Raw genomic sequence first — 110,674 nt, 5'->3', positions numbered from 1 at the left:
TGCGGGGGCGGGCGCGGGAGCTGGCCGCGCGCGATCCGGGCCTGGCGCGGGAGCTGGGCATCGGCCGCCCGGACCTGCCCCGCCAGTACAACGACGGCGGCCTGATCGACGTCAACCACGCGCCGGCGGAGGTGCTGACGATGCTGCCGGGCGTCACCCCGGAGCTGGCGATCAAGATCGAGCGGGTCCGGAACGAGACCGGCGGCTTCATGTCCGCCGAGGAGCTGGCCGCGCTGGCCGGCCTGCCGCCCACGCTGACGACCGAACTGGGCGAGTACGCCGTCTTCATCCGCTGAGTCCGGGTAAGGGACGGGTGTGGCAGCCAAGAAGGGCCCGGACCGGCTCGCCGAGTACCGCGGTAAGCGGGCCGCGTCCAAGACCCCCGAACCCGTCCCCTCCGAAGGCCCCCTTCCGGAGGGGGACGACGACACGTTCGTCATCCAGGAGCACCACGCGCGCAGCCTGCACTGGGACCTGCGCCTCGAACGCGGCGGCGTCCTGGTCTCCTGGGCGGTCCCCAAGGGCGTCCCGGCCGACCCGAAGACGAACCATCTGGCGGTCCACACCGAGGACCATCCGCTGGAGTACGCCTCGTTCGAGGGGGACATCCCCAAGGGCGAGTACGGCGCCGGCCAAATGACGATCTGGGATCGCGGCACCTACGAGACGGAGAAATGGTCGGACCGTGAGGTGAAGGTGGTCCTGCACGGCACGCGGGTGTCCGGGCGGTACGTCCTGTTCCGGACCGGCGGGAAGAACTGGATGATCCACCGGATGGACCCGCCGGCCGACCCGGACGCCGAGCCGGTGCCCGAGAGCGTCCGGCCCATGCTGCCCGAGGAGCGCGACCGCCTGCCGCGCGACCGGGCGGGGCACGCGTACGAGTTCGCGTGGGGCGGCCGGCGGCTGATCGCCTACGTCGAGGGCGGCCGGACCCGCTTCACCGACGCCCGCGGCCGCGCGGCCGGCGGCCCGGCCGGGCTGGGGTCCCGGCTCGGCGCGGCGCTGGGCGCCCGGCCCGCCGTCCTGGACGGCGAGCTGGCCGAGGTCGAGGGGCGCGAGACGTATCTCCTGTCCGACCTCCTCTATCTGGACGGCCGGTCGCTGCTGGACGCGCCGTACGAGGAGCGCCGCGAGCGCCTGGACGGCCTGGAGCTGAACGCGGCCCGCTGGCAGACGTCGCCGTGGTACCCGGGCGAGGCGGACGCCGTCCGGGACGCCGCCCGCGAGCAGGGCCTGCCGGGCGTCCTCGCCAAGCGGCTCGACTCCCCGTACGAGCCGGGCGGGCGCTCGGCCGCCTGGCGCTACGTCCGCGTCTGACCGCCCGCCGCGGCGTGCGAGCCGAGCGGGATGACCAGCGGCGCGCCGGTGACGGGGTCCTCGATGACGCGGGCGGGGAGCGCGAAGACCTCGTCCAGGAGCGGCTCGGTCAGCACCTCGGCGGGCGGGCCCTCGGCGACGACCGCGCCGGCGCGCATCGCGACGAGCCGGTCGGCGTAGCGGGCCGCGAGGTTGAGGTCGTGCAGCACCATGACGATCGTGCGGCCGTCGGTGTCGTGCAGCCGCCGCACCAGCTCCAGCACCTCGACCTGGTGCGCCAGGTCGAGGTAGGTGGTGGGCTCGTCGAGCAGCAGCAGGCCGGTGTCCTGGGCGAGCGCCATGGAGATCCAGGCGCGCTGCCGCTGGCCGCCGGACAGCTCGTCCAGCGGGCGGTCGGCCAGGTCCCGGATGCCGGTCCGGTCGAGGGCCGCGTTCACGACGTCCTCGTCGCCGGCCGACCACTGCCGGTGCCAGGCCTGGTGGGGGTGGCGGCCGCGGGCGACGAGGTCGGCGACGGTGAGGCCCTCGGGGGCCTGCGGGGCCTGCGGCAGCACCGCCAGCCGCCGGGCGACCTCCCTGGTCGACAGCTTGGCGATGTCGGCGCCGTCCAGGACGACCTGGCCGCCGCGCGGGCGCAGCAGCCGGCCCAGGCCGCGCAGCAGCGTGGACTTGCCGCAGCCGTTGGGGCCGATGATCGCGGTGACGCCGGCGCCGCCGAGGTCGAGGGTGAGGCCGTCCACGATCAGCCGGTCGCCGTACCCGAGCCGCAGCCCGCGCGCTTCCAGGGTCGTCGCCGCGTTCACAGGGTGGCCTTTCGCCGGGACCGTACGAGCAGGTAGAGCAGGACGGGCGCGCCGAGCACGGCGGTGACGACGCCGACCGGGAGTTCGAAGCCGCCGAACGCGGTCCGCGCGACGAGGTCGGCGCCGACGGTGAGGACCGCGCCGGTGACGGTCGCGCCGACCAGCGGCGGCTGCCCCGTCCCGGCCAGCCGCAGCGCGATCTGCGGGGCGGCCAGCGCGACGAACTCGACCGGCCCGGCCGCGGCGGTGGCGACCGAGGCGAGCACGATGGCCGCCAGGATCAGCAGCGAGCGGTCGAGGTTCACGCGCAGGCCGAGGCCGCGGGCGGGCTCGTCGCCGAGCCCCAGCGCGCCGAGCGCGAACGCGCCGATCAGGACCAGCGGGACGAGCACGGCGAGCACGAGCGCCAGCGGCCGGACGTGCTCCCAGCCGCGCGCGTTGAGGCTGCCGGTGATCCAGGCCATCGCGCGGCCGGCGTCGTTGACGTCGCCGAGGGCGAGCAGCCACCACTTGACGTTGGCGGCGACGCCCGCGAAACCGATTCCGATCAGGACGAGCCGGTAGCCGTCCAGGCCCTGCCGCCAGGCCAGCACGTAGACCAGCGCGCCGCCGGCGAGCCCGCCCGCGAGCGCGGCGGCCGGGATGCCGACCGAGGCCAGCAGGCCGCCCGCGCCGCCGGCGGCGCTGCCGGTGGCGACGGTCAGCGCCACCACGGCGACGCTGGCGGCATGGCTGACGCCGAGCACGTCCGGGCTGGCCAGCGGGTTGCGGGTGATGGACTGGGTGAGCGCGCCGGCCAGCCCGAGGGCCGCGCCGACGAGCGCGCCGGTGAGGGCGCGCGGCAGCCGCAGCTCCATCACGACGAAGCGGTGCCGCCCGTCGCCGAGAAGCGTGCGGACGACCTCGCCGACGCCGATCGGGAAGTCGCCGCGGCCGATGCTGAGCGCCATCAGCAGCGCGAGCACGGCCAGCCCGGCGGGGACGACGAGGGCGGGGCGAAGCCGTGCCCGGAACGACACCCGGCCGGCGCGCAGCGCGCGCGGCTCGGTCAGCGCGCTCACAGCCGCACCGGCTTCCGGCGCCGCACCAGCGCGATGAAGAACGGCCCGCCGATCAGGGCCAGCATGATGCCCACCTCCAGCTCGCCGGGGCGCGCCACCAGCCGCCCGGTCACGTCCGCGGCGAGCAGCAGCGCCGCGCCCAGCAGCGCGGAGAACGGCAGCAGCCAGCGGTGGTCGGGTCCCGACAGCGCCCGCGCCAGATGCGGGACGATCAGCCCGAGGAACGCCAGCGCGCCGCAGGCCGCCACCGCCGCCCCGGTCAGCAGGGTGATCGCGGCGATCCCGACGGCGCGGGTCAGCCAGATCCGGTGGCCGAGCGAGCGGGCCACGTCCTCGCCGAGCGCCAGCGCGTTCAGGCCGGGGGCGTTCAGCAGCGCCAGCAGCAGGCCGAGCAGCACGAACGGCAGCAGGCCGGCCAGCAGCCCGGCGTCGCGGCCGGCGAGCGCGCCCGCCTGCCAGAACCGGTAGGTGTCCATCGCCTGCCGGTCGAGGAGGACGAGCCCGGCGACCAGCCCGTGCAGGCCGGCGGTCACCGCGGCGCCCGCGAGCGCGAGGGTGAGCGGTGTGGCGCCGCCGCGGCCCGCGCCGCCCAGCACGAACACCAGCACGCTGGCCACGAGCGCCCCCGCGAACCCGAACCAGATGTAGGTCCCCATGCCGGTGACGCCGAGGGTGAAGATGCCGAGCACCATCGCGAACGCCGCGCCCTGCGTCACGCCGAGCAGCCCGGGGTCGGCGAGCGGGTTCCGGGTGTGGCCCTGGGCGAGCGCGCCCGCCACTCCGAGGGCGGTGCCGGCGAGCAGGCCGAACGCGGTGCGCGGCAGCCGCAGCGACCGGACGACGATGTCCTCCTCGGTGCCCGAGGGTGCGAGCAGCGCGCTCCAGACGCCGGCCGGCGGCACCGTCCTGGCGCCGATCATGACGCTGGCCAGCGCGGCGAGCAGCACCAGCAGCGCCAGCCCGAGGAGGACGGCCGGGCGGTGCCGGCGCAGCGCGGCCATTGGTCCGCCCGCCCGGGCGGCATGCGGGGCCCCCTTGTGGACCGTTCCGATCACTGCTGGGGGCCTCTTCCGTCGCTGGTCAGAATATGCTTAGGTAAGCCTTGCCTAAAGCAGGCAAAGCTACCCGAAACACGCGAAGGAATAGTAGATGAGGAAGTCGTCGATCCGGCGCGCGGCCGCCGGTATCGCCGCCGCCGCGCTCACCACCCTCGGCCTGGCGGCCTGCGGCTCCTCCGACGGCGGCGGGAGCGGCACGCCGATCCGCACCGTCCAGCACGCGATGGGGACCACGAAGATCTTCAAGGAGCCCAAGCGGATCGTCGCGCTCGACCAGACGTTCGTCGACACCGCGGTCACCCTGGACGCCGACGTGCACGGCTTCACCACCTTCACCGCGAACGAGCAGAAGCTCCCCGGCTACCTGAGCCGGGCCGCGGGCGGCAAGCACACGGCGGGGGCGCGGACGGTCGGCACGCTCAGCGAGCCGAGCCTGGAGAAGATCAGCGCGCTCAAGCCCGACCTGATCCTGTCGGCCAAGATCCGGCATGAGGCGCTGTACGGCAAGCTCTCCCAGATCGCGCCGACGGTCTTCAGCGAGACCACCGGCGCGACGTGGAAGGAGAACCTCCGGCTGACCGCCAAGGCGCTGGGCAAGGACGGGCTCGCCGAGCAGCGGATCAAGGAGTTCGAGACCCGCGCCCGCACGATCGGCGACGCGGTCAGGAAGAAGAACGACGGGAAGATGCCCGCGGTGTCGGTGGTGCGATTCACCGACGAGCCCACCGTCCGCCTCTACACCGAGAACAGCTACGTCGGGATCATCCTCAAGGACGCGGGCTTCCCGCGGCCGCCGGGCCAGCCGACCAGCGACAAGATCGCGGTCGATCTGAGCGAGGAGCGGATCAAGGACCTGGACGCCGACGAGATCTTCCTCGCCCGGTACGCGGACGAGTCCGGCAAGTCCTCCCAGGTCCAGACCAAGTTCAAGAACAACCCGCTGTGGGGCCGGCTGGCCGGCACCAAGCGCGAGGTCTCCGACGAGACCTGGATGCTGGCGGTGGGCCTGCAGGGCGCCCACCTCGTACTGGACGACCTGGCGAAGTTCCACGAAGTCGACGCGGCGAGGACGGCCTGATCGAGATGACCACCGTGGCAGGCGGCGAGCGGACGGACACGACGACCGAGGCGACCGGGACGGCCGAGGCGGCGCGCCCGCTCGTCGCCCTGCTGCAGGCGGCGCACGACGCGTACCCGCTGGCGCTCCTCCCCGGCCTGGGCGCGCCGGTGGACGACGCGGGCTACTTCACCGCCGACGACCCGCGGCTGTGGGAGGCGCTCGTCGCCGACACCCGCGACCGGTACGACGCGCCCGCCCACATCGCGGCGGCGCTGGCGTGGAAGGGCTACGCGTACTGGGTCTCGCTCCCGGTCACGCTCGGCTGGACGCTGAACCGCCGCGTCCCGCTGATCGCGGCGTCCGACGCGCTCGTCCGGCCGCTGGCGGAGTCGCCGTTCGTGTCGGTCGGGCTGCGGGACGTGCGGTTCGCCGTCACCGCGTCCGACCCGTGCGCCGGCACGCCGGACACGGTCACCGTCCCGGACGAGGCGGCACTGCTCGCGCTCGTCCGCGACACCCTGGTCGGCGGCCACTTCGCGCCGCTCATCGAGTCGCTGCGCGCCACCACCCGCACCGGCGCGCGCGGGCTGTGGGGCACGGCGGCCGAGGCGCTGTCCGCGCCGCTGTACGGCCACGGCTCGGACCTGCCGGGCGCGGCGGCGGCCGTGGAGGAGCTCATGGCCGGCCTCGGCAGGCCGCTCGCCGGGCTGATGGGCATGGAGGACGGGGCGCCGCGGCGCCGCACCTGCTGCCTGTGGGTCGCGCTCCCCGACCGCGACGCCTGCCCGTCCTGCTGCCTGACCCGCTGCAAGTAGGCCGCCCGGCCTTCGGCGGCGGATCTCCTCTCAGTAGGTCAGTAGGCCACGCCGATCCGCTGCCGGACGGCCTGGCCCTTCTCCAGCACGTCCAGCAGGGCGACGGCGTAGTCCTCGGCGCTGATGTGGCTGACGCCGTTCCCGTCGACCAGCAGCCGGTCCCCGTCCACCCGGTAGTCGCCGGTGCGCTCGCCCGGCTCGATCGTCGACGCGGGCGAGACGTACGTCCAGTCGAGGTCGCCCGCCTCGTCGCGGAGCAGTTCGAGCAGTTCGCCCTGGGCCAGCGACTCGCCCTTGTACTCCGCCGGGAACGAGTCGTCGTCCACCAGCCGCACGCCGCGCGCGTCCTCCAGCGTGCCCGCTCCCCCGACCACCATCAGCCGCCGCACGCCCGCCGTGCGCAGCCCCTCGATCACGCCGCGGCCCGCCTCGCGCAGCGGCGCGTACGGGTCCGAGCCGTCGCGCGGCGGCGAGACGGCCAGCACGACCGCGTCCTTGCCCCGGGCCAGCCGGGCCACGGCGAGCGGATCGCGGGCGTCGCCCCGCTCGGTGCCCTCCGTGCCGCCGCGGGTCACCCCCGTGACGTCGTGGCCGCGGTCGCGCGCCTCGGCCGCGATCCGGCTCCCCACCATCCCGGTGGCGCCGATCAGCAGGATCCTCATCCCCGTCCTCCCCGAACGTCGACTGACCGGAACGTATCCAGGAGGCGGGGCCCCAATCCCGTGCCGGGAACCGGGACGCCGTGCGCCCCATCAAAGGGACATAACACGCCATCGGCGCGCCGCCCCTGAAAACGATCTTCCAGGGATTACAGTCGGTCGCGGCCGGGACACGTGAAGAGCGGGGGGACCGTCGGATGATGGGGCAGACGCACGCCCTCAGCGGCGCGCTGGTGTGGCTGGGCGCGGTGCCGATCCTCAGCCAGGAGCGGCTGCTCGGCGACCACGCGATCTCCCTGTCCCCGGCCCAGCTGCTCGCCGGCGCCGTGGTGTGCGCGGGCGCGGCGCTGCTGCCCGACATCGACCACCACAACGGGCGCATCGCCAACACCTTCGGCCCCATCACCAAGAAGCTGTGCAAGTGGGTGGGCAAGGCGTCCGGCGGCCACCGCCAGGCCACCCACTCGCTGCTGTTCGCCGTCCTGATGGGCCTGGCGATGGACGCCCTGGCCACCCACTTCGTGTACGGCTGGTGGGCCGCGCTGTTCGTCATCGTCGGCTTCGGGCTGCGCGGCATCGGCCTGGACTTCGAGGGCAAGGAGCCGCAGTCCGCGCTGGCCGACTGCGCGGTGGCCGCGTTCGCCGTCTACCTGATGCACGACCTCGACATGAGCTTCGCGGGCTTCGCCGTGGCGCTGGGCTGCATCGCGCACGTGGTCGGCGACTGCCTCACCCCGCGCGGCTGCCCGGTCTTCTGGCCGATGAAGTGGCGGATCGACATCCCGCTGATCCCCCGCACCGACGGCAAGGTCGAGCGCTGGGTCGTCACGCCGCTGCTGACGCTCGGCGTCGCGATCCTCACCATCCGCTCGGTGCTGGGCGACATCACCACCAACTGGCTGACCCGCGGCTGAGCCCGGGCGGCCCGCCTAGTAGCGGGTGACCAGGGCGATCCGGTCGTGGTCGACGAGGAAGCCGTCGGAGACGAAGGTGACCTCGCCGCCGTACTCCAGCGCGGTCTCGATGACGTCGTCGACCAGGTCGTCCACCACGCCGTGGCCCCGGAGGCTGCCGATCCGGCCCGCGACCGGGATGCTCTCGCCGCCGCTCTTCACCCCCGGCGAGTAGTAGCCGCGCTCGACCACCAGGTGCTCGCCGCGGCCGCCGTCCACCAGCCGCGCGACCTCCTGGAGCCCGGCGGCGTAGCGCTGGAACCCGCGCGCCGCCTCCAGCTCGGCCAGCACCGCCACCTCGCGCAGGTCGTCGTACGCCTGGAGGACGGGGCGCGCCAGCTCGGCCAGCGTGCTCGCGGACGCGCGCTCGTAGCTGCCGTCGATGCGGCCCGCGACGGTGACCCGCGGCCCGGCCAGCTCGTCGAAGCACGCCTGGAGCCGGGTGACGCCCGCGACGACCACCGGCCGCCGGTCGCGCGCGAGGACGCGGTCGAGGCGGGCCTGCACGTCCCGCATCAGCCGCGGCCGCCGCTCGTCGGCGTGCTGCCCGCGGCGCGACAGCCGGCCCTCGCCCTCCTCCTCGTACTCCTCGGGGACGACCGGGAAGCCGTCCCGGACGATCTCGGTGAGCTCGCCGCCCACGCCGTCCCAGAGCCGGGTCTGCTGGTCGGAGAGGACCAGCAGCCAGTAGCGCGGCGTGCGGCTGTACGCGGCCACCAGGTCGCGGGTGGCGAAGCCGGTGTCGACGATGACGCGCTCGTCCACCGGCTGGTCGATCGTGAACGCGTGGTGCTCGCCGCCCGGCGCGGCGAACAGCACCAGCCCGTCGGCGGCGTGCCGGGGGTCGAGCCCGCCGGCGGCCCGCTCCAGCCCGCGGACGACGTCGTCGGCGGTGTCGGGCGCCACCCGGCTGTCGTCGCGGAGCCGGTGCCGCACCTCGGCCAGCAGGTTGCGCAGGCGGATCGGGTCCTGGCGGTTCTCCGGGGCGCGGCGGCCGGTCGGCATGAGCACCGAGACGGCCGGGTAGGCGCGCGGCTTGCGCAGTTCTGACAGGGTGACGGCGTCCATGATCCCCCGATCGAAGAGACGGTCGTTACAGCCCTATTTGTAACGAATCGCCAGTAAATCGAGCGTAAGGGGATCGTGCGGATCGCCTTGCGGTACGTGGGCGCCGTCACACCCTCAGGCCGTCGAGCGTCACCCGGATGAGCGGGTCATCCGCCCGCGCCCCGGGGCGGCACACCGCCGTACCGAAGATCGTCACCACTTCGGCGGGGGTGATGTCGGACCGGAGCGTGCCCTCCTTCTGGGCCCGCTCGGCGATGCCCGCGATCAGCGCGTCCGCCTCACGCAGCCGGTCGGGCGGCACCGCGGCCGCTTCCTGGCCGACCGTCTTGAGCAGGGCGTACGGCTGCGCCACCGAGTAGTCCACCAGGCGCAGCAGCGCGTCCCAGCCCGGCGTGCCGCCGCCGTCGCCGGCACCGCCGTCCGGGCCCTCCGGCGGGGTCAGGGTGCGGGCGAACGCGATCAGCCGCTCCAGGGCCTCGGAGGCGATCTCCTCCAGGAGGGCCCGGCGGTCGGGGAAGTGGCGGTAGAGGGTGCCCACGCCCACGCCCGCCGCCTGCGCGATCTCCTCCATCGAGGCGGCCGGGCCGCGTTCGGCGAACGTCCGGAGCGCGGCCTCGACGATGCGCTCGCGGTTGCGCCGCGCGTCGGCCCGCATGCTCCCCCGCCCTCCCGGCGCATCCGCCGTACCGGAATCCGATCTTCAGGTTAGTGTATCGTGCGGAAGCGGAATTTCCGCTTCATGTTAATGGGAGGCATCATGCGCATCGGGACCGCCGTCGTCGGCACGCAGTTGAAGTTCGAGGAGGTCGTCGGGGAGGTGCGGGCCGCCGCCGCGGCCGGGCTGGACAGCGTGTTCTTCCCCCAGCTCGACGACTGGGACGCGATCGCCCTGGCCGGCGCCGCCGGCCGCGAGGTCCCCGGGATCGAGGTCGCCACCGGGATCGTGCCGACCTACCCGCGGCACCCGGTGGTGATGGCGAGCCAGGCGCTGACGGCCGCCGCCCTGACCGGCGGCCGGTTCACGCTGGGCATCGGGCCCGGCCACGCGCAGATCATGACGGACCGGCTCGGCTACTCCTACGACCGCCCGGTACGGCACGTGCGCGAGTACCTGGAGGCCCTGCGCCCGCTGCTGCGCGGCGAGGAGGTCGGGTACCGGGGCGAGACCCTCACCGCCGCCGGCCGGACGGCGGTGCCCGGCGCCGCGCCCCCGCCCGTCCTGCTGTCCGCGCTCGGCCCGCGGATGCTGCGGCTGGCCGGCGAGCTGGCCGACGGAACGATCACCAACTGGATGCGCCCCGAGGCGATCGCCGAGCAGGTCGCGCCGGCGATCGGCAGGGCCGCGGCCGAGGCCGGGCGGCCCGCTCCGCGGATCGTGGCGTTCACGATGGTCGCGCTCACCGGCGACCCGGACGGCGCCCGCGCCGCGCTGGCCGAGCGGCTCGGCTTCGCCGGCGACTTCCCGTCCTACCGCACCGTGCTCGACCGGCAGGGCCTGTCCGGCGTGCACGAGACGATCATCGCCGGGGACGAGCGCGCGGTCGAGGCCGCGATCCGGCGCTACGCCTCCGCCGGCGCGACGGACCTGCTGCTGAGCCCCATGGGCGGCGCCGAGGAGCGCGACCGCGTCCTCCGGCTGGCCGCCTCCGTCAGCTGAGCAGCTCGACCACCGGCGCGAACGCCTCCACGAACGGCGAGTGCACGGTGATGTAGGAGAAGCCGAACCGCTCCCGGCGCTCGCGCAGCTGCTCGGCCATCTGCTCCACCGTGCCGATCAGCGCGAACGGGCAGTCGAGGATCTCCTCCTCCGACAGGTACGGCACCGGCCCGGCGGCCAGCTCCGCGGCCGCCGCGCGCCGGTCGCCGGTGACCGCGACCAGCTGGACCAGCACGTTCAGCTCCAGGTCGGCGAACCGGTCGCCGGCCCGCTCGCGGACGAACGCGACCCGCTCGGCCGCCTGCGCCGCGGTGCCGATCCGGAACGTGCCCGGCGGCTCGCCCTTCACCTGGTACGCCCCCGCGATCCCCACGATGCCGGCGTGCCGGGCGGCGATGTCCAGCACGCCGTCGCCCGTCCCGCCGACCAGCAGCGGCGGTCCGTGCCCGCCGAAGCCGGCCCGCTGCACCGGGGCCAGCTCGGCCAGCCCGTACCGCTCGCGCAGCGGCGCCTGCTGCTCGTAGCCCGGCCCGCCGAACAGCGCGCCCAGCTCCTCGATCGTGCGCTCCAGGCCGCGGGCCCGCTCGCCGAACGGGCGCCACGGGATCCCGGCCGCGTCGTACTCCCACTTCATGTGACCCGCGCCGAGGCCCACCTCCAGCCGGCCGCCGGTGAGCCGGTCGGCCGTGGCGACCTCCCGCGCCAGCAGGTGCGCGTTCCAGAACGAGGCGTTCAGCACCAGCGTCCCGACCCGCAGCCGCGCGGTCGCCTCGGCGGCCGCCACCATCGTCGGGAACGGTGCCGGGCTCCCCAGATGGTCCGGGACCAGCGCCACGTCGTAACCGCTCCCCTCGGCCGCGCGGCAGCGCGCCGTGAAGTCCTCGCGGGATCCGATGTCGAAGAAGTTGAACCCGAACCGGAAGGGCCTCATGACGGGCTAATGTAGCCCGTCTCGTACGCGAAGATCACGGCCTGCGTGCGGTCCCGCGCCTGGAGCTTGGCGAGCACGTTCCCGACGTGCGTCTTCACCGTCTGCGGGCTGACGAACAGCTCGGCGGCGATCTCGGCGTTGGAATGCCCGCGCGCCATCAGCCGCAGCACGTCCCCCTCCCGCTCGGTGAGCCGGTCGTGCCAGCGGGCCCCGCGCGGCGGCGCCCCGCCGCCGCGGTGCTCGGCCGCCAGCGCCCGGATCGCCGCCGGGAACAGCAGGGTGTCGCCGTGCACCACCATCCGGATCGCCTGGAGGATGTCCTCCGGCCGGGTCCGCTTGAGCAGGAACCCGTGCGCGCCCGCCTTCAGCGCGTCGTAGACGTACTCGTCGTTCTCGAACGTCGTCACCACGATGATCTTCGGCGGGGCGGCGCTGCTCTCCAGCAGGTGCCGGGTGGCCTGGATGCCGTCCAGCTTGGGCATCCGCACGTCCATGAGCACCACGTCCGGGCGCAGCCGGGACACCTGCCCGGGCACCTCGGCGCCGTCGCCCGCCTCGCCGACCACGGTCAGGTCCGGCTCGGCGTCGATGATCGCCGCCAGCCCGGCCCGGATGAGCCGCTCGTCGTCCACCAGGAGCACACCGATCGTCATGAGGCGACCTTAAGCGGCAGCGACACGTCCAGGCGCCAGTGCGCGTCGCCGTCGGGGCCCGCGGTCATGGTGCCGCCCAGCACGGTGACGCGCTCGCGCACGCCGCCGAGCCCGCGGCCGCCGCCGTGGCGGTGCCCTGCGGGGGGCGCCCCCAGGGGATTGCTCATCTCCACCTCCAGCCGTTCGCCGCGCACGCCGATCCGGAGCCGTACCGGGACCTTGCCGGCGTGCCGCAGCGCGTTGGTCAGCCCTTCCTGGACGATCCTGTACGCCTCCCGCGACACCGCGGCGGGCACCCGGTCGAGCCCCTCCCCCACGGCGGCGTCCAGCTCGACGCCGGCGATCCTGGTCTGCTCCAGCAGCCGGTCCAGGTCCCGCAGCGTGAGCTGCGGCGCGGTACGGGAGCCGTCCTCGCGCAGCAGCCCGAGCACGTGATCGAGGTCCTCCAGCGCCGACCGGGCCGACTCCTCGATCGCGCCGAGCGCCTCCCGGGCGAACGCCGGATCGCTGTCGAGCACCCGCCCGGCCGCGGCCGCCTGGAGGGTGACGACGCTCAGCGCGTGCCCGACCGAGTCGTGCAGCTCGCGGGCCAGCCGGTTGCGCTCGGCCAGCCGGAGCGCGGTCGCCTCCGCCGCGGCCAGCTTCTCGGCGGGCGAGGGGCCCAGCAGGAGCGGTGCCAGCCGGGCCAGCAGCGCGCCGGTGGCCGCGTTCAGCCCGAGCACGGCGGCCAGCATCGCCGCCCCGGCGAACGGCAGCGGCCACTCCGGCCAGGAGCTCGGCGGCCCCCACACCTCGGTGAACCCCTCGTCCCACCGCACGAACGGCGCCATGATCAGCACGACGGCGAACGGCGGGACCGCCAGGCTCAGCGCGCTGATCACCACCCCGGCGTGCAGGTGCACCGTGAACCAGACGCCCGACCTGACCCGGTTCCGCCACGTGCGGGCCGAGCCCACCGGCAGCCCGGCGATCGGGCCGCCGAGCAGTTCCCTGGCCGCCGCGCCCTCCAGCAGCCGCACCGCCGGGACGAGCCCGGTCACGAACGCCCCGGCGACCGGGAGCACCAGCAGGATCACCACGCCCTGCACGATCGGGCCGGCCGACTGGAGGACGGCCGGTGCGACGCCCATGCCGAGGAACCAGTACGGCATCAGCAGCGCGCCGCCGCCGACCAGGTACGACCAGCGCCGCCAGAGGGTCCGGCCGAACAGGGGCCGGACCGGGCGCGGGAGGGCGGCACGGGTTCTGCGGATCACACTCCGATCCTGGCAGAACGCGGCGCCCGCGGGCCTCCTCCGCGCGGGCCCGCCGCCTCCCCCGCGCGGGGGAGGCGGCCGGGGGCGCGCGCGTCAGGTCTTGCGGGAGCGCTCATCGTGCTCGGCGAGCTTGGCCAGCCGGGCGTTGTACGCGGCCAGCTCGTCGTCCTCCTCGGCGATCGCGGGGACGTCCTCGCCGGCCGCCGCGGCGGCCGCGCGGCGCTGCTCGGCGCGGTCGGCCTTGCGGTCCTCGCGGCGGGCCTGCCGCTGGTCGTCGAAGTACCACTGGAAGGCCAGCGCGATCAGCACGATGAAGGTCGGGATCTCGCCGAAGCCCCAGGCGATCGCGCCGCCGGTGTGCTGGTCCTTGAGCAGCGAGGTGCCCCACGGCGGGTCGACCGCCGTGTACCAGCCGCGCGCGAGCGGCTCGCCCAGGTTCATCAGCGCGATGCCGAAGAACGCGTGGAACGGCATCGTGACGAACAGCAGCAGGATGCGGCCCGGGTACGGCAGCTTCTTCGGCGCCGGGTCGACGCCGATCAGCACCCAGAAGAACAGCGTCCCGGCGGCCAGGAAGTGCGCGGTCATCGCGATGTGCCCGAGGTGGTTGCGCATCGCGGCCTCGAACAGCGGCGTGAAGTACAGCGCGAACGTGCTCACCACGAAGATCAGGGTGGCCACCGCGGGGTGCGCGACGAGCGCCGCGTACCGGCTGTGCAGCGCGGCCGTCAGCCACTCCCGCGGGCCCCGGTCGCCGCGGATGGCGGCGGGCTTGAGCGCGCGCAGCGCCAGCGTGACGGGCGCGCCCATCACCAGGAAGATCGGGGTGAGCATGTTCAGCACCATGTGCTGGACCATGTGGACGCTGAACAGGATCGGCGAGTACGTCGCGAGCCCGGTCTGGGTGGCGGCCCAGATGGTGAGCAGGCCGGTGAACCAGGAGACGGTGCGCAGGACCGGCCACCGGTCGCCGCGCCGCCGGAGCCGGAGCACCCCGGCCAGGTAGAGCCCGCCGAGGACCAGGGCCAGGGCGGCGAAGAAGAAGTCGAACTGCCACAGCGTGGCCAGCCGGGCCGGCGTGAGCTCGGGCGGCATGTCGTACCCGATGAGGACCTTGACGGCCGACTCGTCGGTGGTGGGGGCGGGCGGCGCGGTCCGGGCCAGCGCGACCGCCAGCCCCATCGTGGCGGCCATCACGGCCACCTCGACGGTGGCCAGCCGGGTGAACGCGCCGGGCTTGCGGGCGGCCAGGGCGGGCAGCGTGCGGCCGCGGTGCCACCAGCCGAACCAGCCCAGCGCCGCGAACGCGACGACCTTGCCCAGCGCCAGCCGCCCGTAGTTGGTGCTCACCAGCTCGGCCGGGTCCGGCATCCGGGCGATCACGTTGACCACCCCGCTGACGCCGACGGTGACGTAGCACCACAGCGCCATCCGGCTGAACCGCTCGGCCATCACGCTGAGCCGGTCGCGGCGGGACAGCGCGTGCACGCCCACGATGGCCAGCCCGCCGACCCAGGGCGCGACCGCGAGGACGTGCAGCGCCACGCCGGTGACGGCCACCGAGTGGTTGGCGGCCGAGGACGAGTGGCCGGTCAGCGGCGGCGGCAGCAGCGCGATCGCGCTCAGCGCCAGCAGCCCGGCCGCGGCGGCGGGCGTCGCGGCGGTGCGGGACAGCAGCGCCACCACGACGGCGAGCAGCACCACCAGCATCAGCGCGGTGCCCTGCGGGAGCTGGCCGACGTAGCTGCTCAGCTCGTTGCCGGTGAGGATCTGCCCGACGGGCTGGCCGAGCACGTCGGCCACGGTGAACACCAGCGTGGCCGCGGCGGCGGCGGCCCACGCGGCGGCGGCCCACGACGCGGCGCGCAGGTAGGAGACGGCGTCCTCGCCGAGGGCCGGCTCGCGCCTGGCGGCGCCGCCGGCCAGCGGCAGCAGGAAGACGGCGGCGATCAGCGCGCCCACGGTCACGGCGGCGGCGAGGTTCATCGCCGTCCGGGAGACCGGCAGGCCCCAGCGGGTCACGGTGCCGGCGTCCGCCAGCCCGGGGATCACCTGCTCGGCCGCCGCGCCGCCGAGCACCAGCGCGGCCGCGAGCCCCGCGACGGCGGCGGCCAGCGCGACCGCGGCGGCGCGCGCCACGGCGGCCCTGCCGTCGCCGGCCTTCGTCGCGGCCGCGGCCGCCTTACTCACCGGAGCCCCGCTTGCCGGCCCGGTCGCCGGTCCCGCCGCCCTTCCCGCCCGCGCCCTGCTTGGGGTCCTGGACGGGGTTCCTGCGCTTGGCCCGGAACACGATCACCATCCCGATCCCGATCCCGAGCAGCGCCCCGACCACGATCATGATCAGGTTGGCGGTCCCGGAGGACTCCCCCGCGGCCGCCGGCGGGGTGTGGGCGAGGGCGGGCGCGGCGGTGGCCGCCACGAACACCAGGGCCAGGACGGCGACGGCGGCCGGGCGGCGCGGCGGGGTGAAGGGAATCATGGGCGGCCGGGTCTCTCCAGATGGGTACGGGGCCCTCCTAGCCTACTTAGCCCCCTCGACCGCGCCGTCCCCCCTCACCCCGAGGCGCGCGACCCCCGGCCGGGCGGGCTCAGAGGCCGCAGTCGCAGCACTCGCAGCACCGGCAGCAGTCGCCGCAGCCGGGGTCGCAGTTCCCGTCGCAGTGCCGGGTGCACCAGCACCGGTCGCCGCACTTCCTGCCGTGGTGCTTGCTCCATTTCGGCTGGTAGACGCCGCAGGTGAAGCACACCAGCGTGCCGGTGAAGCACGGGATCGGCAGCCCCGGGCGCGGCGGCCGGCCACCGTGCCCACCATGCCCGCCATGGCCGCCGTGCCCGCCGCCGTCCCCCCAGCCGCCACCGCCGCCGCCGGACCAGCCGCCGTCACCGCCGCCGCCCTGGTGCGGCGGCGGGTAGTGCCCCGGCTGCTGCGGCGGGTACGGCTGCTGGGGATAGGGCTGGTGAGGGTGGTGGGCCTGCTGCGGGTGCCCGTACGGCCCCTGCGGGGGCGGCCCCGCCGGGTACGCGGCGAAGGACCGTTCCACAGAGCGGCCGACCTCCCGGTCCAGCAGCGCCCGGACGAGCCGCGGCTGCTCCATCTCCACGTCGGCGAGCGCCAGCCGGAGGCCGCGCAGCGCGTCGTCGCAGTGCCGGCGCGCCTCCTCCGGGCCCGTCCCGGTGGCCAGGAGCGGGTTGTACGCGCCGGCCGCCAGGTCGTCGTGCACGTCCTCGACCGCGTCGAGCAGGTGCGCCAGCCGCCCGAAGAAGCGGCCCGCCTCGGCCAGGTGCTCGGCGTTGCCCTCCCGGCCGGCGAGCACCGCCGTGTGGGCGAAGACGGCGGCCACGGCCGTCTCCGTCGGCTCGGTCAGCTCCAGCAGCCCCAGGCCGCCCGCCGCCTCCAGCTCGGGCTGGCGCGCGACCGCGTCCCGCAGCACGGCCGGGTCGAAGCCGACCGCGGTGCTCGTCCCGCCGCCGGCGGCGTCCCAGCGGGCGGCCATCCGGCCCGCGGCGGCGGCGACGAGCCGCCGCCGGTACGGGCCGTCCCCGTCGGCGACGTGGTCGCGGGTCTTGCCCGCGGCCAGCAGCAGCGAGGTCGCCGCGGCCAGCCGCGCCCCCTGCGCCCGGGTCTCGACGACCTCGGCGGCCTTCATCCCGCGCAGCGCGCACGGGCCCGCCTTGCGGCGCGGCGACAGCTCCGGCCGCTGCGCCTCCACCAGGACCGACACGAGCAGCCCGTCATAGTTGGTGGCCAGCCGGGCCGCCTGGCCGTGCCGGTCGCGCAAAGTCAGGCACAGCCCGCACAGGTGGGCCATCCAGTCCTTGAACAGGGATCCGCACAAGACGTGCTCGCACGGGCGTACCACTCCGAACATGTGGCGAAGAACTCCTCAGCTGGGACGCGTCGCGGCGGGGCGCCGCCGGACGGGCGACACTGAACCGACGCGATCTTCCCGTGCCGGGTTCCTTCCGCTTCGTTCCGGGTTTCGCTTAGACGCCGGCGCAGGTGAGGGCGCGGCGGTACGCGTCCAGGCCGGGCCGTTCGGGGGCGCCGGTCTCGGCCAGCAGCTCGGCCAGGTCGAACCACGCCTGTGCGGCCTCCCGCACCGACTCCATCTCCTCCAGATGGGTCGCGGCCTGGGTGAGGACCTCGATCGCGCGGTCCCGCCGGCCCAGCCGCACGCACGCCTCGCCGAGCACGGTCAGCGCCCACGCGGTGGCCCGGCGCGGCGCGCCGCCCAGCAGGTCGAGGGCCTGCTCGGCCAGCGCCACCGCCTCGGCCGGGCGGCCCAGGGCGGTCTCGGCGCGGGCCAGCTCGGTCAGGCACCAGGCCACGTCGATCTCCCCGGCGGAGCTGGCGTTGATCTCGCCGCGGACCCGGGTGAGCAGGTCGCGGGCGCGGCCGGCGTCGGCGGGCCGGGCGCGCAGCAGCAGCCCCGCGTACACGATCCGCAGCCGGGCCAGGTTCCGCGGGTCCTCGGGCGGGCCGCCGTCGGCGGGCGCGGCGCCGTCGTCGCCCGCCAGCAGCAGGGCGCGCTCGGCCAGCGCGACGCCGTCCTCGTACTCGCCGCGGATCTCGGCGACGTAGGCGGCCTCCCAGTACGCGGCCATCCGCGCCCGGGCGCTGCCGATCCGCTCCGCCCGCTCGACCAGCTGCCCGGCCAGCTGCCCGGCCCGGACGAGGTCGCCGCGCTCGATGAACGCGGCCAGCAGCGCGGCGCCCAGGTGGACGGCGGCGTCGGTGGAGTCCGCGCCGGTGGCGATCAGGTGGCGCAGCGCGTCCTCGGCGACCTCCACCCCGGCGCTGATGTCGCCGCGCTCGCGCAGGCAGCGGCTGAGCGCGACGTGGACCCTGGCCCAGTGCGCGAGGTCGGCGTCCGCGGACGCCTCGGCGGTGAGGGCGCGCAGCCCGTCGATCGCCTCCTCCAGCCGGCCGGCCGCCTCCAGCGCCAGCGCGTGCCCCCAGCGGGCCTGGTGCAGCATGCTGGGCAGCGCGACCGCGTCGGCGTTGGCCAGCACCTCGGCGAACCGCTCCCGGGCCTCCTCGGCGGCCCCGTTGCGCAGGGCGATCTCGGCGTAGTCGAGCGTCACCCGCAGCTCGTCCACCACGTCCTCGCTGACGCCGCTCACCAGGTAGGTGGCCGAGCAGTTCAGCTTCTGGGCGAGCAGGTCGATCACGCTGGGCGCGGGCACCCGCTTGTCGCTCTCGATCAGCGAGATGTAGCTGTCGGACAGTTCGGGGAACGCCAGCTGCGCCTGGCTGATCCCCTGCCTGATCCGCAGCGCGCGGATGCGCTGCCCCAGAGTCTCCCGATCCATCGTCTGACCACCGCCTACGAGGTTCCAGCCCGGGCCCCGCCCGGGGATCGCGCGCCGCGTCATCGCATTCGCACCAAGGCAGGCTATAGCGGACTCGGCCGGTCACGCAGCGTTCCGCCGAAGTCGGCGCCCCGGGCCGTGGGAGTGCTCCGGGGCTGCTGTACTAGCGTCATGACCGCAGCCTCGGACCCCGTACTGGGCCTCGCGTCCGCCCATGTCTCCACCCACGTCCTGGACACCCGCCTGGGACGCCCGGCCGCCGACGTGCCGGTACGGCTCGACGCCTACCTGGACGACACGTGGCGTCCCGTCGCCGAGGGCGCGACCGACGCCGACGGCCGCTGGAGCGCTCCATCCGGCGGGCGGCCCGCGGACGGGGCGGGGCCCGCCACCTACCGGCTGCGGTTCGGGACCGGCCCGTATTTCGCGGGACTGGGCGTCGCGACGTTCTACCCGGAGGTCAGCGTGATCTTCACGATCGCCGATCCGGGCGATCGCCACCACGTCCCGCTGCTGCTCAGCCCGTTCGGGTACTCCACGTACCGGGGCAGCTGACCGGGCCGCCGGCCGGGCCGCACCGCGCGGCCAGCACGGTCTTCTCCCCAGGTTTGAACGTCCTGACGGCCGTCCCGGGTGTCAAATAGTGCCGTCATGGCGTAAGCAGGAGTGAGTGACTTTCCCCCGGTCCCTGAAAGGCGTGGCTGTGCAGTCCCCGGACTCCCCCTCCGACCTACCCGCGGGCCGTTCCAACGGCCGGGCCCGCAACGGTCACGTCCTGCTGGCGCCGGACCGGTTCAAGGGCTCGCTGACCGCCCCGGAGGTCGCCCGCCACCTGGCCGCCGGGCTGCGCCGCGCGCGGCCCGACGTGCCGGTGGTGGAGCTGCCGGTCGCCGACGGCGGCGACGGCACCGCCGAGTCGGCGATCGCGGCGGGCTGGCGGCGGGTCGAGGTGGAGGTGTCCGGCCCCACCGGCCGCCCCGTCACCGCCGCGCTGGCGCTGGACGGCCGCACCGCGGTGGTGGAGCTGGCCCAGGCGTCCGGGCTGCGCCGACTGCCCGGCGGGCGGCCCCGCCCGCTCGGCTCCACCAGCCTCGGAACGGGCCAGCTGCTCGCGCACGCGGTACGGCTGGGCGCCCGCCGGATCGTGCTGGGCGTCGGCGGCGCGGCCTGCACCGACGGCGGCGCCGGGCTCGTCCAGGGCCTGGGCGGGCGGCTGCTGGACGCGCTCGGCAAGGAACTGCCGCCGGGCGGGGCGGCGCTGCGCTCGCTGCACGCCCTCGACCTGCGCGGGATGCCCGACCTGTCCGGCGTCCAGGTGGTCGTGGCGGGCGAGCCGGAGGGCACGCTGCTCGGCCGCAACGGCACGGCCACCGGCCAGGCGGGCCGCCGCGGCGCGACCCGCGAGGAGATCCGGGTGCTGGATCTCGGCCTGCGCCGCTGGGCCGACATCGCCGAGGCGGCGTCCCGCACGGCCTCCCGCGACCGGCCGGGCTCGGGCGCGGCGGGCGGGGTGGGCTTCGCCGCGCTGGCGTTCCTGGGCGCGACGATCGAGCCCGGGATCGGGCTGATGCTGGACCTGCTGGGGTTCGCCGAGCGGGCGCGCGGCGCCCACCTGGTGGTGACCGGCGAGGGGACGCTGGACGTGCGGTCGCTGCGCGGCCGGGCCCCGATCGGGGTGGCGCGGGCCGCGGCCCGCGCCGGGGTGCCGGTGGTCGCCGCCGTCGGCCGCCGCGGGCTGACCGGCGAGCAGCTCAGGAAGGCCAGGATCCAGGCGGTGTACGCGCTCACCGACATCGAGCCGGACGCCGGCCGCTGCATGCGGCAGGGCGGCCCGCTGCTGGAGCAGCTGACGGTCGCGATCGCCGACGAGTGGCTGCCGCCGCGCCGCTGATCCCCGGCCGGCCTGAGCCGGCACGAGGGTTACGGCATGTAAAGGTTTCGCCGCATCGTCATGCATGTTGCGGTGTGGCGGCACCGGCCGCGCGGCCGCACGCTTGGAAGTGACGGAGAGCCCGCGCACCACCCCTGCCGCGGGCCCTCGTCCATGCCCAGGCCGTGCGCGCACCCGCGCGCGGCGCCCATCGGCATCGCCGGAGGACCCCATGAAGGTCGGCGTACCCAGCGAGATCAAGAACCACGAGTACCGGGTGGCGATCACCCCCGCCGGGGCCCACGAGCTCACCCGCCGCGGGCACGAGGTGTTCGTCCAGCGCGGCGCCGGAACGGGGTCGGCGATCCCCGACGAGGACTACACCGCCGCCGGCGCCAAGATCCTGGAGTCGGCCGACGACGTCTGGGCCGAGGGCGAGCTCGTCCTCAAGGTCAAGGAGCCCGTCCCGGCCGAGTACCACCGGATGCGGCGCGGCCAGACGCTCTTCACGTACCTGCACCTCGCGGCCTCGCGGTCGTGCACCGACGCGCTGCTGTCGTCCGGCGTGACGGCGATCGCGTACGAGACCGTCCAGCTGCCCGGCGGTGCGCTGCCGCTGCTGGCGCCGATGTCGGAGGTGGCCGGCCGGCTGGCCCCGCAGGTCGGCGCCGCCGCGCTGATGCGCTCCAGCGGCGGCCGCGGCGTGCTGCCCGGCGGCGTGCCGGGCGTGGCCCCGGCCCGCGTGGTGGTGATCGGCGGCGGCGTGTCCGGGCTGAACGCGGCGCAGATCGCGGCCGGGATGGGCGCCGAGGTCACGGTGCTGGACGTGAACGTGGACCGGCTGCGGCACATCGACGCGATCTACCAGGGCCGGCTGCGGACCGTGGTGTCCACCGCGTACTCCGTCGAGCAGGAGGTCCGGGCCGCCGACCTGGTGATCGGCGCGGTGCTGATCCCCGGCGCCAAGGCCCCGACGCTGGTCCCGCACGCGCTGGTGGCGCGGATGCGGCCCGGCTCGGTCCTGGTGGACATCGCCATCGACCAGGGCGGCTGCTTCGAGGACTCCCGCCCGACCACGCACGACGACCCGACGTACCGGGTCGAGGAGTCGCTGTTCTACTGCGTGGCGAACATGCCCGGGTCGGTGCCCAACACCTCCACCCACGCGCTGACGAACGTCACGCTGCCGTACGCGGTGCGGATCGCCGACCGGGGCTGGCGGGACGCGCTGCGCGACGACCGCGCGCTGGCGCTCGGCCTCAACGCGCATGGCGGCGCCCTCACCCACGACCAGGTCGCCGAGGCGCACGGCCTGCCGTCCGTGCCGCTGGAGTCCGTGCTCGCCTGACCCGCGCCGGCTCCGCCCCGGGCCGCTCGCCTGTCCCCGTGCTCGCCCGGCCCCGTACAGTGGCCCCATGGGGGAACTGATCATCGTGCGGCACGGCGAGACCGAGTGGAGCCGCGCCCGGCGCCACACCGGGCGCACCGACCTGCCGCTGACCGCGCGCGGCGAGGAGCAGGCGCGGGCGCTGGCGCCGGTCGCGGCCGGGCGGTCGTTCGCCCGGGTGCTGTCCAGCCCGGCGGAGCGCGCCCGGCGCACGGCCGAGCTGGCCGGGCTGGCGGTCGACGAGGTGGACCCGGACCTGTGGGAGTGGGACTACGGCGGGTACGAGGGCATCACCAGCAAGAGCATCCGCGAGGACCGGCCCGGTTGGTTCCTCTGGGAGGACGGTGTGATCCCCGGTGACGCCGGCCATCCGGGCGAGTCCGTGGAACGGGTCGGCGAGCGCGCCGACGCGGTCCTGGGCCGGGTGCGGCCGCTGCTGGCCGAGGGGGACGTGGCGCTGGTCGCGCACGGCCACGTGCTGCGCGTGCTGACCGCCCGCTGGCTGGGGCTGGAGCCCGCGGCGGGGCGGCTGTTCAGGCTGGAGACCGGTACCCTGTCCACGCTCGGGACCGAGCACGACCGCCCGGTGATCGCCGCGTGGAACGTCCCCCCGCCGGCCGGCTGACCGGCCCGACGACCGGCCGTTCGCGGCCGGGGGAATGCCGGGCCCGGCGGATACGATACCCCTATGGGGTTGCCGCGCGGGCGGCGGCCCCGTCCGGACCGATGACGCCGGCCCGATTGCGAGGACGACGATGACGACTCCCGAGACTCCCACGCAGACCGCGCCGACCCGCGGCTACACCGCCACCAAGGACCAGCTCCAGACCCGGCTGCGCCGGATCGAGGGCCAGGTGCGCGGCATCGAGCGGATGGTCGACGACGACCGCTACTGCATCGACGTCCTGACCCAGATCAGCGCCGTCCAGGCGGCCCTGGACAAGGTGGCGCTCGGCCTGCTCGACGGCCACGTCCGGCACTGCGTCGCCGAGGGCGCCGAGGAGGGCAAGTCCGAGGCCATGTCGACCGAGCTGATGGCCGCCGTCGGCCGCCTGATGCGGCGCGGCTGACGGGACGGCCCGCCGGTCAGGACGCGACGCCCAGCGCCGCCGCGCTCTCCTCCCGCTCGCGGGTCAGCCGGCGCGCGCGGAGGGCGTCCGGCCGGTACCGCACGTGCTCCGGGATGACCTTGGTGGAGCGGTAGAGGCCCTTCAGCGTGACCGTGGCGGCCAGGTCGGAGGTGGGCAGCCCCGGCAGCCCGTACATCCGCCGGGCCCAGCGCGGCAGCGTGGAGACCACGAGCACGCCGAGGCCGGGCGCGGCCAGCTTCAGCGGCAGCAGGTTGCGGGGCACGTTCGGGTTGAACATCCGGACCAGGCCCTCGCGCGCCTCCCGGCACGCCCATATGCGGCCGCGCATGTCCGCGTAGTACGCCCGCATCTCGCCGACCGAGGCCGGGACGTCCGCCGGGTCGAGCCCCACCACGGCGGCGGCGCGGCGCTGCTCGTCCACGAACCGGTCGGCGTCGGCGCGGCTCAGCGGCACCCCGGCGCGGCGGGCGATGTCCAGGTACGAGTCGACCTCGCCCATGTGCACCCAGAGCAGGTTCTCGGGGTCGTCGACCGGGAAGGTCTCGCCGGTGCGCAGGTCGAGGCCGGTGAGCTTGGAGTGCAGCTTGCGGACGCGGCGGCCGACCCGTTCGACCTCGGCCTCGGTGCCCCACGTGCGGACGCGGACGAACTCGACCGTCCGCTCCAGCCGGGCCCACGCCTCGCGCGGGTTCATCAGCTCGGAGTTCTGCGCGGTGCCCCACATCGAGCGGGGATGCAGCGCCTGGAGCAGGAGGGCGCGGACGCCGCCGACCATCAGGACGGGCTCGCCCATCACCCGCCAGGTCACCGATCCCGGCCCGAACAGACCGTAGTCCTCCTGCACCGCGCCGTCCTTCCGCCGGGAGACCGAGCCCTCAAAGTAACTAAAGGCTTATTTTCCCGCCTATGACGGACGTCACACCGGCCGGCGCACCGGTCATTCGACGCTGACGGTCTCGCCGGCCCCGCCCCGGGCCGCGCGCCGCTCGTCCTCGTCGCCGTCCTCGTCGTCTTCGTCGTCCTCGTCGGTCTGCTCGCTGACCCACGCGAGGTAGTCCAGGCTGCCCGCGACGATCTCGGTGGCGATGATCTCCGGGGTGTCGTACGAGTGCCCCTCGGTGATCAGGCTGGCCAGCTCGTCGAACCGGGCGTCGGTGGTCTTGAACACCACCATCCACTCCTCGGCGGACTCGATCTCGCCCTCCCACCAGTAGGTGCTGGCGATCGGCCCCACGAGCTGGGCGCACGCCGCGAGCCGCTCGGCGACCGCCGACCGGGCCAGCGCGGCCGCCTCCGGTCGCGAGTCCGTGGTCGTCGTCACCTGTACGTACGCCTGGGCCATGGCACGACTCCTTCCCCGATGCCCTGATCGTAGTCGTGCCGGGTCCCGTTACCGGCGCGGCCGGACGACCAGCGCGCTGCCGCCGCCCCGCCGTTCCGGCTCGGCGACCGCCTGCACCAGGCCCGGCCGCAGGAACTCCAGCCCGGTCGCGGCGCCGATGACGCCGCGCGGCGGCCCGGCGAACAGCGCCACGTCGTGGCCCTTCCCGGCCAGCGCCGCGCCGTACCGGTCGATGAACGCCTGCTCCGCGAACACCTGCGGCGTGTTGCGCTGGGTCGCGCGCGGCGCGGCCAGCGCCGCGGGCAGGTCCATGCCGAGGTCGATCCGGTTGAGCAGGATCTGCAGCACGGTCGTGATGATCGTGGAGCCGCCGGGCGTGCCGAGGGCCAGCTTGGGCCGGCCGTCCTCCAGCACCAGCGTGGGCGCCATGCTGCTGCGCGGCCGCTTGCCCGGCCCGGGCAGGTTGGGGTCGGGCGCGGCGCCCGGCGCGGGCGGCTGGAGGGTGAAGTCGGTCAGCTCGTTGTTGAGCAGGAACCCGCGGCCGGGAACGGTCAGCCCGCTGCCGCCGAACTGCTCGATCGTGACGTTGTACGCGACGACGTTGCCCCACTTGTCGGCCACGACGAGGTGCGTCGTCTGCGGCCCCTCGTACTTCAGCGCCTCGGCCCCGCCCTTCGCCGGGGCGCACGGGTCGTAGCCGCCGTCCGGCGAGCCGGGCGCGACCGGCGCGGCCGCGGCCCTCGCCGGGTCGATCAGGCACGCCCGCTCGCGCGCGAAGCCCTTGGACAGCAGCTCCTTCAGCGGCACGTCCACCTGGTCGGGGTCGCCGACGTAGCGCCCCCGGTCGGCGTACGCGAACTTGGACGCCTCCAGGTAGTAGTGCAGGGCCTGCACCGGGTCCTTCGCGTCGAGCTCGAAGTTCCCCAGCATGTTGAGGACCTGACCGACCGTGGAGCCGCCGGACGAGGACGGCGGCATGCCGTACACGTCGAGCCCCCGGTACGAGACGCGGGTGGGCTCGGGCGTGCGGGACCGGTAGGCGCCGAGGTCACCGTCCTTCATCAGCCCCGGCCGCACGTTCCGCCCGGCGTCCGGGTCGACCCCCGGCTCGCGGACGGTGCGGACGACCTCGCGGCCGAGGCCGCCCCCGTACAGCCAGCCCGGGCCGCGCCGGGCCAGCTCGCGGTACGTGCGCGCCAGGTCGGGGTTGCGGAACGTGGAGCCGACCGCCGGCGGCCGCCCGCCCGGCAGGAACAGCTCCCGGGTCGGGACGATGTCGGCGAACCGCTCGGCGTTCACCGCGGTCTGGTCGTGGAACTCCCGGTCGACGGTGAAGCCGCGCTCGGCGACCCGGATCGCGGGCCTCAGCAGCGTGCCGAGGTCGCGGGTGCCGAAGCGGCGCAGCGCGGTGTCCCACTGCGCGAGCGTGCCGGGCACGCCCACGCTGAGCCCGCTGGTCACGGCCTGGTCGAACGGGATCGCCCGGCCGGTCGCCGGGTCGACGAACGAGTCCGCGCGCATGGCCCGCGGCGCGGTCTCCCGGCCGTCGACGGTGTAGACCTTCCGGCGCTTCGCGTCGTAGTAGGTCATGTAACCGCCGCCGCCGATCGCGGCCACGTACGGCTCGGTCACGCCGAGGGTGGCGCCGGCGGCGACGGCCGCGTCCATCGCGTTGCCGCCGTTCCGGAGCACCTCGATCGCGGTCCGGCTCGCGTCCAGGTCCACCGTGGCGACGGCGCCGCCGTACCCGGTGGCCACCGGGCGCTTGCCGGGCGGCCGGTCGTGGCCCGCGTGCGCGGGTGCCGTGACGGGCGCGACCAGCGTGGCGGCGACGGCGAGCGCGGCGGGCGCGATCAGGTGGCGGCGGGCGCGCGCGGCGAGCGACACGGGACCTCCTGGAGCGGTCGGGAGCGCGGCGCCACCACCGTTTCACCGTTCACGGCGGGGCGCCAGGGTCCGGCCGGGCCCGGACGCGGCAGGGACCTCACCCGGCACGGGCATTATCGATCTTGACCCTCTCCCGGCGTTTCCAAACGATCAAGTGCAAGACATTGCGGTTTTACCTAAATATGGGGAAGTGTTAGGTCTTCCACCTTCACTGTCTCGCGAACAGCGGCGCGGGTTCAGGCCTTGGGGAGCACCTATGACCTGGGACATCCGCATGCGAAACACCATGTTCCGAAAACTGCCCGTCGAGCAGGCGACCGGGCAGCTGTACGGCGGCCGGCACCGGCTGCGCGTGGTCTACCGGACCCGCGATCTCGTGGTGCTCGGCCTCGGTGTCATGATCGGCGCCGGCATTTTCAAGATCTCCGGAGTGCAGGCCGCCGCGAACGCCGGCCCCGCCGTGATCATTTCCTTTCTCATCGCCGGCGGGGTCTGCCTGCTGGCCGCGCTCGCGTACGCCGAGCTGTCGTCGATCGTCCCGGTCGCGGGCAGCGCCTACTCGTTCAGCTACGTCGCGTTCGGCGAGGTCTGGGCGTGGGTCGTCGGCTGGTCGCTGGTCCTGGAGCTGCTGCTGGCGGCGTCCGTGGTCGCCCGGGCCTGGTCGCTGTACGCCGCGCAGGCGCTCGCGGACCTGAACGTCCCCGTGCCCGACTGGCTCGCCGGCGTGATCGGGCAGCCCAAGGGCTTCGACGTGTTCGCCCTCGGGATCCTGCTGCTGCTGATCGTCCTGCTGGCGACCGGGAGCCGGCTCGGGCTGCGCACGCTGTGGTTCATGGTGATGGCCAAGCTGATCGTGATCGGGCTGGTCATCGCGGTCGGGCTGACGTACTTCGACCCGGGCAACCTGACCCCGTTCGTGCCGCCCGCCGAACCGGCGCCCGGCACCGGCGGGCAGAGCGTGCTGAACGCGGTCCTGGGCTCGATCACCGGCGGCACCCCGCAGGTCTTCGGCGTCTGGGGGATCCTGGCCGCAGCGCCCGCCATCGCGTTCGCCTACATCGGCTTCGACCTGATCTCGACCGCCTCGGAGGAGACCGACGACGCGCCGCGCAAGGTCCCGCGCGGCATGATCACCAGCCTGGTGGTGGCCGTGGTGCTCTACCTGGGCGTCGCGATCACCCTGGTCGGGATGGTGTCGTACGGGCGGCTCGACCCCGAGAAGGTCGTGCTGACCACGCCGTTCACGATGGTCGGCGCCGGCCCGGTCGGGCACGTGGTCAACATCGGCGCGGTGATCGCGCTGACCACGGTGATCCTGGTGGTGCTGATCAGCCTCACCCGGGTGGTGTTCTCGATGTCGCGCGACGGGCTGCTGCCGCGCGGCATCGCCGGGATGAGCCGCTACCGGGTGCCGTCCCGGGCGACGCTCGTCGCGGGCGGCGCGGCCGCCGTGATGTCGCAGACCATCGACGTGCTCACGCTGGAGCAGATGGTCGTGATCGGCACGCTGTTCGCGTTCCTGTTCGTCTGCGCGGCGGTGCTCGCGCTCCGCCGCGACCGGCCCGACCTGCACCGCCCGTTCCGGATGCCCGCCGCCCCGCTGACCGCGGTGCTGGGCATCCTCGCGACCGGCTGGCTGATGCTCAACCTCAAGGTGCAGACCTGGGGCTACTTCACCGTCTGGATGCTGGCCGGCCTGGTGCTGTACCTGGTGTACGGCCGCCGCCGCAGCGAGATGCGCCGGCTGCTGGACGAGGGGCCGCGGCGCCCGCCCGCCGCGCTGATGACGGCGCCGCCCCCGGACCTGGCGGGCCTCGCCGGTCCCCCGCCGGGCGCCCGGCCGGTCTCGACCGTGCCGCCGCCGCCCGACGCCCGCACCCCGGGCGTGCGGCCGTACCAGCCGGAGCGCTTCGACACCGGCCAGTTCGCCCAGCGCCACCCCGGGCCCGGGCCGGGGGACGCGGCGCGCCCGCCGCAGCCCCGACCCCAGTCCCAGCCGGAGCCGCAGCCGGGACCCTGGCCGCAGCCGCAGCAGCCCCCGCCGCAGCGGGACCAGCGGCCGCCCCAGTACGGCGGGCGCCCGCAGCCGCCCCGCCATCGCCGCTGAGCGGAGCACGCCCGGCCGGACGCCGCTTCCCCGACGGGGAGCGGCGTCCGGCTTTTCCGGGGTGGACGGCCGCCGCTCCATGGGTTATGTTCTTCTCAAAACGAGATGGACTCAACCTGAGACTTACTGACCTTGAGACGGACCGGGGCGGGTGGCGATGACCGAGCGGCACGACGAGAGCGACTTCCTGGCGGCGTACGACCCCCGGGAGTACGACCCGGTCTCGGTCACCGTGGACGTGGTCGCGCTGACGATCCGCGACGGCGGCCTGCACGTGCTGCTGGTGCGGCGCGGGCGGCCGCCGTTCGAGGGGATGTGGGCGCTGCCCGGCGGCTTCGTGCACGGCGTGCGCGACGCCGAGGACCTGCCCGACGCGGCGGTGCGGGAGCTGGCCGAGGAGACCGGGCTGAGCGCCAAGGGCGGCCCGCTCGACCGCGTCCACCTGGAGCAGCTCGGCACGTACGGCGCGCCCGGCCGCGACCCCCGGATGCGCGTCATCTCGGTCGCCTACCTGGCGTTCGCGCCCGAGCTGCCCGACCCGGAGGCGGGCGGCGACGCGGCCGACGCGGCCTGGATCCCGGTCGGCGCGCTCGGGCTCGGCGAGGCGGGCGAGCAGCGGCCCGGCACGACCCGGCGGCTGGCCTTCGACCACGCGCGCATCCTGTCCGACGGGCTGGAGCGCGGCCGGTCGAAGCTGGAGTACACCCCGCTGGCCACCGCCTTCTGCGCGGCCGAGTTCACGATCCCGGAGCTGCGCGCGGTGTACGAGGCCGTCTGGGGCGAGGAGCTGCACGCCGGCAACTTCCACCGGAAGGTCCTGTCGGTCCCCGGCTTCGTCGAGAGCACCGGCGCCACGTCCGACCGCGGCGGCCGCAAGGGCGGCCCCCGGCCGCGGCTCTACCGCGCGGGCGACGCCCGCCTCCTGCACCCCGCCCTGCTGCGCCCCAGCAGCGAGGAGCAGATCCGATGAACGGCGAGCACGCGCACGGGAACCGGATGAACGGGAGCCGGCCGAACGGCGACCCGGTGACCCTGGACGAGGCCCTCGACCGGCTGGACCGCGCCCGCACCCCCGCCGACCTGTTCGGAGAGGACGGCCCGGAGGCGGCGCGCACCTACCGGCGGCTGGCCCGGCTCGTCCACCCCGACGCCACCGGCGGCCGCACCGCCGACGCGTTCGCCCGGCTGACCGCCCTCTGGCACGGCCGCCACGCCGGGCGCGTCACGATCACCACGAAACGGCACGCGTACCGGCTCGGCGACCGCCGCGCGAGCGGCGACCTGGCCGAGCTGTACGACGCCGGCTACGACGGCGCGCGCACCGCCGTGATCAAGCTGCCGCGCGACCCCCGCGACGGCGACCTGCTGGAACGCGAGGCGGTGGCGCTGCGCCAGCTGCCCAAGGACGGCGACGGGCGGTTCCTGCCGTACGTGCCGCGCCTGGTCGAGTCGTTCCGGCACCGGGACGCCGCGACCGGAGCGGTGCGCCGCGCCAACGCGATCGCGCCCCTCGACGGCTTCCACAGCCTCGCCGAGGTCCGCGCCGCGTACCCGGACGGCGTCGACCCGCGCGACGCCGCCTGGATGTGGCGGCGGCTGCTGGTCGCGCTCGGCTTCGCGCACCGCGCCGGAGTCCTGCACGGGGCCGTGCTGCCCGAGCACGTCCTCGTCCATCCCGGGGACCACGGCCTGGTCCTCGTCGACTGGTGCTACTCGGTGCCCGGCTGCCTGCCGGCCGGTACCGGCCGCGTCCCCGCGATGGTCGACCGCTACGCCGGCTGGTACCCGCCCGAGGTCCCGGAACGGGAGCAGGCGAGCGAGGCCACCGACATCTACCTGGCCACCCGATGCATGACCCACCTGATGGGCGGCAAGGCGCCCAAGCCGATGCGGCTGTTCGCGCGCGGCTGCCTGCTGCCCTCGCAGCGGCGCCGGCCCCGCGACGCCTGGCGGCTGCTGGCCGAGTTCGACGAGCTCCTGGAGCGCCTGTACGGCCCGCGCCGTTTCCGCCCGTTCACGATGCCCACCACCCGCTGAAGGAGAACCATCATGGGAAGCGGACACTGGTCCACCAACGTCTACGACGCGGCGCGCAGCTACCGCGCGTCCACCGGCGCGAGCGCCTTCGCCTACAGCGACGGCGGCGCCACCGCCACGCACCCCGACCTCGACCCCAAGGGCGTGACCGTCCGGGAGAGCCGCGACTCCGACGACCACCCCGAGTCGCTCGCGATCGCCGTGCTGTTCGACGTCACCGGCTCGATGCGCACGGTGCCGCGCACGCTCCAGACCAAGCTGCCGGACCTGCTCGGGCTGCTGCTGCGCAAGGGGTACGTGGAGCACCCGCACATCATGTTCGGCGCCGTCGGCGACGCCACCTGCGACCGCGCCCCGCTCCAGGTCGGCCAGTTCGAGGCCGACAACCGGATGGACGACGACCTCGGCAAGATCCTGCTGGAGGGCGGGGGCGGCGGCCAGATGACCGAGTCGTACGAGCTGGCGATGTACTTCATGGCCCGGCACACCGCGATCGACTGCTTCGAGAAGCGCGGCAAGCGCGGCTACCTGTTCATGCTCGGCGACGAGCTGGCCTACCCGAAGGCCAAGCGGCGCGAGATCGAGGCGATCATCGGCGGCGGGCCCGCCGAGGACGTGCCGATCGGCGACCTGGTCCGCGAGCTCCAGCGGATGTACGACGTGTACTTCATCATCCCCGAGGGCAGCTACCACGCCGGCGACCCGAAACTGCGCGGCTTCTGGCAGGACCTGCTCGGCCAGAACGTGCTCTACCTGGACGACCTGGACGCCGTCTGCGAGACGATCGCGCTGACGATCGGCCTGGCCGAGGACGCCATCGACCTGGAGGAGGGGCTCGGCCACCTGTCCGAGGTGGGCTCCGACGCGGGCGCGTCGGTGTCCCGCGCGCTGGCCCCGCTGGACGCCGCCCGCGCGCCGGTCGCGACCTCGGCCGCCCCGCCCGGCCTCGGCTCCGCGCCGTCGGCGACGACCCGGCTCTGAGGGGAGCGGCGTGGCGCACGTGATCGTCGTCGACCTCGGGTACGGGGACGCCGGCAAGGGGACGATCGTGGACCGGCTCTGCGCTCGGGGGCCAGAGCCTTTCCCGCCTCAACCCACCCCGGAGCCGTTCCCGCCTCACCCCACCCTGGACCCTTTCCCACCTCAACCCACCCTGGAGCCTTTCCCACCTCAACCCACCCCGGAGCCGGTTCGAACCGTCGTCCGCTTCAACGGCGGCGCGCAGGCGGCGCACAACGTCGTGGCGGAGGACGGGCGGCACCACACGTTCGCCCAGTTCGGGTCGGGGACGTTCACGCCGGGCGTGGCGACCCACCTGTCGCGGTTCATGCTGGTCGATCCGCTCGCCCTGGCCGGGGAGGCCGCGCACCTGCGGTCCCTCGGCGTGGGCGACGCGTTCGAGCGCCTGACCGTCGACCGCGCCGCGCCGCTCACGACGCCGTACCACCGGGCCGCCAACCGGGCGCGGGAGACCGCGCGCGGCGCGGCCCGGCACGGCTCGTGCGGCATGGGCATCGGCGAGACCGCCGCCTACGCCCTGGCGCACCCGGACACCGCGCCGCGCGCCGGCGACTGCCTCTCCCCGGCGCTGCTGCGCCGCCGGCTGGCGGCCGTGCGCGACTGGTACCGGGACGAGTTCCCCGGCGGCGAGGACGTCCCGCCCGTCGAGGACTGCGCGGACGCCTTCGCCGCGTTCGCGGAACGGGTCCGGATCGTCGGCGGGGAGCACCTCCACCGGCTGCTCCGCACCGGGAACGCGGTCTTCGAGGGGGCCCAGGGCGTGCTCCTGGACGAGTGGCGCGGCTTCCACCCGTACACGACCTGGTCGACCACCACGTTCGCGAACGCGGAGACGCTGCTCGCGGAGGCCGGGCAGGGGCCCGCGTACCGGCTCGGCGTGCTGCGCGCCTACGCGACCCGGCACGGGCCCGGCCCGTTCGTCACCGAGGACCCGGCCCTCACCGCGGACCTGCCGGACGCGCACAACGGGACGGGCCGCTGGCAGGGCGCGTTCCGCGTCGGCCACCTGGACGCGGTGGCGCTCCGGTACGCGCTGGAGGTCGCGGGCGGCGCCGACGGGCTCGCCGTGACGCATCTCGACGTCGCCCGCGATCGCGGCGACCTGAAGCTGTGCACGGCCTACGAGGGCTGCGAAGGCCACGAGGCGATCCCGGCCGGCCCGGCCCGCGACCTGGCGGCGCAGGAGGCGCTGACCGGGCGGCTGCTGGCCGCCCGGCCCGTCTACACGCCCCTCCCCCGCGATCCCGTGGCGGCGATCGAGGAGGCGCTGGGCGTGCCCGCCGTGCTCGGCTCGTACGGCCCCCGGGCGTCCGACAAGCGCGTCCTCACCGCCGCTTCGCGCCGCCCAGCAGGCGGTACCCGAGAGCGGCCAGCAGGAAGCCCGCGATGAAGGTCACGTCCCCGACCTCGGGGACGTTCTCCGGCACGATCCCGACGTACAGCTCCTGGTTGCAGAACAGCGCGACCGACACCACCACGGCGACGGCCATCGCGATCGGCCCCGCCGGGTTGCGGTGCCCCTTGTCGAACAGCAGCGCGTCGATCGGCTCGCCGCGGCGCAGCCACATGTCGGTGAGCACGACGCCGAGCCAGGGGCCGATCCAGTACGCGATGACGAGCAGGAACGTCTCGTACGCGTGCCCCGCGTCGGCCAGCCCGAAGAACGCGACGACCAGGCCCAGCACGCCGAAGCCCAGCGCGGCCAGCGCGCGCTGGAGCGCCGGCGGCAGCCGCACGCCGATCGTCACGAACGACATCGCGCCCGAGTAGATGTTGATCGCGTTGGCGCAGATCGCGCCGAGCGTGATCGCCAGCAGCGTCAGGTGCGCGACCGGCGTCGGCAGGTGGCCGGTGAACGTGCCGGTCGGGTCGCCGAGCGCGTCGCCGCCGATGGTGACCGCCGCGGCCCCGACGATCTGCAGCGACGTGCAGCCGAAGAAGATCCCCAGGCCGGCGTAGGTCCCGACCGCGCGGCGGCTCGTGCCGGGCGGCAGGTAGCGGGTGAAGTCGGCGGCGTACGGGTTCCAGCCCGCCGCGTACCCGAACGCGGCGGCCGTCGCGATGACGAACCCACCGAGCCCGCCGCCCTCGCCGCTCGCCGGGGCGCCGAAGTCCGCCTTGCTCAGGATGATCGCCGACGCGACCGCGAACACCGCCGCCAGCACCGGGAACGCGTACCGCTCGACGGTGTGCACCAGGTTGTGGCCGAAGAACCCGATCGTCACCTGGAGGCCGACCACGACGACCAGGCACAGCGGCTTGGGCAGATCGGTGAGCGTGGCCAGCGCCAGCGTCGCGCTGACGCTGTTGACGGCGAACCAGCCCACGCCGCCCGCGATCGTGTTGAGCGTCGCGGGCAGCGCGTTGCCGCGGAACCCGAACGGCACCCGCCCGAGCACCATCTGCCCGACGCCGTGCCGCGGGCCGCGCGCCGACAGCACGCCGTGCGCGAGCGCGCCCAGCGCGCTGCCCAGCAGCGCCGCCGCGGCCGCCTGCCAGAAGCTCAGCCCGAACGCGGCCACCGCCAGCACGCCGAGGAAGATCGTCGCGAACTCCAGCTGCGGCGACGTCCACGTCCAGAAGAGCTTCAGCGGCCGGCCGTGCCGCTGGTCGAGCGGGATGAACTCGGCGCCGCCCGGCTCCACGGCCGCGACGCGGTCGCCGTAGTCGCCTTCCCGGACGACCACGCCGGCGGGTGGTCCCTCGGTCTTCGCACCGTCGTGGACGTCGGTCATCAGGGGGCCTTTCCGGTCGTGGCGGGGTCAGCCGACGGTGATCGCGTCGAGCCGTTCGAGCAGGAACTCGTGGGCGCGCACCGGCGCCAGCTCGGCGCGGCCGATCGGCGGCGCGAACGGCTCGATCCGCGCGCCCGGGTCGCACTCGTAGCAGAAGACGAGCGACACCAGCTCCTCGTCCGGCGCGCTCGGGTCGGGCGGCAGCACCCGGTGCCGGTTGGACTTCCACCGGTTCCCCGACCAGACCGCCAGCAGGTCGCCGACGTTGATGGTGAACGAGTCCTCGACCCACGGCGCGTCCACCCAGCCGTCCTCCTCGGTGTCGCCGGTGAACACCTGGAGGCCGCCGACGCCGTCCTGCCGGTCGAGGACGGTGACGGTGCCGAAATCGGTGTGGGGCCCGATCCGGAACTGGCCCGGCTCGGGCGCGCCGAGCTGCGACAGCGGCGGGTACCGGTTGATGTTCAGCGTGTACGAGGGGTTGCCGGTGTACGCGGCGAAGTAGCCGGGGTCCAGGCCGAGCGCGGTCGCGCACAGCCGCAGCAGCTCGTCCGACAGCGCCCGCATCCGGGCCGTGTACTCGGTGAGCAGCTCCTCCAGCTCGGGGACCTCGGACGGCCACACGTTCGCGAGGAACCACTCGGCGTCGAAGAGCGGGTCGCCGATCTTGGCGTCGGCGCCGATCGCGAACGTCTCCTTCATGTCGGGCGGCGTCTCGGTGCCCTCGGCGTAGCCGTTGGCCTCCACGCCCGGCGGCAGCCAGCCGCGCTCGCCGACCGTGGCCGCGTACGCCCGCTTGACGTCCTCGGGCTGGGCGAAGAAGCGCTTGGCGGCGGTCCTGATCCGGTCGCGCAGGCCGGCGGGCACCCCGTGGCCGGTGACCACCAGGAAACCGATCTCGCTCAGCGCCTCGTCAACGCGCGCCGCGACCGCGGCGCGCTCCTGCTCGTCGCCGGTGAACCAGGCGGTGAGATCGATGACCGGAACGGCGTCCATGGAACGTTCCTCCTCGCGAAAGCGCAGACGACCGGCCCACTATCGCCCGGTTGAGGCGCCGTGAGAACCCCCCAAACGATCTTCGCGGGCAGATTTAACACGGCTGGAACATCGGTGCGAACGCACAAGCGGCGCCGCCCCGCGCTGTGCGAACGGCGATTGACCCGCCCGCCCCGGTGCGGTCTGATCACCTCAGGCCCCCCACCCCCAGGAGGTCAGCCTTGCGTGCCCGAGCATCCCTGGCCCTGGTGGCCGCCGCCCTCACCGCCGCGGCGCTCGCCCCGGCCCTCCCGGCGACCGCCGCCCCCGCGCGCCCCGCCGCCGCGTCCCCCACCGCCGCGTCTGCGACCACGGGTGACGGCTGCGACCCCATCGACCCCGCGGCGTGCCTGCTGCCGTTCCCCAGCGACTGGTACACCGTCCGGGACCGCTCCACCCCGACCGGCCGCCGGGTGAACATGAGGACCACGCTCAGCAACGCGCTCGGCATGCCGATCCGCCCGGCCGAATGGAACCGCGCCGACGGCTTCTCGCCCGGGTCGATGCTGCTCAGCCACGTGCCCGGACTCGACCTGGCCCGGACGGGCGCCGCCCCCGTCACCGACATCGGCGCCTCGCTCCGCCGGGACGCGCCGATCACCGTCATCGACACCGCCACCGGCGAGCGCTGGCCGTACTGGGCCGAGCTGGACGCCAACGCCACCACCCCCGGCCGGCAGGCGCTCATCGTCCGCCCCGCCCGCAACTTCGTCGAAGGCCACCGCTACGTCGTGGCGCTGCGCGACCTGCGCGACGCGTCCGGGAAGGCGATCGCCCCGAACGCCGCGTACCGCAGGATCCTCCACGAGCGCCTCGCCCCCGGCGACCCCCTGTACGAGCGGCAGCGCGCCAACCGCCGGGTCCTCGCCGACCTGAAGCGGCACGGCGTCGGCCGCGACGGCCTCCACCTCGCCTGGGACTTCACCGTCGCCAGCCGGCGGAGCCTGGCCGGCCGGATGCTGCACATCCGCGACGACGCCCTCCGCGATCTCGGGAGCCGATCCCCCGCCTTCGTCGTCACCGAGGTCAGGGAGAACGTCGACGACCGCATCGCCCGCGAGGTCAAGGGCACCGTCTTCGCCCCCAGCTACCTCGACCTGCCCGGCGGGCCGCCCGGGTCGCGGTTCCACTACGGGCGCGACGGGCGTCCCGCGCGCCTGCCGTTCAACACCCAGCCGGTCCCGTTCCAGTGCGAGATCCCGCGCTCGGCGCTCGACGAGCCCGCCCGGCCGGCCCTGTACGGGCACGGCCTCCTCGGCGGCGAGGGCGAGGTCGCCGCGGGCAACGTCAAGGCGATGGCCGCCGAGCACGGCTTCGCGTTCTGCGCCACCAGGTGGATCGGCATGGCGAACGAGGACGTGCCCAACGTCATCAGCGCCCTCGGCGACCTGACCCGCTTCCAGACCATCGCGGACCGGCTCCAGCAGGGCATGCTGAACTTCACGTTCCTCGGCCGCGCCATGACCCGCGGCTTCACCGGCCACAAGGCGTTCCGCACCGCTGACGGCAGGCCGCTCATCGACACCGGGACCGCGCTGACCTTCGACGGCAACAGCCAGGGCGGCATCATGGGCGGCGCGCTCACCGCCGTCTCCCCCGACATCCGCCGCGCCGTCCTCGGCGTCCCGGCGATGAACTACAGCACGCTGCTCAACCGCAGCTCCGACTTCCCGACGTACGCGCAGGTCCTGAACGCCTTCTACCCCGACAAGCTGGACCAGCAGATCGCCCTGGCCCTGATCCAGATGCTCTGGGACCGCGGCGAGGCGAACGGCTACGCCCGGCACATGACCGGCGATCCCCTGCCCCGCACCCCCTCGCACCGGGTCCTGATGCACGTGGCCTTCGGCGACCACCAGGTGGCGCCGGTCGCCGCCGACGTGCAGGCCCGCACGATCGGCGCCCGCGTCCACACCCCCGTCGTGGCCCCCGGCCGCGTTCCCGACAAGGTCCCGTACTGGGGAATCCCCGGGATCCGGAAGTACCCCTACCGCGGCTCCGCGATGATCGTCTGGGACAGCGGGTCCCCGCTGCCCCCGCTGACCAACACCCCGCCGACCGCCGGCCGGGACCCCCACTCCGACCCCCGCAACTCCCCCGAGGCCCGCCGCCAGAAGGCCGCCTTCCTGAAGACGGGCGAGGTGATCGACGTCTGCGGCGCCGCCCCCTGCACCATCACCCCCTGAGTCCGGCCCGGGGATGTCGACTCGTGGCGTGTCCGCTCCGGCGCCCCGCATGAAGGGAGCGACACGCCACGGGTCGACACGGCGGCGCTACTCGCCGAGGCTCTGGTAGGCGAGGGCCCACCAGAGCTCGGCCAGGGTGGCGTGGTCGCGGAGGTCGGCGCCGGTGAGCTCCTCGAAGCGGCGCAGCCGGTTGCGCAGCGTGTTGGGGTGGATGAACAGCGCGCGCGCCGCGTCCTCGACGTGCATGCCGCCCGACAGGTACGTGACGACGGTGCGCTCGATGTCGGGGAGGTCCTGGAGGGGGGCCAGGTAGCGCTCGTACAGGAGCGTGCCGATCTCGTCCTCGCTGACGACCGACGACCGCAGGCCCAGGTCGGCGAGGTCGTACACGCCGCTGAGGCGGAAGCGGGCGGCCGTGTCGAGGGCGCGGGAGGCGCGGCCGAACGCGCTGACCGCGTCCGCGGGGCGCACCGAGGGGCCGATGCCGACCACCACGTCGTCGGGGACCTTGGGGCCGGGGCGGCGGGCGAGCAGGCCGGCGACGTCGCCGTCGACGAGCGTCACCGGCGGGCTGGTGTGCGGGAAGTACGGCACCAGCGCCGTGACGATCGCGCGGGCGTCGGTGCCGCCGCGGGCGCGGAACGGGACGTACTCGCGGTCGGCGTTGAGCCCGAACGCGGCGGCCTGGAGGTGGAGTCCGGCCCGGTCGAGGGTGCCGGACAGGAGCGCGCGGATGAACGCGCCGCGCCGCTGCTGCGCGTCGAGGGCGGTCTCCAGGTCGACGCGGCGGTGCTCGCGGGCGGCCCGTACCATCACGCCGTCCGCCCAGGCCCACACGCGCTCGGCGAGCATCAGGATCTCGCCGGGGTCGGCGTCGTTGCGGCGGGCCTCGCGGGCGAAGCGCTCCCAGACGGTGCGGACGCCGATGCGGTAGGCGTGCATGACGTCCTCGACGGGGATGCCGCGTTCGGCGCGGTCGGCGCCCACCGCGGCGGCGTCGGCGGTCACCGGGCTGCGCTCGCCGTCGACCAGGAAGCCGATCCCGTCGTGGACGTTGGCGGCGACGCCGGGCCGCAGCCTGTCGCGCGGCACGGCGGCGTACGACGGGATCTCCGCCACGATCCGGTCGACGACGAGGTCCACCACCCGCTCCGCCTCGCGCTTCAGGGAGGCAACGGTCTTGGCCACCACCGCGGACCGCTCCACCGCAGCCTCCAGACGACGCTTCCGTAACCGGGGACTGACAAGGCTACGAAGATCTCACCGTCCGGTACAGTGCCCGCCCTTACAGAGCCGCCTCCGGGCGCCCGGATCCGGGCACGGCCCCGGCCGCGCGGTCAGCTGACCTCCAGCGGCGACGTGGGGTCGTCGTGGTCGCGCCGCGCCACCTCGGCGACGCCGTCGCCGGGCACCGACACCGCGCCCGGCGGCTCCCAGCCGTCGCGCTCCAGCGCGGTCAGGAACGCCGCCACCATGCCGGGGTCGAAGTGGTCGCCGGCGCAGCGCCGCAGCTCCTCCTTGGCCTCCTCGACGGTGCGGGCGCGGCGGTACGAGCGGTTGGACGTCATCGTGTCGAACGCGTCGGCCACCGAGATGACCCGCGCGAACTCGGGGATCTCGTCGCCGGCCAGCCCCATCGGGTAGCCGCGGCCGTCCATCCGCTCGTGGTGGTGCATGATCCCGGCGAGCGCCTCGTCGAGGAACCCGATGTCGCGGACGATCTCCAGCCCGCGGACGGGGTGCAGCCGGATCGCCGCGAACTCCTCGTCGGTCAGCCTGCCCTTCTTCTGCAGCGCCTTGGTCGGGACGCCGAGCTTGCCGACGTCGTGGAGCATCCCGGCGTACCGGATGGCGCGGACCCGGGCGTGGCCCATCCCGATCTCCTTGGCGATCATCACCGAGCCGCGCGACACGCGTTCGGAATGGCCCCGCGTGTAGTAGTCCTTGGTCTCGACGGCCTGGCACAGCGCCGCCAGCGTCGCCGCCTGCGCCTGCCGCTGCGCCCGGGTCTGCTGCAGCGCCCAGCGCGCCACGTACAGCGGCAGCAGCACCAGCACGGCCACGAACGGGCCGGCCTCGACCCACGACCACAGGCCCGCGATCAGCAGGCCGAACATGCCGTAGCCGAGGCAGCCGACGGCGAGCTGGCCGCTGGCGCTCACCAGCTCGCGCGGGCTCTCCTGCTTGGCGAGCAGCAGGATGCCCGCCACCAGCGCCATGTTGACCAGCACGAACGTCACCAGCGCGCCGATGAAGGGGCCGAACACGTTGAGCACCCAGCCGACCTGGCAGCCGCTGAACCGGTGCCCGCCCAGCAGCTCGAACACGCCACCGGCACAGTAGCCGCCGAGGGCGAACTGGGCGCCGTTGAACACCCGCTTGACCGGGGAGATCGAGCGCTGCGCGTTGACGATGGCGCACACGCCGAGCAGGGCGGCGCCCGCCGGGCCCAGCAGGACGGCCGACGCCAGGCTGGCGGCGAAGCTCAGCGACACCCTGGCGCGTTCCACGTTGAGCCGCGCCGGGGTCGAGTCGCAGACCAGGAACAGCACCGCGAGGACGGCGAACGCCGGCCAGTCCACGCCGTCGTAGGACGCCGTCGCGATGAGCCCGGCCGCCAGCCCCACCACGCCGCAGAGGTACGCCCAGGCCGCGAACGGTAGTGACGGCATGCGGTCCCCCTCCGGGAGTCGGCCTGGCCTTCCACGATAACGAATCGGTGAGCGGAGGGTGAGCGATTCATCACAGAGCGCGGCGTCACGGGCATCCCGGTGACTCCGGCCGGAAGTCCTGCTTCACTTGGTCGAGAGATTCTCAGGCCGGATGCCCGCGCACAGCCGCACAGTGAGGACGCCCACGGTGAAGACACCCACGGTGACGACGCTCACGGTGACGACGCGATGAGGGAGGCCGCCGTCGACATGGTCGTCGTCGAGCGCGACCGGCACACCGACGTGCTGCTGGCCGGCGAGATGGACCTGCTGTCGGCGCCCTCGGTCCGGGGGCGGCTGCGCGACCTGGTCGCCGACCGGCCGCTGGTGCTGGAGGTCTCCGGGGTGTCGTTCTTCGACGCCGAGGGGCTGCGCACGGTCGCGGCGACCGCGCGCCGGGGGCTGGAGTGCGGTACCGGCATCGCGCTGGTGGGCCTGCGGCCGTTCCCGGCGGAGCTGTTCCGCATGCTGCGCATGGACGAGGAGGTGCCGCTGTGCTCGTCGGCGGAGGAGGCGCTGTAGTGCCTGCTGCCGCGCACCGACGCCGAGATCCGCGGCTGGCTCGGCACCTGAGCGGCGGCGACCCGGCGGCCGGACGGACCCGATGGCCGGACGAGCCCTACGGCTGGACGACCTGGCGCACGACGATCTCGTGCAGCCGGCGCTCGACGATCACCCCGACCGGCCAGTCGCGCACCAGGCAGCGCAGCAGCGCGGCCTCGTGCTCGGCGAACGAGGGGTCGCAGCCCTGCTGCTCCAGGCTGGACCGGATCGCCAGCACGTAGTCGTCGTCGGTGAACCCCGGCACGTCGCGGACCATCGCCGTCGTGGTGGCGCGGTGCGAGTTGAGACCGGCGAACGAGCGCCCGCAGCCGCAGCCCCCGTCGGGGTCGCCGTCGTCGCGCGGGCACACCACGCCGATGTGGACGAGCTCGCCCTCGACGCACCAGGCGAAGTCGTTGCCGCGGTAGCCCTGGGAAACGTTCGTGGCGGTGAGCAGCTTCAAGGAAGTACCCCCTCGCGTCCGTCGACCACGCCTACCGTACGACGCGCGTCCGACAACGGCGCGGCGGGTACGGGGGAAGGCATGAGCGATGCCCTTCTCGTCCGGCGCGACGGCCCCTTCACCACGATCACGATGAACCGCCCGCGGCGGCGCAACGCCCTGTCCCGGGACTTCCTCCTGGAGCTGGCCGAGGCGTTCCGGGAGGCCGGCCGGACGGACGCGCGGGGCGTCATCCTGGCCGCCGAGGGCCCGGTGTTCTCGGCGGGGCACGACTTCGCCGACATGGCGGGCGCGTCCCACGCCGACGCGCGGAGCCTGCTGCGGACGTGCGCCGATCTGATGCGGACGATCCAGTCCGTGCCGCAGGTGGTGGTCGCGCGGGTGCACGCGCTGGCGACGGCGGCGGGGTGCCAGCTGGTGGCGAGCTGCGATCTGGCGGTGGCGGCCGAGAGCGCGGGGTTCGCCGTGCCGGGCGGGAAGGGCGGCTGGTTCTGCCACACGCCGATGGTCCCGGTCGCGCGGAGCGTGGGCCGCAAGCGCGCGATGGAGATGGCCCTCACCGGCGACGTCGTGGACGCCCGCACGGCCGCCGAGTGGGGGTTCGTCAACTACGCCGTCCCGGACGGGGAGCTGGAGAAGGCCACCAGGGAGCTGCTCGAACGCGCGACGCGGGGCAGCGCGCGCAGCAAGGCCCTCGGCAAGGAGGCCATGTACGCGCAGCTGGACCGTCCGGAACAGGACGCGTACGCGTACGCGATCGAGGTGATGGCCGCCTCCAGCCAGACCCCGGAGGCGCAGGAGGGCATGGCCTCGTTCCTGGAGAAGCGCCCGCCCGCCTGGCCGGCCTAGGCGCCGGGCGGGGGGACGTTCGGTAGGGCGGGCGGGACTCGAACCCGCGGCCAAAAGATTATGAGTCTCCTGCTCTAACCAGCTGAGCTACCGCCCCGGGCGTGCGGGCCGGGAATCCGGTGATCCCCGCCACGCCGGGTGCCATCCTAGCGGCGGCCGTCCTCGGCGGGCCAGCGGGAAGTACGCCGTGCGGGGGACGCGATGTCATACCGCGTACCGAGTGACGCGGCCGGTGACCGGTCGGTAGGGTCCGCCTATGTCCAGACTGCGCGGTCGTCTTGTGCTGTTGGTCCCGGTTCTCTCCGCCGCCCTGGCGGTGACCGGCTGCTCCGGCGGGGGCGGCGAGGGGGCCGAGCCCGCCGCCGCCAAGCCGACGTTCGACGGGGCCCAGGAGCTCAGGCAGGCCGCGACGGCGATGGCCGGCCTGAAGAGCCTGGGGCTGACGCTGTCCACCGAGGGCGAGCCGGCGGTGCCGGTACGGGGCGGCGACCTGAAGCTGCTGCGCGGCGGCGACGCCGACGGGACCGTGACACTGGAGCAGTCCGGGCAGACCGTCGAGATGAAGATCGTCGCGACCGGGGAGACGTTCTACGTCAAGGGCGCGACCGGCGGCTGGCAGCGCTACCCCAAGGCGATCGCGGCGGCGATGTACGACCCGTCGGCGGTGCTCGACCCGCAGCGCGGCATCTCCGCCCTCCTCCAGAAGGCGACCGGGGTGAAGGCCGAGGCCACCGAGAGCGTCGGCGGCAAGGAGTCGCACCGGGTCCGGGCGACGCTGCCCCGGGACGCGATCGGCGGGCTGGTGCCGGGCCTGACCACCGACGTGAGCGGCCAGATCTGGGTGGCCAAGGCCGATCACCGGCTGCTCAAGGTCAGGGGTGAGATCCCGGCCGCGGCGCAGGGCGGCGGGAAGGGCTCGGTCGTCATCACGTTCACCGAGTTCGACGCCCCGTACAAGATCAAAGCACCCGAGTGAGCCGAGGGGCGGGCGCGGGCCGGCGGCGGGTCGCGATCGGGGCCGGCGGCGCGGTGGTGCTGCTGGCGGCGCTGGACGCCTACGTCGTCACCACGGTGCTGGTGGCGGTGGTCGAGGACCTGGAGATCCCGGTCAACCGGCTGGAGCGGGTGACGCCCGTCCTGACCGGGTTCCTGCTGGGGTACGTGGCGGCGATGCCGCTGCTGGGCCAGCTGTCGGACCGGTTCGGGCGGCGGGCGCTGCTCCAGGCGTGCCTGGTGTTCTTCGCGGCCGGGTCGGTGGTCACGGCGCTGGCGCAGGACGTGCCGCTCCTGACGGCCGGCCGGGTCGTGCAGGGGGTCGCGGGCGGCGCGCTGCTGCCGGTGACGATGGCGCTGGCGGGCGACCTCTGGGACGAGCGCAGGCGGCCGGTCGTGCTCGGCGCGGTGGGCGCGGCGCAGGAGCTGGGCAGCGTGCTCGGCCCCCTGTACGGCGCCGCGGTCGTGGCGCTGCTGGACGACTGGCGGCTGATCTTCTGGATCAACCTGCCGCTGACCGCGCTGGCGATGGCGGCCGTGCACGTCTCCGTACCCGCTGGGCGGCCGAGCGGATCCGGCGGCCCGGGCGGCGAGCGGCCGGGCGTGGACTGGGTCGGCGGGCTGCTGCTCGCCGCCGGGCTCGCCCTGCTGGTGGGCGGCCTCTACAACCCCGAGCCCGAGGAGTCGGCGCTGCCGCCCTGGGGCCTGCCGGTGGTGGCGGCGGGCGCCGCCGTCCTGGTCCTGTTCGGGCTGTGGGAGGCCAGGACGCGCACCCGGCTGCTGGACCTGTCCGGCGTGCGCCGCGGGCCGCTGCTGGCGACGCTGGGCGTGAGCTTCCTGTCCGGGGCGGCGCTGATGGTCACGCTCGTGGACGTGGTGCTGGTGGCGCAGACGCTGCTCGGCAAGGACACGGTCGAGGGCGCGCTGCTGCTGACGCGGTTCCTGGTGGCGCTGCCGTTCGCCGCCGTCCTCGGCGGGGTGCTGGCCCGGCGGGTGGGCGAGCGGTGGCCGATGGCGGCGGGGATGGCGATCTCGGCGGCGGGCTACCTGCTGATCGCGGGCTGGCCGGCGGATCTGGCGGCCGCCTCCTACGGGCCGCTCCCCCGGATGGACGTGGACCTGGTGGTGACCGGCCTCGGGCTGGGCCTGGTGATCGCGCCGGTGTCGTCGGCCGTGCTGCGCGCCGTTCCGGCGGCGCGGCACGGGGTGGCGTCGGCGGCGGTGGTGGTGGCCCGGATGATGGGCATGCTGCTGGGGATCTCGGCGCTGTCGGCGTGGGGCTTCCACCGGTTCCACTCGCTGACGGCCGATCTTCAGACGCCGATGCCGTTCCTGAAGCCGGCCGAGCAGTTCCGGCGGGAGCTGGCGGCGTACGAGGAGGCCGTGCGGGACGCGCTGCGCACCGAGTACCAGGAGATCTTCTGGATCACCGCGGGGCTGTGCGCGCTCGGCGCGGTGCTGGCGCTGGCCGCCGCCGTCCGGGACGGCGCGGGGGGCGGCGACGGGGAGACCCCGCCGGCGCAGGCGGTTTCCGTCCCTTCCTGACAAGGACGGCCGGGCGTTTTGTCACGGAACAATCTTGAAATCCGCCCCTCTTGACAGGTCTTTTCCCTGGTGGGACGTTGATCCGGGCCGCCAAGTGACCGTTAGGTCAGGAGCCGGCCCCGCCCGGAGGGAGGCGCCGATGGGACCGGCGATGGAACCGGTGATCGAGTCCCGGCCCGGCACGACCGTGCGGGCCCGGCTGACGGCCCGCGGGCTGCGCATGACGATCGGCCCCGTGCTGTCGCACTGGCCGCTCAGCCCGCGCGGGCTGCGGCCGGCGTTCGCGGTCGACCTCGCCGCCCCGCTGGCGCTGCCGGCGCCGCGCTGGGCCGAGGTGGAGCCCGCCGGCTTCGACGGCTTCCCGGCCGAATGGGTGCGGGCCCCGGGCGCCGAGAGCGGCCGCGCCGTCCTCTACTTCCACGGCGGCGGCTTCTTCTCCTGCGGGCTGCGCACGCACCGCCGGATGATCGCCCGGATCTCGGCCGCGTCCGGCGCGCCGGTGCTCTCGGTCGCCTACCGGCGGCTGCCGGCGGTCCCGCTCGCGGCGTCGGTCGCCGACTGCGTCACCGCGTACCGCCGCCTCCTGGACGAGGGCACGCCGCCGGAGCGGATCGTGGTCGCGGGCGACTCGGCGGGCGGCTTCCTGGCGTTCGCGGCCGTCCTGAAGGCCCTGGACGAGGGGCTGCCCTCCCCCGCCGGGATCGTCGCGCTGGCGCCGCTCACCGACCTGGACCACACGGCCAAGGTCGCGCACGCCAACGCGGCCCTGGACGCCTACCTGCCGGCCCGCCGCGTGGAGCGGCTGGCCGAGCTGCTCGCTGGCGGCGAGGGCCCGCCCGATCCGCTGCTGTCGCCGGTGAACGGCCCGCTGGCCGCGCTGCCGCCGGTGCTGATCCAGGTCGGCTCCACCGAGATGCTGCTGCCCGACGCCGAGCTGATGGCCGCGCGGCTGGCCGAGGCGGGCGTGCCGTGCCGGCTCCAGATCTGGGAGGGGCAGGTGCACGTCTTCCAGGTCTTCGCCGACCTGGTGCCCGAGGGGCTGGCGGCGCTGCACGAGGCGGGCGCGTTCATCCGCGAGCGCACCGCCCCCGGGGCCCGCGAGCCCCGGACGGCGGCCGCCTGAGGCCGATCCCGGTCCGCCCGATTGGACGCGGCCTCGCCGGGAAGGCCCGTACGCACCCCCTCGGCAGAACGGACGCGCGCCATGGCGGACTGGGAAAGGATGAGCGGCCTCGACGCCGGCTTCTACTTCGCCGAATCACCCGACACCCCCTTGCACATCGCGTCGGTGACGGTCTTCGAGGGACCGGCGCCGTCGTACGGGGAGATCGTCCGGGCGGTGCTGGGCAAGCTGCCCGGGATACCGCGCTACAGGCAGCGGGTCCGGCCCGTTCCGCTGCACCTGGGCCGGCCGATCTGGGCGGACGACCCGCACTTCAACATCCTCTACCACGTCCGGCACACGGCCGTTCCGGCGCCGGGACGGCCCGAGCAGCTGCGGAACCTGGCCGGCCGGGTGCTGTCCCAGCGGCTGGACCTGTCCAAGCCGCTCTGGGAGATCTGGCTGGTGGAGGGCCTGGAGAACGGCTGCTGGGCGGCGATCACCAAGGTCCACCACGCGGTCGTGGACGGGGTCGGCGGCGTGGACCTGATGACCGCGCTGTTCGACGTGACGCCGGACGCCGAACCGCCCGCGTCCACCGAGCTGCCGCCCGCCCGGCCGGCGCCCTCGGGCGCGGCGATGCTGGCGGGCACGGCGCGCGGCGCGGCCGCGGCGCCGCTGCGCGGGGCGGCGGGCCTGCCAGGGGCGGCGCGGCGGCTGGCGAGCCCGGGCACGCTGCGCGGGCTGGGGATCGAGCTGCCGAAGGCGCTGGAGCGGCTGGCCCGCCCCACCACCGGCTCGCTGAACGGCCCGATCGGCCCGCACCGCCGCTGGATGTGGACGCACGCGGACCTGGACGAGATCCGCCTGGTGCGCAAGGCGTTCGGCGGGACGGTCAACGACGTGATCCTCGCGGCGGTCGCCCGCGGCTTCCGCGCCGTCCTGGAAGGGCGCGGCGAGCTGGAGCCGGGGACGCGGGTGCGGACGCTGGTCCCGGTGTCGGTCCGGGCGGAGGACGAGCGCGGCGAGGTCCGCAACCGGGTGTCGGGCGTGCTGGTGAACCTGCCGGTCGGCGAGGAGGACCCGCGCCGGACGCTGTTCGAGATCCGCGGCCAGATGAACGAGGTGAAGCGCACCCACCAGGCGGCGGGCGGGGAGGCGCTGGCGAGGCTGGCCGGGTTCGCGCCGACGCTGATGGCGCTGGGCTCGCGGTACGCGCTGAGCCGGACCCAGCCGCTGGTGCAGACGGTCGTGACCAACGTGCCGGGGCCGCCGTTCCCGCTGTACGTGCTGGGGCGCAGGCTGGTGGGGCTCTACCCGTTCGTGCCGCTGGCGTTCGGCGTCCGGGCGGGGGTCGCGGTCTTCTCGTACGAGGGGCGGCTGACGTTCGGGCTGACCGGCGACTTCGACGGGATGCCGGATCTGGACGTGCTCGCCGAGGGGATCCGCGCCGGTTTCGACGAGCTGGCCCGCCGCGCCGAGGCCGCCTGACGGGGCGCCGGCCGGCCCCGGCCCGGCCGCCCGGGTGGCCTGTGCGGTCCGCGACCGGAGGAATATCCTAGACAAATAGGGCAAGGGCCTCATACGGGAGCACCGGATCCGGGCAGGTGGGCACGCTCCGCGGGGGAGGTGGCGTCGATGCGCGAGGGAGCCGGGGGGCCGGCGCCGGGACCGCCCTGGCCGCGCCGCAGGCTGCGGCGGCGCCTCGGCCTGGAGCGCAACGTCCTGCGCCGGCCGGTCGACCGCGCCCAGCGCCGGATCGCGGTCGGCCTCCTCGTGCTGCTGGTCGCGATCGCCGTCCCGCTCGCCTCGTGGGCCGCGGCCTGGGCGTACGACCTCGGGAGCCGGGCCGAGCGGGCCGAGCGCGCCGAGCGCCGCGAGGTGGTCGCCACGGTCGTGGCCACCGGCGGCACCTCCTCCCGCGACCCGTACTACGTCCACGAGACGCTCCAGGCCACCTGGGCGCGCCCGGAGCCGGGCCCGGACGGGGAGCGGACCCGCACCGGGACGCTGCCGAGCTGGAAGGACGCCGAGGTCGGCCAGACGCGGCGCATCTGGGTCGACCGGGAGGGCGCCCCGGCCGTCCGCCCGCGCCCGCACAGCCGCACGGTGACCGACGCGATGTACGCCGCGTTCGCCGCCACGCTGGCCGCAGGGGCGCCCGTCCTGCTCGCCTACCTGCTGGTACGCCGCCGCTGCGACCGGCACCGCGACGCCCTGTGGGACGCGGCCTGGGCCCGGATGGACGCCGACCGCGGCCGCAACCGCCCGTTCTGAGCCGCTAGATGCGGCCCGACCTGCGCTGGGCGGCCAGCAGCCAGACCAGGTAGGCGCCGCCGATCAGGCCGGTCACCACGCCCACGGGGAGCTGGTGCCCGGGGAACAGGCGCTGCCCGGCGAAGTCGGCCGCCATCATCAGCGCGGCGCCCATGAACAGCGAGGGCAGCAGGTTGGGGCCGGGGGTCCGGGTCAGCCGCCGGGCCAGCTGCGGCGCGGTCAGCGCCACGAAGGCCACCGGGCCCGCCGCCGCGGCGGCGAACGAGACCAGCAGCACGGCCGCGCCGAGCAGCAGCAGCCGGACGCGGCCGATCGGCACGCCCAGCGCGCTGGCCGCGTCGTCGCCCATCTCCAGCATCCGCAGCTGCCGGCCGCAGCAGGCGAGGACCAGCGGGACCAGCACGGCCAGCGCGATCGCCAGCGGGAACGCGTCGCCGAAGTCGCGGCCGTCCAGGCTGCCGGTCAGCCACAGCACGGCCCGTGCCGCCTCGGTGATCTGCGCCTGGGTGAGCAGGTAGCCGTTCACCCCGGTCAGGATCGCGGCGATGCCGATGCCGACCAGCACCAGGCGGGTGCCGTGCGCGCCGTTCCGGCCGGTCAGCGCGAGCACGACCGCGCCGGTCGCCAGGCCGCCGAGGACGGAGCCGGCCGCGACCGCCAGGCTGCCGCCGCCGAACAGGACGATCATGGCGAGCACGCCCGCCCCGGCGCCCTGCGTGAAGCCGAGGATGTCGGGGCTGCCCAGCGGGTTCCGGGACAGCGACTGGAAGATCGCGCCGCCCAGGCCGAGCGCCGCGCCGGTCATCAGCGCGGTCCCGACCCGCGGCAGCCGCAGCTCGTGGACGATGAACGTCTCGGCCGGGCCGCCGTTCCCCAGCAGCGTCCTCAGCACGACGTCCGGGCTCATCGGGTAGTCGCCGCCGCCGATGGCCAGCACGCCGATCCCGAACGCGGCCAGCGCGCACAGCAGCCCGACCGCGAAGCCGCGCGGCGGCCAGCGCAGCGACAGCCCGCCGCCGGTACGGATCACCAGATCCCGCGTCATCGCCGGCCGGCTCATGAGGCGGCCATCCGGCGGCGCCGTACCAGGGCCAGGAACAGCGGCCCGCCGATGATCACGGTGACGACCCCCACCTGGATCTCTGAGGGACGGGCGACCACCCGTCCCGCGACGTCGGCGCCCAGCATCAGGGCGGGCGCCAGGACGGCCGCGTACGGCAGCACCCAGCGCAGGTCCGGCCCGGTCAGCGCGCGCACCATGTGCGGCACCATCAGGCCGATGAACACGATCGGGCCGCACGCGGCGGTGGCGGCGCCGCACAGCAGCGTGACCGCGACGATCGAGGCGGCGCGGGTGGCGCCGGGCCGGGAGCCGAGCGCGCGGGCCGCGTCCTCGCCCATCGACAGGGCGTTCAGCGGGCGGGCCAGCGCCAGCGCCAGCAGGATGCCGGCCGCGATGAACGGCAGCACCCGGACGATCGTGCTCGGCTGCGCGGAGGCCAGCGAGCCGACCGTCCAGAACCGCATCCGGTCCAGCGACGCGGTGTCGAGGAGCTGGACGGCGTAGACGTAGGAGTAGAGCGCGGCGTTCAGCGCGGCGCCGGCCAGCGCGAGCCGGGCCGGGGTGGCGCCGCGCCCGCCGCCGACCGCGTACAGCAGCACGGCGACCGCGCCCGATCCGGCGAAGGCGAACCACACGTATCCGGTGAACGACCCGATGCCGAGGAACGAGATCGCCGACACCACGGCGGCCGAGGCGCCCGCGTTGATGCCGAGGATGCCGGGGTCGGCGATGGGGTTGCGGGTCAGCGACTGCATGACGCCGCCCGCCAGGCCGAGGGCCGCGCCGGCCAGGAGGCCGAGGAGGGTGCGCGGCAGGCGCATCTCGCGGACGACCGTGTAGTGTTCCGCGCCGCTGTCGAACAGACCGTTCCACGCTTCCGCGAGCGAGAGCTGCCGGGCGCCGACGGCGAGGCTCAGCAGCGCCACGGCCGCGAGCACGGCGACGGCGGCGGCCAGCCCGGCCGCCCGGGTGAGGCGGCGCCCGCCGCGGCCGCCGGGCGCCCCTTTCGCGGCGGGCGGCGCCGGCGCCGGCGCCGGCGGGGCCTTCATGAGGGGCATGGCGTGTGGGGCAACGTACGGACTCCGGGGACGGCCGGCGCGAACGTGACGCCGGTCTCTGGACAAGTAATTAGGTTAGGTTAACCTAATCCCGCACAAAGGATCATCTTCGCAAGGCAGGACGGAACACCCATGTCGAATTCCCGGGCCTCCCAGCTCTCCCGCCGCGGCTTCATGGCCGCCGGCGGCGCCGCCGCGCTCGGCGCCCTGATCAGCGCGTGCGGCGGAGGCGACGGCGGCGCGAAGGCCGCGGCCGGCGGCGGGGCCTGGACGTTCAGCGACGACCGCGGCAAGAAGATCGACCTCAAGGCGCGGCCGCGGCGGATCGTCACCTACGTCGGCGCGGGCGCCGCGCTCCGCGACTTCGGCATCACCGACCAGATCGTCGGCATCTACGGCCCGGCCAAGCGGCAGGACGGCAGCGTGGACCCGCAGGCGGGCTCGCTGCCGGTCGACGAGCTGGAGATCATCGGGAATGCGTACGGCGAGTTCAACCTGGAGAAGTACGCCGCGCTGCGCCCCGAGCTGCTGATCGACAACATGTTCGTCGAGCCGAACCTGTTCTACGTCCCGGCCGAGAGCGCCGACAAGATCTACGCGCTCGCCCCCGGCCTGGCGATCTCCACCGGCGCGATCACGCTGACCAAGCCGATCGAGCGCTACGCCCAGCTGGCCGCCGCGCTCGGCGCCGACCCCAGGTCGGCCAAGGTCGCCCAGGACAAGGCCCGGTTCGAGAAGGCCGCCGAGTCGGTGCGCGCCGCCGTCAAGGCCAACGGCGGGCTGAAGGTGCTGGCCTGCTCCGGCAGCGCCGACCTGTTCTACGCCTCCAACCCGGGCAAGAACACCGACCTGATCTACTTCAAGGAGCTCGGGGTCGAGCTGATCACGCCGGACAAGCTGAACAAGGACGGCTACTTCGAGGAGCTGAGCTGGGAGAACGCCGACAAGTACGAGGCGGACCTGCTCATGCTCGACAGCCGCACCCAGGCCCTCCAGCCCAAGGACCTGGCGTCCAAGCCGGCCTGGCGCGACCTGCCCGCCGTCAAGGCGAACCAGGTCATCGGCTGGAACCCGGAGCCGGTCTTCTCCTACGCCGGCTGCGCCCCCATCCTGGAGGCGCTCGCCAAGACGGTCCAGACCGCCAAGAAGCTCTGACCCGCGAAACCGAATGAAGGCCACATCTCCCCCCGGTCTAAGGTGATCGCGCGGGGGCGGCTCCGGGCGTGCTTCCTTCTCACTCTCTGATACCTAGCGCGCCCACTTTCCGCCCCCGCATCGCTTCTCCGAGGGGAGACCATGGGACAGCTGATGGCCGAGACGCTGCTGCGGCGGTGGCTGGCCGGGCTCGGCGACAGGCGGTCACCGGCAGGCGGTCACTGGTAGGCGGCCACGAACCAGCGCACCTTGTAGAACTGCGCCCCCGGCAGGGTGCGCGTCGCGTCCATCGAGCGCGAGCCGAAGAACTCGGCGGTGTCGGTGCACCACGTCGTCGCGCACCCCGCCTTCGGCCGCGTCAGCACCACCTGCCCGGTGGACGGGTTGTTCCCCACGGCCTTCACCACCGGCAGGTCGACGTCGCCGGAGTGGCGGTACGACTTCGTGAACGCCTTCCGGGACTTCGAGTACTGGTAGACGCCGTGGTTGGTGGTGATCCAGAGGCGGTCGCGGTTCCCGTACACGGGGGCGAGGTCGTGGCCGCCCTGGCTCGGCAGCGCGATCCGGCTCCGCTCCTCCAGCGCGGGCTTCGCGGCGGTGCCGCCGACCTTCAGCGAGACGAGGTGGTCGTCGCCGATCGCCCAGAGCACCTCGCGCCGCGGGTCCCACAGGACGCCGTGGCCGCCCTTGAGCCTGAACTCGGCGTACGCGGCGGACGCCGCCCCCTGCGAGGCGGTGTAGACGCGGATCCACCCGCCCGTGCTCGCCGCCGCCGCGACGTTGCCGTCGGGAAGGAGCTCCGTGGCGTGCGGGTTGCTGGGCGCGCCGGCGTTGGTCGCCCAGAGCCGCTTGCCGGACGGGTACTGCACCGCGCCCAGGAAGCCCTTCGAGTCGGCCGCCAGCACGTAGGTCCGGCCCTTGGCCGTGCGGACGCGCACGTCGGACGGGAGGCTCCAGCCGCTCGCGACGTCGCCGAAGCCGTTGGCGGCGGTCGGCGTCCACGTCCACCTGGCGCTCCGCTCGGTCCAGGTGCGGGGCCGCGCGTTCATGACGACGACGCGGTGGCCGCCCTGGTCACCGCCGATGACCACGCCCTTGGCGGTGCCCTGGGGCTTGCGGGGGTTCGCCATCATGGGCCGCAGCTCGGCCGGGAGCGGGTCCGTCCGCGGCACGAACCCGGACGGCGCGGGCGGCGCCGGCGGGGCCGGGGCGGCGTGCGCCGGGGCCGGCAGGGCCGTCAGCGCCGCGATCGCGGCGAGCGTTCCGGCGAGGGCGAAGGGGGCTGTGCGAGGCATGGACGCTCCTGTGCTGGGTGGGGCTGCAAGGAGCGTCCCCGGCGCGGGTGTCCGGAACCGGGCCGGAACGTGATCAATGGCGGTCGGGCGCGGAACGGAACCCGCACCCGCCCGCCATCAGACCGGCGCCCGCCCGCACGGCGGCCGCTCCGGCGCCCTACTCGTACAGGGCGTCGTGGAAGACGATCTCGGCCTTGAGCATGCCGGTGAACCACAGCGCCAGCTCCGAGCCGGGCCGGTCGAGCCGGTCGACCTGCTCCGCCAGCGCCGCCACTCCCCCGCGGAACGGCTCGCGCGCGTGCAGCGCCACCCAGTCCGCGATCGGGCCGGGACGCACCGCCCCCTCCTCGTGCGCGCGCGTGCACCAGGTGAGGTAGAGCGTCTCGGCGGCGAACAGCATCGTCGTGACGGCCGCGTAGCCGCCGGTGCGCGCCGTCTCCAGCGCGAACGTCGACAGGTGGTTCGCGCGGGCCAGCGCCGCCTCGCCCAGCTCCGCCCGGACGGGCCAGGCGGCGCGCGCCGCCCGGAAGTAGTCCGCCTGCTCGGTGGTGAGGGCGTGGACGGCGGCCGAGTTGCGCTCCAGCGCGTCCCGGTCCGGGGCGTCCCAGACGGCGAGGCCGTGCAGCCGCGCCGCCGTCTCGACGAACGCCTCCTCGATGAGCAGGTAGCCGGCGTAGGTCGCGTCGCTCACCTCGCCCTTGTGCACCTCGGTGATGAAGCGGACGTTCAGCGCCTGCTCCAGCACGCCGGAGCAGCTCTCGACGAGCTCCCGCGACCGGCTCCCGCCGTGTCCCCCGCTCGGTGCCCCGCTCACTCGGCGAGCCACTCGACGAGGCCGCCGAACACCTTGGCGTATCCGTCCCAGTCCTCGCAGAACGCGGTGGGCGCCCAGTGCGGGGAGCAGTCGGAGGTGAAGACGGCCGACCGGCCCCGCCCGTACTCGGCGACGGCGACGAGCGGGTCGCCGTTCAGCGTGGCCAGCACCTTCGTCCCGGGCCGGGGCCGCGTCCGGTTGTAGCCGAGCAGCGCGGGCCAGTCGCCGGAGACGCCGCCGAGCGCCGGGTGGGACGCGTCGGCGACGGCCGCGGTGCCGCCCGCCGGGAGCTCGACCCGGTCGTCCTCGGGGAGCAGCTCGACCGCCAGCACCTCGTGCAGGGCGGTGTTGCGGAACGCCGCCTTGCCCTCGAACCCGGTGAACGACAGGTACCCGCCCACCATCAGCAGCCCGCCGCCGCCCTCGACCCAGGAGCGCAGCGCGCCGAGCCGGTCGGCGCCCGGCCGCGCCCGCTCGAACACCTGGGGCGACAGCTGGATCGAGTTGGCGCCGATGTCGGACAGCACGACCACGTCGTACCCCGACGGGTCGTCGGGGAACTCCGCGGGCACCAGGTGCGCGGGCAGGTGCACGACCTCGTGCCCGCGGCTCTCCAGCGCCGTGCGCAGGGGTCCGACGCCGACGACGTACGAGCTGGCCGTGAAGTGGTCCACGCCCTTGATGTGGGTGGACTGGGTGATCCAGCTCTCGCCGGCGATGAGGACGCGGCTCATATGTCGAAACTCCTTCTAGCTCTTGGTTGCGGCCGACTCGAAGAGCCGGGCCGGGTTGCCCCGCAGCAGGTCCGCGGCGTCCCCGGCCGGGACGCCCAGCTCCGCGAGGCGGTTCAGGAACAGGGCGGGGACGTAGCGGAAGCCGTTGCCCCCGTACCGGGTGAGCATCCCCTTGAGGAACACGTCGTGGCTCAGCAGCAGCCGCCGCCCGTGGCCCCGTTCGATCAGGCCGGCGACGGCCCGCGCGGTCTCGTGCGGTGCCGGGGACTGGCCCTCGCCGGGATACCGGTACGGCATCCCGATCATGTCGAACTCCAGCCAGACGCCCCGGTCCGCGACCGCGTTCTGGTACGCGGGGTCGCCGCCCGACGGGTCCATGTGGCAGAGCACGACGGCGCCGGGCGGCACCCCGTACTCGCCCAGCACGATGTCGAGGACCTCGTGCGCGCGCCGCCGCCATCCGGGCAGGTGCACGTACAGCGGCACGCCCGTCTCGCGCTGCGCCCGCGCCGCGGCCCGCAGCGCCAGGTGCTCGGCGGGCGTGAAGTCCGGCGAGACGCCGATCTCCCCGATCACGCCGGGCCGGACGCCGGTGCCGTCCGCGCCGCCGGCGAACTCGGCGACGAGTCCGGCCGCCAGCTCCTCCTCGGTGGAGGAGGCCAGGTGCGGCGGGTGGTACGCCTCCAGGTACCAGCCGGATCCCATGACGATCCGCAGGCCGCTGCGCTCGGCGAGCGAGCGCAGCACCAGCGGGTCGCGGCCGAGACCCGGCGGGGTGACGTCCACGATCGTGCCGCCGCCGGACGAGGCGAACGCGAGCAGGTCCTCCAGCATCGCGCCGGTGTCGTCCAGGACGCAGTGGTCCAGGCAGGAGTACGGGTTCTCGCGCAGCAGCCAGGCCAGCTCGGGCGTGGTGCGGGCGTCGCGCAGGAACCGCAGCGCGGGATCGGCGGGCTCGCCGACCGCGCCGCGGACGTCGTTCCAGAGGTGCTCGTGGGTGAGGGTGAGACCGAGCCCCGCCGCGGGGGCGGGGCCGGTCACCGTCATCACTTCCGTCATCGTTTCCCTGACAGGTGCGCGAACAGGTCGGCGAACGTCCGGCCGCGCAGGTTGATCCAGATCGCCGCGATCAGCACCAGGCCGGTGACGATCGGGGTGAGGAACGGGCTGACGCCCAGCAGCGTGAGCCCGTTCGCGATCACGCCGGTGATCACCGCGCCGATGATCGTGCCGACCACCGTGCCGCGCCCGCCGAACAGGTTGGTGCCGCCCAGCACCACCGCCGCGATCACGGTCAGCTCGAAGCCCTCGCCGGAGTTGGCGGAGCCGGAGCCCAGCCGCGCCGCGGTGAGGATCCCGGCCGCGCCGGCCGCCAGCCCGGCCAGCATCAGCGTGATCATCTTGATCCGGTCGGTGTTGACGCCCGCCCGGCGCACCGACTCCTCCTGGGAGCCGATGCCGTTGACGTACGTGCCGAACCGCATCTTCGACAGCAGCACCGCGCCGGCGGCCACGACGACGATCGCGATCCAGGCCAGCACCGACAGGCCGAGGAACTCCGCGTCCCCGATCTTCGCGACGAACAGCCGCTTGTCGATCGGCACCGAGAAGCCCTCGGTCCACAGCTGCGCCAGCCCGCGGATCACCGACATCGTCGCCAGCGTGACGATGAACGGCGGGATCTTCTGGTAGGCCGACAGCCAGCCGTTCACCGCGCCCCAGAACAGCCCGGCCGCCAGCCCGGCCACGATGACCAGCGAGGAGTCCCAGCCGGCCTGGAGCAGCTCGGCGGTGGCCACCGCCACGAACGCGACCGTCGAGCCGACCGACAGGTCGATCTGGCCGGTGCTGATCACGAACGTCATCGCCACCGCGACGATCAGCGTGATGGAGATCTGGGTGGCCAGGTTGGTCAGGTTGCCGAACGTCAGGAAGTTGTCGGCGGCCAGTCCGAAGCCGAGGAACAGCACCACGGTGACGCCCAGCATCGCCAGCGTCGCCTTGTTGGCACGTTCCCAGAGCCCAGGGCTGGACGCCGTCACCGTCGCCTTGCGCTCAGGAGCCGTCTGCACGGACATCAAGCGGCCTCCTCGGCGTTCGTGCGGGTGATCATGCCCACCAGCCGCTCGATGTCGAGGTCGGCGATCTTCTCGTCCTCGACGCTGCGGCCCTCGTACATCACGGTGATCCGGTCGCAGACCTCGAACAGGTCCTGGAGCCGGTGGGTGATCAGGATGACCCCGACGCCCTGCTCGGCCACCCGGCGGATCATGGCGAGCACCTGGCGGACCTCGGCGACCGCCAGCGCCGCCGTGGGCTCGTCCAGGATCAGCACGCGGGGCTGGAACGAGACCGCCCGCGCGATCGCGACCGCCTGGCGCTGCCCGCCGGACAGGTGGCCGATCTCCTGGTGCGTGGACTTCACCCGCACGTGCAGGTCGGACAGCATGTCCGCGGCCCGGCGGTGCATCTCCTTGCGGTCGATGAACGGCCCGCGCCGCGGCTCGCGGCCCAGGAACAGGTTGCTGCCGACGTCCAGGGTGTCGCACAGCGCCAGGTCCTGGTAGACGATCCCGATCCGCTCGGCCCGCGCGTCGGCGGGGCTGCCGAAGCGGACCTCGCGGCCGTCCAGGGAGATCGTCCCGGAGTCGTGCCGCAGCGCCCCGGCCAGCACCTTCATCAGCGTGGACTTGCCGGCGCCGTTGTCGCCGACCAGCCCGAGCACCTCGCCGGGGTTCAGCGTCAGGTCGACCCCGCGCAGGGACTGCACCGCGCCGAACGATTTGGTGATGCCGCGCAGGCTCACCAGCGGTGTGTCGCTCATGCTCACTTCACCTGCTCACTTTTCCAGGTAGTACAGGTAGTCCCGCACGTTCTCCGGCGTGACGATCTGCGTCGGCACCGGGACGTCCTTGGCCGGGGTGCGGCCGCAGGCGAGGTCGATCGCCGCGTTCATGGCCTCATGCCCGAACCTGAAGGTGTTCTGCTGGACGACGCCGACGATCCAGCCGGCCCGCAGGCCGTCGACCGCCTGCGTGGACAGGTCCCAGCCGACGACCTTGACGTCCTCGCTCCGCCGCTGCGAGTTCACCGCCGCGGCCAGGCCGATCAGGGCCGGCTCGCCGGTGGCGTACGCGTACGGCAGGTCGGGGCTGCCGGTGAGCAGGTTCTCGGCCGCGGTCTGGGCGTTCTCCTGGATGTTGCGGCCGTCCACCACCGTCTTGATCTTCATGCCCTTGGCGGTGATCGTGTCGGTGAAGCCCTTCTGCCGCTCCAGCTGCACCGTGCTGTTGAGCGCGCCGACGATGCCGATCTCGCCCTCGCCGCCGGAGATCTTGTTCAGGTGCTCGGCCAGCTGCCGGCCGCCCTCGGCGTTGGCCGTGCCGACCTGCGTGGACACCGCCGGGTCGTCGACCGTCGCGTCCACCGCCACGACCTTCACCCCGGCCGCGTTCGCGCGCCGGATCGCGGGCTTGATGCCCTCGGTGTCGACCGCGTCCACGATGATCGCGTCGTACTTGTTGGCGACCAGGTCGTCGATGGCGTTGGCCTGGGTGGTGGAGTCGTCGTTGCCGTTGACGATCTGCGTCTGCGCGCCCGCCCTGTCCGCCACCGTCTTCGCACCGGTGTTGATCTGGTTGAAGAACAGCGCCTGGAGGTTGATCGGCACGATCCCGATCTTCGGTGCGCGGCCCTCCACCTTGCAGGACTGCGCGATCCGCTCCGGCGGGGGCGGCCCCTGCTCCTGGGCCTTCTTCTCGGCCTCGATCTCCTTGCGGGCCTGGACGTCGCAGCCCACGGTCGTCACCGCCAGGCAGAGCGCGGCCAGCGCCGTCACCGTTCTCTTCATGCTGGGTCTCTTTCGTCGGATCCCTCGGCGGCTTCTCCCGGGGCGGGCGGGGTGGGCCCCATGGAACTGTCGAGATAGGCGCGGACGGCGGCCCGGGTCGGCGACCCGTCCCGCGCGCCCGGCCGGGTGCAGGACAGGCCCGCGGCGACGGCGGCGAACCGCGCCGCCTCCACCGGGGCCGTCCCGCGGTCGATCTCGGCGCAGTACGTGCCGGCGAAGCAGTCGCCGGCGCCGGTCGCGTCGACCGTCTCGACGCTGATCGCGCGCCCGTCGTACCGCTCGCCGTCCGGGGCGAACAGCGTCCAGCCGCGCGGCCCGGCGGTGACGATCAGGTGCGTGCCCGCCGCCTCCGCCGCGGCCGCGAGGGCGGCGTCGTCCCCGATCAGCCGGGCCGCCTGCTCCCGGCCGACGATCACATGCTCCGCGGCGCGGAGCGCGGCGCGCGCCGCCGCCGCGGTCTCGGCCCCGTCGAGGTCCACGACGACCCGGGCGCCGCCGACCACGTCCGCGGCCCCAGGGAAACGGTATCCGTCCAGGTAGAGCAGGTCGCCGCCGCCCACCTTCGCCGCGATCCCGGCGACGTGCGCGACGGTCAGCTCGTCGTCCTGGCTGATGATGGAACGTTCCCCGTCGGGGGTCAGCAGGATGACCGACGTGGTCAGCGTCCCGCCGCGCGCCGTCCAGGAGACGTCGACGCCGTCCTCCCCGAGCCGGGCCAGGAAGACCTCGCTCATGGGGTCGTCCCCCACGACCCCCGCGAACCGGACGCGGGCGCCCATCCGCGCGGCGGCGACCGCGGCGTTGGCGCCCATGCCGCCGTCGCCGCGGTCGATCCGGGTGGCCTGCACGCGCTCCCCGGCGCCGGGCAGCACCGGGACGCCGACGGTCAGGTCGGCGTTCGCGTAGCCACAGAAGACGATCACGGGAGCTCGGCCCCCGCGGCCCGCGCGGCGGCGGTCAGCTCGCGCACCTTGGCCGGGTCGACCCGGCCCCACCAGCGCCCGTTGTCCTTGACCGACGAGGCCACGATCACGCCGTCGCAGGCCGGCAGCAGCGTCCCGATGTTGGCGGCGCTGATCCCGGACCCGATGATCACCGGCAGCACGGTCGAGGACGCGATGCCCCGCACCTCGTCGATCGCGGCCGCGTCGCCGGTCCGGGAGCCGGTAGCGATCAGCACGTCGGCGTCGAAGAACTCGGCGTCCTCGGTCTGCTCGGCCAGCGACCGGTCCGCGACGATCGAGTGCGAGCCGTGCTTGACGTGCACGTCGGCGAACACCTTGACCGGCTTGGCGCCGATCCGGCTGCGGTACCGGGTCGCCGTCGCGGCCCGGCCCTCGATGATGCCCTCGTTCGCCACGTACGCGTTGGCCCACTGGTTGACCCGGACCCAGCCCGCGCCGGCCGCCCACGCCGAGGCGATCGAGCACTCGGCCGCGTTCGACAGCACGCTCACGCCCACCGAGCCCGAGCGCCCCTCGGCCAGTGCCGCCCGCACCCGCTGGGTCACCACGGCCATCGACGCGGCGGTCTCGTACCCGTGCTCGCCCGGCTTCGGGAACGGGATGTCCCAGTGGTTCTCGACGATGACGCCGTGGCAGCCGTTCTCCAGGTAGCCGCGGGCCTCCTCGATCGCGAAGACCGAGATCTCGTCCAGCGGCACGCCCTCGTAGTGCGGGCTGCCCGGCAGCGGCGGCAGGTGCACCGCGCCGATGACGGCCTTGCCGGTGCCGAACAGCTCCTTGATCGCGTTCGGCTTGGGCGGGAACACACCCAGCCCGGACGACTCCGCCATCCCCGGCTCCCTTGCTGTAATCGATTTCAGATGAAGTGCCAGTGAACGTAAGCTATATATCCGCAGGCAGTCAAGGCCCTATACTCGCCTCAGCAGCGGCAACCGATGAAGAACCGGTTGCGGATCGTTTCATGGAGGTAAACGATTGCAGCGGGTCACCATCGCCGAGGTCGCCGCCCGCGCGGGCGTGTCCACGGCCACCGTCTCGCGCGTGCTGTCCGGCCGGGGCCAGGTCTCCGAGGACATGGCGCGGCGCGTCCGGCGCGCCGCCGACGACCTCGGCTACCAGGTCAACTCCATCGCCCGCGCGCTGCGCGACGGCCGCACCGGCACCGTCGGGATGGTCGTCCCGAGCATCACCAACCCGTTCTTCACCTCGCTGGTCGAGAGCGTCGAGCACGTCCTCGGCCAGGAGGGCAAGGAACTCTTCCTCTGCGACGCCCGCTCCGACCCGCGGATCGAGGCCCGCCGGCTGGCCTCCCTGGTCGCGCGCAACGTCGACGGCATCATCGTCAGCCCCAGCCACGGCACCGAGAGCGGCCCCGCCGTCCAGGAGACGGCCGACCGGCTCCCGCTCGTCCAGCTCGACCGGTTCGTCGCCGGCACCGACACCGACTGGGTCGGCGTGGACGACATCGCCGCGATGCGCCAGGTCGTCGACCACCTGCACGCCGGCGGCGCCCGCTCGGCCGCGTTCGTCGGCTCCCGGCTCACCAACTCCTCCAGCGAGCAGCGCCTGGACGGCTTCCGCCGCCGCGCCGCCGAGACGGGCATGACCGTCCGGGACGAGTGGATCCTCCTCGGCGACTACACCGTCGAGTGGGGCGAGGAGGCGATCGACCGCCTGCCCGACCTCCCCGACGCCATCGTCTGCGCCGACGACCTCATCGCGCTCGGCGTCACCCGCGCCTGCCGCTCGCACGGCATCGACGTCCCCGCCCGCGTCCAGGTCACCGGCTTCGACAACATCGAGTTCGCCCGCCTCGGCGAACCGGCCCTCACCACCGTCGACCAGCCGCGCGACCAGATCGCCGCCGAGGCGGTGCGCCTCCTCGGCGCCGCCGGCGGCGCCTCCCGCGCCCACATCTCCCTGGTCCCCCGGCTCGTCGTCAGGGACAGCACCCGCGCGAAGGAGACCCGATGAACGCCGTCGAACTCGCCCAGGCCCTCGTCCGCCTGGACACCCGCGCCGGCAACGAGCGCCAGGCCGCCGACCTGGTCGCCGACGTGCTCGGCGGCGCCTTCGCCATCACCGTCGACGAGCCGGTCCCCGGCCGCGCCAACCTGATCGCCCGCCGCGGGGAGCCGTCCGTCACGTTCACCGGCCACCTGGACACCGTCCCCGCGACCGAGGACGAGTGGTCGTTCTCGCCGTTCAGCGGCGACATCGTCGACGGCCGCCTCCGGGGCCGCGGCAGCAGCGACATGAAGGCCGGCGTCGCCGCCCAGGTCCACGCCGCCCTGAGCACCGGCGCGCCGCTCCAGCTGATCTTCACCTTCGGCGAGGAGACGGGCTGCGACGGCGCCGCCCTCATCGACCCGGCCGCCCTGGCGCCCACGCCCCTCCTCCTGGTCGCCGAGCCCACCGCCGGCCGGGTCGTCCTCGGCCACAAGGGCGCCCTCTGGCTCCGCGCCACCGCCCGCGGCGTCTCCGCCCACGGCTCCCGCCCCGACCTGGGCCGCAACGCCATCGCCGCCCTCGCCGAGGCGGCCCTGCGCGTCCACGCCCGCGCCTGGCCCGGCGGCGCCACCGCCAACGTCGGCACGTTCCACTCGGGCGTCCAGCCCAACCTCGTCCCCGATCACGCCGAGATGACGATCGACTTCCGCACCACGCCGGCGTACGACTCGTCCCAGGCCCGCACCGCCCTCACCGGCCTGTGCGGCCCGGACGTCACCCTGGAGACGCTGATGGACCTCCCCGGCGTCGCCACCGCCCCGTCCGCCGTGGCGGAGACCCTCGAACTCCTCGCCCCCGGCACCCCGCCCCGGCCGGACGCGACCTACTTCACCGACGCCTCGGTCCTGAAGCCCAAACTGGGCGACCCGGCCGTCGTCATCTATGGCCCCGGCGACCCGGAGCAGGCCCACGTCACCGACGAGACCTGCTCCGTCCCCAACATCGAAACCTGCGCCGAAGCCCTCCAGCGCCTCCTCAGCCGAGCACCTCGCCGACCGACTCCGCCGTGACGGCCCGCTTCAGCCAGACTTCCAACTGCCCGAGGTCATCGCAGGACTCGATCCGCGCCCGCTGGTCCGCCGAGGGCTCCAGCCCACGCGCCGCCAGGACGATGAGCAACGACTTGACCTCGCCGTTGGCCTCTCCCTCGGCGCGTCCCTCGGCGCGGTGCCTACGTGCGAACTCGCTTTTGAACTCGTAGGTACTCAGGGACAAGATGTCCTCCAGGATCTTTTCTGCTGTGCTGGACAGCAGTGACGCCACGTGGTCATGGTACTTCAGCGCGCGGTCGGCGGGCATGGCCTCCAGCGCGGCACAGAACGCCTCCAGGACGGGACGCGTCGGCTCTCTCGCGGCAGCGGTGCCGAGGATGGCGAGTTCAGGAGCACGGCGCGCCTGCTCCACATCGGTGACCGGCGGCATGTCGGCCAGGTTGAGGACGAGAGGGTTGAGCACCCAGTCCGGGTGACCGAGGTCGATCCCTTCGGCGCAGCGCATCGCCGTGGCCCTGTCGGGGCAGAGGACGAGCAGGATCACCGGGCACTTCCGGCGTGCGCGCAACGTCGCCATGTACACGGGCCAGGTGTAGCTCTTCTGCTTGCTCGGCCTCATCTGGACTTCGCAGATGACGCCGAGGTCCGGCTCGAGCGGATCGCCGACCATGACGGTCGCGTCGCAGCGGTATTCCGCCGGGTCGCAGTCGTTCAGCGTCTCCGATCCCAGGAAGATCCTGTCGCCGGCGGGGATGTCGATGTCGAACATGGTCCGGAGGAGTTCGGGGACGAGAGCCGGCCGCTCACGGACCATTTCCAGCGGCATCTCGTGATCTGTCTTGGGCACGAGAGGAAACTAGCTGTAGTCGGTAGATCACTGTTCGAGATCACGGCAATGGAAGGTAAAGGATTCCACGCAGGGCCGACGTGGCGCGGCCCCGCCTTCTGGGGGAGGCGGGGCCGCGGCCGCGCGGTGCCGGGCGCTGGTCGGCCGCGCGGCGTCTACTGGTGCTTGGTCGCCTGTTCGGCGCCCGCTCCGGTGAGGGAGCGGACCTCGATCTCGGCGTACTTGGCCGGGTTGCTCTCCTTGCTGAGGATCGTGCCGAGCCAGCCGCACAGGAAGCCGAACGGGATCGAGACGATGCCCGGGTTCTCCAGCGGGAACCAGCTGAAGTCGGCGCCGGTGAACAGGGCCTTGTCGGAGCCGGACACGACCGGCGAGAAGACCACCAGGAAGAGGGCCGCGCCGAGGCCGCCGTAGATGGCGGAGACGGCGCCCGCGGTGTTGAACCTTCTCCAGAACAGGCTGTAGAGGATGGCGGGCAGGTTGCCGGACGCGGCGACCGCGAACGCCAGCGCGACCAGGAACGCCACGTTCAGCCGCTGGGCGAAGATGCCGAGGACGATCGCGACGGCGCCGATCACCAGGGCGGCGATGCGGGCGACGCGGACCTCGTCGCGCTCGGTGGCCTTGCCCCTCTTGAACACGTGGGCGTACAGGTCGTGGGCGAACGAGGAGGACGAGGCGAGCGTGAGCCCCGCGACGACCGCCAGGATCGTGGCGAACGCGACGGCGGCGATGATGGCGAGCAGGATCGTGCCGCCCGCCTCGCCGAAGACGAGTTCGCCGACCCGTTCGGCGAGCTGCGGTGCGGCGGTGTTGCCGGCCGGGTTCGCCTCCCGGATCGCGTTCGTCCCCACCAGCGCGGCGGCGCCGAAGCCGAGGACCAGGGTGAGCAGGTAGAACGCGCCGATGATGCCGATCCCCCACAGCACGGACTTGCGGGCGTCGCGGGCGGTCGGGACGGTGTAGAAGCGGATCAGGATGTGCGGCAGGCCGGCGGTGCCGAGCACCAGGGCCAGCCCGAGGCTGATCAGGTCGAGCTTGCCGGCCAGCCCCTGCGCCTCGGTGGCGTACCGGAGGCCCGGTTCGAGGAACGCGCCGGACTTGCCGCTCTGGTCGGCGGCGTCGCGCAGCAGCGTGGAGAGGTTGAAGCCGAACTCGCCGAGGACGAGGACGGTGACGAGGGTGGCGCCGCCCATCAGCAGGATGGCCTTGACGATCTGCACCCAGGTGGTGCCCTTCATGCCGCCGAACACCACGTACACGATCATCAGCGCGCCGACCAGCGCGATGGTCGCGGCCTTGGCGAACTCGGAGGTGAAGCCGAACAGCAGGGCGACCAGGGCGCCCGCGCCGACCATCTGCGCCAGCAGGTAGAAGATCGACACCGCGATGGTGGAGACGCCGGCGGCGGTGCGGACCGGGCGCGGGCTCATCCGGAACGCCAGCACGTCGGCCATCGTGAACCGGCCGGAGTTGCGGAGCAGCTCGGCGACCAGGAGGAGCGCCACCAGCCAGGCGACGAGGAAGCCGATCGAGTAGAGGAAGCCGTCGTAGCCGTAGAGGGCGATGAGCCCGGCGATGCCGAGGAACGAGGCGGCCGACATGTAGTCGCCGCCGATCGCCAGGCCGTTCTGGACGCCGCTGAACGAGCGCCCGCCGGCGTAGAAGTCGGTGGCGTCCTTGGTGTTCCGGCTGGCCCAGACGGTGATCAGCAGGGTGCCGGCGACGAAGAGGAGGAAGAGGGTGACGGCGAGGGTCTCGTGGCTCATTTCTTCTCCACCTCGCCGTCGGACTCGACCGCGGTGCGCAGGCCATCGGCGAGCGGGTCGAGTCGGCGCCCGGCGTGCCGCGAGTACAGCCAGGCGATCAGGAACGTGGACACGAACTGCAGCAGCCCGAAGACCAGCGCCACGTTGATCTCGCCGATGACCTTGGTGCCCATGAAGCCGCGCGCCCAGCCGGACAGCACGACGTACAGCAGGTACCAGGCGAGGAAGGCGGCGGTCATCGGGAAGGCGAAGCGGCGGAACCTGCGCCGCAGCTCCTGGAACTCCGTACTGCCCTGGAACCGTTCGTAAACGGTGCCGCCGGCCTGTCTGTCGATGGCCACGACCCCTCCTTCGGTGTGACGGCGGTCACGCGCAACCGTAAGGAAACGCCCGTTTTCGATCGAGGGCGCGGCCGGGCGGCTGCGGTCAGGCGCCGGTCGGCCGCGTTGATCTACGCCCGGCGTCGGTGAACGGTACGTTCCGTGCGGCGAACGGCACGGCGCGGCGGACGGAGCGCCGGGCGGTCACACCCGTTTCGGCCGCCACGTCCCGCGGTCGACGTCGAGCGACTCCGGGGCGTGCAGCCGGACCATCATCCGGGCCACGCCGGGCGGGACGCGGCGCGGCGTGCACCACGAGACGACGATCATCACGGCGAACGCGGCCGGCACCGTCCACGCGGCGGGCTGGGCGAGCAGCGCGCCGGCCAGCCCGCCCGGCGGCCCGGCCGCGATCGTGACCACCACCGCGGCGCCGGCCAGGGCGCCGCCGGTCACCAGCCCGGCGAGCGCGCCCGCCACGGTCAGCCGCCGCCACCAGATGCCGAGGACCAGCAGCGGGCAGAACGTGGACGCGGCGACCGCGAACGCCAGCCCGACCACGTCGGCGACCGCCAGCGAGCGGGCCGCGATCGACAGCCCGAGCGGCACGGTCAGCGCGAGCAGCGTCGCGGCGCGGAACGAGCGGACGCCGCCGCGCAGGATGTCCTGCCCGAGCACGCCCGCGACCGACACCGTGATGCCGGACGACGTGGACAGGAACGCCGCGACCGCGCCGCCGGTCACCAGGGCGCCGAGCAGGTCGCCGCCGAGCCCGCCGATGACCCGGCCGGGCAGGGTGAGGACGACCGCGTCGGTGCGCCCGGTCATCAGCAGCTCGGGCGTGTAGAGCCGGCCGAGCGCTCCGTACAAAGCGGGCAGCAGGTAGAACGCGCCGAGCAGCGACAGCACGATGACGGTCGTGCGGCGCGCGGCCTTCCCGTCCGGGTTGGTGTAGAAGCGGACGAGGACGTGCGGCAGCCCCATCGTGCCGAGGAACGTGGCGAGGATCAGCGAGTACGTCGCGTACAGCGAGTGCTCGCGCCCGGTCAGCGGCATGGCCCACTCGCGGTCGGTGACGGTCTCGGTGCCGTCGGCGTGCGGGACGAGCGCGCCCGCGGGGAACGTGACGGCCGTGTCCCCGTCGAGGTGGTGCGGCCCGGGTTCGAGCGCGACGGCGGCGCCGTCGTACGGCCGCCCGTCGAGCGTCCCCTCGGCGGTGACGGTGACCGGCTCGGCGACCCGGACGGTGACGGCGAGCCCGGCCGTCACGGTGGTGCGGTCGGGGAAGCGCGGCGGGGTGTCGCGGTCCAGGCCGGGGGCGCCGTCGTACCGCCAGGCCAGCACCAGGAAGATCAGCGGTACGGCCAGCGCGGTCAGCTTCAGCCAGTACTGGAACGCCTGGACCAGCGTGATGCTGCGCATGCCGCCCGCGAGGACGGCCACGGCGACGACCACGGCGATCAGCACGCTGCCCGCCCACGCGGGCGCGCCCGCGACGGTGCGCAGCACCAGCCCGGCGCTCTGGAACTGGGGCAGCAGGTAGAGCCAGCCGATCAGGACCACCAGCACGCTGGTGACGCGGCGCACCGCCATCGACTCCAGCCGCGCCTCGGCGAAGTCGGCGAGGGTGTACGCGCCGGAGCGCCGCAGCGGCGCCGACACCAGGACCAGCAGCACCAGGTAGCCGCCGGTCCAGCCGGCCGGCAGCCACAGCATGTCGGCGCCGTAGGCGAGGATGAGCCCGGCGATGCCGAGGAACGAGGCGGCCGACAGGTACTCGCCGCCGATCGCCGACGCGTTGCGCAGCGGCGTGACCGTGCGGGAGGCGACGTAGAAGTCGGAGGTCGTGCGGGAGATGCGCAGGCCGAGGGTGCCGATGAGGACGGTCGCCAGCACCACCAGCACGACCCCGGCCAGCCCGTAGGCGGCGCTCATGGGGGCCCGCCGGAGGTCATCCGGTCACCGGCCGTCCTCGCCGGGGGCGCGGTCGACCAGTTCGGCGAAGTCGCGCTCGTTGCGTTCGGCGTGCCGCACGTACCACCAGCCGCACAGCACGAAGAACGGGTAGATGAGCCCGGCCAGCACCAGCCACGCCACCGGCAGGCCGAGCACCCGCTGCTCGCGCAGGCCGGGGAACAGCGCGAAGAGCGCCGGGAGTCCGAAGACCACGGCCGCGAGCACCAGGCACAGCCGCACGGCCAGGCGCAGCTGGGTCTGGAGGAGCGAGCGCATGTACGCCTCGCCCAGCCCGGTCTGCTCGTCGATCTCGCGGGTCACCGGGTAGCGGGGGCGGCGGGCGGCGCGGGTGCGCGGCCCGGTGACGAGGGTCCGTCCCGGCGCGGGCCCCGCCTTCTCCGCCCGCCCGCTCCCGGGCCCGGGCTCGGTCCCGCTCGCGGGGTCGGGCCCGGTCACGGGGTCCGCCTCGCCCGCCGGACGAGCAGGTCGCGCAGCTCCCGGACGTGCCGGCGGCTGACCGGCAGCTCGGCGCCGCCGACCAGGATCGTGCAGCGCCCGGAGTCGATCCGCAGCTCCTCGATCGCCGGCAGCGCCACCAGGTGGCTGCGGTGCACCCGGACGAACCCGGCGCCGCGCCAGCGGTCCTCCAGCGCGGCCAGCGGGATGCGCACCAGATGGCTGCCGCCGGAGGTGTGCAGGCGGGCGTAGTCGCCCTGCGCCTCCACGTACAGCACCTCGGCGGGGCCGACGAAGCGGGTCACGCCGCCCAGCTCGACCGGCATCGGCTCGGGCTCCGCGGGCGGGGCGCCGGCCGGCCCCGGCGCGCCGCCCGGCGGGCCGCCGGACGCGGTCCCGGTGACGCGGCGGATCGCCTCGGCCAGCCGTTCCGGGCGGACCGGCTTGAGGATGTAGTCGGTCGCCTTGATCTCGAACGCGTCGACCGCGTGGCCCTCGTAGGCGGTCACGTACACGATGTGCGGGGCGCGGGCGAACTGCGCCAGCACCCGGCCGAGCACGGTGCCGTCCAGGCCGGGCATGCGGATGTCGAGGAACACCGCGGTGAACGGGCGGCCCTCGGCCAGCGCGCGGTCCAGCTGGCGCAGCGCGGTGGCGCCGTCGCGGGCGGTGCAGATCTCGCCGATCCGCGGGTCGGCGCGCAGCAGGTGGACGAGGTCGTCCAGCGCGGGCGCCTCGTCGTCCACCGCCAGGACCCGCAGCCCCACCCAGTACCTCCGCCAGTGCCGTGGATCACATTCCAGCGCCACCCGCCCCCCAAGTCAACCGGGCCGGCTCGCCCTCCCCCGGGTCGACTCGTGGCGTGTCTCGCTCTTCGGACGGCGCGCGAAGGGAGACACGCCACGAGTCGACCCGCTCGGGCGCGCGTCAGTCGGCCGCCTGGGAGGCGGTCACGCCCTCGCGGTACTTCGGGACGCGGAGCGTCACCTTCGTGCCGGCGCCCGGGCCGGTCTCCACGGCCAGGCCGTACTCGTCGCCGTAGACCTGGCGCAGGCGGTCGTCGACGTTGGCCAGGCCGATCCCCGCCGCGGCCTCGTTCCGCTCGTTCCGCTCGTTCGGCTCGTTCCCGTCGCCGCGCCCGTTCGTTCCGCTCGCGTCATCCCGGTCGCCCGCGTCGTTCGGGTCGTCGCCGGCGCGGCGCTCGCCGGCCAGCAGGCGCCGCACCTCCTCCGGGTCCATGCCGATCCCGTCGTCCTCCACGCTGATCGCGCAGTCGGCGCCGGCGTCCTCGGCCACGATCGTGATCCGGCCGGGCGCGGACCGGTCCTGGAGCCCGTGCCGGACGGCGTTCTCCACCAGCGGCTGCAAGCACAGGAACGGCACCGCGACCGGCAGCACCTCGGGCGCGATCCGCAGCGTCACCCGCAGCCGCTCGCCGAACCTCGCCCGCTGGAGCAGCAGGTAGCGGTCGATGGAGCGCAGCTCCTCGGCGAGCGTGGTGAAGTCGCCGTGCCGCCGGAACGAGTAGCGCGTGAAGCCGGCGAACTCCAGCAGCAGCTCGCGGGCCCGCTCCGGGTCGCTGCGCACGAACGAGGCGATCGTGGTGAGCGAGTTGTAGATGAAGTGCGGCGAGATCTGCGCGCGCAGCGCCCGCATCTCGGCCTCCATCAGCAGCGTCCGGGACCGGTCCAGCTCGGCCAGCTCCAGCTGCGAGTCCATCCACTGGGCGACCTCCTCGGCGGCCCTGATCAGCCCGGCCGGGACCTCCTCGCCGTACACCGCCAGCGTCCCGATCACCCGGTCGTCGGTGGCGAGCGGGACGACCACGACCCGGCGGATCGGGCAGTCGAGCAGGTCGCACTCCACGTCGTGCACCTGGGTGCGCCCGTTGCCGAGCGTGACCTCGGCGTGCCCGAGGGCCTCGCCGGCATGGTGCTCGTACGCGCCGTCCCAGGTCAGCAGGCGCTCCCCGTCGGTGATCGCGAGGGCGGGCGAGCCGAGCAGGGCGCGCAGGTGCCGGGCCGCCTTCTGCGCGCCCTGCCCGGTCAGCCCGGCGCGCAGCGCGGGCGCCGCGCGCGAGGCGGTGTGCAGCGTCTCGAACGTCGCGCGCCGCGCCGGCCCGCCGAGGTTGCCGCCGCGGCCCTGCACCCGCCACCACAGCAGCGCCGGGATCCAGGTCACCGCCAGCGCCGCGGCCGCGGCGATGGCCTCACTCATGGAGCGAACACCGTCATCCGGCAAACGGTACGCCGCCCGGCGTCATCCCGGCAGGGCTCCGGCGCGCAGCCGGCCGAGCAGTTCGAGCCCGCCGTCCCGGTGGATGCGCCGGGTCGCGGCGCCGTCCGGGTGGCGGCGCATGAGTATGGCCGTGAAGTGGGCCCCGTAGTGGAGGGTCTCGTCGGCGGAGCCGATCGGGCCGACGCTCGTCTCGAACGCCGGGTCGTGGGAGTACGCCAGCGCGTGCCGCTCGCGGTCGGCCCGCACGAGCTTGAGCGGGGTCGCGGTCACCAGCCCGCCGGTGAGGAACTGCATGAGGTCGCCGGGCAGCACCGGCAGCGCGGCGGGCCGGACGGGCACCGGCCGCCACGGCTCCTCGTGCTCGAACGCGCCGGCCGTGCTCTCGCCCTCCCGCCAGTTGCGCGGGCGCTTCTCGCCGGGCACCGGCGGCCGGACGCACAGCCCGCCCGGGCGGCCGTCCTGCGCCACGATCGTCAGCAGCCCGTGGCCGGTGTGCGCGCCGACGCCGCGCCGGTCGTCCGGCGTCCCCTGCGGGAGGCGCAGCACGCGCAGGTGGTGCCAGCCGTTCGCGGTGAGCCGGGTGAAGGCGTCCATGGGCTGCCCGAGCCCGAGCGCGACGAGCCGGAGCACCCGGTCGCCGAGGCCGCCCGCCTGGTCCATGTACGCGCGCATCGCCAGCCGGTACTCGAGGTCGGGCCACGGCACCGGCCCGTGGCAGGGCCAGCCCTGGCGGACGCGGCCGTCCCCGTACGGGACGTCCGGGCCCACGGTGAAGACCTCCGCGCGGTCGGCCTCGGCCCCGGTGGCCACCTCGCCGGGGGCGGCGTAGCCGCTGTACGACAGGTCGCCGACGTGCCGCGCCTTGTACGCCGCCGGCATCGAGAAGAAGCGGCGGCCCGCCGTCATCGCGGTGACGATCCGCTGCGCCGGCACCGGGTCCACCCGTACCTGGAAGGCCCCGTGGATCCGCCAGGACTCGGCGAGCCGCTGGCCGAGCGGCAGGTGGGACGGCGTCACGGTCGCGGGCAGCTCGAAGACGGGCGGTTCGTACACGGCGGGCCTTCCTGCGGAGGGTCGGGCGGGCGGGGCGATGCCGCCCGCCCGGGCCGCGGTGCGGGCGTCGTCGCCGTCCTCCTCGTATGTGCCTCGCCCGGCGCCGCGGCCACCGCGCGGGGGCCCTTTCTGCGCCCAGCGACCCGCCTCCGGCGCCCAACGGCCGCGCCGCCCCGCCGAACGGCCGGGCACCGGCGGCGCCGCGCGGGCCGTCCGGAGCTGCTCGGGCTCTGAGCCGTCCGGGGCCAGACGGTCAGTCCGGGGCGTCCTCCAGGCGGGCGACGATCGGGGTGAGCAGCTCGTTCAGCTCGGCGACCATGACGGCCAGCGCGCGGTACGCGGTCTCGGCGATCTCCTCGGGGTGGTCGGTCATCGACTCGGGCGCGGCCGGGAGCCGGTCGAGCGGGACGGGCGCCTCCACCTGGAGCGTGGCGCGCAGGTGCGGGGCCTTGGCGACGTCCCGTTCGGCGGGCTCCACGAACTGGCCGAAGATCTCCGGCCAGCCCTGCCAGCCGCGGTCGCGCCACCACTCGCGGGAGGTGGTGAGCGCGGCCGGCGGCGGCGACACGAGCGTCACCCGCGCGGTCATCGACCCGTCCCAGGCGTTGCGGACGCACTCGGCCGACAGGATCCGCCGGTGCCAGCGCACCAGCCCCGGGTCCGACAGGGGCGGGGTGGCGATCCGCCAGGCCGCGCAGCAGAACGCGACCGGCGCGATGTCGCCCCACGCCCCGTCGAACTCGCCGATGTTGGCCCACAGCCGCTCGACGTAGAAGCCCTTGCCGAACCGGGCGCGCTCCCTGTCGGACCGCTCGTCGAGCCGGAACGCCCGGTGTCCGCCCATGCCCGGCCGCCCCTCCCGGTCAGAGGGAGGTGATGCCGGCCGCGGGCGGCACGGTGGACGGTTTCGGCACGCCCTTGAAGGTGAACGTGGCGTCCTCGCCCGAGCCCTGCGTGCCGACGATGACGATCTGGCCGGACTTGACCTCGTTGTAGAGGATCTTCTCCGACAGCTGGTCCTCGATCTCGCGCTGGATCGTGCGGCGCAGCGGCCGCGCGCCCAGCACGGGGTCGTAGCCCCGCTCGGCCAGCAGGTCCTTGGCCTCCTGCCGCAGCTCGATCCCCATGTCGCGGTCCTTGAGCCGCTCGTCCACCTTGGCGATCATCAGATCCACGATCTGGATGATCTCCTTCGGCGTCAGCTGGTGGAACACCACCGTGTCATCGACACGGTTGAGGAACTCCGGCCGGAAGTGCTGCTTGAGCTCCTCCCCCACCTTCGCCTTCATCCGCTCGTACGACCCCTGCTCGTCGTTGGCGCGCGCGAACCCGAGGCTCTGCCCCTTGGAGATGTCCCGCGTGCCGAGGTTGGTGGTCATGATGATCACGGTGTTCTTGAAGTCGACCACCCGGCCCTGGGCGTCGGTCAGCCGGCCGTCCTCCAGGATCTGCAGCAGGCTGTTGAAGATGTCCTGGTGCGCCTTCTCGATCTCGTCGAACAGCACGACCGAGAACGGCTTGCGGCGCACCTTCTCGGTGAGCTGGCCGCCCTCCTCGTAGCCGACGTAGCCGGGCGGGGAGCCGAACAGCCGCGAGACGGTGTGCTTCTCCATGAACTCGGACATGTCCAGCTGGATCAGCGCGTCCTCGTCCCCGAACAGGAACTCGGCGAGGGTCTTCGACAGCTCCGTCTTCCCCACGCCCGACGGGCCGGCGAAGATGAACGAGCCGCCCGGCCGCTTCGGGTCCTTCAGCCCCGCGCGGGTGCGGCGGATCGCCTGCGAGAGCGCCTTGATCGCGTCCTGCTGGCCGATGACGCGCTTGTGCAGCTCGTCCTCCATCCGCAGCAGCCGCGTCGACTCCTCCTCGGTCAGCTTGAAGACCGGGATGCCGGTGGCGGTGGCCAGGACCTCGGCGATCAGTTCCTCGTCCACCTCGGCCACGACGTCCATGTCGCCAGCCTTCCACTCCTTCTCCCGCTGCGCCTTCTGCGCGAGCAGCCGCTTCTCGCTGTCGCGCTGGCGGGCGGCGCGCTCGAAGTCCTGCGCGTCGATCGCCGACTCCTTCTCCCGCCGGACGCCCGCGATCTTCTCGTCGTACTCGCGCAGGTCCGGCGGCGCGGTCATCCGGCGGATCCGCATCCGCGACCCGGCCTCGTCGATCAGGTCGATCGCCTTGTCGGGCAGGAACCGGTCACTGATGTAGCGGTCGGCCAGCTGCGCCGCCGACACCAGCGCCGCGTCCGTGATCGACACCCGGTGGTGCGCCTCGTACCGGTCCCGCAGCCCCTTGAGGATCTCGATCGTGTGGCTCAGCGACGGCTCGGCCACCTGGATCGGCTGGAACCGGCGCTCCAGCGCCGCGTCCTTCTCCAGGTGCTTGCGGTACTCGTCCAGCGTCGTCGCGCCGATCGTCTGCAGCTCGCCCCGCGCGAGCTTGGGCTTGAGGATGCTGGCGGCGTCGATCGCGCCCTCGGCCGCGCCCGCTCCGACGAGCGTGTGCAGCTCGTCGATGAACAGGATGATGTCGCCGCGCGTGTGGATCTCCTTGAGGACCTTCTTCAGCCGCTCCTCGAAGTCACCGCGGTAGCGCGACCCGGCCACGAGCGCGCCCAGGTCCAGCGTGTAGAGCTGCTTGTCCTTGAGCGTCTCCGGGATCTCGCCCTTGACGATCTTCTGCGCGAGGCCCTCGACCACGGCCGTCTTGCCCACGCCGGGCTCGCCCACGAGGACCGGGTTGTTCTTGGTACGGCGGGACAGCACCTGCATGACCCGTTCCATCTCCTTGTCCCGGCCGATGACCGGGTCGAGCTTGCCCTCCCGGGCCGCCTGCGTCAGGTTGCGGCCGAACTGGTCGAGCACCAGCGACGTCGCGGGCCCGCCCGCCTCCGCCGGCTCCCCGGAACGCCCCTGCTCCTTCTCCTGGAAGCCGTGCAGCAACTGGATCACCTGCTGGCGGACCCGGTTGAGATCGGCGCCCAGCTTCACCAGCACCTGCGCCGCCACACCCTCGCCCTCACGGATGAGCCCGAGAAGGATGTGCTCGGTGCCGATGTAGTTGTGGCCGAGCTGCAAAGCCTCGCGCAGCGACAGCTCCAGCACCTTCTTGGCACGCGGGGTGAACGGGATGTGTCCCGACGGCGCCTGCTGGCCCTGGCCGATGATCTCCTCGACCTGGCGCCGGACCGCCTCCAGGCTCACACCGAGGCTCTCCAGCGCCTTCGCCGCGACCCCCTCGCCCTCGTGGATCAGGCCCAGCAGGATGTGCTCGGTACCGATGTAGTTGTGGTTGAGCATCCTGGCTTCCTCTTGAGCCAGAACGACAACCCGCCGCGCCCGGTCGGTGAACCTCTCGAACATCACGTGCCCCCTGCCGCCGCGGGCCGAAACGGAGTCTATACTCTGCTTCAGATTACGGAGCGGCGACTCCGGATGTCAACGCACATGGAGACCCATCGATGGCCCCGTACGAGCCCGCGACCGCGGGCCGGTCCCTGCGCTCCGACGCGCGCCGCAACCGCGCCCGCATCCTGGCGGCCGCCGAGCAGGTCTTCGCCGCCAAGGGCCCGGCCGCCTCCACCGAGGAGATCGCGCGCCGCGCCGGCGTGGGCGTCGGCACGGTCTTCCGCCACTTCCCCACCAAGGAGGCCCTGCTCCAGGCCATCCTCGGCGACCTCGCCGCCCGGCTGGCCGCCGACACCGAGTCGCTGGCCCGCGACGGCGACCCCGCCACCGCGTTCTTCACGTTCTTCACCTCGATGGTCGAGCGCTCCACCAGCACCAAGACGGTCATCGACCTGCTCGCCGAGGCCGACATCCCGATCACGCTCGCCAAGCCGGTCGAGACCCTGCGCCGCACCATCGAGGACCTCCTGGAGGGCGCGCAGCGCGCCGGCAGCGTCCGCGCCGACGTCCGGTCCGCCGAGGTGATCGCCCTGCTGATCGGCGTCTGCCAGGCCGCGCTGTACGCCGACTGGGCGCCCGACCTCCAGGACCGCACCCTCGCGATCGTCTTCGACGGCCTGCGCCCGTCCCGCTAGGTCGCGTGGCCTCCAGGGCCGCGCACGGGCCCGGGGGACGCGGCCGAGCGCGAACCCCACGGCGCCGGCCCCGGTCGGCGAGCCCGGCGGGCCGATGACACGCCGCGAGCGGAGTCCTACAGGATGCGGCGGGGGCCGTTGGGCGCGCCGCCGCGCTTGCGCCACTCCCTGGGGTAGCCGACGGAGACCTCCTCGAACGGGACGCCGTCGCTGTGCATCGTCCGCGGGATGTGCAGGTGCCCGTAGACGACGCAGGCCGCGTTGTAGCGCGTGTGCCAGTCCGCCGTGCGGACGGTGCCGCACCACTGCGCGAACTCCGGATACCAGAGCACTTCCGTGGGGTCGCGCACGAGGGGGAAATGGTTGACCAGGACGGTCCGCGCGCCCTCCGGGAGCCGCGCCAGGCGGCGCTCGGTCTCGGCGATCCGGGCGTCGCACCAGGCGTCGCGGCTCGGGTACGGGTCCGGATGCAGCAGGGCCTCGTCGGTGCACACGACCCCGGCCTCGTACGCGATCGCCAGCGCCTCCTCCTTGGTAGTGGCGCCCTTGGGCCGGAACGTGTAGTCGTACAGGACGAACAGCGGCACGATGGTCAGCGGCCCGTCCGGGCCCTCCCAGGTCGCGTACGGGTCCTCCGGGGTGAGCACCCCGAGCCCCCGGCACATCCCGACCAGCTCGCGGTAGCGCTCCTCGCCCCTGGCCTGCACGGGATCGTCCTTCATCGTCCACAGCTCGTGGTTGCCGGGCGCCCAGACGACCTGCGCGTACTTCCCGCTCAGCGTCCGCAGCGCCCATTCCACCTCGGCGAACCGCTCCGCGACGTCCCCCGCCACCAGCAGCCAGTCGTCCGCGCTCTCGGGCCGCAGCCCCTCGACGAAGTGCCGGTTGTCGTCGAAGCCGACATGCAGATCGCTGATGGCGTAGAGACCGCTCATGGCCGGATCGTACGCGCCCGCGGGCGGCCCCGTTCGGCGATCATTCGTTCATGGATCTCGATCAGGCCGGCGCCGTCGCCGCCGAGTACGCGGAACGGGCCGGCGCTCCGGCCCCGAAGGTGCGGCGGGGCCGCGTGCCCCGGTGGTCGGCGGGAGGAGCGATCCTCCGGCTGCGTTTCAGGAAGGGCACCGTGGTCGTCGACTCCCGGTTCCTGGAGCTGGACGAAAGCGAGCAGGAGGCCGGGCTCGCCTACCTCGTGAGCGCCGTCGCCTCCGTCCGCCGCTACAACCGGAACGCGATGCTCTCGCTCGTTCCCTTCCTGGCCGGTGCGGTGCTCATCGAGATGCTCCTCATGGAGGCGCCCGGCTGGGTCGCCGAGACCGCGTTCTGGTCGTACCTTCTCGTGTGGCTGCTGCTCTTGGGCGTCTGGTACCGGCGGTGCTGGTACGAGGCCGACCGCAGGCTCGTGGCGGTGTTCGGCTGGACCGCGATGGACACGGTCCTCGAAGTGGAGCGCAGGGAACCAGCCAGGCCCCCTTTCTATCTCCGGCCCGTTCCTACGCCGGACCAGCGGACGGCGCGGCTGGAGAGGATCTCGCGTACGCCCGCGTGAACCGGAGCGCGTTCCGTACGGCGGCGCCGCCCGGGTCGTTGTTGAAGTAGACGTAGCCGTCGGTTCCGACGCGCCCGGCCCATGTCGCCAGCGCTCGTGGGCCGTAGTGGGGCCATGGCCGCGCGGCGCCCTCGTGGAAGCGCAGGTACGTCCAGTCCGCCGTGCGCCAGAGCGGGGTCACGGGGCGCCCGCGGCGGTCGGCCCAGCAGAGGGCGGCGGCGTGGCGTTCGAGTACGGCGCGCGTCTCGTCCGTCCACCAGGACGGGTGGCGGGGCTCCACCGCGACGCGCACGTCCGGCGGGAACAGGGCCAGGCACGCGTCCAGGCGCGCGGGGTCGGCCTGGAGGGTGGGCGGGAGCTGCAGCAGGACGGGGCCGAGTTTGGCGCCCAGGCCCCGCGCGACGTTCATGAGGCGCTCGACGGGTTCCGCGGGTTCCTTGAGCCTCCTGATGTGGGTGAGGAAGCGGCTGGCCTTGACCGCCATCACGAAGCCGTCCGGGGTGCGCTCGCGCCAGCTCTCGAACGTCTCCCGCCTGGGCAGCCGGTAGAAGGCGCCGTTGTTCTCCACCGTGGCGAACGACTCCGCGTACCGTTCCAGCCACAGCCGCTGGGGCAGGCCCTCCGGGTAGAGGACCCCGCGCCAGTCCGCGTACTGCCATCCGGACGTACCGACGAGCACCGGCATGACGCGGTACCTACCCGGATCGACTCCCGTTGATCGGGAACGTCCGCCGCGCCGCGCGCCGGCCGCGTCTAGGCTGCGGCGCGACGCCCGGCCACCGGAGAGGGAGGCGCTCATGAGCGCGGACATCGAGGCGCTGGAACGCCGGATCGCGCGGCTGGAGGCCGTCGAGGCGATCAAGGCGCTGAAGTACCGGTACTGGCGGGCCTGCGACGGCAAGGATCCCGAGGGGTTCCGGAGCTGCTTCGTCAAGGAGGGCGCCTCGGTCGACTACGGGCGGCTCGGCCGGTTCGACGACGCGGACCCGATCGCGGAGATCTTCGCGGACGTGGCGCTGCTGCGGCGGGACGGCCGGTACGTGATCCTCGACATGCACCACGGCCTGCACCCCGACATCACGCTGCTCGGCGACGGCACGGCCGCCGGCCGGTGGACGCTGCGGTTCCGGCAGCTGAACCTGGCCGAGGGCACCGAGACGGTGATGACCGGCGAGTACGACGACCGCTACGTGGTCGAGGACGGCGAGTGGCGGATGTCGCAGAGCCATTTCGCGATGCTGTGGAGCCGTACGCTGCCCCTCCCCGCCGAGGCGCGGATCGCCCCGTGAGGCGCGGCGGGCGCGGCGGGACGGGTCCCGCCGCGCCCGCGCGGGCCGGTCAGGCGACGTAGTCGGCGAGGTGCTCGCCGGTGAGGGTGGAGCGGGCGGCGACGAGGTCGGCGGGCGTGCCCTCGAAGACGACCGTGCCGCCGTCGTGGCCGGCGCCGGGACCGAGGTCGATGATCCAGTCGGCGTGCGCCATGACCGCCTGGTGGTGCTCGATCACGATGACCGACTTGCCGGCGTCGACGAGCCGGTCGAGCAGGCCGAGGAGCTGCTCGACGTCGGCGAGGTGGAGGCCGGTGGTCGGCTCGTCCAGGACGTAGACGCCGCCCTTCTCGCCCATGTGGACGGCCAGCTTGAGCCGCTGCCGCTCGCCGCCGGACAGCGTGGTGAGCGGCTGCCCGAGGGTGAGGTAGCCGAGCCCGACGTCGGCGAGCCTCCGCAGGATCTTGTGGGCCGCGGGGGTGCGCGCGTCGCCGGTGCCGAAGAACTCCTCGGCCTCGGCCACCGGCATCGCGAGCACCTCGGCGATGTTCCGGCCGCCGAACGTGTACTCCAGCACCGCCGCCTGGAACCGCTTGCCCTCGCAGTCCTCGCAGGTGGACTCGACGGTGGCCATGACGCCCAGCTCGGTGTAGATGACGCCGGCGCCGTTGCAGGTGGGGCAGGCGCCCTCGGAGTTGGAGCTGAACAGCGCCGGCTTCACGCCGTTGGCCTTGGCGAACGCCTTGCGGATCGGGTCGAGCAGCCCGGTGTAGGTCGCGGGGTTGCTCCGCCGCGACCCGCGGATCGCGCCCTGGTCGATCACCACCACGCCGTCGCGGCCGGCGACGGAGCCGTGGATCAGCGAGCTCTTGCCGGAACCCGCGACGCCCGTGACCGCGCAGAGCACCCCGAGCGGGATGTCGACGTCCACGTCCTGGAGGTTGTGCGCGGACGCGCCGCGGATCTCCATCGCGCCGGCGGGCTCGCGGACCTTCTCCTTGAGCTTCGCCCGGTCGTCGAGGTGGCGGCCGGTGAGGGTGTCGCTGGCCCGCAGCCCTTCGACGGTGCCCTCGAAGCAGACGGTGCCGCCGGCCGTGCCGGCGCCCGGGCCGAGGTCGACGACGTGGTCGGCGATCGCGATCGCCTCCGGCTTGTGCTCCACGACCAGCACGGTGTTGCCCTTGTCGCGCAGGCGCAGCAGCAGGTCGTTCATCCGCTGGATGTCGTGGGGGTGCAGGCCGATGGTGGGCTCGTCGAAGACGTAGGTGACGTCGGTCAGCGACGAGCCGAGGTGGCGGATCATCTTGGTGCGCTGCGCCTCGCCCCCGGACAGGGTGCCGGAGGGGCGGTCGAGCGACAGGTAGCCCAGCCCGATCTCGGTGAAGGAGTCCAGGAGGTGCTGCAGCCCGGTGAGCAGCGGGCGGACCGACGGCTCGTCCAGGCTCCGGACCCACCCGGCCAGGTCGCTGATCTGCATCGCGCAGACGTCGGCGATGTTCTTGCCCGCGATCTTCGAGGAGCGGGCCTCCGCGGCGAGCCGGGTGCCGTCGCACTCCGGGCAGGTCTGGAACGTGATCGCCCGCTCGACGAAGGCGCGGATGTGCGGCTGCATCGCGTCGACGTCCTTGGACAGCATGGACTTCTGGATCTTCGGGATCAGGCCCTCGTAGGTGAGGTTGACGCCCTCGACCTTGATCTTGGTCGGCTCCCGGTAGAGGAGGTCGTGCAGCTCCTTCTCGGTGAACTTCCGGATCGGCTTGTCCATGTCGAAGTAGCCGCTGCCGCTGAAGATGCGGCCGTACCAGCCGTCCATGCTGTAGCCGGGGACCGTGAGCGCCCCTTCGGCCAGCGACTTGCCGTCGTCGTAGAGGGCGGTCAGGTCGAAGTCGCTGACGGCGCCCATGCCCTCGCAGCGCGGGCACATGCCGCCGAGGCGGTTGAAGGTCGCCTTCTCCGCCTTGGTCTTGCCGCCGCGCTCCACGGTGATCGCGCCGCTGGCCTTCACGGACGGGACGTTGAACGAGAAGGCGTTGGGCGGCCCGATGTTCGGCTGCCCCAGCCGGCTGAACAGGATGCGCAGCATCGCGTTGGCGTCGGTGACGGTGCCGACGGTGGAGCGGGGGTTGGCGCCCAGCCGCTCCTGATCGACGATGATCGCGGTCGTCAGCCCGTCCATCATGTCGACCTCGGGCCGCGCCAGCGTCGGCATGAACCCCTGCACGAACGCGCTGTAGGTCTCGTTGATCAGCCGCTGCGACTCCGCGGCGATCGTGCTGAAGACCAGCGAGCTCTTGCCCGAGCCGGACACGCCCGTGAAGACCGTCAGCCGGCGCTTGGGCAGCTCGACGCTGACGTCCTTGAGGTTGTTCACGTGCGCGCCGTGCACGCGGATCATGTCGTGGCTGTCGGCGGCGTGCGGCGCGGGCGCGTCCGTTCTCGTGGCCATGCTCATAAACGTCTCCATGTATCTCAGGCGTATCTCAGGCCGGTTCAGCGCAACTGCTGGATGCGGACCATGTTGCCCGCCGGATCGCGGACGGCGCAGTCGCGGACCCCGTACGGCTGCTCGGCCGGCTCCTGCGCGATCTCGGCCCCCGCGTCCCGCAGCCGCGCGAAGGCGGCGTCGAGGTCGTGGGTGGCCAGCACGATGCCGGCGTAGGTGCCTTTGGCCATCATCTCGGTGATGGTACGGCGCTCCTCCTCGGTGACGCCGGGGTCGACGGCCGGCGGCTCCAGGACGATGGACGTCTCCGGCCGGCCCGGCGGGCCCACCGTGATCCAGCGCATCCCGTCGTACCCGGCGTCGTTGCGCACCTCGAACCCGAGGGCGTCGCGGTAGAACGCCAGGGAGGCGTCCGGATCGTCATGCGGGAGGAAGGTCGCGTGGATGGTGATGTCCATGGCGGTCACGCTAGTTCCGCCCCGGTAAGGGGCGCTTCTCGATTCCTGACCGGTATGGTCACCCGCCCGGGCGCCCGCGCCCCCGCCGAAAAGACACCGATGTTCTAGTGAGCCGCCGTGCGCGCGGTTAGGCTCTGTCGGCGTGATCATCTCATTGCGGCGCGGCGACCCCGCCCGGGTCGGCCCGTACCGGCTGGACGGGCGGCTGGGCGAGGGCGGGATGGGGACCGTGTTCCTGGGCACCTCGCCCGGCGGCCGCCAGGTGGCGGTCAAGGTGATCAAAGCGCGGCACGCCGCCGACCCGCGCTTCCGCGCCCGCTTCGCCCGCGAGGTCGAGGCCGCCCGCAAGGTCGGCGGTTTCCACACCGCGCAGGTCGTGGACGCCGACGCGGACGCCGAATCGCCCTGGATGGCCACCGCCTACGTCCCCGGCCCGTCCCTGAGGAACCGGGTCCTCCGCGACGGCCCCCTCGCCCCCGACGCCGTACGCGCGCTGGGCGCCGCCCTCGCCGAAGGGCTCGCCGCCATCCACCGGCACGGCCTCGTCCACCGCGACCTCAAGCCCGGCAACGTCATCCTCTCCCCCGACGGCCCCCGCATCATCGACTTCGGCGTCGCCCGCGCCGCCGACGCCGATCCGCTGACCGCCGACGGGGCCGTGGTCGGCACCTACGCGTACATGGCGCCCGAGCAGATCCGCGGGGAGCCGTCCGGGCCGGCCGCCGACCTGTTCGCCCTCGGCTGCGTGCTCGTCTACGCCGCCACCGGGAACGGGCCGTTCGACGCCTCCACCGTCCCCGCCATCGTCCACCGCGTCCTCACCGAGACCCCGCGGCTCACCGGGATCCCCGCCGACCTCGCCCGCGCGGCCGGCGCGTGCCTGAACAAGGACCCCGGCGCCCGGCCGTCCACCGCCGCGCTCATCGCCCACCTCGCCGGCCCGGAGTCCGCCCGCCTCCCGGACGTTCCCGTCCCGCCGACGACGCCCCCGCCGGGCACATGGCCCGCCGCGGAAGAACCCACGCTGCCTCCCGGGACGGTCGTCGCCACGAAGGAGGAAGGCACCCCGGCCCCGCCCGGCGCCGGGACCGCGCGACGGATGCCGCGCCGCGCGGTCCTGGCGGGCGCGCTGGCCACCGGTGCCGTCGCCCTCGCCGGGGGCGGCGGGGCGCTGTACGCCCGGCGCCGCGGCGGGCGTACGGCCGGGACCGGCCCCGAGCCCGCGTCCACCCTGCCGATCTCACCCGCCGCCACGCTCACCGGCCACGCCCACGCCGTCGACGCGGTCGCGTTCAGCCCGGACGGCCGCCTGCTGGCCAGCGGGTCGGCGGGCGACGAGACGGCCCGCCTCTGGGACGTCGCCACCGGCCGCACGGTCCGGGAACTGACCGGGGCCGGGGTCCGGTCCGCGGCGTTCAGCCCGGACGGCAGGTACCTGGCGACCGGCAACGAGGACGACACCGCCTCGCTCTGGGACGTCGCCACCGGCCGCAGGATCAGGTCGTCCAGAGCCGGCGAGCACGGCGTCTGGTCGGTCGCCTTCAGCCCGGACGGGCGGACGCTGGCCGGCGGCGGCTCCGGCGTCCGGCTGTGGGACGTCGCCACCGGCGCCACCACCACCCTGGACACCGGGCCGCTCACCCGGAACCGCGTCGGCGACCGGGTCCCGAACCTCGTCCTCGGGCTGGCGTACGGCCCGGACGGGAGAACGGTCGCCGCCGCGCTCGACGGGTACGGCGAGGAGGGAGGCGACGGCGCGATCCTGATCTGGGACGTGGCCACCCGCCGGCGGGTCGCCGTGCTGCGCGGCCGGACCGAGGAGAACCTGGCGCTGGCGGCCGGTCCGGACGGCGCCACCCTCGTCACGTGCGGCGGCAGCGAGGACGTCCACGTGTGGGACGTGGCGGCCCGCAGGGAGACCGACCGCCTCTCCGGCCATCTCGGCGAAGTACGGGCGGTGGCGTTCGCCGGGAACGGCACGCTGGCCAGCTGCGGGGAGGACAGGACGGTCCGGCTCTGGGATCTCGCCGGGCGCCGCGCGACGGCCGTCCTGACCGGCCACACCGAGCTGCTCACCACGGTGGCGATCAGCCGGGACGGGCGCACCGTCGCGGCCGGCGGCGGCCAGGACGACAAGACCGTCCGGCTCTGGAGGGTGCGCGGATGAAGGCTCTGCGGCCGGACGACCCCCGCACGGTCGGCCCGTACCGGCTGGAGCGGCGGCTGGGCGAGGGCGGGATGGGAACGGTGTTCCTCGGCAGCTCACCGGGCGGGCGCCAGGTGGCGATCAAGCTGATCCGGGCCGAGCACGCCGCCGATCCGCGCTTCCGCGCCCGCTTCGCCCGCGAGGTGGAGGCCGCCCGCAAGGTCGGCGGCTTCTACACCGCGCAGGTCGTGGACGCCGACGCCGAGGCGCCCGAACCGTGGATGGCGACCGCTTACGTACCGGGGCCCTCGCTGCGGGACGCGGTCGCCTCCGGCGGCCCGCTCGACGCGGCGGCGGTGCGGCGGCTGGGCGCCGCGCTGGCCGAGGGGCTGGCGGCCGTCCACGCCCACGGCCTGGTCCACCGCGACCTCAAGCCGGGCAACGTGATCATGTCTCCGGACGGGCCCCGGATCATCGACTTCGGCGTCGCCCGCGCCACCGACGCCACCACGCTCACCGTCACCGGGTCCGTCGTCGGCACCTACGCGTACATGGCGCCCGAGCAGATCCGCGCCGACCGCGCAGGGCCGGCCGCCGACGTGTTCGCCCTCGGCTGCGTGCTCGTCTACGCCGCCACCGGCCGCGCCCCGTTCGAGGGCCCCAGCGTCCCGGTGATCGTGCACCGGATCGTCGCCGGGCCGCCCCGCCTCGACGGCATCGGAGGCGATCTGCGCGACCTCGTCGCGGCCTGCCTGCACAAGGAGCCGGACCGGCGGCCGGGTCTCGCGCAGATCGGCCGCCGCCTGACCGCCCCGCCGACGTACCCGGCGGCGCCCCCGGCGCCGGCGGCACGGCGGCTCCCGCGGCGGGCCCTGATCGCCGCAGGGGCCGCCGCCACCGCCGCCGCGGCCGGCGTACCGGCGGCGCTGCTGCTGGCGCGCCCCGGCGAGGCTCCCGCGAAACCGCTCCCGTTCCGCCCGACCGGTACGCCGCGACCGGCCACGCTGGTCGGCGGGCCGATCGGCGTCCCGCGGTTCGCGTTCGTCGACGGCGCCCGGACACTGGTGGGCCCCGGGCTCCGCGAGCTCTGGCGATGGGACCTGACCACGGGCCAGGGCAGGGCCGTCCACATGCCCGAGGTCCTCGACTACGGCGCCAAGACGATCAGCGCCGACGGGCGGGTCGTGGCCGGCTGCCACAACGAGCATGTCGCGATCGGGGACCCCGCCACCGGGCGGACGGTCCGCCGCATCGACCTCCCGGACGGCCCCGTGTCGGTCGCGCTGACCGCCGACGGCGGCCGGCTCGCGGTCGACCACGGCGACACCATCGAGATCTGGGACGTCCGGACCGGCCGCAAGATCGGCCCGGACTTCGGCGACGGCATCGAGCTCACCTTCAGCGCGGACGGGAGGCTGCTCGCGGGCGGCCCCCTGTCGGAGGAGCCGATCCGGGTCTGGGACGCCGCGACCGGCGGCACCATCGCCGAGATGCGCGGCACCCGCCCCATGGTGCTGGCGTTCAGCCCGGACGGCACGCTGCTCGCGGGGTCGACCGAGTACCGGCAGGACGTCCAGCTCTGGGAGGTCCGCACCGGGCGGACGGTCCGCACCTGGCGGGGCCACACCGAGGGCCTCAGGGCGCTGGCCTTCAGCCCGGACGGCGGCACGCTCGCCAGCGGCGGCGACGACCGGACCATCCGGCTGTGGAACGTCCGGACGGGCGCGGCCATCGCCACCCTGACCGCCGAGACCGAGGAGGTCAACGCGCTGACGTTCGCCCCGGACGGCCGCGCCCTGGCCAGCGCCACCGGCGGCGGCACCGTCCGCCTCTGGCGCTTCTCCTGATCCGGCGCCGCCCTCAGCCGGGCCGGGTCAGGGCGCGGGTGATCCGGGGGTCGGTGGACGGGACGGGGTCCTCGCGCCCCACCCAGGGGTCGCCGCCGAAGCAGGCCCGGAAGAGCCTCTCGGCGGTACGGGTGGCCAGCGCCTGGCTGGTGAGCGTGGGGTTGGGGCCGCCGAGGCTGTTGGGCAGCGCCGAGTTGTCGGCGACGTAGAGGCCGCGCACCCAGCGGCTGCGGGCGTCGGCGTCCAGGACCGAGTCGGCGGCGCGGTGCCCCATCCGCATCGTGGAGTGCACGTGGAGCAGCAGCGGCGACCAGTCCATCCGGTAGACGGTGCGGGCCCCGGCGCGGCGCAGCAGCTCGGCCGCGCGCCGCGCCAGGAACTCGCGGTTCGCGTGCGTGCGGCGGCTGCGCGTGCGGCCGTCCAGCTCGACCTTGGCGACGGCGCCGTGCTCGTCGGCGACGGGGAGGCCCGACAGGAGGACGCGGTTGCCGGGCTCGACGTCGTCGGCGGTCAGCACCAGGACGCTCAGCAGCCGGTTCACCCCGTTGAGCAGGGCGTCCTTCAGCTCGGGGCCGAGCACCCGGCCGGTCCGGCCGTCCCACGGGCCGGTCATGCCGCGCCCGTTGGCGTACCGGCCGCGCACGCCGCTGCCCGACATGGTGAACGCGAACGCCTGCGTCGCCGGCGGCAGGCCGATCTGCTCCAGGGCTCCGTGCCCGGGGAAGTCGCAGCGCACGTTCGACGCGGGCCCCTTGGACGCGTCCGTCTCCTCGTCGAACAGGCCCGTGACCACGTCCAGGAAGTGGTCGGTGTAGCCGCGGCCGACCCAGCCGTTGGGGTCGGGGAGGTCGCTGTTCTTCCACAGCCGCGGGTTCTCGGTGGTGCCGCCCGCCAGCACCACGGCCCGCGCGTCCTCGCGGTGCCGCTCGCCGGTGGCGACGTTCCGCCAGGTCACGCCGGTCGCCGCGAGCTCGCCGCCGCGGCGCTCGGTGTGGATCCTGATCGCGAACGAGTCCGGCAGCAGCGTGACGGCCCGCCCCTGCGGCGCCCACGCGGGGGCGGTCAGCGCCATCGGCACGTAGCTGTTGTCGGTGGACCGCTTGGCGAACAGGTTGCGCGGCGCGTTCACCGGTTCCATGCAGCCCTGCTGGCAGAAGCCGCAGAACGTGCAGCCCTGCGCGAGCGGGTGGCGCAGCCGCGCCGGGTCGGTGGTGCGCCCGGCCGTGCCGTGCGGCTGGAGGATGGCGTTCTCCTGCGGCCGGTACGCGGGGCCGGTGGCGTCCTTGTGGGCCTAGAGCGGGAGGCCCAGGCGCTCGGCGCCCCGCAGGAACACCCGCTCCTTGGTGCCGAGCGGGGCGGTCTGCACCGGCAGCGTCGCCTCGACCCACCGGTAGTACGGGATCAGCTCCTCGTAGCGGAACGGGAAGGCGTGCGCGGTGTCGTAGGCATCCCGGTCGGGCCCCTCGTATCCGGCGAACACGCCCCGGTACGCGCGCGGCGAGTTGCCGTAATAGTGCTGCGTCGTGCCGCCCACGCCCGAGGCTTGCAGGACGAACGAGTTCTGCGGCTGCTCGCGCAGCCACGCGGGCCGGTCGCGGTCGCCGGGCCCGAACCGCAGGAAGCCGGTGAGCGGGTTGTTGGCGTCGTTCTCGTAGTGGGTCCAGGTCCGCCGCGGGTCGGTGTGGTGGGGCCCGGCCTCCAGCAGCAGGACGTCCAGGCCGCGCGCGGCGAGCTCCTTGGCGATCACCGGGCCGCCGCCGCCCGCGCCGACCACGATCACGTCGCGCATCAGCCCGGCACCTCCGTCCGGTCCTGGTAGTAGCCCGTGAACTCGTCCCAGCCGTCGGCCGAGGGCGTGTAGCCGGACGCCCGCCATCCCGCGGGCCGCCCGGTCAGCCTCCGCGTCTCCGGGTCGAACACGCCCCACTCGCTGTAGCCGCCGAGCGCGGCCAGCACCAGCAGCCCGTTCGCGGTGAACTCGATCAGCCCGGAGACGGACCGGTGGTACGGCTCGGGCAGGTGCCGGTCCAGCAGCGCGACCAGATCGGAGTCGGCGCCCTCCAGCAGCTCGAACACCCGCGCCTTGCCCGCGTACGGCAGCCGCGCGAACGGCGCGGCGAACGGCCCGGCGAGGCTGCGCGGGTCGACCCGTACCGCCTCCAGGTTGAGGATCAGCGCGACCACCGGCGCGAGCGGCACGGTCGCGTCGTTGCGCAGCAGCAGGCGCAGGCCCCGGTCGGCGCGCCGTACCGCGGCGGCGTCCGGCACGCCCGCCGGCCGCGGCAGCCGCAGGTCGCCGGCGCCCTGCGCCAGCGCCCGCAGCAGCGGGACGGCGATCTGGTCGGGGAACGGCACGAACCGGTTCAGCATCTCCACCAGGAACTCCGGCAGCCGCGCCTCCACGCCCCCGGCCTCGGCACGGGGCGTGCCCTGGACGCGGGAGTACGGATCGGGACCGGGCATCACGAAGACCGCGAGCCCGCTCATCGTGTCGAGGGCCAGCGTCCCGAGCGCCGCGGCGACCGGATCGGTGCCGGGATCGGTGTCGGCTTGGGCGGGCGGGGCGGCGGCCAGCGCGGAGGCCGCGGTGAACGCGCCGCACAGCCCGGCCGCTTCCAGGAACGCGCGCCGTTCGAGTCCGGGAACCGCCATCGGGAGCCCCTTTCAGGGAGGACGTCCGGAAGCTAGTGCGATGCCCCGCGAGCCCTCTCCGGAACGGCTTCCCCGGAGCCGGATGTGGCCCGGAAAATGACGTTTGACCAGCCGTTTTGTCAGCCGCCTGACAACTCCCCGACCCGTTTTCCGCCGATACCGCGAAGGCGTGAGCGATGCCACACGGTGTGTACGCCGCGCCTTCTCGGGTAGCGGCGCCATTGGCGGGGCGCCGAGTCCCGCCACCGCCCATCCGAACGCCAACGCACAGGGGGAACGATGAGCACCATCACCGAGTCGGTCGACGTCGACGTGCCGGTCCGGGCCGTCTACGACCAGTGGACGCAGTTCGAGGACTTCCCGCACTTCATGGAGGGCGTGGAGGAGATCCGGCAGCTCGACGACACCAGCACGCACTGGATCACCAAGATCGCGGGCGTGTCGCGGGAGTTCGACGCCGTGATCACCGAGCAGCTGCCCGACGAGCGCGTCGCCTGGAAGTCGGTGACGGGCCCGACCCACGCCGGCGTGGTGACGTTCCACCGGCTCGACGACACCACCACGCGCGTCACCGCGCAGATGGAGATCGACCCGGAGGGCTTCGCCGAGAAGGCCGCCGACAAGACCGGGGCGATCAAGAGCCGGGTGAAGGGCGACATGCAGCGCTTCAAGACGTTCATCGAGAAGCGCGGCGCCCCCACCGGCTCCTGGCGCGGCCAGGTCGACCGCCCCGGTCCCTGACCCGGCCCGCGGACGACGACGGGGCCGTCACTCCGGCGACGGAGCGGCGGCCCCGCGCCGTGCCTCCAGGGGCCGCAGCCGGTGAATCCGGCCCGATGGCGTGATCGTCGGCCCGCGCGGGCGGCGCTTCCCGCGTTCCCGCCGCGCGGGTCAGCCTCCGTGGGCGGTGATGGCGTACCCCTCGGGCCCCAGGAAGGTGAAGGCGCGGCCGAAGGGCCCGTCCTGCGGCGGGACGGCGATGGGCACGCCGGCGGCCGCGAGCCGGTCGTGCAGCGCCTGGGCGTCGTCGGTCGCGAACCACAGCGCGACCCCGAGTCCGGGCCGGCCGCCGCCGAGGTCGACGCCCGGCAGCGGCTCGCGGACGGCGAACGGGATCGGCTCGGTGGCGAAGACGACCGCGCCCGGAGGCGCGGCGGGCGCCCGGGTCAGCCCCACGCGCTCCTCGAAGAACGCGGCGGCCGCCTCCAGGTCGCGCACCTGCAGGGCGACGAAGTCGGGTCCGGTGACGGTCATGGGCACTCCTCGGAACGCTGTCGGTTATGTCAGGACTTTGACATACTCGACGGTACGCGCACCCCGTCACCTATGTCAAAATGTTGACATGCACGCCGAAGAGGGGCCCGCCCCGCCGCACGCGGCCGCGGACATCACCGAACACGTGGGGTACCGGCTCAAGCGCGCCGCCGCGGCCCTGCGCGGCGCCATGGACGGGGCGCTGCGCGAGCACGGGCTGACCGTCCCGCAGTACTCCTGCCTGGAACTGCTCGACGAGAACCCGGGCATCTCCAGCGCCGAGCTGGCCCGCGGCACCTTCGTCACCCGCCAGTCGGCGAGCGTGGTGCTGCGCGGCCTCCAGGACGGCGGCCTGGTCACCCGCCCCGCCACCGCCGACCACGGCCGCGCCCTCCCCGTCCACCTCACCGAAGCGGGGCGGCACCGGCTCACCGCCGCCCGCACGGCGGTGTACGACATCGAGCGCCGCATGATCGCCGCCATCCCGGCCCGCCGCCTGGACGCCCTCCTGGCCGACCTCGACCGGATGACCGCCGCCCTGGACCGATGACCGTCCCGGGCGAGCCGGAGCCTCCGCGGTCAGGCGTTCCGTGCCGGTCCGGCCGGCTCGGCGGGGACGTACGCCACGATCTGCCGCGCCGCGAGGACCGTCCAGACGAAGGTGAACGCGATCACCGTGGGGTTCATGACCAGCAGCACCACGGCGGTGTGGAGGTTCTCGCCGAGCCCCTGCACCCGGTTGAAGAACGCCACCAGCGCGGCCAGCACGGCCGCCTGGAGCGCCAGGCTCGGCCACCGCTCCCGGAGGAACAGGCCCGGCCGCCCGGTGTCCACGGTCCCCTCCCGCCAGAACGCCAGCCGGACGATGAGGCCGATGAGCAGCACCCGCGCGAGCACCGTCACCACCTCCAGCAGCACCGGGAACGGACCGGGCGGATCCGTCAGCACGGACACGAACCGCTGCGCCCCCGGGACCAGCGAGATCCCGGCGATGAGGACCAGATGCCGCCGGTAGAAGGCCAGGGCCTGCGAGGGCGCCTCAAGGGCGGTGCGCCACTGGAGGGAGAATGACATGTGCTTCAGCGTACTAAATATTTCATCCAACTAAAATGACTGGAGGCCGGATGGACGCGAACTCAGGAGCCGCGGGCCAGGGCGACAGGTCCGGGCGGGAGCTCAGCTCCGCGGTGGTGTTCTTCCACGAGGCGGTGGGGCGGCACCTGGGCCTCACCCCCGCCGACCACCGCGCGCTGACGCTGATCGGCCTGCACGGCCCGATGACCGCCGGCGAGCTGAGCCGCCTGACCGGGCTCACCCCCGGCGCGGTCACCGGCCTGGTGGACCGCCTGGAACGGGCGGGCCACGTCAGCCGGGCGAACGACCCGCGCGACCGCCGCCGCGCCCTCGTCACGGCCACCCACGACGTCCCGGAGGACGTCGCGGCCGCCTTCGCCGAACTGGGCCGGAGGATGGCGGGCGTCGTCGCCGGGTACGGCGAGCGCGAGCAGGCCGCCATCGCCGACTACGTCCAGAACATGATCGAGGTCCTGCGAGAGCAGACCCGCCGCCTCTCCGGCGACGCCCCCGGCTGACCCGGCGATGCCGTCCCCGGTCAGCGGACGGGGTCGGGCAGGACGTCACCGGCCGCGAGAGGCCAGGCACCCGTCCGCAGACTCACGCGGTCGTCGTACGGATAGTGGTCCTGTTCCTCGGACGGCGACGGCGCCGTGACGAGGCAGCGATGCAGCAGCAGCTCGCGGCGCCGCCGCACGGACAGCGCGCCGTTGGCGTCGTCCTCCGGCGGCACGAACCCCTCCCCGATGTACTTCTCCCCGTCCCAGTTGAGATGCAGCCCCGCCGAGTCCTCGTAGAAGCGATGGAACCGGGTGCGCCACTGGGAGTTCGATCCCCATCCATGCGACGGGTCGTCGCTCGGGCGAGGGTCGCGCCGGTCGGTGAAGTACAGCGTGGACGCGGTGGCCGTCCCCGCGTCCAGCAGGCGCGACGGCGCCCGCACGCGAACCCCGGCACGGCAGAACAGCAGGTCGCCGAACCGGAACCCGGGCCACAGCACGTCCTCGACCGTGACGGCCCCCGCGCTCTCGTCCACGCTCACCGCGAACACCTCGTGATGGAACGGCGAGAACGCGGCACCGCGCCGGACCCGCTCCAGCCCGACCCGCTCGAAGAACCACCCGTGCACGGCGAGCGCGGCACGATCGAGAACGCGCCCGCCGGTGACCCCCGGCCCCGGCCCCGCCTCCCCGGCCGGGCAGCCGCGCTCGATGAGCAGATCGCTGACCCGGCTGAGCGCGTACAGGGCGTAAAGCCCGTCGCGATACCACGAGCCCAGCTCACCGTCCCCGCGCACCTGCGGCACCTCCCGCCGGCGCAGCGGCCCCAGCCCGTCCAGGAGCCCGGCCGCAGCGGCCGTCCACCTCCTCAGGACAGCACGCTCACCACCCGCACCGCTGTCGATCAGCTCATCGTGAAGACGCCGGCCGAGCCCATAGTCGATCTCCCGCATGCCCCCGGTCTACAACGACCGCCCTCCCCGTTCGCCCAAAACGTTGACTCGTGGCGTGTTCCCCTCCGCAGGCCACCCCGAAAGGGGAACACGCCACGAGTCAACACGGCGCGCGCGAGCCAGGCAGTGGACGCGGAGAGCCCCGGCCCGCGCGGGGCCGGGGCTCTCGGAAGCCGACGGGGGTCTACTGCTTGAGCCGGGCCAGGAGCCCCCGGAACCGATCCGCATCGAGAACGAGCTTCGCCCCGCCCGGATCCTTGGAGTCCCGCACCCCGACCACCCCGGCGAAGCGAGCCACCTCAACGCAGGCATCACCCTGGCCACTGCTGCGCCCGGACTTCCGCCACATGATCGGGTCCATGAACGACTCCCTTGCCAGGTCAGGAACGCTTCAGCTCACCGACCAGCGCCCGGAAGGCGCCCTGACCGAGAACGAGCTTCGCCCCATCCGGATCCTTGGAGTCCCGCACCCCGACCGCCTCGGGGAACCGCGCCACCTCAACGCACGCGCCACCCTGGCCACCACTGCGCCGGGACTTCCGCCACGTGATCACGTCCATCGGACAACCGCCTTCCGTAGGAACTCGCGGGAATCGTCAACGTTCAGAGCGCGGGACTGCAACGCCGAGAACGCACCGACGATGTGCAAGATATCCTCTGGGCTGTTCGACGTAACGCCTCCTATGGCAGTTTCGATGTGGAGTAGATCGTCACCGTTCGGTTGAGTTGCCAGGTTGAAAGAACTTTCAAGTCCCCGGTAGTACGCGGTGGGAGCGATCTGGAGAGTGACGTTGCTCCACTCGGACACAGCAAGCAGGTACTCACACTGCTCCCGCATCACCTCTTCGTTCCCCATACGGGTCCACAGAGCGGCTTCGCCCACCACAACGCTGATCATCGGCGGATCTTTGCGGCGCAACACTGATTGACGGCGGATTCGCCCTTCGATTGCCGTTGGGTCCCGCAAGAGTTCCCGCATGTACGCCTCAGTCTGGAACAGGCCATAGACGAACATGGTCTCGTAGGCCCGGAGGAGCGCGGCCGTCCGTTCTGCCTGCGGATAGTCCGCGAACCAGCGAGGGTAGCCGGCGGACTTGATGAGGTCGTCCCACAAGTCCACGAGGGCAGTGTGCGTGTCGAGCGCCCCATCTAGACGAGCGGCGAAGTCTCGACGGCATCTCGTGGTTCCCGCTTCGACCTGCCCTACATAGGACCTGGTCACTGACACGCGTTGAGCCAACTGAGGCTGACTGAGCGCCGCCTCCTGCCGCAGCCGCGCGACCTCGGAACCGAATTGGATGAGCTCTCGGGTGGGCTTTCTTCTGGCCATGACGCGAACTCCTGTGTTGGGGGGACACACCGTTCACCGCAACCATCCGCCAGCACTGAGCTTGCGATGAGTTGCTTACCTGGCGATATTACTCTCAGCGAGCAAGCATGTGTGGTGAGTTACCAAGATCTCAGCACACGAGGTGATCACGTGTACGAGGCGGCGACGCTGGTGATCAAGGCACATCCGGAATCGATCAAGGAGGCGCGGGATTTCGTCGCGCTGACGTTCGGGACGTGGGGGCTGGAGGACTTCCTGGCGCGGATCGTGGTCAGCGAACTGGCCACGAACGCGGTCAAGCACGGGTCCCGAGAAGACGATCTCGTCGTCGTGCGGACGTACCGGCGGGACGACGGGTGCGCGGTCATCGAGGCGTGGGACCGGAGCGACGCCGTCCCGGCCCTCCGGCCCGGGGACCACGCCTCCGAGTCGGGGCGGGGCCTGCTCCTCCTGGAGCAGCTCGTCAGGCGCTGGGGTACGCGGCCGCTCGCCGAGGGCGGCAAGGTCGTGTTCGCGGAGCTGGAGGCCGTACCGAATGAGGGATGACGTGCGCCTCCGGCACATCACGATCGACGGGCGAGGAGTCTGGCGCGCTAACGGGCGCATCCTCATCTCGTCGTCGTTCGCGGAAGGGCTGGTCGACTGCCCGGCCGTCGCCGATCCGGGGGCCTGGCGCGGGCCGGCGGCCTGGGCCTTCCTGTCCCGGCTGCCGGACGGCGGGTCCGCCGCCTGATCGGACGGGTGCCCTCCAAGACGGTGCCGCCGTTCAGCGGACGCCGTGTCGTGCGGCCTGGTCGCCGATCCCGCCGAGCACCGCGTCGAGCAGCCGGTCGAACTCCGCCTCGGATCCGAAGCCGGCCTGGTGGGGCGCGAGGGCGGCCATGGCCGGGTAGGCGGCGGGGTCGATCGCGGGCACCTCGGCGGGCCCGCCGGGACCGCCGCTGAGGACCGCGAGCAGGTAGCCGTTGAGGAAGCCGAACAGCACCGTCGGCGCGTCCGCGACGACCCGGTCGGGCAGGCCGCCCGCGCGCATCGCGGCCACCAGCCGTTCCAGGGCGGCCAGCGCCACCGGCGACTTCTGCGGGCGGGTGGCGAGCAGCGGGAACACGCGGGGGTGCCGGTACGCCATCCGCCGGTAGTCGTGCGCCGTCCGGCGGGCGGCCTCCTCCCAGTCTCGGGGCGGCTCCTCCCCGCCGGTCTCCATTTCGGCGATCACGGCCTCCGAGACCGCGTCCAGCAGCGCCGCCTTGCCCTTGATGTGGTGGTAGATCGACATCGGGTCGACCCCGAGGTCGTCCGCGAGCCGCCGGACCCCGAAGCGGTCCAGGCCGTCGCGGTCGACGAGCGCGACGGCGGCGGCCGCGATGCGCGCGCGGTCGAGCCCCGCCGAGGTGCCCCGTGTGCGCCTGGTCACGTCCGTTCCCTCCGCTTGCCAAACCTACACCGTAGAATCTACCGTCCAGATAAAACCTACAGCGTAGATTTACGGAGAAAGGCAGGGCGTTCCCATGGCGAAGCACCCCCGTGAACGGTGGGCCACCGCGGCGATGTGGGCCGGGCTCGGACTCACCGTGGCCGCGACGGCCGCCCCGTACCTCGACCGCGCCACCCTCCACCTGCTGGCCGACCACATCCGGGCCGGCTATCCCGGCTACTCCCAGGAGAAGATCGACACGGCGGTCACCGCCTACCTGATGCTGCTGACCGCCATCGGAGCGTGCGGCGCCGTCGCCTGGCTCTGGACGATCCGCGCGGTCGGCCGGGCCCGGCGGTGGGCCCGGCCCGCCGCGACCGCGATGCTCGTACTCGGCACCTGCACCGGCCTGGCCATGCTGCTCACCAGGGACACCTCAGGCGACACGGGCCTGCCGCCGGAGCTGGCCTGGACCGGGCTGGCCCCCTGCCTGGCGGGCCTCGCGACGGTCGCACTGCTGTGGACGCGGCCTTCGCGGGTCACCAGATGACGACGCCGCCGCCCAGCTCCCGTGCGCGCCGGGCGGCTCCGATGATGTTGTCCAGCCGGGACGCGATGTAGTCCTCGCGCCGGTCCGTGCGGGCCGCGATGGCGGGGATGTTCGCGCGGACCAGTTCGCACTCGGCCAGGAAGCCCTCGATCTCGCCGGGTTCGATCCACAGGTCCTCGGTGGCGAGGACGGGCAGGTGGCGGGCGCCGAGTTCGCGGACGGCGGCCGAGCCCCAGAGCAGGGTGCGCGTCCGCTCGTGCCCGGCCAGGTCGAGGCCCCCGGCCGGGGAGTCGAGCACCACACGTTCGCCGGTTTCATCCGTCACGAAGACATCCACGAGCAGGCTCACGGCGTCCATTGAACAGGGGTGGCTATTAGAGGGGGCCGGGCGTCCGCCGTTCGCGAGCACCGCCGGGATGCTGTTATCACGCACATGCAGAGCAATGCGTGTATATAGTATCGACCAACATAACGTCAAATGGTCGGGGATGCCATGCAGAACTCCTCCGCGCGGGTGACCGCCGCAGAGATCTCGCGTCTCGCCGGGGTCACGCGCGCGACGGTGACCGACTGGCGGCAACGGCACGAGGACTTCCCGGCCCCGGTCGGCGGAACGGAGGACCGCCCGCTCTTCGACCTCGACGCCGTACGGGCCTGGCTGCGCGCACGCGGGCGGCCGGCCGCCGCCACCCCGGCCGCGGAGCTGCGCGCGGCGCTGCGGCTGCGCGCTGATGACGGCACCCTCGCCGTACGGCTGCTCCCCCTCGTACTCGCCACGGCCCGCCTCGGCGACGCGGCGGCCGAGCTGCGCGGACTTCCGGACGCGGACCTGGCCTCGCGCGCGTGCGACGCGGTCGCCGGGGCGGGCGGCATGCTGCCGGGCGCCGGGCCCGTCCGGTACGAGGACCGGGACGCGGGGGCGTTGCGCGCCCTGGTCCGGTGCGTCCACGAGGACGGCCCGCAGGTGGCGCTCGACGTGCTGGCGGAACGGGAACTCGGCGACCGCGCCTCCACCGGCACCTACCAGACGCCGCCGCGACTGGCCGACCTGATGGCCCGGCTGCTGGCGCCCCCGGAAGGCCCGTACCCGCGGCGCGTCCTCGACCCGTCGTGCGCCGCCGGAGCCCTGCTGGCCAGTGCCGCCGAGCACGGCGCCGCGGCCTTGTTCGGGCAGGACCGCGTGCCCGTCCAGGCCCAGCGCAGCGCCGTGCGCCTCCTGCTCGGTGCCGCGGACGCGGACGTGACCGTGCGCGCCGGGGACAGCCTGCGGGCCGACGCGTTCCCCGGCGTCGAGGTGGACGGGGTGCTGTGCAACCCGCCGTTCGCGGACCGCGAGTGGGGGCATGACGAGCTGGCGGACGACGCGCGCTGGACGTACGGGATCCCGCCGCGCGCCGAGTCCGAGCTGGCGTGGGTCCAGCACGCGCTGTCGCACCTGTCCCCCGGCGGCCTGGCCGTGATGCTGCTGCCGCCCTCCGTCGCCTCCCGCGGCCCGGGGCGCCACGTGCGGTCGGAGCTGCTGCGGGCGGGCGCGCTCCGGGCCGTCGTCGCCCTGCCGTCCGGGATCGCGCGGCTGCACATCGGCCCGCACCTGTGGGTGCTGGAGCGTCCCCGGCCCGGCGGACCGGCCGGGGACGCGGCGCTGTTCGTCGACGCCTCGGACCGCTCCCCCGCCGGGTGGGACGAGCTGGCCGCGGCCGTGCTGGCCGCGTGGCGCGGGTTCGCCGGCGACGCGGACGGTTTCGCGGCCGAGCCGGGCTTCGCGCGCGCCGTCCCCGTCATCGACCTGCTCGACGAGCACGTGGACCTGACGCCGGCCCGCCGGGTCCGTGCCGCCGCCGCGGTCGCCGCCCCGGCCCTGGTGGCCGCGCAGGCTAGGGAGCTGATCGAGGAGCTGGGCGCGAGCATCGCCTCCCTCACCCTCGCCGGCGCGGTCGGCGAGTGGCGGCCGGCCGGGGACGAGGCGCGCGCCTGGCGTACGGCGACGGTCGCGGACCTGGCGGCGGACGGTGCGCTGACGCTCTACCGGGCCGGGCGGGGTTCGGAGATCCTGGCGCGGTACGAGGGGCGTGCCGTGCTGACCGGCCGCGACCTGGCAGCGGGCGGCCGGGCCACCGGCGACGCCAGCGAGGTCCGCCCGATCGCGCCGACCGTGATCGCGGCGGGGGACGTGCTCCTGTCCGGCGTCCCCGGCCCGCGGGGAGCCGCGTCCAGGGTCGCCGACGACGAGGACGCCGCCTGCCTGCTCGCCCCGGACGTCCACCTGATCAGGCCGGACGCCGAGCGCCTGGACCCCTGGTTCCTGGCGGGCTTCCTGGGCGCGGCCGGCAACGTCGGCCAGGCGTCCTCCGGCAGCTCCGCCGAGCACGTCGACGCGCGGCGGCTGCGCGTACCGCTGCTGCCGCTCGACGAGCAGCGCCGCTACAGCCGCACGTTCCAGCACCTGCACGACCTCCGCGCCGCCGCCCGCGAAGCCGGCGAGGCGGCCGCGAGCGTCGCCGGGCTCCTGTCCGCCGGGCTGACCGCGGGCTCGCTGCTGCCCCCGTCGGGCGTCTCGGCGTGACGGCCGCGCCGCGGGCCGCCCGGGTCCGGCCCGGACGGCCCGCGGGCGCGCGTCAGGAGCGCGCGCCGGGCCTGTCGACGACCTTGACGGCGACGCGGACCTTCTGGTGCTGGAGGGTCCCCTTCAGGACGCGCTCGCCGGACCCGCCGTCGACCTCGTGGTCCTTGACGGCGAACACGCGGTCGCCGAGGTAGCCGTAGGTCTCCGGGTCGAGCAGCACCTCCGTGTGCGTCCACTGGTCCACGACGCCGAGGGCGATGGCGGGGCGGCCGGCCGCGTCGGCCCCGCCCTCGACGAGCGTCACGCCCGGGACCAGCTTCATGGCGCGGTAGATCGCCGCCTCCGTCGCGGGCGGGTGGACGTTCTCGCGCAGGATGGTGACCAGCGTCTCGAACGTCATGAGCGGGCCTCCCCCGCCGCTGCCGTGGATCTTGCGGAACAGCGCCCCGGGATCGGTCGGGAGGGGCAGGTACCTGGAGGCGCGGGCGGATTCGGCCGTCTCGCGCCCGACCGAGATCCTGCCGTTCTCGTACGCGGCGTACTGCCTGCCGTCGCCGCGCCGCCAGAGCTCCGACTCGTCCGTCCTGTACGGCCCGCCGGTGACGGACCCGGCGGGCCGGGCGCCGCTGGTCACGCGGATCCTGGTGTAGACCCACTGCCGGGGCCCGGGGGCGGCGGACGGGCGGTTCCGGGCGGCCGCGGCGGCGCGGTCGAGGACCTTCCCGGCCTCGGCGGCCGACGCCAGCCGGATGGCGACCGGCGGCGCGGCGGGCGGCACGCTCTCACCACCGCCGCCGGGCCAGACGGCGACGCCCGTGGCGACGGCGGCGGCCGCCGTACCGGCCACGGCCAGCCGCACGGCGAGCGAACGGCCGCGCCGCCGCACGCGCGCACCGGCACCGCCACCGGCGGCCGCATCGGAGGCGGCGACTCGGGCGGTAGCCGTATCGGCGGCGGCGGGGCCAGGGGCGGCCACGGTGGCGTCGGCGGGGGCGGTGGTCATGATGGTGGTGAGGAGTTCGCGGGCGGCGGGGCGGGCGGCGTGGCCGGCGAGGTCGGCGTCGCGGACGCGGGCCAGCGTGCGCACCGGCTCGTCGGTGGGGTGCGGCTTCATGTCAGTGTGCTCCGTTCGCTGAGGTACGGGTCACGGGCCGGTGGTCGACGCCCGCCGAGCGCAGCGCGCGGGCCAGGCGCCGGCGGGCGCGGTGCAGCCGGACGCGCGCGGCCCCGGCCGAGCAGCCGAGGACGGCGGCGAGCGCGGTGCGGTCGAGCCCCTCCCAGGCGACCAGGGCCAGCACCTCGCGGTCGCCGGCGGACAGGCGGCCGAACGCCTGCGCGATGGCGGCGCCGTCGGCGGGATCGGTCACGGCGACCGCGGCGATCTCGTCGCGCAGGCCGGTGGTGTGCAGCCGGTGCCGCTCGGCGGAGCGGCGGTGGTTGGCCAGGACGCGGCGCGCGACGCCGTACAGCCACAGCCGCGCCCGGTCGCCGGGCGGGATCTCGCCGAAGCGCCGCCACGCGACGGTGAACGTCTCCGCGACGACGTCGGCGGCGTCGTCCGGGGAGGCGCAGCGGCGCAGCGCGTAGCCGAGGATGGGCTCGTACGTCGCGGCGTACAGCGCCTCGAACGCGGCCTCGCGGTCACCCATCGACGGAGCTCACGGGTCTTGCGGCACCCACGGGACTCACGGCACTCACGGGACTCTCCTTCGCGCTGGGGAAAGGGAACACCCCCTACGTGTCGGGAGGGCCGCCGGTGTTACCGCCCCGGAACGGGAACCCGCGTCACGACGTCAGCTGGGCCGAGCCCCAGGAGAATCCGGCGACCGCCGCCAGCGCCCCGGCCGCGAGCAGCGCCGCGAGGAGGATCCTGCGGGTGCGTTCCCGAGGGGTCCGCGCCGCCAGGACGACCATCGTCCCGGCGTTCAGGTCGTGGAGACACTGGCCCGCGCGCGCCCGCCGGCCGCCGGAGCCCTTCCACGCGAAGTAGTCGTCCCACGGGCCGCGGGCCGAGTAGTTGTCGCCCCAGGTCGGCTGCCAGCGCTTCCACGCCTGCCCGCGGCTCGGGCCGCTCACGCCGTCGAGCGTCACCACCCGCGTCCCGGCGATGCGCTGGCCGACCGTGCAGCCCCACAGGGCCAGCCGTCCGACCCGCACGAAGTACCAGCCGGCCGTCCCGGTGAGCACGGGGGTCATGGCCACGACGACCAGCACCGGGCCGCCCGCGCCGCCGGAGACGCTCGCGATGAGCAGCGCGAGCGTGAGCGCCGCCGTCCACACGACCACGACGGTCAGGTAGTCGATCAGCCGGGAGGCGGTGCGGCGGCCGGCGCCCGCCAGCACCCGGACCCGCCGCGTCCCGCCCTCGGACGCCGCGTCGGGGTCGGTACCGGCGGGGACGAAGACGGCCTGCTGCCGTGAGGTCTCGGTCACGAACGCCTATCAAACCCCAGGAACCCTCGGTTGCGTTAGCCCCGGAGGGGCACGGGCGCGGTCAGGTGCCCGCCGCCGCGTAGCAGCGGACGGCCACCCGCCGGTCCGGACCCCACTGCTGCTCGACCGTGTCCAGCAGGCTCCAGCCGAGCCGCTCGTACAGGGCCGCCGCGGCGGTGTCGGACGCGACCACGTCCAGCACCGGGTGCAGGCCGCGGTCCCGCGCCTCGCCGGACGCCCGCGCCATCAGCAGCGCACCGATCCCGCGGCCGCGCGCCCAGGGGGCGACGAACAGCCGGCTCACCATGGCGGTCGCGGCGATGCCGGCGCCGGTGCGGGCGCTCCAGAGCGCGGGCGCCGCGTTGTCCGGGGTGCTGCGCGACAGGCCGACATGGCCGGCGATCCGGCCGTCCGGCTCCGCCACCCAGGCCCCGATGAGCGACGGCCGTGCCAGCCACCCGGCCGGGTCGCGGGGCCAGTCCACCGGGTAGCCGTCGCTCTCGTGCACCTCCGCGAGCACCCGGACGCAGCCGTCGATGTCGTGGTCTTCCCGCCGCCTGATGTGGCGGGCCGCGCCGCCGCCGTCGTTGCTCACCCGGCCATCGAACCAGGTTCCGGTGACGCGCCGGTCGCGTCCTCCAGAAGCCGGACGACCGTGAGCAGGTCCCTGGTGCGGAAGTGGTCGAGCTGGTCCTCCCACCGCCTCGCCTCCAAGCGGGCCCTGAGCCGGCCGGCGCAGGCGGACAGGGTCCGCCGCTCGTGTGGGGTCAGGCGGCCGCCGGACTCCAGGCAGGCGTCCACGCATGCCCGCAGATCGCGGGAGACGTCGTCGGCGACGAGCGCGGGGAGCCGCCGCCGGTTCCAGTAGAGGACGGCGTGCAGGGCGGCCTCGCGGCGGGCGCCGTACCAGTGGTCCAGGTGGTACGGGTTGCGGTCCCGGGGGTGCGGGCACCTGCGGCCTCTCCGCTTGGCCTCGCGGCGGGCCTCGTCGTACGCGGCCAGCTCCGCGTGCCACACCGCGCGGCTCGCGTCGAGCTCGTCCAGGGCCCTGAGCAGCGCCGCCTCGTCCGTCTGGAACCGCCCCGCGCGCGCTTCCAGAAAGCTCAGCGTGGCGTGGAAACCGATCGGCCGGTAGATCTGCACGCAGGAGCGCAGCATCGACACCCGCATCCCGTGCGGCAGCGACGGGTCGCGCGCCTTGCGGGCGAAGTTCCCGTAGCTCATCCGGCCGCGGCCCCGCCGAGGCCCGCGAGGGTGGCGCCGTGCAGCACCGCGACGGCGTCCGCCGTCCGTTCCGGGTCCTGGGAGGCGCCCGCGGTCACCACCACGTATCGTCCCCGGCGTTCCACGCGGCCGTCCCGGGCGGTGCCGCCGCCGGAGAAGCGCAGATCGGTGTACGCGAGCCAGGCGCCCGCGGCCGCGGCGGCCGCGGAGTCCCTGAACCGGAGGACGTGCCCGTCGACCGTCACGTTCTCCGTCGTGCGGAACGACGCCTGGACGCGTCCCTCGCACTCCACGTCGGCCAGCAGCGCCCGGCTCCGCGCCCCGCCGGCCCCCGCGAGGCATCCGGCGCGGCTGTCGAGCGTGCGCCCGCCGGCCGGGACGTACGTGACGGCGCGGCCGCCCGACTCGATCCGCTGCCGCTTGCCGGTCTCGTACACGCGGCCCGCCTCGAACGGCACGGCGCGGTCACCCGGGTCCCCGCCGTCCAGGGCGATCCCCACGGCGATCCCCGCGGCGGCGACCGCCAGCAGCGGCACGGCGAAGATCATGACGGTCCCGCGCGGTCGGCGGCCCGCCCGCGGCGCGTCCCGGTCCTCGATCACCACGGTCGCCTATGAAACACCATCCGGGGCGAAAAGGGCAGCCGGACGGACGAGAACGAGGCCCGGCCGAAACGGCCGGGCCTCACACAAGGGGATCTTGCTCCCGCGACTGGACTCGAACCAGTAACCTGCCGGTTAACAGCCGGCTGCTCTGCCGATTGAGCTACGCGGGATCGTCGCGGCCGGTGGAGCCTCGCCCCTGCCCGGCGCGTCTAGGTTAGCGCATTCCAGGAGGTGTTCGCGCACCCATAAATCCCGGGCGACTGCTCCGCCCTTTCGTGGGTATGGGTCGGTGACCAACCGCAGCACCGGGAGTTTTGAACTATGAAGCACCGTGCAATGTTCTTCGCGGGCGCGGCCGTCGGCTACGTCCTGGGCACGAAGGCCGGCCGCGAACGGTACGAGCAGATGAAGCAGGCCTCCCAGCGCTTCACCGAGAACCCGAGGGTGCAGGAGTACGCCGAGGTTCTCCGCACCAAGGGCGGCGAGATCGCCGAGGCGGCGCGGGACCGGGTGCCCGAGCAGATCGGCAGCAAGATGCCCGGCAAGCACCAGGACGACATGCCGGAGGAGTACAAGGACCCGCGCCAGGAGACCACGACGCACGGGACCGCGGCGACCCCGCGTACCACCCTCTGAGACCCAGCGGTCCCTCAGGCCGCCCCCCGGCCTCAGAGGCCGGTCTGGCGGCGCAGGTCCTCCAGGAGCTGCTCGGCCTCGGCGCGCAGGCCCGGGTCGTCCGGGTCCAGCCCGGACCCGAACACGAAGCTCCAGCGCACGTCGCCGCCGCCGGACGGGCGGCGGCCGGCGATCCGGACGGTGCCGCCGCCGGGCAGCCGCGCGTTGTGGCTGATCACGACGGTGGCCGTGACGCGCTCCCGGACGGTCTCGGGCACCGACCCCGCTTCGGTCAGCCGGACGTGGTGCTCGGGACCGCCCGCGGTCTCGTGCACGTGCAGCCAGCCGTCCTTCCAGGACGCCTGGTCGATCCGCTCCCACGGGACGCGGGCGAAGCCGCCGGACACCGTGGGGACGTGCAGGGCCGTGGACGTGGCCACGACGTAGGAGCCGCCGCGCGTGGGCGCGGTGGCCAGCGTGCGCTCGCCTCGTTCGAGGTCGAGCCGGTCGCGGACGGGGGCGGGCGGCCGCCGGGTCAGGCGCATGCGACCACCGTAGGCGATCAGGCCGCCCGGGGCGCGCGGCGGGCGCCGAGCAGGTCCAGGACGAGCGCCGCCGACCAGCTGTAGTCGTGGCTGCCGCGGCCGGTGCCGTCGAACGGGTCGAAGTACTCGCGGAACCCCGACTGCCGCACCAGCCGCAGCGTGGAGCCGTACAGCAGATCCGCGATGACCGTGTGGCCGTGCGCCAGGGCGCCGTACCACAGCAGCCAGTTCGTGTTGATCCAGGTCGGCCCGCGCCAGTACCCGCCGCGGTCGAACGCGGGCGCCTGGATGTCGCAGGTGGGCACCGGGTAGCCGGCCGCGCCCGCGAACCGCGCCGAAAGCAGCAGGTCGACGAGGTTCCGCGCGACCGGCGCGGGCAGCTCGGGGTCCAGCAGCGGCGCGAAGCCCGCCACGGTCACGACCGGGAGCAGCCGGCCGTCGCGCAGGTCGCGGGCCCGGAAGCAGCCCGTCTCGCAGTCCCACAGCCGCTCCATGAGGGCGCCGTGGATCAGCCGGGCCCGCTCCCGGTGCGGCACGGGGTCGCGGCCGACGATGGCGGCCAGCTCGGCGAGCGCGTGCGTCGAGGCCAGGTACGTCGCGTTCACCAGCGGGTCCTCGACGGCGAACGGGTGGGCCTCCCGGATGTACTCGCTCCGGTAGCCGGCCTCGCGCAGCAGGGTGACGAGCCATACGTACCGCTCGTAGTCCTCGCCCGTGGGGAGGCTGTAGGCGTCGCGGTTGGGCGCGTACACGGCCCGCGGCAGCTGGAGGGCGCCGAGCGGCCTGTCCCAGGCGGGGCTGTTGTCCATGCCCGATTCCCAGGGGTGGACGATGGCCATCAGGCCGCTGGAGTCCACGTCGCGGCATTCGGCGAGGTAGCGGTGCTGCGCGACCAGCATCGGGTAGAGGCGCGCCAGGAAGGCGCGGCTGCGTTCGGCCTCGGCCGGGCCCGCGCACTCGTGCAGGCGCAGGGCGGCCAGCGCCTGCAGCGGCGGCTGGGTGAGGGCGGAGGTGTGCACCCTCCTGGGCGCGGCGGGCTGGCGGTCGCCGTGCCACAGCTCGGGCCCGGGGAAGTACGCGTGGCGCGCGAGGTCGGTGTTGAAGACCATGTGCGGCAGCAGGCCGTCCCGCCACTGGCCGCGGAAGAGGGACATCAGCTCGCGTTCGGCCCGGTCGCGGCGGTGCCTGGCCAGCCCCATGCTGACGAACGTGGAGTCCCAGCTCCACTGGTGCGGGTACAGGCCGGGCGACGGGACGGTGCCCGTCCCCGTCCAGTTGGCATCGAGAACCCGCGCCGCGGCGTCCCAGAGCGCGGTCTCGTCGCCGGTCAGACGGGTCGTCATGGGGCCAGCGTGACCTCCTCGCGAGGTGCAGAGCCACCCTGATTGTGACCGCAGATGGCGGGTCCGGCGACCCCTGTTCCGGCGGTGCTTGTCTACGCGGGCGGCGCCGGCTCCGTGATTGTTCCCGGGGAGCGGCCGCCGGAGCCGGCGCCGGCGCGTTCCAGCAGCCAGGCGACGATCTCCTCGCCCGCCAGGACGCCCCGCGCGCGCGTGACGGCCGTGGCGGGGCCGGACCGCGAGGTCCAGCCGGTGTCGTGCAGCTCGCCGTGGGCGGGCCGGATGGACGCGGTCGCGGCTTCGAGCAGCTCGATGTCCAGCAGCGAGTCGCCGGCCGCGAGCATGGCCTCCGCTCCGGTGCGGCGGGCGACCTCCTCGGCCGCGGCCGCCTTGGTCAGGCCCGCCGGGAGGCAGTAGACCTTGCGCCCTTGCAGCGAGGTGCGCCAGCCGCGCTCGGCGCACCATCCGGTGAGGTCCTCCACCCAGCCCTGGGGAAGGGCGGCCCGGTCGACCACCGTGTAGGCGAACAGGTCGGACGCGGTCCGCCGCTTCAGGACGAACTCGCCCTGGACGCCCGCCAGGTGCTCCCGCACCTCGGCCAGGGCGGCGGACGACTCCCCCATGCGGGCCCGTACGGCCGCGGCCCATTCGGCGTCGTCCGCGCCGTCCACCAGGATGTGGCCCCCGTTGGCGCAGATGGCGTACGCGGGGGGCTTCTCCAGCAGGTGCACCCGCGCGTACTGCTCCGGCGTGCGCGTCGTCGTCGGCACGAGCGTCGCCGCCCCCGCGAGCGCCTCCAGGCCGCGCGCGGCGGTCTCGGTCAGGTAGGACAGCGGGGCCGCCTGGTACAGCTCCACGCACAGCAGGCGCGGCATGGCGGCGTCGGGGCCGTCCAGGTGGAGGGCCGCGGAGGAGTAGATGAGCGTACGGTCCAGATCCGAGCAGACGAGCACGCTCACCAGAGACCGCCTTCCTTTACAAAGTAGAAAATATCGGACATCGGCGGGCACGGTCCGCTGGAGCCGGCACGGTCTACTGGACGGATCCGGCGCCGAAGCTCGGATGGACGAGCCCCACGCAGGCGTACGGGAACGCGTCCGCGGCGACCTCCTCCACCGGCACCCCGCGCTCGGCCGCCAGCAGCCGGATGTGGGCCAGCTCGGCCCCCTCGCCCGCGCGGGCCAGCACCTTCCACGGGACGCGGCGCAGCAGCACCCGGGTCGTCTCCCCCACCCCCGGCTTGATCTTGTTGAGATCGTCGACGCCCTGCTCCCGCCCCACCCTGCGGACCGCCTCCCAGCCCGACCAGTCCGGCGCGCGGTCGGCCGCGAGCAGCCCCGGCAGGTCCGCCGCCACCCGGCCGGCGACCTCGCCGAAGCGCGCGCACACCGCGTCCAGGAAGACCGCCGAGACGTCCCCGCCGGCCAGCTCCGCGTAGAACTTCGCCCCGTGGAAGTCGTTCGGCCCGATCAGCTCCTCGTTCAGCACCGTGCGGCTGACCAGGCCGGACACCGTGGAGTTGAGACACGCCGACGGGATCAGGAAGTCCTCGCGCGTCCCGTGCAGCGGCGTGCACCGCCCCGGGTCGGCCAGCACCGCGAGATCGGCGGGGAAGCGTCGGCCGGTCGCGGCGGCGTGCGCGTCCAGCGCGGCCGTCAGCTCCCTGGCGATCGCGCCCTTGCCCGTCCAGCCGTCCACGAACATGACCCGCGACGGGTCGTGCCGCGCCGCGATGTACGCCAGCGCGACCTCGTCGATCCCCCGGCCCCGGACGATGCTGATCGCGTAGTGCGGCAGGTCGACGCCGTGCGCGAACCGCGCCCAGCGCCGGACCAGGATCCCCACCGGCGTCCCGGCGCGGGCCAGCGACACCAGCACCGCCTCCGGCCCCCGCTCGGCGAGGATCATCTCGGTCACCAGGCCCACGGCGTGCGCGATCCGGCCGGCCGAGGCGTCCAGGGCCTCGTGGAAGAGCCGCCGGTACTCGGCGCCCGGCTGGTACTCCACCGGCAGGGACTCGGCGTAGTGCGCCCGCCCCGCCTGGATCGCCGCCTCGCGCTCCTCGGTGGGGGCCTCCAGCCGCACGCCCGACAGGTCCTTCAGCAGCCACGCGACGTCCTCGGCCGCGTAACTGCCGAAGGCGGGCCCGTACAGGGCGCGCGCGGGGGCCTCCCTGTAACTGGGCACCGTAGCCAGCACCACGGGTGCGAGCCGCGCCAGCCGGGACAGCAGCCCATCGGCCAGCTCCGGGGTGTCGCCCGCGTCGTCCACCACCAGGACGATCGAGTCGAACGCCCGCGAGGCGTCCCTGCCGGGGGCGACGTTGTACGCGTACCGCTCCCCCGGCCCGTCGGCGGGATCGTCGTGCGCGGGGAAGGCCAGCCGCGTGCGGATGGCGTAGCCCGGGTCGTCCACGGCCAGCACCGGCGAGCGGGTCGTCGTGGAGTAGCGCACGGCCACGCCGGCGGGAAGCGCGTCCGCCAGCGCCTCCGCCAGCCGCAGCGGCGCGTACATCAGCTCCTCGAAGCCCAGCACCAGCACGCGCGACCGCCCCTCCAGCAGGGGGACGAGCCGGCTCGCCATGGCCGGCAGCTCCTTGCCGAGCCGTTCCCGGTGCTCGGGCAGGAACCCGTGCCGCCCGCCGTCGGGAAGCCCCTCGGGCCAGCCGAGATCGACCCGCGTGACCTCGTACGGCTCGCCGGGCTCCCCCTCACGCGCGGTCCCGCCGTCCCGCGCCGCCTCGTCCTGCGCGAGGCCGGCCACCAGCTCCTGCCCGGCCTCGAGGATCCCCTCCGGCAGGTCCACGCGGCCCCCCGCGAGGGCGACGGCGTCGATCCGGGCGCCGATCTCGTCCGCGAACGCCGCGAACGCCGCCCGGTCGGCGTCCCCGCGCAGGTCCACCAGCGCGGCCACCACGTAGTGCCGCCGCGCCCTGATCGCGTGCAGCGCCCTGATCGTGTTGATCACCGTCCGGCCGGTGGACAGCTCGTCGTCGACCAGCACCAGCGGCACGTCCCGCTCCAGCGCCGCCGGATCCCCCGGCAGCAGCAGGTGGCTCGTCGCGTGGCTGTGCTCCTCCTCGAACCCGCCGTAGCGCGCGAAGCCCGCGACGGGCCGCCGCGTCGAATGCAGGTAGTACGCCCCGCCGAGCGCGTCGGCGACCGAGTGCCCCAGCGCGGTCGCGGTCTCCGCGTAGCCCAGCACCACCGCGTCCACCGGCCCGGACGCGCCGCCGGCACCGCCCGGCGGCGGGCTCGCCAGGTGGTCGCGGAGGGCGGCCGCCGCGCCCGGGGCGCCGCGCAGGGCGGCCATGAGAAGGCGCCCGTGCGCGTCCGGTACGGGCTCCGGCACCGGCCCCTCCGGGCGCAGGGCACGGCGGACGAGGTCTCCCAGCAGGAGGCCCGCGCCGTGGACCAGGCGCGGATCCGTCGGGACGTGCTTGCCGAGGACGGCCGACACCAGCAGGTGCGCGCGGCGCGGGTTGCGGCGCACCGCCAGCCCGACCAGGTCGGGCAGGCCCGCGCCCACCGGGCGGGCGCCGTCGCGCAGCCGCACGCCGAGCCGGCCCGCGACCCAGGAGCCGGTCCAGGCGGCGCTCATCGGCCGCCCGCCGCGTCGAGCAGCTCGACGAAGGTCACGCCCTCGGCGGCCACGCCGAACACGCGGGCGCGCAGCATGAGCCGCTCGGCCCAGGCGCGGTGCGGCTTGGCCTCGTTCATCTTGTTGGCGTAGACGCTCGCCATCGCTCCCCCACCGGCCTCCCCGAGGATGTCGGAGGCGTCGCAGTACTCCTCGTGGGTCACCACCGACAGCGCGTGGACGGCCGCCACGTGGCTGGGATGGATCACCGTCTTGCCGATCAGGCCGTTCGCCTTGTCGAGATGGACCTCGCGGATCAGGCCGTCCAGATCCGAGGTGATCAGCCGCTCGCGGAGCGGCGCGGCCTGCTGGCGCTCGAACGGCGACTGCCGCAGCTGCGGCTTGAACATCCGCTCGCCCGCCGAGAAGTACTCCCAGACCGGGCCGGTCACCACGAAGCCGGTGCCGTCCGCGCGGCCGAGGATGTTCACCACCTCGGAGATCGCGCCGGCGACCGGGTGGATGTCGTAGATCGACAGGTCGGGCGGGCGGCGCAGCCCGTACGCGGCGGACATGTCGGTCGCGCCGATCCGCACGGCCAGCACGCGCTCGCGGTGCTTGGCCAGCAGGCGCGCCACGTCCTGCAGCAGCTCCGACCGGGTCTCCCGGTAGACGGCCTGATGGCTCTCGATCACCGGCATCGCCAGCAGCCGGTGCCCGGTGCGGTCGGCGGCCTCCGCCACCGCCTCCAGGGCCTCGCCGCCGGCCTGCGCGGTGAACTTGGGCAGCACGAAACCGGTGACCAGCTCCGCGGCGGGACCCAGGCGCACGGCCAGGTCGCGGATCTGCCCGGCCGTGCGGACCCGGACGAACAGCAGCGGCGGCTCCCGGCCGCCCGCCCGGACGCGTTCCAGCTGCGCGACCAGGTTGGCCTCGGCGGCCGGCACCTCCTCGTCGGAGATCGCGTCCTCCAGGCACAGCACCATGCTGGTCACGCCGCGCCGGGCCGCCTTGACGACGTCGGCCGCCAGCGTGGGCCGGATCGCCGGGCTGTACAGGGTCGCGCCGAGCGCGACCGCCAGCACGCCCCGGTCGTCGTGGCGGTCGAACGCCCGGGGCTGCCGGTGGAACAGGTGCTTGCGGAGCGCGGGGTCGACGTGGTCAAAGTGCCGCATGCACTCCGGGCCCTCCCGCTCGGCCCGGCCACGGGGACGCCGCCATCACCGCCACCGTCACAGGTGCGCGGAGACCGTCGGCAGGAGGTGCTGGAACGTGCGCCCGTTGGCGGTCGCGCCGATCGCGGTCATCGACCAGCCCGTGCCGTCCCGGGACACCTTCGCCATGATCTGCGCGTTGTGCTGCCCGGACCCGCTCAGCTCGTAGCGGGCGATCTCCTGGCCGGTGGTCTCGTCCACCAGCCGGCAGAACGCGTTCGCGATCTGCGAGAAGTCCTGGCCGGTGAACGAGTTGACGGTGAACACCAGCTGGGTGACGTTGGCCGGCACCGAGGACAGGTCGACGTTGATGACCTCGTCGTCGCCCTCGCCCTCCCCGGTCAGGTTGTCGCCGGTGTGCAGGACCGAGCCGTCCTTGCTGCGCAGCTGCCGGAACCACACCGAGTCGGCGAGGTTGCCGCCGGCGTCGAACAGCAGGCAGGACGCGTCCAGGTCGATCGTCTGGGCCTTGCCCTTGCCGAACAGGCCCTTCTTCACGACCGCGTCCCAGCCCAGCCCCATCCGGACGCGGGTCAGGCCACCGCCGCCCGGCTTCTCCAGCGAGACCTTCTGGCCCTTCTGCAGCGAGATCGACATCGTCGGCTCCTTCGCCTTCGGTTCAGACCCGGGTTCAGACCTGGGTGGAGTGCAGCTGCTTGCCCTCGCCGGTCTCGGCCCCGCCCTTACCGCCGTCCCCGCCGCGCCGGCGGAAGACGACCGAGCTGGCGAACGCCGCGATGATCAGGCCGGCACCCAGCCCGCCGGTGATCCACTCGGGCACGTGGTGCGCGATGCTGATCAGCATGCAGGTGGCCAGGGCGCCGATCGCCCAGTGCGCGCCGTGCTCCAGGTAGACGTACTCGTGCAGGGTGCCCTTGCGGACGAGGAAAACGGTGAGCGACCGGATGTACATGGCGCCGATGCCCAGCCCCAGCGCGATCACGATCGGGTCGGTGCTGATGGCGAACGCGCCGATGACGCCGTCGAAGGAGAACGACGCGTCCAGGACCTCCAGGTAGAGGAACAGGAAGAAGCCGGCCTTGCCGGTCGCCAGCGCGAGATCGCTCGGGCCCTTGCGGCCCACGCTGATCTCGCCGCTCCCCTCGCCGTCGTCCTCGACATCGTCGTCGAGGTCGCCGGCCTGGGAGAACAGCTCGCCCAGCCCGTTCACCAGGATGTAGGTGACCATGCCGAGCACACCGGCGATCATCACGTCGCCCGGGTCCTTGGCCCACAGCCCCGACACCAGCGCCAGCGCGCCGCCCGCCACGACCACCGACAGCTGGTCCAGCTTGCCGATGCGGGCCAGCGGCCGCTCCAGCCACGGCAGCCACTTGTGCGCGTGGTCCTCGAACACGAAGTCGAGGAACAGCATCATCAGGAACATCCCGCCGAACGCGGCGATCGTCGGGTACGCCTCTTCCATCGCGTGGTGGTACTTGTCCGGCTCGTTCAGCGCCAGGTCGAACGCCTCGATCGGCCCGAGCCCGGCGGTGATCACCACGATCAGCAGCGGGAACACCAGCCGCATGCCGAACACCGCGATCGCGATGCCGATGGTCAGGAAGATCTTCTGCCAGAACGGGCTCATCCGGTCCAGCACCTTGGCGTTCACCACGGCGTTGTCGAACGAGAGCGAGATCTCCAGGATCGCCAGCACCGCCACCAGGGCCAGGCCCGCCGGCCCTCCGTAGAGCAGCGCGATGACCAGGCCGATGGCGGTGACCCCGAAGGACCAGCCGAAGGTGCGAAGAATCATGCGTACATTTCTGTTCGTTGCGGGCGGCGGCTGTCAGCCGACGTTGACACCGAAATCGGTGGCGATGCCGTGCAGTCCCGAGGCGTACCCCTGGCCGACGGCGCGGAACTTCCACTCCGCGCCGCGCCGGTAGAGCTCCCCGAACACCATCGCGGTCTCGGTGGAGGCGTCCTCGGTCAGGTCGAAGCGGGCCAGCTCGTTGCCGTCGGTGCGGTTCACGATCCGGATGAACGCGTTCCGCACCTGGCCGAAGCTCTGCCCCCGGTTGTCGGCGTCGTAGATCGAGACCGGGAAGACGATCCGGTCGCACTCGGCCGGGACGGCGTTCAGGTCGACGTTGATGGACTCGTCGTCCCCCTCGCCCTCGCCGGTGAGGTTGTCGCCGGTGTGCTCCACCGACCCGTCCGGGCTCTTGAGGTTGTTGAAGAAGACGAAATGCTGGTCGGAGAGTACTTTACCGCCCGTTCCGAGCAGCAGCGCCGACGCGTCGAGGTCGAAGTCCGCGCCGGTGGTGGCCCGCACGTCCCAGCCGAGACCCACGGACACGGCGGTGAGGTCGGGTGCGGCCTTGGTGAGCGAGACGTTGCCGCCCTTGGCGAGCGAGACTCCCATATCGAACTGCTCCCTGTCGCTGCTGGGGGACGTGCGTGCGGTGCGGCGGGCGGGCTAGAGGTTGACGCCGAAGTCGGTGGCGATGCCGGCCAGGCCGGAGGCGTAGCCCTGCCCGACGGCGCGGAACTTCCACTCGGCGCCGTTGCGGTAGAGCTCCCCGAACACCATCGCGGTCTCGGTGGAGGCGTCCTCGCTGAGGTCGTAGCGGGCCATCTCGGAGCGGTCGCCCTCGTTCACCACCCGGATGAACGCGTTGCGCACTTGGCCGAAGTTCTGCCCGCGGGTGTCGGCATCGTAGATCGAGACGGCGAACGCGACGCGCTCGGCGGTGTCGGGCATGGCGCCG

Annotated in this window: 112 protein-coding genes, 2 tRNA genes and 1 pseudogene (2 of these 115 running past the window's edge); 40 read left to right on the top strand and 75 right to left on the bottom strand. The window is 74.1% G+C overall.

Annotation, left to right across the window (positions count from 1 at the left end; translation table 11 throughout):
* A protein-coding gene (locus ACA361_RS16010) for a ComEA family DNA-binding protein (protein WP_375012752.1) crosses the window boundary here: on the top strand, positions 1-296 show its 3' portion. It extends 331 nt beyond the left edge of the window; the window shows 296 of its 627 coding nt (coding positions 332-627); its start codon lies off the left edge, out of view; its stop codon occupies positions 294-296.
* A gap of 19 nt (positions 297-315) precedes the next feature.
* Positions 316-1,320: a DNA polymerase ligase N-terminal domain-containing protein gene (locus ACA361_RS16005; RefSeq protein ID WP_375012751.1), complete on the top strand. Its 1,005-nt coding sequence runs from the start codon at positions 316-318 to the stop codon at positions 1,318-1,320.
* Here the strand turns inward: ACA361_RS16005 and ACA361_RS16000 are convergent.
* The 3 genes from ACA361_RS16000 to ACA361_RS15990 are packed head-to-tail and all read right to left on the bottom strand — an operon-like array spanning position 1,305 to position 4,185.
* A complete protein-coding gene (locus ACA361_RS16000; protein ID WP_375012750.1) occupies positions 1,305-2,123 on the bottom strand; it encodes an ABC transporter ATP-binding protein in 819 nt (272 codons plus the stop codon). The two genes, ACA361_RS16005 and ACA361_RS16000, sit on opposite strands and share 16 nt — an antisense overlap.
* Positions 2,120-3,184, bottom strand: a complete 1,065-nt coding sequence (locus tag ACA361_RS15995; protein ID WP_375012749.1) for a FecCD family ABC transporter permease — start codon at positions 3,182-3,184, stop codon at positions 2,120-2,122. The genes ACA361_RS16000 and ACA361_RS15995 overlap by 4 nt, the downstream gene beginning before the upstream one ends.
* Positions 3,181-4,185 (bottom strand): FecCD family ABC transporter permease, encoded by a 1,005-nt coding sequence (locus ACA361_RS15990; protein ID WP_375012748.1) that lies wholly within the window; start codon positions 4,183-4,185, stop codon positions 3,181-3,183. Before ACA361_RS15990 ends, ACA361_RS15995 begins: the two co-directional genes overlap by 4 nt.
* Before the next feature lie 148 nt (positions 4,186-4,333).
* Here ACA361_RS15990 and ACA361_RS15985 point away from each other — a divergent pair, with 148 nt between their 5' ends.
* Together ACA361_RS15985 and ACA361_RS15980 are read left to right on the top strand one after the other, a co-directional pair.
* Positions 4,334-5,320: an ABC transporter substrate-binding protein gene (locus tag ACA361_RS15985; RefSeq protein WP_375012747.1), complete on the top strand. Its 987-nt coding sequence runs from the start codon at positions 4,334-4,336 to the stop codon at positions 5,318-5,320.
* Between the two features lie 5 nt (positions 5,321-5,325).
* Positions 5,326-6,117, top strand: coding sequence for a hypothetical protein (locus ACA361_RS15980; protein ID WP_375012746.1), 792 nt, complete (start codon positions 5,326-5,328; stop codon positions 6,115-6,117).
* A 38-nt stretch (positions 6,118-6,155) separates the two neighbouring features.
* On the opposite strand, the gene ACA361_RS15975 is transcribed toward ACA361_RS15980, so the two are convergent.
* Positions 6,156-6,779 carry an NAD(P)-dependent oxidoreductase gene (locus ACA361_RS15975; RefSeq protein ID WP_375012745.1) on the bottom strand — a complete coding sequence of 208 codons (624 nt, stop codon included), beginning with the start codon at positions 6,777-6,779 and terminating at the stop codon, positions 6,156-6,158.
* Positions 6,780-6,973: 194 nt separating this feature from the next.
* Here ACA361_RS15975 and ACA361_RS15970 point away from each other — a divergent pair, with 194 nt between their 5' ends.
* Positions 6,974-7,690 carry a metal-dependent hydrolase gene (locus tag ACA361_RS15970; protein ID WP_375012744.1) on the top strand — a complete coding sequence of 239 codons (717 nt, stop codon included), beginning with the start codon at positions 6,974-6,976 and terminating at the stop codon, positions 7,688-7,690.
* Between the two features lie 15 nt (positions 7,691-7,705).
* On the opposite strand, the gene ACA361_RS15965 is transcribed toward ACA361_RS15970, so the two are convergent.
* Positions 7,706-8,797 carry a hypothetical protein gene (locus tag ACA361_RS15965; RefSeq protein ID WP_375012743.1) on the bottom strand — a complete coding sequence of 364 codons (1,092 nt, stop codon included), beginning with the start codon at positions 8,795-8,797 and terminating at the stop codon, positions 7,706-7,708.
* A 106-nt stretch (positions 8,798-8,903) separates the two neighbouring features.
* Positions 8,904-9,452 (bottom strand): TetR/AcrR family transcriptional regulator, encoded by a 549-nt coding sequence (locus tag ACA361_RS15960; protein ID WP_375012742.1) that lies wholly within the window; start codon positions 9,450-9,452, stop codon positions 8,904-8,906.
* Between the two features lie 102 nt (positions 9,453-9,554).
* On the opposite strand from ACA361_RS15960, the gene ACA361_RS15955 reads away from it, so the two are divergent.
* A complete protein-coding gene (locus tag ACA361_RS15955) occupies positions 9,555-10,454 on the top strand; it encodes a TIGR03564 family F420-dependent LLM class oxidoreductase (RefSeq protein ID WP_375012741.1) in 900 nt (299 codons plus the stop codon).
* Here the strand turns inward: ACA361_RS15955 and ACA361_RS15950 are convergent.
* The 7 genes from ACA361_RS15950 to ACA361_RS15920 form a co-directional block, all read right to left on the bottom strand.
* A complete protein-coding gene (locus ACA361_RS15950; RefSeq protein ID WP_375012740.1) occupies positions 10,447-11,385 on the bottom strand; it encodes a TIGR03621 family F420-dependent LLM class oxidoreductase in 939 nt (312 codons plus the stop codon). The two genes, ACA361_RS15955 and ACA361_RS15950, sit on opposite strands and share 8 nt — an antisense overlap.
* A complete protein-coding gene (locus ACA361_RS15945; RefSeq protein ID WP_375012739.1) occupies positions 11,382-12,038 on the bottom strand; it encodes a response regulator in 657 nt (218 codons plus the stop codon). The genes ACA361_RS15950 and ACA361_RS15945 overlap by 4 nt, the downstream gene beginning before the upstream one ends.
* Positions 12,035-13,294 (bottom strand): histidine kinase, encoded by a 1,260-nt coding sequence (locus tag ACA361_RS15940; RefSeq protein WP_375012738.1) that lies wholly within the window; start codon positions 13,292-13,294, stop codon positions 12,035-12,037. The genes ACA361_RS15945 and ACA361_RS15940 overlap by 4 nt, the downstream gene beginning before the upstream one ends.
* A gap of 93 nt (positions 13,295-13,387) precedes the next feature.
* The gene (locus ACA361_RS15935) at positions 13,388-15,484 is read right to left on the bottom strand and encodes a cytochrome c oxidase assembly protein (protein WP_375012737.1); all 2,097 of its coding nucleotides are present in this window, start codon (positions 15,482-15,484) and stop codon (positions 13,388-13,390) included.
* Positions 15,477-15,773 carry a hypothetical protein gene (locus ACA361_RS15930; protein WP_375012736.1) on the bottom strand — a complete coding sequence of 99 codons (297 nt, stop codon included), beginning with the start codon at positions 15,771-15,773 and terminating at the stop codon, positions 15,477-15,479. Before ACA361_RS15930 ends, ACA361_RS15935 begins: the two co-directional genes overlap by 8 nt.
* 109 nt (positions 15,774-15,882) lie before the next feature.
* Entirely contained in the window at positions 15,883-17,163 is a 1,281-nt protein-coding gene (locus ACA361_RS15925) for a DUF5685 family protein (protein WP_375012735.1), read from the bottom strand.
* Positions 17,164-17,278: 115 nt separating this feature from the next.
* On the bottom strand, positions 17,279-18,607 hold the full coding sequence (locus tag ACA361_RS15920) for a tetratricopeptide repeat protein (RefSeq protein WP_375012734.1): 1,329 nt from the start codon (positions 18,605-18,607) through the stop codon (positions 17,279-17,281).
* Between the two features lie 171 nt (positions 18,608-18,778).
* On the opposite strand from ACA361_RS15920, the gene uraH reads away from it, so the two are divergent.
* The 5 genes from uraH (at position 18,779) to ACA361_RS15895 (ending at position 22,934) form a co-directional block, all read left to right on the top strand.
* Positions 18,779-19,162: a hydroxyisourate hydrolase gene (gene uraH / locus ACA361_RS15915; protein ID WP_375012733.1), complete on the top strand. Its 384-nt coding sequence runs from the start codon at positions 18,779-18,781 to the stop codon at positions 19,160-19,162.
* Positions 19,163-19,304: 142 nt separating this feature from the next.
* Positions 19,305-20,498, top strand: coding sequence for a glycerate kinase (locus ACA361_RS15910; protein ID WP_375012732.1), 1,194 nt, complete (start codon positions 19,305-19,307; stop codon positions 20,496-20,498).
* Between the two features lie 211 nt (positions 20,499-20,709).
* Entirely contained in the window at positions 20,710-21,825 is a 1,116-nt protein-coding gene (gene ald, locus ACA361_RS15905) for an alanine dehydrogenase (protein WP_375012731.1), read from the top strand.
* Between the two features lie 67 nt (positions 21,826-21,892).
* Positions 21,893-22,489 carry a histidine phosphatase family protein gene (locus ACA361_RS15900; protein WP_375012730.1) on the top strand — a complete coding sequence of 199 codons (597 nt, stop codon included), beginning with the start codon at positions 21,893-21,895 and terminating at the stop codon, positions 22,487-22,489.
* A 130-nt stretch (positions 22,490-22,619) separates the two neighbouring features.
* Positions 22,620-22,934 (top strand): metal-sensitive transcriptional regulator, encoded by a 315-nt coding sequence (locus tag ACA361_RS15895; protein ID WP_375012729.1) that lies wholly within the window; start codon positions 22,620-22,622, stop codon positions 22,932-22,934.
* Positions 22,935-22,950: 16 nt separating this feature from the next.
* Here ACA361_RS15895 and ACA361_RS15890 read toward each other — a convergent pair whose 3' ends face one another.
* The 3 genes from ACA361_RS15890 to ggt all read right to left on the bottom strand — a co-directional run bounded on the left by ACA361_RS15890 (position 22,951) and on the right by ggt (position 26,184).
* Positions 22,951-23,799, bottom strand: coding sequence for an oxygenase MpaB family protein (locus ACA361_RS15890; protein WP_375012728.1), 849 nt, complete (start codon positions 23,797-23,799; stop codon positions 22,951-22,953).
* A 93-nt stretch (positions 23,800-23,892) separates the two neighbouring features.
* Positions 23,893-24,297, bottom strand: coding sequence for a divalent-cation tolerance protein CutA (cutA, locus tag ACA361_RS15885; RefSeq protein ID WP_375012727.1), 405 nt, complete (start codon positions 24,295-24,297; stop codon positions 23,893-23,895).
* 48 nt (positions 24,298-24,345) lie between these two features.
* On the bottom strand, positions 24,346-26,184 hold the full coding sequence (ggt, locus tag ACA361_RS15880; protein ID WP_375012726.1) for a gamma-glutamyltransferase: 1,839 nt from the start codon (positions 26,182-26,184) through the stop codon (positions 24,346-24,348).
* Between the two features lie 274 nt (positions 26,185-26,458).
* Here ggt and ACA361_RS15875 point away from each other — a divergent pair, with 274 nt between their 5' ends.
* From ACA361_RS15875 to ACA361_RS15855, 5 genes are all read left to right on the top strand, one after another.
* Positions 26,459-28,291, top strand: coding sequence for an amino acid permease (locus tag ACA361_RS15875; protein ID WP_375012725.1), 1,833 nt, complete (start codon positions 26,459-26,461; stop codon positions 28,289-28,291).
* A gap of 157 nt (positions 28,292-28,448) precedes the next feature.
* Positions 28,449-29,261: an NUDIX domain-containing protein gene (locus ACA361_RS15870; protein ID WP_375012971.1), complete on the top strand. Its 813-nt coding sequence runs from the start codon at positions 28,449-28,451 to the stop codon at positions 29,259-29,261.
* Positions 29,258-30,328 (top strand): molecular chaperone DnaJ, encoded by a 1,071-nt coding sequence (locus ACA361_RS15865; RefSeq protein ID WP_375012724.1) that lies wholly within the window; start codon positions 29,258-29,260, stop codon positions 30,326-30,328. The genes ACA361_RS15870 and ACA361_RS15865 overlap by 4 nt, the downstream gene beginning before the upstream one ends.
* 12 nt (positions 30,329-30,340) lie before the next feature.
* Positions 30,341-31,309 carry a hypothetical protein gene (locus ACA361_RS15860; protein ID WP_375012723.1) on the top strand — a complete coding sequence of 323 codons (969 nt, stop codon included), beginning with the start codon at positions 30,341-30,343 and terminating at the stop codon, positions 31,307-31,309.
* A gap of 10 nt (positions 31,310-31,319) precedes the next feature.
* Positions 31,320-32,738 (top strand): adenylosuccinate synthetase, encoded by a 1,419-nt coding sequence (locus ACA361_RS15855; protein WP_375012722.1) that lies wholly within the window; start codon positions 31,320-31,322, stop codon positions 32,736-32,738.
* On the opposite strand, the gene ACA361_RS15850 is transcribed toward ACA361_RS15855, so the two are convergent.
* Complete coding sequence (locus ACA361_RS15850) at positions 32,674-34,083, bottom strand: purine-cytosine permease family protein (protein WP_375012721.1); 1,410 nt, start codon at positions 34,081-34,083, stop codon at positions 32,674-32,676. The genes ACA361_RS15855 and ACA361_RS15850 overlap by 65 nt on opposite strands.
* A 27-nt stretch (positions 34,084-34,110) precedes the next feature.
* Complete coding sequence (locus ACA361_RS15845) at positions 34,111-35,079, bottom strand: isopenicillin N synthase family dioxygenase (RefSeq protein WP_375012720.1); 969 nt, start codon at positions 35,077-35,079, stop codon at positions 34,111-34,113.
* Between the two features lie 221 nt (positions 35,080-35,300).
* On the opposite strand from ACA361_RS15845, the gene ACA361_RS15840 reads away from it, so the two are divergent.
* Positions 35,301-37,304: a hypothetical protein gene (locus tag ACA361_RS15840; RefSeq protein WP_375012719.1), complete on the top strand. Its 2,004-nt coding sequence runs from the start codon at positions 35,301-35,303 to the stop codon at positions 37,302-37,304.
* An 87-nt stretch (positions 37,305-37,391) separates the two neighbouring features.
* Here ACA361_RS15840 and ACA361_RS15835 read toward each other — a convergent pair whose 3' ends face one another.
* Both ACA361_RS15835 and ACA361_RS15830 read right to left on the bottom strand, forming a co-directional pair.
* On the bottom strand, positions 37,392-38,510 hold the full coding sequence (locus tag ACA361_RS15835; RefSeq protein WP_375012718.1) for a PucR family transcriptional regulator: 1,119 nt from the start codon (positions 38,508-38,510) through the stop codon (positions 37,392-37,394).
* A 131-nt stretch (positions 38,511-38,641) separates the two neighbouring features.
* A complete protein-coding gene (locus ACA361_RS15830) occupies positions 38,642-39,976 on the bottom strand; it encodes an HD-GYP domain-containing protein (RefSeq protein WP_375012717.1) in 1,335 nt (444 codons plus the stop codon).
* 228 nt (positions 39,977-40,204) lie between these two features.
* Between ACA361_RS15830 and ACA361_RS15825 the strand changes: the two genes are divergently transcribed.
* Complete coding sequence (locus tag ACA361_RS15825) at positions 40,205-40,537, top strand: STAS domain-containing protein (protein ID WP_375012716.1); 333 nt, start codon at positions 40,205-40,207, stop codon at positions 40,535-40,537.
* Between the two features lie 97 nt (positions 40,538-40,634).
* On the opposite strand, the gene ACA361_RS15820 is transcribed toward ACA361_RS15825, so the two are convergent.
* Positions 40,635-41,021: a hypothetical protein gene (locus ACA361_RS15820; protein ID WP_366613941.1), complete on the bottom strand. Its 387-nt coding sequence runs from the start codon at positions 41,019-41,021 to the stop codon at positions 40,635-40,637.
* An 81-nt stretch (positions 41,022-41,102) separates the two neighbouring features.
* On the opposite strand from ACA361_RS15820, the gene ACA361_RS15815 reads away from it, so the two are divergent.
* A complete protein-coding gene (locus tag ACA361_RS15815) occupies positions 41,103-41,870 on the top strand; it encodes an enoyl-CoA hydratase-related protein (protein WP_375012715.1) in 768 nt (255 codons plus the stop codon).
* Positions 41,871-41,893: 23 nt separating this feature from the next.
* On the opposite strand, the gene ACA361_RS15810 is transcribed toward ACA361_RS15815, so the two are convergent.
* Positions 41,894-41,967: transfer RNA gene (locus ACA361_RS15810), tRNA-Ile, on the bottom strand.
* A gap of 159 nt (positions 41,968-42,126) precedes the next feature.
* Here ACA361_RS15810 and ACA361_RS15805 point away from each other — a divergent pair.
* The 5 genes from ACA361_RS15805 (at position 42,127) to ACA361_RS15785 (ending at position 47,787) form a co-directional block, all read left to right on the top strand.
* Complete coding sequence (locus ACA361_RS15805) at positions 42,127-42,846, top strand: LppX_LprAFG lipoprotein (protein ID WP_375012714.1); 720 nt, start codon at positions 42,127-42,129, stop codon at positions 42,844-42,846.
* A complete protein-coding gene (locus ACA361_RS15800) occupies positions 42,843-44,408 on the top strand; it encodes an MFS transporter (RefSeq protein WP_375012713.1) in 1,566 nt (521 codons plus the stop codon). The genes ACA361_RS15805 and ACA361_RS15800 overlap by 4 nt, the downstream gene beginning before the upstream one ends.
* A 139-nt stretch (positions 44,409-44,547) precedes the next feature.
* Entirely contained in the window at positions 44,548-45,531 is a 984-nt protein-coding gene (locus ACA361_RS15795) for an alpha/beta hydrolase (protein ID WP_375012712.1), read from the top strand.
* 81 nt (positions 45,532-45,612) lie between these two features.
* Positions 45,613-47,001: a wax ester/triacylglycerol synthase family O-acyltransferase gene (locus tag ACA361_RS15790; protein ID WP_375012711.1), complete on the top strand. Its 1,389-nt coding sequence runs from the start codon at positions 45,613-45,615 to the stop codon at positions 46,999-47,001.
* 147 nt (positions 47,002-47,148) lie between these two features.
* Positions 47,149-47,787, top strand: coding sequence for a hypothetical protein (locus ACA361_RS15785; RefSeq protein WP_375012710.1), 639 nt, complete (start codon positions 47,149-47,151; stop codon positions 47,785-47,787).
* A 4-nt stretch (positions 47,788-47,791) separates the two neighbouring features.
* On the opposite strand, the gene ACA361_RS15780 is transcribed toward ACA361_RS15785, so the two are convergent.
* On the bottom strand, positions 47,792-48,832 hold the full coding sequence (locus ACA361_RS15780) for a FecCD family ABC transporter permease (RefSeq protein WP_375012709.1): 1,041 nt from the start codon (positions 48,830-48,832) through the stop codon (positions 47,792-47,794).
* Positions 48,833-48,843: 11 nt separating this feature from the next.
* The gene (locus ACA361_RS15775; protein WP_375012708.1) at positions 48,844-49,899 is read right to left on the bottom strand and encodes a FecCD family ABC transporter permease; all 1,056 of its coding nucleotides are present in this window, start codon (positions 49,897-49,899) and stop codon (positions 48,844-48,846) included.
* A 141-nt stretch (positions 49,900-50,040) separates the two neighbouring features.
* Between ACA361_RS15775 and ACA361_RS15770 the strand changes: the two genes are divergently transcribed.
* A complete protein-coding gene (locus ACA361_RS15770) occupies positions 50,041-51,063 on the top strand; it encodes an ABC transporter substrate-binding protein (RefSeq protein WP_375012707.1) in 1,023 nt (340 codons plus the stop codon).
* Positions 51,064-51,281: 218 nt separating this feature from the next.
* Here ACA361_RS15770 and ACA361_RS15765 read toward each other — a convergent pair whose 3' ends face one another.
* From ACA361_RS15765 to ACA361_RS15725, 9 genes are all read right to left on the bottom strand, one after another.
* A complete protein-coding gene (locus ACA361_RS15765; RefSeq protein WP_375012706.1) occupies positions 51,282-52,358 on the bottom strand; it encodes a DUF6528 family protein in 1,077 nt (358 codons plus the stop codon).
* 157 nt (positions 52,359-52,515) lie between these two features.
* Entirely contained in the window at positions 52,516-53,172 is a 657-nt protein-coding gene (locus ACA361_RS15760) for a TenA family protein (protein WP_375012705.1), read from the bottom strand.
* Entirely contained in the window at positions 53,169-53,906 is a 738-nt protein-coding gene (locus tag ACA361_RS15755) for a glutamine amidotransferase (RefSeq protein ID WP_375012704.1), read from the bottom strand. The genes ACA361_RS15760 and ACA361_RS15755 overlap by 4 nt, the downstream gene beginning before the upstream one ends.
* A 15-nt stretch (positions 53,907-53,921) precedes the next feature.
* Positions 53,922-54,965 (bottom strand): phosphotriesterase, encoded by a 1,044-nt coding sequence (locus ACA361_RS15750; protein ID WP_375012703.1) that lies wholly within the window; start codon positions 54,963-54,965, stop codon positions 53,922-53,924.
* Positions 54,962-55,984 (bottom strand): ABC transporter permease, encoded by a 1,023-nt coding sequence (locus ACA361_RS15745; protein WP_375012702.1) that lies wholly within the window; start codon positions 55,982-55,984, stop codon positions 54,962-54,964. Before ACA361_RS15745 ends, ACA361_RS15750 begins: the two co-directional genes overlap by 4 nt.
* A complete protein-coding gene (locus ACA361_RS15740) occupies positions 55,984-56,730 on the bottom strand; it encodes an ATP-binding cassette domain-containing protein (RefSeq protein ID WP_375012701.1) in 747 nt (248 codons plus the stop codon). The genes ACA361_RS15745 and ACA361_RS15740 overlap by 1 nt, the downstream gene beginning before the upstream one ends.
* A gap of 15 nt (positions 56,731-56,745) precedes the next feature.
* The gene (locus ACA361_RS15735; RefSeq protein ID WP_375012700.1) at positions 56,746-57,756 is read right to left on the bottom strand and encodes a substrate-binding domain-containing protein; all 1,011 of its coding nucleotides are present in this window, start codon (positions 57,754-57,756) and stop codon (positions 56,746-56,748) included.
* Complete coding sequence (locus ACA361_RS15730) at positions 57,753-58,679, bottom strand: carbohydrate kinase family protein (protein ID WP_375012699.1); 927 nt, start codon at positions 58,677-58,679, stop codon at positions 57,753-57,755. The genes ACA361_RS15735 and ACA361_RS15730 overlap by 4 nt, the downstream gene beginning before the upstream one ends.
* Positions 58,676-59,551 (bottom strand): BtpA/SgcQ family protein, encoded by an 876-nt coding sequence (locus ACA361_RS15725; RefSeq protein ID WP_375012698.1) that lies wholly within the window; start codon positions 59,549-59,551, stop codon positions 58,676-58,678. Before ACA361_RS15725 ends, ACA361_RS15730 begins: the two co-directional genes overlap by 4 nt.
* Positions 59,552-59,696: 145 nt before the next feature.
* Between ACA361_RS15725 and ACA361_RS15720 the strand changes: the two genes are divergently transcribed.
* Together ACA361_RS15720 and ACA361_RS15715 are read left to right on the top strand one after the other, a co-directional pair.
* On the top strand, positions 59,697-60,695 hold the full coding sequence (locus ACA361_RS15720) for a LacI family DNA-binding transcriptional regulator (RefSeq protein WP_375012697.1): 999 nt from the start codon (positions 59,697-59,699) through the stop codon (positions 60,693-60,695).
* Entirely contained in the window at positions 60,692-61,741 is a 1,050-nt protein-coding gene (locus tag ACA361_RS15715) for a M20 family metallopeptidase (RefSeq protein ID WP_375012696.1), read from the top strand. The genes ACA361_RS15720 and ACA361_RS15715 overlap by 4 nt, the downstream gene beginning before the upstream one ends.
* Here the strand turns inward: ACA361_RS15715 and ACA361_RS15710 are convergent.
* The 10 genes from ACA361_RS15710 to ACA361_RS15665 form a co-directional block, all read right to left on the bottom strand.
* Positions 61,707-62,570, bottom strand: a complete 864-nt coding sequence (locus tag ACA361_RS15710; protein ID WP_375012695.1) for a hypothetical protein — start codon at positions 62,568-62,570, stop codon at positions 61,707-61,709. The two genes, ACA361_RS15715 and ACA361_RS15710, sit on opposite strands and share 35 nt — an antisense overlap.
* 155 nt (positions 62,571-62,725) lie before the next feature.
* On the bottom strand, positions 62,726-64,339 hold the full coding sequence (locus ACA361_RS15705; protein ID WP_375012694.1) for a cation acetate symporter: 1,614 nt from the start codon (positions 64,337-64,339) through the stop codon (positions 62,726-62,728).
* Entirely contained in the window at positions 64,336-64,674 is a 339-nt protein-coding gene (locus ACA361_RS15700; protein ID WP_375012970.1) for a DUF485 domain-containing protein, read from the bottom strand. The genes ACA361_RS15705 and ACA361_RS15700 overlap by 4 nt, the downstream gene beginning before the upstream one ends.
* 189 nt (positions 64,675-64,863) lie before the next feature.
* Positions 64,864-66,594, bottom strand: a complete 1,731-nt coding sequence (locus ACA361_RS15695) for a cation acetate symporter (protein WP_375012693.1) — start codon at positions 66,592-66,594, stop codon at positions 64,864-64,866.
* A gap of 24 nt (positions 66,595-66,618) precedes the next feature.
* A complete protein-coding gene (locus ACA361_RS15690) occupies positions 66,619-67,071 on the bottom strand; it encodes a DUF485 domain-containing protein (protein WP_375012692.1) in 453 nt (150 codons plus the stop codon).
* On the bottom strand, positions 67,068-67,838 hold the full coding sequence (locus ACA361_RS15685; RefSeq protein WP_375012691.1) for a LytR/AlgR family response regulator transcription factor: 771 nt from the start codon (positions 67,836-67,838) through the stop codon (positions 67,068-67,070). The genes ACA361_RS15690 and ACA361_RS15685 overlap by 4 nt, the downstream gene beginning before the upstream one ends.
* A gap of 160 nt (positions 67,839-67,998) precedes the next feature.
* The gene (locus tag ACA361_RS15680; protein WP_375012690.1) at positions 67,999-69,288 is read right to left on the bottom strand and encodes a sensor histidine kinase; all 1,290 of its coding nucleotides are present in this window, start codon (positions 69,286-69,288) and stop codon (positions 67,999-68,001) included.
* A gap of 42 nt (positions 69,289-69,330) precedes the next feature.
* The gene (locus tag ACA361_RS15675; RefSeq protein ID WP_375012689.1) at positions 69,331-70,362 is read right to left on the bottom strand and encodes a 2-oxoglutarate and iron-dependent oxygenase domain-containing protein; all 1,032 of its coding nucleotides are present in this window, start codon (positions 70,360-70,362) and stop codon (positions 69,331-69,333) included.
* 253 nt (positions 70,363-70,615) lie between these two features.
* Positions 70,616-71,206, bottom strand: a complete 591-nt coding sequence (locus tag ACA361_RS15670; RefSeq protein WP_375012688.1) for a hypothetical protein — start codon at positions 71,204-71,206, stop codon at positions 70,616-70,618.
* A gap of 19 nt (positions 71,207-71,225) precedes the next feature.
* Positions 71,226-73,721, bottom strand: coding sequence for an ATP-dependent Clp protease ATP-binding subunit (locus ACA361_RS15665; protein ID WP_375012687.1), 2,496 nt, complete (start codon positions 73,719-73,721; stop codon positions 71,226-71,228).
* Positions 73,722-73,819: 98 nt separating this feature from the next.
* On the opposite strand from ACA361_RS15665, the gene ACA361_RS15660 reads away from it, so the two are divergent.
* Entirely contained in the window at positions 73,820-74,401 is a 582-nt protein-coding gene (locus tag ACA361_RS15660) for a TetR/AcrR family transcriptional regulator (protein WP_375012686.1), read from the top strand.
* Between the two features lie 116 nt (positions 74,402-74,517).
* Here ACA361_RS15660 and ACA361_RS15655 read toward each other — a convergent pair whose 3' ends face one another.
* Complete coding sequence (locus ACA361_RS15655; protein WP_375012685.1) at positions 74,518-75,336, bottom strand: metallophosphoesterase family protein; 819 nt, start codon at positions 75,334-75,336, stop codon at positions 74,518-74,520.
* Positions 75,337-75,386: 50 nt separating this feature from the next.
* On the opposite strand from ACA361_RS15655, the gene ACA361_RS15650 reads away from it, so the two are divergent.
* On the top strand, positions 75,387-75,950 hold the full coding sequence (locus ACA361_RS15650) for a hypothetical protein (protein ID WP_375012684.1): 564 nt from the start codon (positions 75,387-75,389) through the stop codon (positions 75,948-75,950).
* Here ACA361_RS15650 and ACA361_RS15645 read toward each other — a convergent pair.
* Positions 75,895-76,635 (bottom strand): DUF72 domain-containing protein, encoded by a 741-nt coding sequence (locus tag ACA361_RS15645; protein ID WP_375012683.1) that lies wholly within the window; start codon positions 76,633-76,635, stop codon positions 75,895-75,897. The two genes, ACA361_RS15650 and ACA361_RS15645, sit on opposite strands and share 56 nt — an antisense overlap.
* Positions 76,636-76,747: 112 nt before the next feature.
* On the opposite strand from ACA361_RS15645, the gene ACA361_RS15640 reads away from it, so the two are divergent.
* Entirely contained in the window at positions 76,748-77,239 is a 492-nt protein-coding gene (locus ACA361_RS15640) for a nuclear transport factor 2 family protein (protein ID WP_375012682.1), read from the top strand.
* A 49-nt stretch (positions 77,240-77,288) separates the two neighbouring features.
* On the opposite strand, the gene ACA361_RS15635 is transcribed toward ACA361_RS15640, so the two are convergent.
* Positions 77,289-79,670 carry an ATP-binding cassette domain-containing protein gene (locus ACA361_RS15635; RefSeq protein WP_375012681.1) on the bottom strand — a complete coding sequence of 794 codons (2,382 nt, stop codon included), beginning with the start codon at positions 79,668-79,670 and terminating at the stop codon, positions 77,289-77,291.
* A 38-nt stretch (positions 79,671-79,708) separates the two neighbouring features.
* Positions 79,709-80,119: a VOC family protein gene (locus ACA361_RS15630; RefSeq protein WP_375012680.1), complete on the bottom strand. Its 411-nt coding sequence runs from the start codon at positions 80,117-80,119 to the stop codon at positions 79,709-79,711.
* Positions 80,120-80,261: 142 nt separating this feature from the next.
* Here ACA361_RS15630 and ACA361_RS15625 point away from each other — a divergent pair, with 142 nt between their 5' ends.
* Both ACA361_RS15625 and ACA361_RS15620 read left to right on the top strand, forming a co-directional pair.
* Positions 80,262-82,286: a WD40 repeat domain-containing serine/threonine protein kinase gene (locus ACA361_RS15625; protein WP_375012679.1), complete on the top strand. Its 2,025-nt coding sequence runs from the start codon at positions 80,262-80,264 to the stop codon at positions 82,284-82,286.
* The gene (locus ACA361_RS15620) at positions 82,283-84,112 is read left to right on the top strand and encodes a WD40 repeat domain-containing serine/threonine protein kinase (protein WP_375012678.1); all 1,830 of its coding nucleotides are present in this window, start codon (positions 82,283-82,285) and stop codon (positions 84,110-84,112) included. Before ACA361_RS15625 ends, ACA361_RS15620 begins: the two co-directional genes overlap by 4 nt.
* A 13-nt stretch (positions 84,113-84,125) precedes the next feature.
* On the opposite strand, the gene ACA361_RS15615 is transcribed toward ACA361_RS15620, so the two are convergent.
* The 3 genes from ACA361_RS15615 to ACA361_RS15605 form a co-directional block, all read right to left on the bottom strand.
* Positions 84,126-85,307 carry a GMC oxidoreductase gene (locus ACA361_RS15615; RefSeq protein ID WP_375012969.1) on the bottom strand — a complete coding sequence of 394 codons (1,182 nt, stop codon included), beginning with the start codon at positions 85,305-85,307 and terminating at the stop codon, positions 84,126-84,128.
* A gap of 96 nt (positions 85,308-85,403) precedes the next feature.
* A complete protein-coding gene (locus tag ACA361_RS15610) occupies positions 85,404-85,901 on the bottom strand; it encodes a lycopene cyclase family protein (protein ID WP_375012677.1) in 498 nt (165 codons plus the stop codon).
* The gene (locus ACA361_RS15605; protein WP_375012676.1) at positions 85,901-86,764 is read right to left on the bottom strand and encodes a hypothetical protein; all 864 of its coding nucleotides are present in this window, start codon (positions 86,762-86,764) and stop codon (positions 85,901-85,903) included. The genes ACA361_RS15610 and ACA361_RS15605 overlap by 1 nt, the downstream gene beginning before the upstream one ends.
* A 279-nt stretch (positions 86,765-87,043) precedes the next feature.
* Here ACA361_RS15605 and ACA361_RS15600 point away from each other — a divergent pair, with 279 nt between their 5' ends.
* Positions 87,044-87,505 (top strand): SRPBCC family protein, encoded by a 462-nt coding sequence (locus ACA361_RS15600; RefSeq protein ID WP_375012675.1) that lies wholly within the window; start codon positions 87,044-87,046, stop codon positions 87,503-87,505.
* A 150-nt stretch (positions 87,506-87,655) separates the two neighbouring features.
* Here the strand turns inward: ACA361_RS15600 and ACA361_RS15595 are convergent, their stop codons facing one another.
* The gene (locus ACA361_RS15595; protein ID WP_375012674.1) at positions 87,656-88,018 is read right to left on the bottom strand and encodes a VOC family protein; all 363 of its coding nucleotides are present in this window, start codon (positions 88,016-88,018) and stop codon (positions 87,656-87,658) included.
* An 88-nt stretch (positions 88,019-88,106) separates the two neighbouring features.
* Here ACA361_RS15595 and ACA361_RS15590 point away from each other — a divergent pair, with 88 nt between their 5' ends.
* Positions 88,107-88,568, top strand: coding sequence for a MarR family winged helix-turn-helix transcriptional regulator (locus tag ACA361_RS15590; protein WP_375012673.1), 462 nt, complete (start codon positions 88,107-88,109; stop codon positions 88,566-88,568).
* 29 nt (positions 88,569-88,597) lie between these two features.
* Here ACA361_RS15590 and ACA361_RS15585 read toward each other — a convergent pair whose 3' ends face one another.
* Complete coding sequence (locus ACA361_RS15585) at positions 88,598-89,092, bottom strand: hypothetical protein (protein ID WP_375012672.1); 495 nt, start codon at positions 89,090-89,092, stop codon at positions 88,598-88,600.
* 50 nt (positions 89,093-89,142) lie between these two features.
* Here ACA361_RS15585 and ACA361_RS15580 point away from each other — a divergent pair, with 50 nt between their 5' ends.
* Positions 89,143-89,610 carry a MarR family winged helix-turn-helix transcriptional regulator gene (locus ACA361_RS15580; RefSeq protein WP_375012671.1) on the top strand — a complete coding sequence of 156 codons (468 nt, stop codon included), beginning with the start codon at positions 89,143-89,145 and terminating at the stop codon, positions 89,608-89,610.
* A 20-nt stretch (positions 89,611-89,630) separates the two neighbouring features.
* On the opposite strand, the gene ACA361_RS15575 is transcribed toward ACA361_RS15580, so the two are convergent.
* From ACA361_RS15575 to ACA361_RS15555, 5 genes and pseudogenes are all read right to left on the bottom strand, one after another.
* A complete protein-coding gene (locus ACA361_RS15575; protein ID WP_375012670.1) occupies positions 89,631-90,545 on the bottom strand; it encodes a hypothetical protein in 915 nt (304 codons plus the stop codon).
* A gap of 184 nt (positions 90,546-90,729) precedes the next feature.
* Positions 90,730-90,906 carry a DUF397 domain-containing protein gene (locus tag ACA361_RS15570; protein WP_375012669.1) on the bottom strand — a complete coding sequence of 59 codons (177 nt, stop codon included), beginning with the start codon at positions 90,904-90,906 and terminating at the stop codon, positions 90,730-90,732.
* A 19-nt stretch (positions 90,907-90,925) separates the two neighbouring features.
* Entirely contained in the window at positions 90,926-91,105 is a 180-nt protein-coding gene (locus tag ACA361_RS15565) for a DUF397 domain-containing protein (protein WP_375012668.1), read from the bottom strand.
* The gene (locus ACA361_RS15560; RefSeq protein ID WP_375012967.1) at positions 91,096-91,665 is read right to left on the bottom strand and encodes a DUF5753 domain-containing protein; all 570 of its coding nucleotides are present in this window, start codon (positions 91,663-91,665) and stop codon (positions 91,096-91,098) included. Before ACA361_RS15560 ends, ACA361_RS15565 begins: the two co-directional genes overlap by 10 nt.
* Positions 91,666-91,875, bottom strand: a pseudogene (locus ACA361_RS15555) (multiprotein-bridging factor 1 family protein); the annotation flags it as partial. It abuts the gene before it with no gap.
* A gap of 150 nt (positions 91,876-92,025) precedes the next feature.
* On the opposite strand from ACA361_RS15555, the gene ACA361_RS15550 reads away from it, so the two are divergent.
* Complete coding sequence (locus ACA361_RS15550) at positions 92,026-92,421, top strand: ATP-binding protein (RefSeq protein ID WP_375012667.1); 396 nt, start codon at positions 92,026-92,028, stop codon at positions 92,419-92,421.
* 1 nt (position 92,422) lies between these two features.
* Positions 92,423-92,608: a hypothetical protein gene (locus ACA361_RS15545; RefSeq protein WP_375012666.1), complete on the top strand. Its 186-nt coding sequence runs from the start codon at positions 92,423-92,425 to the stop codon at positions 92,606-92,608.
* A 33-nt stretch (positions 92,609-92,641) separates the two neighbouring features.
* Here ACA361_RS15545 and ACA361_RS15540 read toward each other — a convergent pair whose 3' ends face one another.
* Positions 92,642-93,289 carry a TetR/AcrR family transcriptional regulator gene (locus ACA361_RS15540; RefSeq protein WP_375012665.1) on the bottom strand — a complete coding sequence of 216 codons (648 nt, stop codon included), beginning with the start codon at positions 93,287-93,289 and terminating at the stop codon, positions 92,642-92,644.
* A 94-nt stretch (positions 93,290-93,383) separates the two neighbouring features.
* Between ACA361_RS15540 and ACA361_RS15535 the strand changes: the two genes are divergently transcribed.
* Positions 93,384-93,839 (top strand): hypothetical protein, encoded by a 456-nt coding sequence (locus ACA361_RS15535; protein ID WP_375012664.1) that lies wholly within the window; start codon positions 93,384-93,386, stop codon positions 93,837-93,839.
* Here ACA361_RS15535 and ACA361_RS15530 read toward each other — a convergent pair.
* On the bottom strand, positions 93,829-94,188 hold the full coding sequence (locus ACA361_RS15530) for a hypothetical protein (protein WP_375012663.1): 360 nt from the start codon (positions 94,186-94,188) through the stop codon (positions 93,829-93,831). The genes ACA361_RS15535 and ACA361_RS15530 overlap by 11 nt on opposite strands.
* 129 nt (positions 94,189-94,317) lie before the next feature.
* On the opposite strand from ACA361_RS15530, the gene ACA361_RS15525 reads away from it, so the two are divergent.
* Positions 94,318-96,402 carry an N-6 DNA methylase gene (locus tag ACA361_RS15525; protein ID WP_375012662.1) on the top strand — a complete coding sequence of 695 codons (2,085 nt, stop codon included), beginning with the start codon at positions 94,318-94,320 and terminating at the stop codon, positions 96,400-96,402.
* A gap of 52 nt (positions 96,403-96,454) precedes the next feature.
* Here ACA361_RS15525 and ACA361_RS15520 read toward each other — a convergent pair whose 3' ends face one another.
* The 7 genes from ACA361_RS15520 to ACA361_RS15490 form a co-directional block, all read right to left on the bottom strand.
* Positions 96,455-97,516 (bottom strand): CU044_5270 family protein, encoded by a 1,062-nt coding sequence (locus tag ACA361_RS15520; RefSeq protein WP_375012661.1) that lies wholly within the window; start codon positions 97,514-97,516, stop codon positions 96,455-96,457.
* A gap of 1 nt (position 97,517) precedes the next feature.
* Complete coding sequence (locus tag ACA361_RS15515; RefSeq protein WP_375012660.1) at positions 97,518-98,051, bottom strand: RNA polymerase sigma factor; 534 nt, start codon at positions 98,049-98,051, stop codon at positions 97,518-97,520.
* 136 nt (positions 98,052-98,187) lie between these two features.
* On the bottom strand, positions 98,188-98,835 hold the full coding sequence (locus tag ACA361_RS15510) for an RDD family protein (protein WP_375012659.1): 648 nt from the start codon (positions 98,833-98,835) through the stop codon (positions 98,188-98,190).
* A gap of 61 nt (positions 98,836-98,896) precedes the next feature.
* Positions 98,897-99,430: a GNAT family N-acetyltransferase gene (locus ACA361_RS15505; protein WP_375012658.1), complete on the bottom strand. Its 534-nt coding sequence runs from the start codon at positions 99,428-99,430 to the stop codon at positions 98,897-98,899.
* Positions 99,427-100,059 carry a hypothetical protein gene (locus ACA361_RS15500; protein ID WP_375012657.1) on the bottom strand — a complete coding sequence of 211 codons (633 nt, stop codon included), beginning with the start codon at positions 100,057-100,059 and terminating at the stop codon, positions 99,427-99,429. Before ACA361_RS15500 ends, ACA361_RS15505 begins: the two co-directional genes overlap by 4 nt.
* On the bottom strand, positions 100,056-100,664 hold the full coding sequence (locus tag ACA361_RS15495; protein WP_375012656.1) for a hypothetical protein: 609 nt from the start codon (positions 100,662-100,664) through the stop codon (positions 100,056-100,058). Before ACA361_RS15495 ends, ACA361_RS15500 begins: the two co-directional genes overlap by 4 nt.
* A 97-nt stretch (positions 100,665-100,761) precedes the next feature.
* Positions 100,762-100,834: transfer RNA gene (locus tag ACA361_RS15490), tRNA-Asn, on the bottom strand.
* 151 nt (positions 100,835-100,985) lie between these two features.
* Here ACA361_RS15490 and ACA361_RS15485 point away from each other — a divergent pair.
* A complete protein-coding gene (locus ACA361_RS15485; protein WP_375012655.1) occupies positions 100,986-101,300 on the top strand; it encodes a YtxH domain-containing protein in 315 nt (104 codons plus the stop codon).
* A gap of 32 nt (positions 101,301-101,332) precedes the next feature.
* Here ACA361_RS15485 and ACA361_RS15480 read toward each other — a convergent pair whose 3' ends face one another.
* From ACA361_RS15480 to ACA361_RS15440, 9 genes are all read right to left on the bottom strand, one after another.
* Positions 101,333-101,824, bottom strand: a complete 492-nt coding sequence (locus tag ACA361_RS15480) for a hypothetical protein (RefSeq protein WP_375012654.1) — start codon at positions 101,822-101,824, stop codon at positions 101,333-101,335.
* 17 nt (positions 101,825-101,841) lie between these two features.
* Positions 101,842-103,167, bottom strand: a complete 1,326-nt coding sequence (locus tag ACA361_RS15475) for an amylo-alpha-1,6-glucosidase (RefSeq protein ID WP_375012653.1) — start codon at positions 103,165-103,167, stop codon at positions 101,842-101,844.
* 92 nt (positions 103,168-103,259) lie between these two features.
* On the bottom strand, positions 103,260-104,123 hold the full coding sequence (locus ACA361_RS15470) for an HAD family hydrolase (protein ID WP_375012652.1): 864 nt from the start codon (positions 104,121-104,123) through the stop codon (positions 103,260-103,262).
* A 73-nt stretch (positions 104,124-104,196) separates the two neighbouring features.
* On the bottom strand, positions 104,197-106,764 hold the full coding sequence (locus ACA361_RS15465; RefSeq protein ID WP_375012651.1) for a phosphoribosyltransferase: 2,568 nt from the start codon (positions 106,762-106,764) through the stop codon (positions 104,197-104,199).
* Positions 106,761-107,918, bottom strand: a complete 1,158-nt coding sequence (locus ACA361_RS15460; protein ID WP_375012650.1) for an HpcH/HpaI aldolase/citrate lyase family protein — start codon at positions 107,916-107,918, stop codon at positions 106,761-106,763. The genes ACA361_RS15465 and ACA361_RS15460 overlap by 4 nt, the downstream gene beginning before the upstream one ends.
* Positions 107,919-107,975: 57 nt before the next feature.
* Entirely contained in the window at positions 107,976-108,554 is a 579-nt protein-coding gene (locus ACA361_RS15455; RefSeq protein WP_375012649.1) for a TerD family protein, read from the bottom strand.
* A 34-nt stretch (positions 108,555-108,588) separates the two neighbouring features.
* Positions 108,589-109,716 carry a DUF475 domain-containing protein gene (locus tag ACA361_RS15450; protein ID WP_375012648.1) on the bottom strand — a complete coding sequence of 376 codons (1,128 nt, stop codon included), beginning with the start codon at positions 109,714-109,716 and terminating at the stop codon, positions 108,589-108,591.
* A gap of 33 nt (positions 109,717-109,749) precedes the next feature.
* A complete protein-coding gene (locus ACA361_RS15445; RefSeq protein ID WP_366613876.1) occupies positions 109,750-110,328 on the bottom strand; it encodes a TerD family protein in 579 nt (192 codons plus the stop codon).
* 54 nt (positions 110,329-110,382) lie between these two features.
* Positions 110,383-110,674 carry the 3' portion of a TerD family protein gene (locus ACA361_RS15440; RefSeq protein WP_375012966.1) on the bottom strand. 284 nt of this gene lie beyond the right edge of the window, so 292 of the gene's 576 nt are visible here — the last part of the coding sequence; its start codon lies beyond the right edge, outside the window; the stop codon is at positions 110,383-110,385.

The organism is Actinomadura sp. 21ATH, assembly GCF_041951345.1.
Taxonomy (GTDB): Bacteria; Actinomycetota; Actinomycetes; order Streptosporangiales; family Streptosporangiaceae; genus Spirillospora.
The sequence above is the reverse complement of the archived record's forward strand: the minus strand, read 5'-3'. Positions and strand labels throughout refer to the sequence as shown.

Coding starts and splice junctions, on each gene's coding strand:
- ACA361_RS15990 (WP_375012748.1), bottom strand. CDS start 4,185: ATGGCCGCGCTGCGCCGGCACCGCCCGGCCGTCCTCCTCGGGCTGGCG.
- ACA361_RS15985 (WP_375012747.1), top strand. CDS start 4,334: ATGAGGAAGTCGTCGATCCGGCGCGCGGCCGCCGGTATCGCCGCCGCC.
- ACA361_RS15980 (WP_375012746.1), top strand. CDS start 5,326: ATGACCACCGTGGCAGGCGGCGAGCGGACGGACACGACGACCGAGGCG.
- ACA361_RS15975 (WP_375012745.1), bottom strand. CDS start 6,779: ATGAGGATCCTGCTGATCGGCGCCACCGGGATGGTGGGGAGCCGGATC.
- ACA361_RS15970 (WP_375012744.1), top strand. CDS start 6,974: ATGATGGGGCAGACGCACGCCCTCAGCGGCGCGCTGGTGTGGCTGGGC.
- ACA361_RS15965 (WP_375012743.1), bottom strand. CDS start 8,797: ATGGACGCCGTCACCCTGTCAGAACTGCGCAAGCCGCGCGCCTACCCG.
- ACA361_RS15960 (WP_375012742.1), bottom strand. CDS start 9,452: ATGCGGGCCGACGCGCGGCGCAACCGCGAGCGCATCGTCGAGGCCGCG.
- ACA361_RS15955 (WP_375012741.1), top strand. CDS start 9,555: ATGCGCATCGGGACCGCCGTCGTCGGCACGCAGTTGAAGTTCGAGGAG.
- ACA361_RS15950 (WP_375012740.1), bottom strand. CDS start 11,385: ATGAGGCCCTTCCGGTTCGGGTTCAACTTCTTCGACATCGGATCCCGC.
- ACA361_RS15945 (WP_375012739.1), bottom strand. CDS start 12,038: ATGACGATCGGTGTGCTCCTGGTGGACGACGAGCGGCTCATCCGGGCC.
- ACA361_RS15930 (WP_375012736.1), bottom strand. CDS start 15,773: ATGATTCCCTTCACCCCGCCGCGCCGCCCGGCCGCCGTCGCCGTCCTG.
- ACA361_RS15925 (WP_375012735.1), bottom strand. CDS start 17,163: ATGTTCGGAGTGGTACGCCCGTGCGAGCACGTCTTGTGCGGATCCCTG.
- ACA361_RS15920 (WP_375012734.1), bottom strand. CDS start 18,607: ATGGATCGGGAGACTCTGGGGCAGCGCATCCGCGCGCTGCGGATCAGG.
- uraH (WP_375012733.1), top strand. CDS start 18,779: ATGACCGCAGCCTCGGACCCCGTACTGGGCCTCGCGTCCGCCCATGTC.
- ald (WP_375012731.1), top strand. CDS start 20,710: ATGAAGGTCGGCGTACCCAGCGAGATCAAGAACCACGAGTACCGGGTG.
- ACA361_RS15900 (WP_375012730.1), top strand. CDS start 21,893: ATGGGGGAACTGATCATCGTGCGGCACGGCGAGACCGAGTGGAGCCGC.
- ACA361_RS15895 (WP_375012729.1), top strand. CDS start 22,620: ATGACGACTCCCGAGACTCCCACGCAGACCGCGCCGACCCGCGGCTAC.
- cutA (WP_375012727.1), bottom strand. CDS start 24,297: ATGGCCCAGGCGTACGTACAGGTGACGACGACCACGGACTCGCGACCG.
- ACA361_RS15875 (WP_375012725.1), top strand. CDS start 26,459: ATGCGAAACACCATGTTCCGAAAACTGCCCGTCGAGCAGGCGACCGGG.
- ACA361_RS15870 (WP_375012971.1), top strand. CDS start 28,449: ATGACCGAGCGGCACGACGAGAGCGACTTCCTGGCGGCGTACGACCCC.
- ACA361_RS15865 (WP_375012724.1), top strand. CDS start 29,258: ATGAACGGCGAGCACGCGCACGGGAACCGGATGAACGGGAGCCGGCCG.
- ACA361_RS15860 (WP_375012723.1), top strand. CDS start 30,341: ATGGGAAGCGGACACTGGTCCACCAACGTCTACGACGCGGCGCGCAGC.
- ACA361_RS15850 (WP_375012721.1), bottom strand. CDS start 34,083: ATGACCGACGTCCACGACGGTGCGAAGACCGAGGGACCACCCGCCGGC.
- ACA361_RS15845 (WP_375012720.1), bottom strand. CDS start 35,079: ATGGACGCCGTTCCGGTCATCGATCTCACCGCCTGGTTCACCGGCGAC.
- ACA361_RS15830 (WP_375012717.1), bottom strand. CDS start 39,976: ATGCCGTCACTACCGTTCGCGGCCTGGGCGTACCTCTGCGGCGTGGTG.
- ACA361_RS15825 (WP_375012716.1), top strand. CDS start 40,205: ATGAGGGAGGCCGCCGTCGACATGGTCGTCGTCGAGCGCGACCGGCAC.
- ACA361_RS15815 (WP_375012715.1), top strand. CDS start 41,103: ATGAGCGATGCCCTTCTCGTCCGGCGCGACGGCCCCTTCACCACGATC.
- ACA361_RS15805 (WP_375012714.1), top strand. CDS start 42,127: ATGTCCAGACTGCGCGGTCGTCTTGTGCTGTTGGTCCCGGTTCTCTCC.
- ACA361_RS15795 (WP_375012712.1), top strand. CDS start 44,548: ATGGGACCGGCGATGGAACCGGTGATCGAGTCCCGGCCCGGCACGACC.
- ACA361_RS15790 (WP_375012711.1), top strand. CDS start 45,613: ATGGCGGACTGGGAAAGGATGAGCGGCCTCGACGCCGGCTTCTACTTC.
- ACA361_RS15785 (WP_375012710.1), top strand. CDS start 47,149: ATGCGCGAGGGAGCCGGGGGGCCGGCGCCGGGACCGCCCTGGCCGCGC.
- ACA361_RS15780 (WP_375012709.1), bottom strand. CDS start 48,832: ATGACGCGGGATCTGGTGATCCGTACCGGCGGCGGGCTGTCGCTGCGC.
- ACA361_RS15775 (WP_375012708.1), bottom strand. CDS start 49,899: ATGAAGGCCCCGCCGGCGCCGGCGCCGGCGCCGCCCGCCGCGAAAGGG.
- ACA361_RS15770 (WP_375012707.1), top strand. CDS start 50,041: ATGTCGAATTCCCGGGCCTCCCAGCTCTCCCGCCGCGGCTTCATGGCC.
- ACA361_RS15765 (WP_375012706.1), bottom strand. CDS start 52,358: ATGCCTCGCACAGCCCCCTTCGCCCTCGCCGGAACGCTCGCCGCGATC.
- ACA361_RS15755 (WP_375012704.1), bottom strand. CDS start 53,906: ATGAGCCGCGTCCTCATCGCCGGCGAGAGCTGGATCACCCAGTCCACC.
- ACA361_RS15750 (WP_375012703.1), bottom strand. CDS start 54,965: ATGACGGAAGTGATGACGGTGACCGGCCCCGCCCCCGCGGCGGGGCTC.
- ACA361_RS15745 (WP_375012702.1), bottom strand. CDS start 55,984: ATGTCCGTGCAGACGGCTCCTGAGCGCAAGGCGACGGTGACGGCGTCC.
- ACA361_RS15740 (WP_375012701.1), bottom strand. CDS start 56,730: ATGAGCGACACACCGCTGGTGAGCCTGCGCGGCATCACCAAATCGTTC.
- ACA361_RS15735 (WP_375012700.1), bottom strand. CDS start 57,756: ATGAAGAGAACGGTGACGGCGCTGGCCGCGCTCTGCCTGGCGGTGACG.
- ACA361_RS15725 (WP_375012698.1), bottom strand. CDS start 59,551: ATGGCGGAGTCGTCCGGGCTGGGTGTGTTCCCGCCCAAGCCGAACGCG.
- ACA361_RS15715 (WP_375012696.1), top strand. CDS start 60,692: ATGAACGCCGTCGAACTCGCCCAGGCCCTCGTCCGCCTGGACACCCGC.
- ACA361_RS15705 (WP_375012694.1), bottom strand. CDS start 64,339: ATGAGCCACGAGACCCTCGCCGTCACCCTCTTCCTCCTCTTCGTCGCC.
- ACA361_RS15695 (WP_375012693.1), bottom strand. CDS start 66,594: ATGAGCGCCGCCTACGGGCTGGCCGGGGTCGTGCTGGTGGTGCTGGCG.
- ACA361_RS15680 (WP_375012690.1), bottom strand. CDS start 69,288: ATGAGTGAGGCCATCGCCGCGGCCGCGGCGCTGGCGGTGACCTGGATC.
- ACA361_RS15670 (WP_375012688.1), bottom strand. CDS start 71,206: ATGGGCGGACACCGGGCGTTCCGGCTCGACGAGCGGTCCGACAGGGAG.
- ACA361_RS15665 (WP_375012687.1), bottom strand. CDS start 73,721: ATGTTCGAGAGGTTCACCGACCGGGCGCGGCGGGTTGTCGTTCTGGCT.
- ACA361_RS15660 (WP_375012686.1), top strand. CDS start 73,820: ATGGCCCCGTACGAGCCCGCGACCGCGGGCCGGTCCCTGCGCTCCGAC.
- ACA361_RS15655 (WP_375012685.1), bottom strand. CDS start 75,336: ATGAGCGGTCTCTACGCCATCAGCGATCTGCATGTCGGCTTCGACGAC.
- ACA361_RS15650 (WP_375012684.1), top strand. CDS start 75,387: ATGGATCTCGATCAGGCCGGCGCCGTCGCCGCCGAGTACGCGGAACGG.
- ACA361_RS15645 (WP_375012683.1), bottom strand. CDS start 76,635: ATGCCGGTGCTCGTCGGTACGTCCGGATGGCAGTACGCGGACTGGCGC.
- ACA361_RS15640 (WP_375012682.1), top strand. CDS start 76,748: ATGAGCGCGGACATCGAGGCGCTGGAACGCCGGATCGCGCGGCTGGAG.
- ACA361_RS15635 (WP_375012681.1), bottom strand. CDS start 79,670: ATGAGCATGGCCACGAGAACGGACGCGCCCGCGCCGCACGCCGCCGAC.
- ACA361_RS15630 (WP_375012680.1), bottom strand. CDS start 80,119: ATGGACATCACCATCCACGCGACCTTCCTCCCGCATGACGATCCGGAC.
- ACA361_RS15620 (WP_375012678.1), top strand. CDS start 82,283: ATGAAGGCTCTGCGGCCGGACGACCCCCGCACGGTCGGCCCGTACCGG.
- ACA361_RS15610 (WP_375012677.1), bottom strand. CDS start 85,901: ATGCGCGACGTGATCGTGGTCGGCGCGGGCGGCGGCGGCCCGGTGATC.
- ACA361_RS15605 (WP_375012676.1), bottom strand. CDS start 86,764: ATGGCGGTTCCCGGACTCGAACGGCGCGCGTTCCTGGAAGCGGCCGGG.
- ACA361_RS15600 (WP_375012675.1), top strand. CDS start 87,044: ATGAGCACCATCACCGAGTCGGTCGACGTCGACGTGCCGGTCCGGGCC.
- ACA361_RS15595 (WP_375012674.1), bottom strand. CDS start 88,018: ATGACCGTCACCGGACCCGACTTCGTCGCCCTGCAGGTGCGCGACCTG.
- ACA361_RS15590 (WP_375012673.1), top strand. CDS start 88,107: ATGCACGCCGAAGAGGGGCCCGCCCCGCCGCACGCGGCCGCGGACATC.
- ACA361_RS15585 (WP_375012672.1), bottom strand. CDS start 89,092: ATGTCATTCTCCCTCCAGTGGCGCACCGCCCTTGAGGCGCCCTCGCAG.
- ACA361_RS15580 (WP_375012671.1), top strand. CDS start 89,143: ATGGACGCGAACTCAGGAGCCGCGGGCCAGGGCGACAGGTCCGGGCGG.
- ACA361_RS15575 (WP_375012670.1), bottom strand. CDS start 90,545: ATGCGGGAGATCGACTATGGGCTCGGCCGGCGTCTTCACGATGAGCTG.
- ACA361_RS15570 (WP_375012669.1), bottom strand. CDS start 90,906: ATGGACCCGATCATGTGGCGGAAGTCCGGGCGCAGCAGTGGCCAGGGT.
- ACA361_RS15565 (WP_375012668.1), bottom strand. CDS start 91,105: ATGGACGTGATCACGTGGCGGAAGTCCCGGCGCAGTGGTGGCCAGGGT.
- ACA361_RS15535 (WP_375012664.1), top strand. CDS start 93,384: ATGGCGAAGCACCCCCGTGAACGGTGGGCCACCGCGGCGATGTGGGCC.
- ACA361_RS15525 (WP_375012662.1), top strand. CDS start 94,318: ATGGTCGGGGATGCCATGCAGAACTCCTCCGCGCGGGTGACCGCCGCA.
- ACA361_RS15520 (WP_375012661.1), bottom strand. CDS start 97,516: ATGAAGCCGCACCCCACCGACGAGCCGGTGCGCACGCTGGCCCGCGTC.
- ACA361_RS15515 (WP_375012660.1), bottom strand. CDS start 98,051: ATGGGTGACCGCGAGGCCGCGTTCGAGGCGCTGTACGCCGCGACGTAC.
- ACA361_RS15500 (WP_375012657.1), bottom strand. CDS start 100,059: ATGAGCTACGGGAACTTCGCCCGCAAGGCGCGCGACCCGTCGCTGCCG.
- ACA361_RS15485 (WP_375012655.1), top strand. CDS start 100,986: ATGAAGCACCGTGCAATGTTCTTCGCGGGCGCGGCCGTCGGCTACGTC.
- ACA361_RS15480 (WP_375012654.1), bottom strand. CDS start 101,824: ATGCGCCTGACCCGGCGGCCGCCCGCCCCCGTCCGCGACCGGCTCGAC.
- ACA361_RS15475 (WP_375012653.1), bottom strand. CDS start 103,167: ATGACGACCCGTCTGACCGGCGACGAGACCGCGCTCTGGGACGCCGCG.
- ACA361_RS15465 (WP_375012651.1), bottom strand. CDS start 106,764: ATGAGCGCCGCCTGGACCGGCTCCTGGGTCGCGGGCCGGCTCGGCGTG.
- ACA361_RS15460 (WP_375012650.1), bottom strand. CDS start 107,918: ATGCGGCACTTTGACCACGTCGACCCCGCGCTCCGCAAGCACCTGTTC.
- ACA361_RS15455 (WP_375012649.1), bottom strand. CDS start 108,554: ATGTCGATCTCGCTGCAGAAGGGCCAGAAGGTCTCGCTGGAGAAGCCG.
- ACA361_RS15450 (WP_375012648.1), bottom strand. CDS start 109,716: ATGATTCTTCGCACCTTCGGCTGGTCCTTCGGGGTCACCGCCATCGGC.
- ACA361_RS15445 (WP_366613876.1), bottom strand. CDS start 110,328: ATGGGAGTCTCGCTCGCCAAGGGCGGCAACGTCTCGCTCACCAAGGCC.